We start from the raw sequence: 92445 nt of genomic DNA on the forward strand, positions 1-92445 counted from the left end.
CCACCCCCCCCCCCCCCCCCCCCCCCCCCCCCCCCCCCCCCCCCCCCCCCCCCCCCCCCCCCCCTCCCCCCCCACGGCAGGCAGGCGAGGGACGCTCCTGCGGGGCAGGGGCTACAACAGGCCGTCCCACATCTGCTCCAGCAGCACCGACCACCAGCTCTCCGGCGAACCGAGCGCCGCCGGGTCCAGGGCGGCCAGCTGCGCCTGGAAGTCCACCGTCCAGCGGCCCGCCTGCTCCTGGTTCAGCCCGTACCTCAGGCGCCACATCCGGCCCAGCAGCGCCAGGCAGCGCCCGAACTCCGGCAGCCCGGTGTTCACGAACTGCGGCGGCACCGGCGCACCCCCCGAACCCGCCTCCACCGGCACGGCCACGATGTTCGCCGTCCCGTACTGCACACAGAGCGCCTTGCCGAAGTCGGTGCCCATCACCAGGTACGAGCCCGCGTCCGGCGCCGCCGCCACCCCGCGCTCGGCCGCCAGCTCCGCCAGCGTCGGCACCGGCCGCCCCGGCTGCGCCTGCGCCCAGAAGAACGGGCCCATGTCGAGCGGGAGTCCGGCCACCACCAGGGTGTGCGCCACGATCGGTGGCACACCCTGCCGGGACACCGCCCGCTGCTCGAACCGGAAGATCCCCGGCCCGAACGCCGCCGCCAGCTCCTGCGCGACCCCCTCCGGCGGCACCGGCGGCGCGGGCCGCACCGGCGGCAGCGGCGCCCGCACCGGCGCCGGCCGCGCGGGGCCGTCCGCCACCTGGTGCAACTCGCCCTGGTGGGCCAGCAACTGGTGCATGCCCTGCCGCCGGCCCGCGTGGTCCGTGCCGTACGGCGCGATGCTCGTGATCCGCGCCTGCGGCCACTGCTCGCGGATCATCCGCGCGCAGTAGGCACCCGGCAGCTCGCACGACTCCAGCTCGGTGTGCAGCTCCAGCACCTGGTCCGGCGGCACGTTCATGGCCCGCAGCTCGTGGAAGATCTGCCACTCCGGGTGCGGCACGCCCGGCGCCGAACGCCGGATCAGCTGCCGCTCGGAACCGTCCTGCGCGCGGTAGCGCAGGACGGCCTGGTAGCCGGGGCCCACCGTCGGCTGCCCCTGCGGATACCCGTACCCCTGCCCCGGCCCCGGCACGGGCGCGCCCGGCGGCGGCATCGCACCGGGCGGCACACCGGGGGCGGGCGGCGGGGGCACAGGCGCGGCGTTCGGGCCGGCTCCGTGGGGAGCGCCGCCCGGACCGGCCACGGGGGGCGCGGACAGCACGGTCTCGGCGTGGTGCACGGCCCCGGGGACGCCCGGGACACCGGGCGCGTGCGGGGCAGGGGGCGCCTGAGGCGCGTGGGGTGCCCCAGGAGGCTGGGGGGCGCCCGGAGCATGGGGCGCCATCGGGGGCACCCCGGGGGCGCCCGGGGCCGCTGGGGCGCCGGGCGAGCCGGGCACGCCGGAGCTGCCCGCCGCTCCCTGCGCGCCCTGGACTCCCTGCGGACCGGCGACGCCCGGAGCACCCGGGCCGGCCGGAGGCTGCTGTGCGCCCCCGCCCGGCCGGCCCGGGTCGGCCAGCATCGTGGCCGCCTGGTGCACGCCGCCCGGCGGCGTGACAGGCGGATTCGGCGCGCCCGGCGCCTGCGCGCCCTCCGCGCCCTCCACACCGGACCGCCCCTCCGGACCGTCCGGCCCGAGCGCCGACACCAGCTGGGTCGGCACGTACCCGCCCGCCGGGGCATCCGGCGCGGGCGGCGGCGTCGCACCACCCGGGCGCGCGCCCGGCAGGCCGGGAACACCCGGCGGCGGGGGCGGGGGCGGCGCGCCCGCTCCCCCGCGCCCCTTCCTCGGCGGCGGCGCCGCCTTGCTCGTCGCGGCGTCCGCGATGTCCCCCGCGTGCGGCGGAAGAGGCCGCCCCGGCGCACCCGGACCCGCCGGGGGCTGCGGATGGCCGTACGCCGACCCGCCCGGTGCCGGCGGGGGCGCCGTGCCGTGCGCCGGCGGGTACGGCGGTACGCCCGGCGCGGGCGCGGCCGGCGCCGCGGGTGCCTGCGGACGCGGATGGCCGTACGCCGACGCCTCCGGTGCCGGCGCGGGCGCGGCGCCCGGGCCGGCGGCGGGCACACCGGGAGCGGACGGACCGTCCGGCGCGTCCAGCGCCGGTGCGACCGCCGTCGGCGGCAACCGGCTACCGCCCGACATCAGCGCCGTCGGCGCATCCGCCGCCACCGACGGGGGACGCGGCGCGCCGTCCGAGTCGCTCAACGGCGGCGCGAACACCGTCGCGGGCAGCGGCACGGACCGGTCGTCCTCACCGGACGCCCCGTTCGTGTCGGTCCCGGCCCACGGCGTGGCCCCCGCGGGCACCTCCGCGGAAGGAGCCTCGCCGGACGCGCCCTGCGCACCACCGGCCGCCCCCGTCGGCACCCCGGCCCGCGTCCCGGCCGGCCCGCTCCCACCGGAGGTGGCCGCCGCACCCGGCGCCGTGCCATCCGCCGCCGGCCCGCCATCCGACTCCGCCGGACCCGGACCCGGCACCCCGGCCCCCGAAGAGACCGGGGCCGCACCGGGCGCATCCGCACCCGCAGCCCCCGGACCCGCCGGATCCCCCGCTCGCCGTTCCCCCGGCCCCAGCTTGTCCGCCGCCTCCTGCAACCACTCCGGAGGAGTCAGCAGGAACGACGTCTGGTTGAGGTCCAGCCGCGCGGGCGCCGGCGCCGGCACCGCGTCCCGCGGCTCGCCGGCGCGGCCGCACTCCTCCTCGTACCGGCGGATCACCTCGCCCACCGGCAGCGCGGGCCACAGCGTGGCCTCCCCGCTGTCCCGGGCGATCACGAGCCGCTGCCCGCCCGCGTCCGCACGCGGGCCCTCCGCCCGGTCCTCGCCCCACACCACGAACCCCAGCTCGAACTCCCGCACCCGCACCTCACGGTGCTGGTACACGGGCACGTCGCCGTTGATCCACTCCTCGGCGCGCTCCTGCGCCTGCGCGTACGTCACCATCGCGTGCAGCTCACTCCCCCACCGGGCCGGAAGACACCGGGACGACCCGGACGAAACCGCCGTCCACCATCAGACCGGCCACCGTCTCCAGCTCCGGCGGACTGCCGGCCAGCCGGGACAGGAACGCGTCGAAGTCGTCACCGCACGGCAGCAGCAGACGCTCCACCCGCTCCGCCGGCGACCACGACGGATCCACGTCCCGCACGTCGTCGTACGCGCAGAACCACACCGAACCGGCCCGCTCGCCCCTCACCTTCACCGCGAGCAGCCCGCCCTGCACGAACCCCACCCCGAGGTAATCCTTCGTCAGGTGGTCGCGCAGACACTTGTTCACATACACCAGGTCGTTGACCGCGGCCTCGTCCCGCACCGTGAAGAACGGCTGGTCCACCAGCAGCCCCAGCCCCGCGTCCAGCGCCGTGCCGACCGGCGCGCACCCGCCCGCCGCCTTCAGGAACGAGCGGTAGGCACCGGGCAGCCGATAGCCCAGATCCTCCTCGATCCCCTGCACCTGCGTCTCCGTCACCGCCACACCCGACTTCGGCAGCCCGAAGTGCGCCGGCCGCGACTCCTGCAACGGCCGCGTCCCCCGCTTGGCATGGTCCACCGGCGCCGTCGCCACCCCGCCGTGATGCCTCAACAGCGCCTTCACCTCGACCGGGACCAGCTCCAGCCGCCGGGTGCCCGCCACGTGATGCCACGTCCAGCCATGGGGCGTCGCCACCTTCGGCACCGTGTCCCACAACTCGTGCCCCGACGCCGCCAGCGCCGCGTTCGCCGACACGAAGTCCGTCAACCGCAACTCGTCGACCCCGAAACCCTCCGGGGGCTCGGCGATCTCCACCGCCACGCGCGCGTACGGCGAGAAATCGGGGTAACCGCGCTCGTCGACCCGTACCCCTCTCGGGTGACGTGCCGCCCGGACCGGATCCGGAAAGTGCACGACCTGCCCGGCATAGGCCGCGTTCGGCGGCGCGGCTCGCTGCCCGAGCCGACCTGTCGTCATGGCGGATGCCCCCTGCGGCGTTCTCTCTGGCCCTAAACGGCGGTGTCGATCGCGGATGGCGACAGCCTATGCGGTACGCGCACCCCGGTCACCGGCCCGCCACAACCCCGCACACCGCCCCCGCCCACCGGCCCCTCCCCCACCCGCGCCCGCACCACGACCCGCCACCGTGACCAGACGTCACCCCACCGTCACGCCACGCCCCGGAACGGGCGTGTCACACCGCCCCAGCTTCCCCACCAGCCACGGCATTTGGCACCCTAAGTCCTTCGGGGGGATGCCCCAGGGGAGGGAAACGATCATGACCACCGTGCAGACCGGAGGTGCCGACGTGCGGGCCGGCGACCCTCGCATCGACTGGAGCGGCACCGAAACACCCCCCACCCCCACCCTCCGGCACCGCCGCGACGGCATCCTGCCCGCCGTCGCCGCCGCCCTCTCCGTCCGCGGCACCACCCTCACCTGCACCGCCGCCCGCGGCGACCAGCCCCCCACCCTGCACCCCCTCGTCCAGGACTTCCTCGACGCCCTCACCAGCGCCCAACGCGACCGCTTCACCGGCCGCTGCGCCGAGACCATCCTCATCTCCCGGCACCTCACCACCGCCGACGCCGCCCGCAGCAAACGCGCCGCCCGCAGACCCATGAGCAACGGCGAGGCCCGCAAAGCCCTCAAACACGCCAAACTCACCGCCCGCCGCATACGCGAGGACGGCGACCCCCTGCACGGCCGCTTCGCCACCCCCTGCCGCGCCTGCACCGCCCTCAGCGCCCACTTCGGCGTCCGCATCGTCGACCCCACCACGACCGACGGCTGACCCGCCGCACCCGCCACCACCCCCGGCACACCCCGCCCCGGACCACCCGCCAAGCTCGACGAACGAAGGGCAGATGCACCCCGACCGCACCTCCACCACGCGCTTCCCCGTACCCGTCGACGCCGCCCTGCGCGCCGCCGGCTGGCAACCCGGACGCTGGGACATCAAACAGGCCGAGATCTGGGCCGACGCCCTGCGCGCCCACACCTCACCCGCCGGACACCGCCACACCGTCTTCCCCGCCGCCGTCGAGGCCTGGGCCGAATTCGGCGGCCTCACCATCACCCCCACCGGACCCGGCCGCCAGATCGCCCCCGCCGCCCTCCACCTCGACCCCCTGCACGGCCTCCACCTCGCCCGCACCCTCGGCGACCTCGGCCGCGCCCTCGGCACCCAGCTGTGCCCCCTCGGCGAGGAGACCGACACCGCCGCCCTCCTCGCCATCGACGCCGAAGGCCGCGTCTACACCCTCGACCACACCGGCGACTGGTACGCGGGCCCCGACATCGACCACGCCCTGACCACGCTCATCACCGGCATCCAGCCCGTACGCCTCACCGCCGGCTGACCCACCGCACACCCCCCAGGGCCCACACCACCGCCCCACTCGCGGCAGACACCCCGAGGCCCACACCACCACCCGCCCCGCGACAGACCCCCCGGGCTCACGCCGCCGGAATCACCGCCGACACCCGGAACCCACCCGCGTCCGTCGGACCCGACACGAACACACCCCCCAGCGCCACGACCCGCTCCCGCATCCCCACCAGACCGTTCCCACCCGACGGCAACCCCGCCGCCGACGCCGACGCCGGCTCCGGCGGCGGCTCGTTCTCCACCTGCATCGCGATCTCCGACACCCGGTGCGCCAACCGCACATACGTCTTCGCACCCGCCGCGTGCTTGTGGACGTTCGTCAACGCCTCCTGCACCACCCGGTACGCCGTCTGCTCGATCTCCGCCGGATACGACCGCGCCCGACCCTCCACCGACAGATCCACCACCATCCCCGCGGCCGCCGACTGCCCGACCAACTCCTCCAGCTCCGACAGGCACGGCCCCTCCGCCGCCCCCGCCTCGACCGCCGCACGGGAGGCCGCCGCCCGGGACGCCGCAGCCTCCGCCGCCTCCCCCACCGCGGCCAACGGCACCTCCGACGGACGCCGCACCGCGTCCTCACCCGCCCGCAACACCCCGAGCATCTCCCGCAACTCCGTCAACGCCTGCCGCCCCATGTCCCCCACCAGGGCCGCGTTCCGCACCGCCTTCTCCGGATCCTTCCGCGCCACCGCCTGCAACGCCGCCGCGTGCACCACCATCAGACTCACCCGGTGCGCCACCACGTCGTGCATCTCCCGCGCGATCCGCGTCCGCTCCTCCCCACGCGCCCACTCGGCCCGCTCCTCCGCCCGCTCCGCGAGCAGCTGAAGCTCCCGCTCCAGCGAATCCGCCCGCTCCCGCAAGCTCTCCATCAACCGCCGCCGCGCCCCCACGTACAACCCCAGCAGCACCGGCGGAGCCGTCAGCCCCAACGACGTCGTCACCGCCGCGAACGGCACGAACCAGTCACCCAGCGTGAGATCCCCGCGCGCCATGTCCTGCCGCACCCGCACGAACGTCACCACCGCCGTGCCCAGCAACGACATCCCCGACAACGCCCCGATCACCCGGCGCGGCAGCTCGCACGACGCCAGCGTGTACAGGCCGACGACCCCCATCAGGAAGCCCATCTCGGCCGGCGTCACCGCGATCGCCACCAGCACCACGGCGATCGGCCACTTCCGGCGCACCAGCAGCACCGAACCGGCGATCAGACCGAACACGACGCCCACCCACGCCGGTATCCCCGCCTCCCGGGCGAACGGCACCCCCTCCGCCGCGCACTCCGCCGCGGACAGCAGCGCGAGACCTCCGTCGAGCGCCGCGCTGCGCCACCTCGCCCACCACCACGGGCCGGTCAAGGCCCTGGCATGGTCTTCCCCCGTCGTGGTCATGCCTCCAGCCTACGGGCGAGGGGTGCGGCTTTTCCGGTGACTTTCTCCTACCTCCACACACCACACTCGGTAACCGAACACCTTCGAAACCTCCCCCTATCCCTCGAACTGGTGAACCTCACCCATCCACCCCCGGAACCACGCATTCCGGCCGGACGGTATGTCCATGGCACAGACGTACGGCAAATACGCCGACTTCGAGGGACTGCGGGAACGCGCGGTGGCCTTGCGGCGGGAGGGGCTGAGCCGCCGGCAGATCCGCGACCGGCTGCGCGTCGACAACAACGACATCCTCAACCGCCTCCTGGAGGGCGAGCCACCGCCCGAGTGGACGAAGCGCCCCAATGCCAAGGACGACCTGCGGGACCGGGCGCGGGAGCTGCGGCTCCAGGGCTGGACGTACGACCGGATCCAGCTGGAGCTGGGGTGCTCGAAGAGTTCCGTCTCGCTGTGGGTGCGGGACCTGCCGAAGCCCGAGCCGCGCTACACACCCGAGGAACAACGTGCCCTGATGAACGAGGGCCTGGCGCACCTGCGGGCCGCGCGCGACCGCGAGCGCGAGGAGACCAAGCGGCGAGCGGCGGCGGCCGTCGGGGGACTGTCCGACCGCGAACTGTTCCTGGTCGGCGTCGGCCTGTACTGGGCGGAGGGCGCCAAGGACAAACCGTACGACCGCCGGGAGAACGTCATCTTCGTGAACAGCGATCCCGGGGTGATCAAAGTCTTCCTGGCGTGGCTCGACCTGCTCCAAGTGGAACGGGGGCGCCTGCGGTTCCACGTGATGATCCACGAGAACGCCGACGTGGAGGGGGCCGAACGCTACTGGGCCGACCTGGTCGGCGCCGACTCCTCCGCCTTCCGCAAGACCACGCTCAAGAAGCACAACCCCAAGACGGTCCGCAAGAACACCGGGGACACCTATCGCGGCTGCCTGGCGATCAGAGTCCTGAAGGGCGCCGACTTGTACCGTCGCATCGAAGGCAGTTGGTACGGCATAGTGTTGGGTGTCGACTCGACGACCTGACCAAATGTCCGGTTTAGCCGAGTTTTATCCCCCATGGTGTAACTAGGCAGCACTGAGGGTTTTGGTCCCTTAAGTTCAGGTTCAAATCCTGATGGGGGAGCCGCCTGCACGCGGGCCCTGACCTCTCCGTCAGGGCCCGCACCCATTTCCCCTCCCCCACCCCACCCCCCGGTATCCTGCGGCTGTCACCCCCACCCACCCCCAGCCGAAGGGCAACCCCGTGAGTGCCATCCGCCCGGCAGCCGTCGTCGTTCTCGCAGCGGGTGAGGGCACCCGTATGAAGTCGGCCACACCGAAGGTCCTGCACGAGATCTGCGGCCGCTCCCTCGTCGGCCATGTCCTGGCCGCCGCCCGCGCACTGACCCCGCGGAACCTCGTCGTCGTGGTCGGCCACGCCCGCGAGCAGGTCGGTGCCCACCTCGCCGAGATCGACCCGGACACCAGGACCGCCGTGCAGGCGGAGCAGAACGGCACCGGGCACGCGGTGCGGATGGGCCTGGAGGAGCTGGGCGGCGCCGTGGACGGCACCGTCGTCGTCGTGTGCGGGGACACGCCCCTGCTGACCGCCGAGACGCTCCAGCGGCTCACCGAGGCGCACCACGCGGACGGCAACGCCGTCACGGTGCTCACCGCCGAGGTGCCGGACGCCACCGGTTACGGCCGGATCGTGCGGGACGAGGCCACGGGTGCCGTCACCGCGATCGTGGAGCACAAGGACGCGACGGACGCCCAGCGGTCGATCCGGGAGATCAACAGCGGGGTGTTCGCGTTCGACGGGCAGTTGCTGGCGGACGCGCTGAAGAAGGTGCGCACGGACAACAGCCAGGGCGAGGAGTACCTGACGGACGTGCTCGGGATCCTGCGGGACGCGGGGCACCGGGTGGGCGCGTCGGTCGCGGCCGATCACCGGGAGATCGCGGGGATCAACAACCGGGTGCAGCTCGCCGAGGCGCGCCGCATCCTGAACGACCGGCTGCTGACGCGGGCGATGCTGGACGGGGTGACGGTGGTCGACCCGGCCACCACCTGGGTGGATGTGACGGTGACGTTCGAGCGGGACGCCGTGGTGCAGCCGGGGACGCAGCTGACCGGGTCCACGCATCTGGGTGAGGGTGCCGAGGTCGGTCCGAACAGCCGGCTGAAGGACACGCACGTGGGTGCGGGGGCGCGGGTGGACAACACGGTGTCCGACGGGGCCCGGATCGGTGAGGGGGCGAGCGTGGGGCCGTACGCGTACCTGCGGCCCGGTACCCGGCTGGGCGCGAAGGGCAAGATCGGGACGTACGTCGAGACGAAGAACGCGTCGATCGGGGAGGGCACGAAGGTGCCTCACCTGTCGTACGTCGGGGACGCGACGATCGGTGAGTACACGAACATCGGCGCGGCGAGCGTGTTCGTGAACTACGACGGGCAGGACAAGCATCACACGACGATCGGGTCGCACTGCCGGACCGGTTCGGACAACATGTTTGTGGCACCTGTCACGGTCGGGGACGGTGCCTACACCGCCGCCGGGTCGGTGATCACGAAGGATGTGCCGCCGGGTTCGCTGGCCGTGGCCCGTGGTCAGCAGCGGAATATCGAGGGTTGGGTGGCCCGGAAGCGGCCGGGGAGCGCGGCGGCGAAGGCGGCCGAGGCGGTGTCCCGGCGGGGCGAGAGCGAGGACTGACCGGAAACGTGTGCGCCAAACACGGCGTACCGTGATAAGTGCACATCCGCACGTGTGCACCCCGCACCCTTACCAGCTGATTCGGCCTCTCCTGCCCAGCCGAGAGGTCGTAGAGCAGCCGGCTGGCTGAGACAACCTCTGAGGAGACTGTGCTGTGACCGGGATCAAGACGACCGGCGAGAAGAAGTTGATGTTCTTCTCCGGCCGCGCCCACCCCGAGCTTGCCGAGGAGGTCGCCCAGCAGCTGGGTGTCGGGGTCGTCCCGACGAAGGCCTTCGACTTCGCGAACGGTGAGATCTATGTCCGTTACCAGGAGTCGGCGCGTGGTGCGGACTGCTTCCTGATCCAGAGCCACACGGCTCCGATCAACAAGTGGATCATGGAGCAGCTGATCATGATCGATGCGCTGAAGCGGGCTTCGGCGCGGTCGATCACCGTCATCGTGCCGTTCTACGGTTACGCGCGGCAGGACAAGAAGCACCGGGGTCGTGAACCGATCTCGGCGCGTCTGATCGCGGACATGATGAAGACGGCGGGTGCCGACCGGATCCTGACGGTGGACCTGCACACGGATCAGATCCAGGGCTTCTTCGACGGTCCGGTGGACCATCTGTTCGCGCTGCCGCTGCTGGCGGACTACGTGGGGCGGAAGGTGGACCGGCAGAAGCTGACGGTGGTGTCGCCGGACGCGGGCCGGGTGCGGGTGGCGGACCGGTGGTGCGACCGGCTCGGTGCGCCGCTGGCGATCGTGCACAAGCGGCGTGACAAGGACGTGGCGAACCAGGTGACGGTCCACGAGGTGGTGGGCGAGGTCGAGGGTCGCGTGTGTGTGCTCGTGGACGACATGATCGACACGGGTGGCACGATCTGTGCCGCGGCGGACGCGCTGTTCGCGCACGGTGCGGAGGACGTCATCGTGACGGCGACGCACGGTGTGCTGTCGGGTCCGGCGGCGGACCGGCTGAAGAACTCGCGGGTGAGCGAGTTCGTGTTCACGAACACGCTGCCGACGCCGGGGGAGCTGGGCCGGGATCTGGACAAGATCACGGTGCTGTCGATCGCTCCGACGATCGCGAGCGCGGTGCGTGAGGTGTTCGAGGATGGTTCGGTGACGAGCCTGTTCGACGAGCAGTGAGGTTTCTGCCGGTCCGTGGTGCGGGCCGGCGGGTGATCCTTTTGGGTGCGGCCTCCCCCTCCGAGTAGACTGCGTGAGTTGCTCGGCGAGGGAGGCCGTACTCGCGTCTGCGAATACGGCGGTCCGTTATCGACGCGCTCTTCGTAGCAGGCCGTTCGTGGCCGGGTGACCACGTCCGTTCCGAGTTCCTACGAGGAGTGATCCACATGTCCGAGGTGAAGCTCGCCGCCGAGTCCCGCACCGAGTTCGGCAAGGGTGCGGCCCGTCGCATCCGCCGTGACAACAAGGTGCCGGTCGTTCTGTACGGCCACGGCACCGAGCCGGTGCACCTGGCCCTGCCGGGTCACGAGCTGCTGCTGGCGCTGCGTACGCCGAACGTCCTGATCTCCCTGGACATCGACGGCAAGACCAACGAGCTGGCGATCCCGAAGGCCGTGCAGCGCGACCCGCTGAAGGGTTTCCTGGAGCACGTGGACCTGCTGCTGGTCAAGCGTGGCGAGAAGGTCAACGTCGACATCTTCGTGCACACCGAGGGTGAGCTGGCGCCCGGTGGCAACCTGCTGGAGCACGTGCTGAACGCGCTGCCGGTCGAGACCGAGGCCACGCACATCCCGGAGTCGGTCACCGTCTCCGTGGAGGGTCTGGAGGCCGGTGCCTCCGTCCTCGCCAAGGACATCCCCCTGCCGGCCGGCACCACGCTGGCCGTCGAGGAGGACACGGTCGTCCTTCAGGTCCTGGCCGCCCAGGCCGAGGAGTCCGAGGGCGAGTCCGCCGAGGGTGAGTCCGCCGAGGCCTGATCCTCTCAAGTCGTCGTTTCGTCAGCCGCTGTTCCCCCGGGGGGCAGCGGCTGGCGCGTATCAAGGAGAGATGGACGTGACCACTCCCGCCAGTGTCCCGTGGCTGATCGTCGGGCTCGGCAATCCGGGGCCGGAGTACGCGATGAACCGGCACAATGTCGGTTTCATGGTGGCGGACCTGCTCGCGGAGCGGATCGGGGGGAGGTTCAAGCGGGCGGGCAAGGCGCAGGCGCAGGTGCTGGAGGGGCGGATCGGCCCGGCCGGGCCGGCGAGCCGTCGGGTGATCCTGGCGAAGCCGATGTCGTTCATGAATCTGTCCGGCGGTCCGGTGAACGCGCTGCGGGACTTCTACAAGGTTCCGGTGGGGAACATCGTGGCGGTCCATGACGAGCTGGACATCGACTACGGCACGCTGCGGCTGAAGCTGGGCGGCGGGGACAACGGGCACAACGGTCTGAAGTCGATGACGAAGGCGATGGGGCCGGATTACCACCGGGTGCGGTTCGGGATCGGCCGGCCGCCGGGGCGGATGCAGGTGGCCGATTTCGTGCTGAAGGACTTCGCGTCGGTGGAGCGCAAGGAGCTGGACTTCTTCGTGGACCGTGCGGCGGACGCGGTGGAGTGTCTGGTGACGGAGGGGCTGGAGCGGGCGCAGGGTGCGTACAACTCCTGACTTGTCCGGTCGGGTCGCCCACCGGAGTTGACCGGTCGTAGGGGTATGGCCAATGATCCCGGCCATGCCTGCCACCGCCAGTACCGCTCGTCAGGCGTCCGGGACCGCGCTGCGGTTCGGCCGGGTCGCCGCGATGGGAGCGCTCGCCGCGCTGATCCTGTTCGCCGGGGTGTGGGGTTCCTGGGGGACCGCGCAGCACGTGATGCTGGCGAAGGGGCGTGAGTCCGGCACGGTGAAGGTGACGCGGTGCGCCGGGGACGCCTGTACGGGGCCGTTCACGCCGGCGTCGGCCGGGGGGCGGGCTCGGGCGCGCGTGGAGCTGGCGAGGTCCGTGGCGGTGCGTACGGGGACGACGTACGACGTGGTGCTGAAGCCGGGCACGGGGGAGGCGGTGCGGTCGGGTGCGGCGGGGGTCCTGCTGGCCTGGCTGCCGCTGGGCGGCGCGCTGCTGCTGGCGTCGGTGGTGGTCGCGGGCGGGATGCGGCTGGCGCGGCCGGCGTGGGTGCTGGGGCTGGCCGGCGTGGGGCTGCTGACGGCGGCGTTCGTGGCGGTGCGCTGAGCGCGCGCCGTGCCGGGGATACGGGGGTGCCCCCGGGGTCGTACGACCTCGGGGGCACCCTTTTCGCACCGGGGGTCAGCCGGTGTTGCGCAGGCCGGCCGCCACGCCGTTGACGGTGAGGAGCAGGGCGCGGGAGAGCAGCGGGTCGGGGTTGACTCCGGCCGCGGCGGCGTCGCGCTGCCGCTTGAGCAGGGCGACCTGGAGGTAGGAGATGGGGTCCAGGTAGGCGTCGCGGATGGCGAAGGTCTGCTTGAGGACGGGCTGGGCGTCCAGCAGTTCCTTCTCGCCGGTGACCTTCAGGACCTCGGCGACGGTCAGCTCGTGTTCGGCCTTGATGGTGTCGAAGACGTGCTTGAGCTGGTCGGGGACGAGGGTGTCGACGTAGTGCTGGGCGATCCGCAGGTCCGTCTTGGCGAGGGTCATCTCGACGTTGGAGATGAAGTTGCGGAAGAAGTGCCACTGCTGGTGCATCTCGTCGAGGACGGTGTCCAGGCCGGCCTCGCGCAGGGCCTTCAGGCCGGAGCCGACGCCGAACCAGCCGGGGACGATCTGCCGGGACTGGGTCCAGCCGAACACCCACGGGATGGCGCGCAGGCCGTCGAGCGAGACGCCGGAGCCGGGGCGGCGGGAGGGACGGGAGCCCAGGTGCAGGTCGGCGAGCTGGTCGACCGGTGTCGACGCGAGGAAGTACGTGGGCAGGTCCGGGTCCTCGACGAGGCGCCGGTAGGCGGCGTGGGCGGCGTCGGAGACGACGTCCATGGCCGCGTCCCAGCGGGCGAGGGCCTCGTCGGACTGGCGGGGCGCGGTGTGCAGGGCGGAGGCCTGCAGGGTGGCCGCGACCGTCAGTTCCAGGTTCTCCCGGGCGAGGGAGGGGATGAGGTACTTGTCGGAGATGACCTCGCCCTGCTCGGTGACCTTGATCTCGCCCTCCAGGGTGCCCCAGGGCTGGGCGAGGATGGCGTCGTGGGAGGGGCCGCCGCCGCGGCCGACGGTGCCGCCGCGGCCGTGGAAGAGGCGCAGGCGGACGCCGTAGCGGTGGGCGACGTCGCGCAGTCGGCGCTGGGCGCGGTGGATCTCCCACTGGCTGGTGGTGATGCCGCCGAACTTGGAGGAGTCGGAGTAGCCGAGCATGACCTCCTGGACGTCGCCGCGCAGCGCGACCAGGCGCCGGTAGGACGGGTCGGAGAGCATGTCCTCCAGGATGGTGTCGGCGGCCTTCAGCTCGTCGGTGGTCTCCAGCAGCGGGACGATGCCGATCTTCGCCCAGCCGGCGTGCAGGTCGAGGAGGCCGGCCTCGCGGGCGAGGACGGTGGCGGCGAAGACGTCGTCGGCGCCCTGGCACATGGAGATGATGTAGGACTCGATGACCTCGGGGCCGAAGACCTCCAGGGCCTTCCTGACCGTCTGGAAGACGCCGAGGGTCTTCTCGCCGGCGGCGTCGACGGGGGCCGGGCTCGGGGCGAGCGGCCTCCTGGAGCGCAGTTCCTTGGCGAGGAGCTTGGCCCGGTATTCGCGGGGCATGTCGGCGTAGCGCCAGGACTCCTCGCCGAGCCGGTCGAAGAGCTGGCCGAGGGCGTGGTGGTGGGCGTCGGCGTGTTCGCGGACGTCCATGGTGGCGAGCTGGAGGCCGAAGGCGGCCAGGGTGCGGATGGTGCGGGCCAGGCGGCCGTCGGCGAACAGGCCGCCGCGGTGTTCGCGCAGGGAGGCCTGGATGATCCTGAGGTCGTTCAGCAGCTCGCCGGTGCCGAGGTAGTCGCGGCCGTCCTCGTGGGGGGTGCCCTTGGCGAGGCGCTGCTTGGTGTTGACCAGCTTCTGCCGGACGCAGGTGGCCTTGAGCCGGTAGGGCTCCTCGGCGTTCAGGCGCTTGTAGCGGGGGCTGATCTCGGGGAGCAGCTCCAGGTCGGTCTTGAGGGAGTCGAGCAGCTCTTCGGTGGCTCCGGTGTAGCGGATGGAGTTGGAGAGCAGGCCGCGCAGCTCGTCGATCATCTCCAGGGCGTCGTTGATGCCGTGTTCGTGCTGGAGGATGAGGACGTCCCAGGTGACCTGGGGGGTGACGTTGGGGTTGCCGTCGCGGTCGCCGCCGATCCAGGTGCCGAAGGTGAGCGGGCGGGTGTCGTCGGGGAGCTTGACGCCGACGCGTTCCAGTTCCGCGGTCAGGTCCTCCAGGACGTCGCCGACGGCGCCGGCGTGCAGTTCGTCCAGGTAGTAGATGGCGTTGCGGGCCTCGTCGGCGGGTTCGGGGCGGACGACGCGCAGCTCGTCGGTCTGCCAGACGAGGTCGATGTTCTCGGCGAGGCGGACGTCGTGGCGGCGCCGGTCGGTGTCGAGGACGGGGGTGTCCAGGAGGGCCGCGATGCGCCGGAGCTTGTTGAGGACGGACCGGCGGGCGGCCTCGGTGGGGTGGGCGGTGAAGACCGGGCGGACGTTGAGGTTCTGCACGGTCTGGCGCAGGTGCTCGGGGTCGGCGTCCTTGAGCCGGTCGGCGGTGCGGGAGAGCAGGCCGCCCTCGGCGGCGCGGCGGGCGCGCAGCTCCCGGCCGCGGTGCACCTGCTCGGTGACGTTGGCGAGGTGGAAGTAGGTGGAGAAGGCGCGGACCAGCTTGGCCGCGGTCTCCAGTTCGGTGCCACGCAGCAGCTCGGCGGCGGCTTCGCCGTCCTCGCGGGTGAGGCGGCGGACCTTCTCGACCAGTTCGAGGAGTTCGGGGCCCTCCTGCCGGACGAGGGTCTCGCCCAGCAGGTCGCCCAGCCGGCGGATGTCGGCGCGCAGCTCGCTGCCGGTTGTGGTGGTCTGGTCGTCGGCACTGCTCACAGGTTGCGGCTCCTTGCAGTGTTGAAGCTCGGCTGGCGGGGAACCCGGCCGGCCACCGCGCGCGGCGGGGCGCCGCATACGGGCCGTGGCGTCCGGGAAGGAAACTTCAGCGGACCGCGCTGTCCGACCGGTTCCAAGGATAGGTGGCGATGTGGACGCGCAGGGTCTGGGGCTCTTGCCGCGGCGTGACGCGCTGCCATACTTACGATGCCGTAGGTTACGGAACCGTAGGGAAGCGTCGTCGAGTCCCGTCCGGTCCCGGCGGCCCCCGGCATCCGACTGGACCCTCGACCCCACAGGGGACGCGTATGACCTCAAGCTCCGATGTGATCGACGAGGCCCGCGAGGCCACCGACACACCTGCTCCTTCCGCCACGCTGGGCGGTGAGCGCAAGCGTTCGATCGAGCAGATCACGCTGCTGCTCTTCATCACGGTGCCGTTCCTGGCGCTGGTGGCGGCGGTGCCGCTGGCCTGGGGATGGGGGGTGAGCTGGCTGGATCTCGGCCTGCTGGTGTTCTTCTACTTCCTCGGGTGCCACGGCATCACGATCGGTTTCCACCGGTACTTCACCCACGGCTCGTTCAAGGCCAAGCGGCCCCTGCGGATCGCGCTGGCGATCATGGGCTCGCTCGCGGTGGAGGGCCCGCTGGTGCGGTGGGTGGCCGATCACCGCAGGCATCACAAGTTCTCCGACGCCGAGGGCGATCCGCACTCCCCGTGGCGGTTCGGGGAGACGGTCCCGGCGCTGATGAAGGGCCTGTGGTGGGCGCACATCGGCTGGATGTTCGACGAGGAGCAGACCCCGCAGGAGAAGTACGCCCCGGACCTGGTCAAGGATCCGGCGATGCGGGCGATCTCCCGGCAGTTCGTGCTGTGGACGCTGGTGTCGCTGCTGCTGCCGCCGCTGATCGGCGGGCTGGTGACGATGTCGTGGTGGGGCGCGTTCACCGCGTTCTTCTGGGGTTCACTCGTCCGGGTGGCGCTGTTGCACCATGTGACGTGGTCGATCAACTCGATCTGCCACGCGGTGGGCAAGCGGCCGTTCAAGTCGCGGGACCGCTCGGGCAACGTGTGGTGGCTGGCGATCCTGTCCTGCGGCGAGTCCTGGCACAACCTGCACCACGCCGACCCGACCTCGGCGCGGCACGGGGTGATGCGCGGCCAGCTGGACTCCTCGGCGCGGTTCATCCGCTGGTTCGAGCAGCTGGGCTGGGCGTACGACGTGCGCTGGCCGTCACGCTCGCGTATCGATTCGCGGCGTGACACCGGGGAAGGCGGTTCCCGGCGCCGGAGGGAGTCCGCCGAGGCGGCATGATTGACGCCGTGGCGACCGACTCCAGCAGCAATCCAGGCAACGACAAGCAGCGGCGGACCCGCCGGACCCGTATGACCGGTGCCGAGCGCCGCCAGCAGTTGCTGGAGATCGGTCGCACCCTTTTCGCGGCGAAGGGCTTCGAGGGCACGTCGGTGGAGGAGATCGCGGCGAAGGCCGGGGTGTCCAAGCCGGTGGTGTACGAGCACTTCGGCGGCAAGGAGGGGCTGTACGCGGTGGTGGTGGACCGGGAGATGCGCCGGCTGCTGGACATGGTCACCGGCTCGCTGACGGCCGGGCACCCGCGTGAGCTGTGCGAGCAGGCGGCGTTCGCGCTGCTGGACTACATCGAGGAGTACACGGACGGGTTCCGCATCCTGGTCCGCGACTCCCCCATCCCGCAGTCCACGGGGTCCTTCGCGTCCCTGATCTCCGACATCGCCACCCAGGTGGAGGACATCCTGGGCCGCGAGTTCAAGTCGCGGGGCTTCGATCCGAAGCTCGCCCCGCTGTACGCCCAGGCTCTGGTCGGGATGGTGGCGCTGACCGGGCAGTGGTGGCTGGACGTGCGCCGGCCGAAGAAGGCGGAGGTGGCGGCGCACCTGGTGAACCTGGCCTGGCACGGCCTGGACGGGCTGGAGCCGAAGCCGCGGTTGATAGGCCACCGCAAGGCGTAGGCCGGGCTCGCGGCACGCCCTCAGGGCCGCGGCCCCGTCCCGGCGGCCTCCTCGCGGGGGCCCCGTCCCGACGGCTTCACCGCGACGGCCTGACCGCGACCGCGAACAGCCGGCGGAACGGCAGGACCGTGCCGTAGGGGGTGCTCGGGTAGGCGGTGCGCAGCAGGTCCCGGTACTCCGCGAGGAACGCCTCGCGGGCCCCGGGGTCGTCGGCGAGCGCGGTCAGGACGGGCCGCAGCCCGGTCCCCTTCACCCAGTCGAGCACCGGGTCCTCGCCCTGCAGGACGTGCTGGTAGGTGGTCTGCCACACGTCGGCCGCGCAGCCGAGGCGGGCGAGGCGGTCCAGGTAGAGGCCGGGCGGATGCACGGAGTCCGTGGCGCGCGGGACGCCGGCGAGGCGGGAGCGCCAGCGGGGCGCGGCGGCGAGGTCGCGCAGCAGCGCGTGCAGCGGGGCGTCGAGGTTGTCGGGGACCTGGAAGGCGAGGGTGCCGCCGGGTTCCAGGGCGGCGATCCAGTCCGCGAACCGGTCGGCGTGGCCCGGCACCCATTGCAGGGTGGCGTTGGAGACGATCAGGTCGTACGGCTCCCCGGGCGTCCAGGTCCGCACGTCGGCGTGGGCGAAGTCGAGCCGGCCGCCGCCCGGCGTCGGCCCCTCGTGATCGGCGCGGGCCCGCTCCAGCATCTCGGGCGAGTTGTCGTAGCCCGTGACGCGGGCGGCGGGCAGGCGCTCGGCGAGCAGGGCGGTGACGTTGCCGGGGCCGCAGCCGAGGTCGGCGACGCGGGGCCGGTCGCGGGGCGGGCCGGGGACGCGGGCGAGGAGGTCGGTGAAGGCGCGGGCGCGGTGACCGGCGTGGCGCAGGTACTGGGCGGGGTCCCAGCGGGACGGGGGGACCGGACGGGAAGGCGTCATGTCCTCCACCTTCCCCCCACAGATCTCTCGACGTCAAGAGAGTCGATATCAAGAGACTTCACGTCGACACAACCACTACACTGATCTCCATGGAGGACGAGGTCGATCGGCTGGTCGCAGCGTGGCGCCGGGAGCGCCCCGACCTCGACGTGGAGCCGCTGGAAGTACTGAGCCGGGTCAGCCGGCTCGCCCGGCACCTGGACCGTGCGCGCCGGCTCGCCTTCGCCGAGCACCAGCTCGAGCCCTGGGAGTTCGACGTGCTGACCGCGCTGCGGCGCGCGGGCACGCCGTACCAGCTCTCCCCCGGCCAGCTGCTGACGCAGACCCTGGTCACCTCCGGCACGATGACCAACCGCATCGACCGGCTGGCGAAGAAGGGCCTGGTGGAGCGGCTGCCCGACCCCAGCGACCGGCGGGGGGTGCTGGTCCGGCTGACCGACGAGGGCCGGGACCGCGCGGACCAGGCGCTGGCGGGACTGCTGGAGCAGGAACGGGCGATCCTCGCCGAGCTGTCCCGCGCCCAGCGCGGTGAACTGGCGGGGCTGCTACGCCAGCTGACCGCCCCGTTCGACAACATCCCCGGTTAGGTCCGCCGGGCCCACCCCGGCCCGGCGGGCGAGCGCCACGGCGGCCAGCGTGGAGTGGACGCCCAGTTTGCCGAGGACGTTCTGCATGTGGGTGCGGACGGTGTGCGGGGAGAGGAACAGCCGCTCCGCGACGGCCTTGCGGCCGAGCCCGGCGACCATGCAGCGCAGCACCTCCCGTTCCCTGGGGGTGAGGGACTCCACCAGCCGCTCGCTCTCGGTGCGGTGCCGGCGGGCCGCCGTCAGCTCCTTCAGCACCCCGGTGAGCAGCGCGGGCGGCAGGTGCGTCTCGTCGCGCAGCACGCCCCGTATCACCGTCAGCAGCCGGGACAGCGAACAGTCCTTGGCGACCCAGCCGCAGGCGCCGGCCTGGAGGGCGTGGGCCGCGCGGCGCGGGTCGTCCTTCTCGGCGAGGACGACGCTGCGCACGCCGGGCTGGGCGGTGCGCACCCCGGCGACCAGGGAGATGCCGTCGACCAGGCCCTCCTCGTTGCCGTCGCGCACCGGTACGGCCGGGCGGGCGCCGGGCGGGGGGCCGCCCAGGTCGGCGTCGACCAGCAGGACGTCGTAGCGGCGGCCCTCGCCGGCCGCCCGTTCCAGGCAGCGCAGCGCGGCCGGGCCGCTGCCGGCGGCGAAGACGTCGACGTCCGGCTCGGCGGCCAGGGCCGCGGCCAGCGACTCGGCGAAGATGCGGTGGTCGTCGACGACGAGGACTCGGATACGAACCACGTAACCCCCTTCCCCGGGCTCCGCGTGGAGCAGGGGATGTCCAAGGTCCGGAAGGCTCCGGAAACAGGCCGGTCCGGCAATACCGGGAGAACATGCGGAGAACGACGACGCATCCGGACGCGGCACCCGTGGGCGGGGACACGCGCCGTACGGCTGCCGCCGTCACGGAGACCGCTGCCCCACCGCGGGCGCCGCACCCGCCTGTCTCGCCCCCTGAGCGGCACCGGCCCCCACCGGTGCTGTTCCACAGAGTACGGATGGCAGCACGCAGCGGAAGGAGATTTGCAGAACTGGCCGTCCGGCGCGTTTATGGTGTGCCGCATGTTTCGTATTGAGGCGGAAGTCGACAAGGGCCGACGTGATCTGCTCCGCTCGCGGCTGCGGGAGGCCAACACGGCCGCGTCCCCGGTGCTCGCCGCGCTGCGCGGCACCGCCGGCGAGCGCGAGGCACCCCTGCACGTGTGGGCGCTGGACTCCGCCGGCGACCTGGCGGGCGGCCTGGTCGGCCACACCTGGACGGCCTGGCTGCACATCACCTACCTGTGGGTCGACGCCCGTCACCGCGGCACGGGCCTCGGCTCCCGCCTGCTCGCCGAGGCGGAGCGCCTGGCCCTCGCCCGCGGCTGCGCCCGTGCCCGCCTGGAGACCTGGGACTTCCAGGCCCCCGGCTTCTACCGCAAACAGGGCTACGAGGTGGTCTGCGTGATCCCCGACTACCCCCCGGGGATCACGGAGTACACCCTGACGAAGCGGCTGGGCTGACGGGACCCCTCAGACGAGGCGCCGGGCGCCCGGCGAGGGGACCGCCTCGAAGGTGCGGGGAGCCGCGTGGCCGGCCGTGGCGAAGGCCTCCTCGACCGCCTTCGTCAGCGTGTCGACGTCCGTGGCCTCGGCGAGGACGATCGCCGAGCCGCCGAAACCGCCGCCGGTCATGCGGGCGCCGAGCGCGCCGTGGGCCAGGGCGGTGTCGACGACCAGGTCCAGTTCCGGGCAGGAGACGCGGAAGTCGTCGCGCAGGGAGGCGTGGCCCTCGGTGAGGACGGGGCCGATGGCGCGGGGGTCGCCGGCCCGCAGCAGGGCGACCGTGCGCTCGACCCGCTCGTCCTCCGTGACCACGTGCCGGACGAGGCGGACGACCTCCTCCTCGTCGCCGAGGCGGGCGAGGGCCGCGTCCAGGCCGTCGTACGGGATGTCGCGCAGGGCGTCGACGCCGAGCAGGGCCGCGCCCTTCTCGCAGCCGGCCCGGCGCCTGCCGTACTCGCCGCCGCTGTGCGCGTGCTTGACCTGGGTGTCCACCACCAGCAGCCGCAGTCCCCGGGCCGCGAGGTCGAAGGGGATCTGCCGCTGGGACAGGTCGCGGGTGTCCAGGAACAGCGCGTGGCCCGGCTCGCAGCAGGCCGACGCCGTCTGGTCCATGATGCCGGTCGGCGCGCCGACGTAGACGTTCTCGGCGCGCTGGCAGAGCCGGGCCAGCCGCCAGCGCTCCAGGCCCAGGCCGTGCAGGTCGCTCAGCGCGAGCGCGACCACGACCTCCAGGGCGGCGGAGGAGGACAGGCCCGCGCCGGTGGGCACCGTGGACGCCAGGTGGACGTCGGCGCCGGTGATCTCGTGGCCCGCCTCGCGCAGCGCCCACACGACACCCGCCGGGTACGCCGTCCAGTCCTGGTCGGTCCCGGGCGCGAGGGCGTCCAGGCGCAGTTCGACGATCCCGCCCCCGATGTCCGCCGAGTGCAGCCGCAGGACGCCGTCGGTGCGGCGGGAGACCGCCGCGAGCGCCTGGTGCGGCAGCGCGAACGGCATGACGAAGCCGTCGTTGTAGTCGGTGTGCTCGCCGATCAGGTTGACCCGGCCCGGCGCCGCCCAGACGCCCTCCGGCCGGGCGCCGTACAGCTCGGCGAAGCGGTCCGCGACCTGCTGTGCCCCCACTAGTGCTCCCTCGTGATGCTCTGCGCGAACTCCCACGCGTCCGCGACGATGCCCGCGAGGTCCGCGCGGGTCGGGTTCCAGCCCAGTTTCTCGCGGGCGGTGTCCGCGGAGGCGACCAGGACCGCCGGGTCGCCGCCCCGGCGCCCGGCGGTCACCTCGGGGATCGGGTGGCCGGTGACCTCGCGGACGGTCTCGATGACCTCGCGGACGGAGAAGCCGTTGCCGTTGCCGAGGTTGCAGATCAGGTGCTCGCCGGGGGCGGCGGCGCCCAGGGCCAGCAGGTGGGCGTCGGCCAGGTCCGCCACGTGGATGTAGTCGCGGACGCAGGTGCCGTCGGGGGTGGGGTAGTCGTCGCCGTAGACCGAGATCGCGTCGCGGCGGCCCTGGGCGACCTGGAGGACCAGCGGGATGAGGTGCGACTCGGGGTCGTGCCGCTCGCCGCAGGCGCCGTAGGCACCGGCCACGTTGAAGTAGCGCAGGGAGACCGCGGCCAGGCCGTGGGCGTGCGCCTCGCCGGTGATCATGTGGTCGACGGCGAGCTTGGAGGCGCCGTAGGGGCTGGTGGGCCGCGTCGGGGCGGTCTCCCGGATGGGGGTCTGCTCGGGCTCGCCGTAGGTGGCGGCGGTGGAGGAGAACACCAGCCTGCGCACGCCGGCCTCGCGCATCGCGGCGAGCAGCGCCATGCTGCCGCCGACGTTGTTGTCCCAGTACTTCTCCGGCTTCTGCACCGACTCGCCGACCTGCGAGAACGCCGCGAAGTGCAGCACGCCGTCGAAGGAGGGGTCGAGCCACTTGGCGGCGTCGCGGATGTCGCCCTCGATGAAGGCGGCACCGGCGGGCACGCCCGCGCGGAAGCCGGTGGAGAGGTTGTCCAGGACGGTGACCTCGTGCCCGGCCTCCAGCAGGTGCTGGGCCACGACACTGCCGACGTATCCCGCGCCACCCGTCACCAGGTACTTCATGAACTCGCTACCTCTCGCAGTCGCTCGGCCGCGCGCTCCGGCGGCACGTCGTTGATGAACACGTTCATGCCGGACTCGGAACCCGCGAGAAACTTCAGCTTGCCGGAAGTACGGCGGACGGTGAAAAGCTCGAGGTGGAGCGCGAAGTCGTCGCGCGTCACGCCGTCGAACTCCTCCAGCGTGCCGAACGGGGCCTGGTGCCAGGCCGCGATGTACGGCGTCGGAGGCTCACCCTCGCCGAAGATCCGGTCGAACCGCTTCAACAGTTCCAGATACACCTGGGGGAACTCTGTGCGTGCCGCCTCGTCCAGCGCGAGCAGATCGGGCACGCGGCGCTTGGGGTACAGGTGCACCTCGTACGGCCAGTGGGCCGCGTACGGCACGAAGGCCGCCCAGTGTTCACCCTCAAGGACGACCCGCTCGCCGGCGAGTTCCCTCTCCAGGACCGCGTCGAACAGGTTCTCCCCGCCGGTCGCCTCCCGGTGGGCGGCGAGCGAGCGGAGCATCAGCGCGGTGCGCGGGGTGGTGAAGGGGTAGGCGTAGATCTGCCCGTGCGGGTGGCCCAGGGTCACGCCGATCTCGGCGCCGCGGTTCTCGAAGCAGAACACCTGCTCCACGGAGGGCAGATGGGACAGCTCCGAGGTGCGGTCCGTCCACGCGTCCAGCACCAGGCGGGCCTGTCCGGGGGTGAGGTCGGCGAAGGAGGCGTCGTGGTCGGAGGTGAAGCAGACGACCTCGCAGCGCCCGGAGTCGCCCGCGAGGGAGGGGAAGCGGTTCTCGAAGACGGCGACGTCGTACGAGGAGTCGGGGATCTCGCTGAGCCGGTCGCCGTGCGTCGGGCACAACGGGCACTCGTCGGCCGGCGGGTGGTAGGTGCGGCCCTGGCGGTGCGAGGCGACGGCGACGCTGTCGCCGAGCAGCGGGTCGGGCCGGATCTCGGACGTGGTGACCGTACGGTCCAGCGGGCGCCGGTCCACCGCGTCGCGCACGGTGTCGTCCCGCAGGTCGTAGTAGATCAGCTCACGACCGTCGGCCAGCCGGGTCGAGGTCTTCTTCACGCCTGACTCCTCCACGTCCCCCACGCCATCACTCAACACAATCAAACATAACAGACCACAACTCGACAACGCCCCGCGCTCGATCACAATCAAACAAAGAACATCAGCCCAAGTGTTCAAATACCGAACACGGCGGCGTAGGTTCCGCTCTGGATCAGTTCGCGCAACGAAGCGAGTTCTCATGCAAACCCCCACATACGCCCCCACCCTGGCGGCGGAGCTACGGCTCCCCACCAACTGGCTGGACTACGCGATCCTGGCGATCTACTTCGTCGTCGTCCTCGGCATCGGCCTCGCCGCCCGCCGCTCCGTCAAGACCAGCCTCGACTTCTTCCTCTCCGGACGCTCGCTGCCCGCCTGGATCACCGGCCTCGCCTTCATCTCGGCGAACCTGGCGGCCACCGAGATCCTGGGCATGGCCGCCAACAGCGCCCAGTACGGCGCCTACACCGTCCACTGGTACTGGATCGGCGCCATCCCCGCCATGGTCTTCCTCGGCCTGGTGATGATGCCCTTCTACTACGGCAGCAAGGTCCGCTCGGTCCCCGAGTTCCTGCTGCTGCGCTTCGACAAGGCCGCCCACCTGCTCAGCTCGGCGCTGTTCGCGTTCGCCGCGGTGCTGATCGCCGGCGTCAACCTCTACGCCCTCGCCCTCGTGGTCGAGGCCCTGCTCGGCTGGCCGAAGTGGGTCGCCATCCTCGTCGCCGGCGCCCTGGTGCTCGGTTACATCACCCTGGGCGGCCTGTCCTCGGCGATCTACAACGAGGTGCTCCAGTTCTTCGTCATCCTCGCCGCGCTCATCCCCATCACCGTGCTCGGCCTGAAGAAGGTCGGCGGCTGGGACGGCCTGACCGACAAGCTCACCGCGCAGCACGGCGCCGACTTCACCACGGCCTGGGGCGGCACCGGCATCGGCGAGGCCAACCCGCTCGGCGCCAACTGGCTCACCATCGTCCTCGGTCTCGGCTTCGTGCTCTCCTTCGGCTACTGGACCACCAACTTCGCCGAGGTGCAGCGCGCCCTGTCCGCGAAGAACCTCTCCGCCGGGCAGCGGACCCCGCTCATCGCCGCCTTCCCGAAGATCTTCATCGTCTTCCTGGTGATGATCCCGGGTCTGGTCGCCGCCGCGCTCGTGCCGACGATCGGCACCGCGAAGTCCGGGCTCCAGTACAACGACGCCATCCCGTACCTGATGCAGGAACTGCTGCCCAACGGCGTGCTCGGCATCGCCGTCACCGGTCTGCTGGCGGCCTTCATGGCGGGCATGGCGGCGAACGTGTCGTCGTTCAACACGGTGTTCACCAACGACATCTGGGCGAAGTACGTGGTGCGCGGCCGCGAGGACGACTACTACGTGCGGTTCGGCCGGCTGATCACCGTGATCGGCGTCTGCGCCTCGGTCGGCACGGCGTTCCTGGCGTCCTCGTTCTCGAACATCATGAGCTACCTCCAGACGCTGTTCTCCTTCTTCAACGTGCCGATGTTCGTCGTCTTCATCGTCGGCATGTTCTGGAAGCGCGCGTCCGCCAAGTCCGGCTTCTGGGGCCTGCTGGCCGGCACCACCGCGGCGATGATCAACTACTTCGTCTTCTACAAGAAGGGCATCCTCTCCATCCCCTCCGACCAGGGCGCCAACTTCGTCTCCGCGATCGCGGGCTTCGTCGCCGGCGCGGTCGTGATGATCGCGGTGTCCCTGTTCACCAAGCCGAAGCCGGCGCAGGAGCTGGAGGGCCTGGTCTACGGCACCCGCTCCCCCGGCATGTCCGAACCGCCCGCCGAGGGCGACGACGCCTGGTACCGCAAGCCGGCCCTGCTGGGCTGGGGCGCGGTCGTCCTGGCCGCCGTCTGCTACGTCCCGTTCTCGTTCTGACGCGGGAGGATCGAGGAAACCATGACCGAGCGTCCCGAGCACCGTCCGCCGCACACCACCGAGCACGACGTCCAGCGGGAGGTCTCCGAACTGGAGACCAAGTCCGCGACGGCGGCGCGCATCTTCGACCTGCGCCGCATCATCGGCGGGCTGTTCGTGGTCTACGGCGTCATCGTCACGATCGCGGGCATCACCGACTCCCAGGCCGCGATCGACAAGGCCGAGGGCGTCAACATCAACCTGTGGACCGGAATCGGCATGCTGCTGCTGGGGATCTTCTTCCTGGCGTGGCTGAAGCTGCGGCCCACTCCGCCACCGGTGCCGGTGGCCGAGGAACCGGCGGAGGAGCACCCGGGTAGCTGACGCCGTACGCCGGCCGCGGGGGCCGGTCGCCCCCGCGGCCGGCCCGGCTATCCCCGGGCCGGCCCCCGGCGCGGGCCCGCCCGCTCCAGCAGGCCCGTGCGGGCGGCCAGGGCCGCTGCCTCCAGCCTGGAGCCCACGCCCAGTTTCATCAGGACCCGCTGGACGTGGGTGCGGGCCGTGCTGGGGGCGATGCCCATGCCCGCCGCGATCAGGCGGGTGTCCTCGCCGTCGGCGACCCGGACCAGGACCTCCACCTCGCGCGGGGTCAGCATCTCCAGCAGCCGCTGGGCCTCGTCATCGGGCTGCGCCGCCGGGTTCAGCAGCTCGCCGAACGCGCCCTGGAGCAGTTGCGGGGCCACCGCCGCCTCCCCGGCCCGGGCCTTCATGAGGGCCCGCTCGACGCCCTCGATCCGCTCGTCGTGCCGTACGTACCCCGACGCGCCCGCCGCGAAGGCCGCCGCGATCCCGCGCGGCGACGGCACCGGGCCCAGCACCACCACCGCGACCTGCGGACGCTCCCGCTTGATCCGGACGATCGGGTCGAAGACGCCCGGCTCGGCCGGGGCCGCCGTGCCCAGCAGGCACACCTCGGGCGCCCGCGCGATCACCAGGTCCGCCGCGCCCGCGGCCGGTGCCGCCGCGGCGACCACGCGGTGCCCGCGCAGCTTGAGCGCCGACGCCAGCGCCTCCGCGAGCAGGCGGTGGTCGTCGACGACCATGAGCCGCACTCCCATAGAGCAACCCCCCCAGTCCCCCCGGCACCCCCGCGCTTCATGCCCCCGGAAGCTACACGCTTGTTCGACGTCGCGCTGCCACTCCAGATGAGAAGTGCCCCGGATCGATGAAATCCGGGGCACCGCAAGGCAGTTCACTCGTTCAGGCGAGTCCGGAGACGGCGCCCGCGCCCGGTCAGCCGCCCGTGCCGAACGCCATCACCAGGTACTCCTTGTCGTACGTCCGGTTGGGCTTGTGGGCGAACTGCGCCGCCATGTACAGGCGGCCCTTGCCGAAGAGCAGCTCGGCGTACTCCGGCAGCAGACTGGTCTCCGCCTCGTGCACGGTGCGCTCGGCGGGGTTCTCCAGCAGCTTGGCCTCCTTGAAGGTGCCGCCGTCGATGCTGACGACCTGGCCGCCCTTGTTGTACGGCGGCGCCTTGTAGGCCAGCAGGTTGCCGCCGTCCATGCGCAGCGGGGAGATCGTGTAGCCGTCGCCGGCCTCGGCGCGCTGCCCGGTCGGCTTGCCGCTCCGGAGGTCGAAGGCGACGATCTCGTTCGTCCTGCTGTACTCGGCCTTGCCGTCGTGCGGCTCGGTCATCAGGTACAGCCTGCCGTCGCCGGCGACGACCTGGTTGCAGCCCTCGACGCGGGTGATGCCGTCGCAGCGGCCCCCGTAGGTGTCGCCGGGCGCGGCGATGCGGGCGAGCAGCCGGCCGGTCTCGTGGTCGATGGAGAAGTAGTCCGAGACCCCGCTGCCGTCGCCGGCGGCGTCGCCGACGTCGGCGGCCACCACCAGCGGGTCGGTGGAGACGACGGACGCGTAGTCGACGCCGTCGGGCATCCGGTACTCGGAGAGCACCTTGCCGGTCTTCGGGTCGATGGTCTGGATGTGCAGCTTCCGGTCGTCGTACGAGCCGCACTTGCGGACCGCGACCAGCCGGGTGCCGCCGCCGTACCCGGCGTCGGCGCAGGTGTCGCCCGGCTTCGGCTGCCACAGCGCCTTGCCGGAGTCGATGTCGAACGCGGCGCCGCCGTCGGAGCTGCCGACCGCGACGGTGTGCTGGGCCACCGTCACGTTCTGGAAGGTGACCGGGTAGTCACCGGAGGCGACCGACTTGGTCCACAGCCGCTTTCCCGCGGCGAGGTCGATCGCGGCGACCTGGCTGCATCCGGCGGAGGAGCCCTTCGCGGGCATCTTCGGCTGGAAGGTGACCGCCGTCCGGCCGTCCTCGTCGACGTGGTCGGCGGCCGCGCAGACCGGGCCGGGCAGCTTGACCGTCCACAGCTCGGAGCCGTCGGCCGGGTCGTAGCCGACGACCTCCGCGATGCCGCTCTTGGCGTACACGGTGTCGGTCAGCCAGGAGCCGGAGGTGACGACCGTGTCGTCCGTCTTGGGCAGCGGCACGTCGAAGAGCACCTTGGCGGCCGGATCGTCCGGCGCCTTCTCCTTGCCGCCACCGCCGCCGGTGCCGCCGGTGCCGCCGGTGTCCCCGGAACCGCCGCCCGTGCCGCCGGTCCGGCCGGCCGAGGAGACGGGGTCGTGGGCGTGGCCGTCGTCCCCGGCGGACGTGGCGTACCAGACGCCGCCGCCGACGATCAGCGCGATGGCGACGACCGCCGCCACCACGATGAACACGGTGGTGCCGCGCCGTCCGCCGCCCGCCGTGGGCGGCGGCGCCACCGGCGCCATCGGCGCGGTCGGCAACTGTCCCGGCCCCGGATACCCGTATCCCGGCTGCACCCCCTGCGGGGGCTGCGCGGGCTGGGCGTAGGGATTGCCCGGCTGGGGGGCGTACGCCGGGGGCTGGACCGGCGGCTGCTGGGCGCCGTAGGCCGGGGGCTGCTGGGCGTAGGGATGGGGCTGCGCGCCGGGCGGGCCGTATCCGGGTGCCGGCGGCTGGGGCGGGTGGCCGTAGCCCGGCTGGGGCGGCTGCGGCGGGTGGCCGGAGCCCGGCGGGGGCGGCTGATGGGGTGGCGGCGGGGGCGGCTGGGTCATGGCGACGGGAACCTCGGTGGAACGCTTGGCGGACGGGCGGCGGAGGGGACGGGGGAAGGCGGGACCTGGCGCCGGCTCAGTTGCCGAAGGCCATGATCAGCTTCTCCTTGGAGTCGTCGTCACCGGACAGCCGGCCCGAGGAGACGAACAGCCGCCCGCCGCTCCAGTCGAGGACACCGTCGTAGAAGGCGCCCTCGACGCCGGCGGCGCCCTGGGGGTTGCGCAGCAGCGCGGTCGTCCGGTGCGCGGAGCCGGCGGTCGGCACCGACACCACCTGGCCGCCCGTGTCGTACGACGGCTGCACGTACGCGACGAGCTTGCCGCCCTCGGTCTTCAGCGGGTACATCGGCCGGTCGGACGGGGACTTCACCCGCCACTTCTCCTTGCCGTCGGCGAGGCCGACGGCCACGATCTCGTTGGCGCTGACGGTGGCGTCGGTGGGCAGGTAGAGCGTGTCCGCGTCGACCGCGACCCCCTGGCAGCCCTGCAGCTCGCGTTCGAGGATCGCCCAGCCGCAGCGGGGGGCGAACTTCTCGTCCACCGCGACCTCGGAACGGAACTTGCCGTCCTTGGTGAAGGAGGAGATGTTCCAGGTCTTCTTGTCGCGGTTGGTCAGGTAGACCACGAGCGGGTCGACCGAGTAGGTGCGGCTGACCTCCCAGCCCTTCTTGAGCTTCTGCGTCCAGCGCACCGCGCCGTTCGCCGGGTCCAGCTCCTGGAGCTCCTCGTGCTCGTCGGAGGTGCCGACGCCGCAGGAGGACACCTGGACCAGCCGGTCGGTGCCGCCCGCGAAGGCGGCCGGGAAGCAGGCCGCGCCGTACCGCTTCTTGTCGTACAGCTTCTTGCCGGTGCCGATGTCGTACGCCGTGCCCGACTGGGAACGGCCCACCATCAGCGTCTTTCCGCTGACCGTCAGCTCGATGGTGAGCGCGCTGTCGAACAGGCCGCCGTCGGCGACCTCGCCGCTCCAGCCCTTCTCGCCGGTGCGCAGGTCGATCTGCTGGAGCTGGTTGCACTTGGCGTGGTCGCCGGCGCCGCTCATGTACGCCACGACGACCTTGTCGTCGGCCGACTTGTGCGGGGTGACCGCGCAGATCTTCTGCGGCAGCGAGAGCGGCCCCCAGGCGGTGCGGCCGTCCTCGGTGCCGAAGGCGAAGACCTGCTTGTACGCCGCCTTCACCGCGGTGTCGCCGGTGATCCACATGCCGGGCGCGTCGGCGCCGGACGCGGGGGCGTCGGGGGCCGGCGCGTACCAGAGCACCCTGGCCTCGCCGGGCCCGCGCCCGTCGTTGAGGTGGTCCGGGTCCGCGCCGCCGGAGGCCGTCGGCGAGGCGGTGGCGGAGTGCACCGGGCCGTCGCTGTGCCGGGCGACGGGCTTCTTCCCGCCGCCGCCCTCGTCGTCGCCGCCGGTGACCGCGAACACCGTGCCGCCTATGACGAGCAGCGCGGCGACCGCGGACCCGATGATCAGGGCCGTCTTCTTCCTGGAGGCCGGCGCGGCCCCGGGTATGCCGGGCGCCGTCCCGGGCATACCCGGGTACGGCGGCTGGGGCGGGCCGTAACCGGCCTGCGGGGCACCGTACGGGCCCGGCTGCTGCGGATGCCCGTAGGGGCCCGGCTGCGGCGGGCCGTAGGGCCCCGGGGCGGTCCCGTACGGGCCGGGCTGCTGCGGGTAGCCGTAGCCCGGCTGGGGCTGCGGGGGCGCGGCGGGCGGCTGGGGCGCGCCGTATCCCGCCGGGGCCGAGGGCGCCTGCGGGGCGCCGAAGCCGGGAGGCCCGGCGGGGGGCTGGGGCGCGCCGAAGGCGCCCTGCGGGGGCGGGGGTTCGGGGGCGCCGAAGCCGCCCGCGCCCGGCGGCTGGTCCTGTGGTGCTCCGAAGCCGCCGTGCGGCGGCTGGTCGGGCGGCTGGGTCATCAGCGCTCTTCCCCCTCGTTCACTGATTTCTAGCCATGCCCCGAAGCACGCGACGGACGCCTCTGGGCCGTTTCTCAGACGGTTTTCAGACGGCTCTTTCTATCACCCGGCACCGACGGCACACGGGGCCGCGCCCGCCCCTGTTCCCAAGGGAGGACCGGCCCGTGATGTCCTCGTTACGCGCCTTCACGTCCCCTTCACCCAGCGCACGCGCCCGCTCCGCGCGCCGGGTGCGGCATCAGGCGTCCTCCGCCAGTTCCAGCCAGCGCAGCTCCAGTTCCTCGCGCTCCCCGGCGAGATCCCGCAGCTGGGCGTCCAGTTCGGCCACCTTCGCGAAGTCGGTGGCGTTGTCGGCGATGAGCGCGTGCAGCTTGCCCTCCTTCTCGGAGACCTTGTCCAACTGGCGCTCGATCTTCTGGAGTTCCTTCTTCGCGGCACGCTGGTCGGCGGCGCTCTTCTCCGTCGTGGCCGCCTTGGGCGCCGCGGCGGCGGTCCGCTCGGCGACCGCCTCCTCCATGCGCCGGCGCCGCTCCAGGTACTCGTCGATGCCGCGCGGCAGCATCCGCAGGGTGCCGTCGCCGAGCAGGGCGAACACCCGGTCCGTCGTCCGCTCCACGAAGAACCGGTCGTGGGAGATGACGACCATCGAGCCGGGCCAGCCGTCGAGGACGTCCTCCAGCTGGGTCAGGGTCTCGATGTCGAGGTCGTTGGTGGGCTCGTCCAGGAAGAGGACGTTGGGCTCGTCCATGAGCAGCCTCAGCAGCTGGAGCCGCCGCCGCTCGCCGCCGGAGAGGTCCCCGACGGGCGTCCACTGCTTCTCCTTGCCGAAGCCGAACGTCTCGCACAGCTGCCCGGCCGTCATCTCGCGCCCCTTGCCGAGGTCGACGCGCTCGCGGACCTTCTGCACGGCCTCCAGCACCCGCCAGGTCGGGTCGAGTTCGGCGACCTCCTGGGAGAGGTAGGCGAGCCTGACGGTCCTGCCGACGGAGATCCGGCCCCCGGCGGGCTGCTCCTCGCCCTCGGTGCGGGCGGCGGCGGCCATGGCGCGCAGCAGCGAGGTCTTCCCGGCGCCGTTGACGCCGACCAGGCCGATCCGGTCGCCCGGACCGAGCTGCCAGGTGACGTGCTCGAGCAGCACCTTCGGCCCGGCCTGGAGGGTGATGTCCTCCAGGTCGAAGACCGTCTTGCCGAGCCGCGAGGAGGCGAACTTCATCAGCTCGCTGCTGTCCCGGGGCGGCGGCACGTCCGCGATCAGCTCGTTGGCGGCCTCCACCCGGAAGCGCGGCTTGGAGGTCCGCGCGGGCGCGCCGCGCCGCAGCCAGGCCAGCTCCTTGCGGATCAGGTTCTGCCGCTTGGCCTCCTCGGTGGCGGCGATCCGCTCGCGCTCGGCGCGCGCGAAGACGTAGTCCGAGTAGCCGCCCTCGTACTCGTACACGTCACCGCGCTGCACGTCCCACATGCGGGTGCAGACCTGGTCCAGGAACCAGCGGTCGTGGGTGACGCAGACCAGCGCCGAGCGCCGGCTCCGCAGGTGCTCGGCGAGCCAGGCGATGCCCTCGACGTCGAGGTGGTTGGTGGGCTCGTCCAGGACGACCAGGTCCTGTTCCTCGATGAGCAGCTTGGCCAGCGCGATCCGGCGCCGCTCGCCGCCGGAGAGCGGCCCGATGACGGTGTCCAGCCCCTTGGGGAAGCCCGGCAGGTCCAGCCCGCCGAACAGTCCGGTGAGCACGTCCCGGACCTTGGCGTTGCCGGCCCACTCGTGGTCGGCCATGTCGCCGATCACCTCGTGGCGGACGGTGGCGGCGGGGTCGAGGGAGTCGTGCTGGGTGAGAACGCCGAGCCGCAGCCCGCCGGAGTGCGTGATCCGTCCGGTGTCGGCCTCCTCCAGCTTGGCGAGCATCCGGATGAGGGTGGTCTTCCCGTCGCCGTTGCGTCCGACGACCCCGATCCGGTCCCCTTCCGACACGCCGAGCGAGACGCCGTCCAGCAGGGCACGGGTGCCGTAGACCTTGCTGACGTTCTCGACATTGACCAGGTTGACGGCCATTTCACTCCTGTGCGCGGGGCGGTATCGACATGCGGCTCCACCGTGTGGGTCAGCCTTCTAGCGTAGGGCTTCGGGGGGTGGGGGCGGGGAGTGAGGGGGCGGTCACTCTTCGTGGTGACGTGGTCGGGACGCAGCACCGCGTCCACTGGCCGGTGCCGCCGCAGGACGGCTACACCGTGGACGACCTGGCCGGGACAGGCGTCCCGTCGTCCAGGTGTACGAACGTGGTGAGGCGACCGGCACGTACGCGTTGACCGGCATCCATCACGACCGTGTCAAGTCGTCCGTGCCCTTCGGCATCGACGTCGACCTGACTGCCATCGACGGGTTCCGACCCCCTAGAGAACCGTCGCCCCCGCCACCGGCCCCGCCGCCACCCGTACCGCCCCGCACGTCCCCGACGCCCGCAGGGCCTCGGCCACCTGCTGAGCCGCCCCGGCGTCCCGCACCAGGAACGCCGTCGTGGGACCGGACCCGGAGACCAGCGCGGCCAGCGCGCCCGCGCCGCGTCCCGCCGCCAGCGTGTCCGCCAGCTCCGGGAACAGGGACAGCGCCGCCGGCTGGAGGTCGTTGAAGACGGCCGCGGCCAGCGCGTCCGGGTCGCCCTTCGCGAGCGCGGCCGACAGGTCCGGCGAGGCCACCGGCTCCGGGATCTCCCGGCCCTGTGCGAGCCGGTCGAACTCGCGGAACACCGCCGGGGTGGACAGGCCGCGCCCGGCCATCGCGAACACCCAGTGGAAGGTGCCGCCGACCTCCAGCTCCGTCAGCCGCTCGCCCCGCCCGACGCCGAGCGCCGCCCCGCCGACCAGGCTGAACGGCACGTCGCTGCCCAGCTCGGCGCAGATCTCCAGGAGTTCCTCGCGCGAGGCGCCCGTGCCCCACAGCGTGTCGCACGCGAGCAGCGCGCCCGCGCCGTCCGCGCTGCCGCCCGCCATGCCGCCGGCGACCGGGATGTCCTTGGCGATGTGGAGGTGCACGTCCGGCTCGATGCCCCGGCGCGCGGCGAGGGCGAGCGCGGCGCGCGCGGCGAGGTTGGTGCGGTCCAGCGGGACCTGGCCGGCGTCCGGGCCCTCGCAGGTGATCCGGAGTTCCTCCGCCGGGGTCACCGTCACCTCGTCGTACAGGCCGACGGCGAGGAAGACGTTGGCCAGGTCGTGGAACCCGTCGGGGCGGGCGGCGCCCACCGCGAGCCGGACGTTGACCTTGGCCGGGACGCGTACCGTGACGCTCACTTGCCGCTCTCCTTGTGTTCGGCGTGCTCGGCGATCCGCGCGAACTCCTCGACCGTCAGGGACTCCCCGCGCGCCTGCGGCGAGACCCCGGCCGCGACGAGGGCCGCCTCGGCCGCCGCCGCGGAGCCGGCCCAGCCGGCGAGCGCGGCCCGCAGGGTCTTGCGGCGCTGCGCGAACGCCGCGTCGACCACCGCGAAGACCTGCTTCTTCGAGGCGGTCGTAGCGATCGGCTCGGTCCGCCGGACCAGGGACACCAGTCCGCTGTCGACGTTCGGCGCCGGCCAGAACACGTTCCGGCCGATGGCCCCGGCGCGCTTCACCTCGGCGTACCAGTTGGCCTTCACGGACGGCACGCCGTACACCTTGTTGCCGGGGGCGGCGGCGAGCCGGTCGGCGACCTCGGACTGCACCATCACCAGCGTCCGCTCGATGCTCGGGAAGGTGTCGAGCATGTGCAGCAGCACGGGCACGGCGACGTTGTACGGCAGGTTCGCCACCAGGGCCGTCGGCGCGGGGCCGGGCAGCTCGGCGACGTGCATCGCGTCGGAGTGGACCAGCGCGAACCGGTCGGCGCGCCCGGGCAGGCGCGCGGCGACGGTCGCCGGGAGGGCCGCGGCCAGCACGTCGTCGATCTCGACGGCGGTGACCCGGTCGGCGACCTCCAGCAGGGCGAGGGTGAGCGAGCCGAGCCCGGGGCCGACCTCCACGACCACGTCGTCGGGGCGGACCCCGGCGGTACGCACGATCCGGCGGACCGTGTTGGCGTCGATCACGAAGTTCTGGCCGCGCTGCTTGGTGGGGCGGACGCCGAGCGCCGCCGCGAGCTCACGGATGTCGGCGGGGCCGAGGAGGGCGTCGGGGGTGGGGCTGGTCACGGGACAAGGGTACGGGGGTGCGGGAGGCCGGGGTGCCAGGTACCCGGCCCCGGCCGTGGGCCGGCCCGCGGGACTACCCCCGCAGCCTCGCGCCGCAGAGCGGCCAGGGGCTCGTCCCCCGCCGTACGTACAGCTTCTTCGCGCGGAACGTCTGCTCCTGCGGGGAGGCGTCCTGGGGGCGGCCCTTGCCGCCGAGGCCGTGCCAGGTGCGGGTGTCGAACTGGTAGAGGCCGCCGTAGGTGCCCGAGGGGTCGACCGCGTCGGGGCGGGCGCCGGACTCGCAGACGGCGAGGGCGTGCCAGTCCAGGTGGTCGGCGTCGTGGACGGAGGCGGGCCGCGGCCGGGTGCCGACCCTCACCACCTGGGTGCGGGGCGCGCGCACCAGCTCGGTCCGCTCCGGGCGCGGCCGCTGCCGGACGCCGTTGACGGTGCGCACGTAGTAGACGGTGCGGCGCAGTCCGGGGCGGCCGGGCCGGGTGACGACCTCGGTGCCCTGGAAGAGGGCGGGGTCGGTGATCCGTACGGCCGAAAACGGGATCTGCTCCTCGTGGACCTCGCGCCGGCCGGTCACCCGCAGCACGGTCACCGTCTGTCCGTCGCGCGGGAAGCCGTCCCCGGGGACGGACAGGGTGTCCTGGCCGCGCAGGGTGATCCCGGCCTGCTCGACCACCTCCCGGACGGTGGCCGCGTTGGTGCGGACGAGGCGGGTCCGGCCGTCCGCCATGACGGTGACGGCGCGCTCGGTGCGCACGTCGAGCGCGAGCCCGGCGCGTCCGATGCGCTGGGAGCGCGAGGCGGACAGGTAGGCGCCCTCGGCGCGGACGCCCAGCTGGTCCAGGGCGCCCGCCACGGTGCGCGCCGTCGTCCACACCTGCCGGCTCCGGCCGTCCAGGGTGAGCCGTACGGGGCGGCCGTAGCGCACCGCGACCTCGTCGCCGCTGGTGAGCGCCGTGCCGGGGGCGGGCGCGACCATGTCGTGCGCGCCTACGCGCACGCCCTCCTCGGCGAGCAGCTCGCCGACGTCGTCGGCGAAGGTGTGCAGGGTGCGCGGCCGGCCGTCGACGCTCAGCTCGATCGCCTTGTCCTTGGCGACGAAGGCGCTGGTGCCGCCGGCGAGGAAGGCCACGACCAGGGCCTGCGGCAGCAGGCGGCGCACGGCGGATTCCGGCCGCTCCCCGCCGCGCGCCCGGCGCCGGCGCGCGCTCCGCCCGCCCGGTTCGCCGGCCTCGTCCTCCGCCCGGAGGTCCTTTGCGCCGTGCCCGCGCGCTCCGTCCCCCGGCGGCGCGCTCCCGCCCTGCCGCGGCAGGGCGGGCGGCTCGCCCGCCCGCGCGTGCGCCGGCAGTTCCCGCACCGCCGGGCCGCCCGGGGCGCCGGGGCGGTACGCCTCGTACGTCTCGTACTGGGACTTGCTCACGCCGACACGCTCCAGTAAGGCCAGAGGGGTCCGGATCGGGCCACCAGAACCTAGCGGAGCGGCGGTCGCTCTCCAAAGCGGCACGACTACGCACGGTCGCGTCCCGCGGGCGCCCGGCGGGGTGGTCGTGACGGTCAGTAGCCGAAGGCGCGGGCGGTGTTCGCGGCCAGGGCCGTCGCCAGCGCGTCCTCGTCGATGCCGCGGACGGCGGCCATCGCGCGGACCGTGACCGGAACGAGATACGGCGCGTTGGGCCGTCCGCGGTACGGCGCCGGGGTGAGGAACGGCGCGTCGGTCTCCACCAGGACCAGGTCCAGCGGGGCGACGGCGAGGGCGTCCCGGAGGTTCTGGGCGTTCTTGAAGGTGACGTTCCCGGCGAAGGACATGAAATAGCCCTCGCGGGCGCAGATCCCGGCCATCTCGGCGTCGCCGGAGTAGCAGTGGAAGACGGTGCGCTCGGGGGCGCCCTCCTCCTTCAGGATCCGCAGCACGTCGGCGTGGGCGTCGCGGTCGTGGATGACGAGCGCCTTGCCGTGCCGCTTGGCGATCTCGATGTGGGCCCGGAAGGAGCGTTCCTGCGCGGCCTTGCCCTCGGGGCCGGTGCGGAAGTGGTCGAGGCCCGTCTCGCCGACGCCCTTGACGTGCGGCAGCGCGGCCAGCCGGTCGATCTCGGCGAGGGCCTCGTCCAGCGCCGCGTCCCCGCCCGCCGCGCGCGCCCCCTGCCGGGACCCCCCTCCCCCGGGATCACCGTGGACGATGCGCGGCGCCTCGTTGGGGTGCAGGGCGACGGCGGCGTGGACGTTCTCGTGCGCGGCGGCGGTCTCGGCGGCCCACCGCGAGCCCTTGACGTCGCAGCCGACCTGCACGACCGTCGTGACGCCCACCGAGGCCGCCTTCGCCAGGCCCTCCTCGACCGTGCCGGACTGCATGTCGAGGTGGGTGTGGGAGTCGGCGACCGGCACCCGCAGGGGTGCCGGAAGCGGCGGGGCTGCGTTCTTGTCGTGCTTGGCGTTCTTTTCGTTCTCGTCGTTCTTGCCGTCGCCCTTGGGGCTGTGGCCGGCGTTCGAAGGCATGTCCCGATCCTACGAAAGGGGCAGGCCGCGGCCGGCCGGTGCTCCGCTCAGCCGGCCTTGCGGTGGAACGGGTGCAGCAGGTCGGACAGGTGCCAGTGGTGCGACGGGCCGGCCCGGTCCGGCACCCGGGGCGCCTCGACCGGGCCCGCCGCCGGCACCCGGTGCGGTCCGTCGGCCGCGGCGCGCACGGAGGCCACCTGGCCCGCGCGCATGATCCGCACGAGGTGACCGTCGCAGTTCTGGCAGACCGGCCGGGTCAGCGGCGACGGCACGATCCGGCCGTCGGCCACGTACCGCACGAACCGCTCCCCCTCGGCGTTCGTGTGGTGCTCTATGGCGTACGACTGCTCCCAGCCGTGTCCGCAGCGCATGCAGGCGAAGGCGTACGACGCTATGTCACTCATGCCGGCTCCCTTTCGGAGGGGTGCGTTCTCGCCCAGTGGACGCCTCCCGTGGCGCGAATGCATCCGTCCTGCCGACTGTTGGCCCCGATTTGGCCCCTACTTGCCCAAGCGGGCCGATTGGGACGAGTGGGCTTTGCCCACCAGGACGGCACTTTGCCGGCGTATGGGGGCGCCGCCGGCGGCGCCACCCGGCGGAGCGGCCGTCAGCCGCCGGCCCGCTTGGCGGCGACCACCGCGTCGAAGACCACCCGCTTCGGCAGCCCCGCCGCCACCGCCACCGCCGCGATCGCCTCCTTGCGCCGCTCCCCGGCCTCCTCCCGGATCCGGACCCGGCGCACCAGTTCCTCCGCGTCCAGTTCCTCCGGCCCGGTCTCCGGCGCGCCCTCGACCACCACGGTGATCTCCCCGCGCACGCCCTCCGCGGCCCACCGCGCCAGCTCGGCCAGCGGGCCGCGCCGCACCTCCTCGTAGGTCTTGGTCAGCTCGCGGCAGACGGCGGCCCGCCGCTGGGCGCCGAAGACCTCGGCCATCGCGGCGAGGGTGTCGTCGAGCCGGTGCGGGGCCTCGAAGTAGACGAGGGTGCGCCGCTCGGCCGCCACCTCGCGCAGCCGGGACAGCCGCTCGCCGGCCTTGCGCGGCAGGAAGCCCTCGAAGCAGAACCGGTCCACCGGCAGCCCGGACAGCGCGAGCGCGGTGAGCACGGCGGACGGGCCGGGGACGGCGGTGACCCGGATGTCCTGCTCCACGGCGGCGGCGACCAGCCGGTAGCCGGGGTCGGAGACGGACGGCATGCCGGCGTCGGTCACCAGCAGCACGCGGGCGCCTCCGGCCAGCTCGGCGACCAGCTCGGGGGTGCGGGCGGACTCGTTGCCCTCGAAGTAGGAGACCACGCGGCCCGTGGGGGTGACGCCCAGCGCCTGGGTGAGCCGGCGCAGCCGCCGGGTGTCCTCGGCGGCGACCACGTCGGCCGCGGCCAGCTCCTCGGCCAGCCGGGGCGGCGCGTCCGCGATGTCGCCGATGGGGGTACCTGCCAGGACAAGGGTTCCAGTCACCCGTCCATCCTCCCAGGGCTCCGGGGTGCCCGGGCACGCGGAGGAAAACGGCCGTGACCGGATTCGGTGGCGCGCATGCGCGGGACTCGCACAGGCCGGTTCCCTACGATGGCGCGGTGACCAGTACCGCGTCCTCCATGGACCTCCGGCAGGGCCGGGCACCGCACGACCGGCGGCCGTCGTGGCAGCAGCGGCTGCGCCGATTCGGGTACGCGCCGGGCAAGGACGCGCCGGCCGGTGACGTGCGCGACCGGCTGGTGCCGCCGTACGCGCAGCCGAGCCCCCGGCTGTGGCGGGCGCTGGGCGCCCCGCCGGTCCTGGCGGAGCGGATCACGCGCTGGTCGGGCTGGGGCGGGCCGCTGCTGGTGACGCTGGTGGCGGGCCTGATGCGGTTCTGGCACCTGGGCAGTCCCCGGGCGGTGATATTCGACGAGACGTACTACGCCAAGGACGCCTGGGCGCTCGTCCACCGCGGTTTCGAGGTCAGCTGGGACCAGTACGGCAAGAACGCCAACGACATGGTGCTCCAGCAGCACGGCGGCCTGGCGGTGCCGACGGACCCGGCGTACGTGGTGCACCCGCCGGTCGGCAAGTACGTGATCGGGCTCGGGGAGTTGCTGTTCGGGTTCGACCCGTTCGGCTGGCGGTTCATGACGGCGCTGCTCGGGACGCTGAGCGTGCTGCTGCTGTGCCGGATCGGGCGCCGGATGTTCCGCTCGACGTTCCTCGGCTGCCTGGCGGGCGCGCTGATGGCGGTGGACGGGCTGCACTTCGTGATGAGCCGGACGTCGCTGCTGGACGGCGTGCTGATGTTCTTCGTGCTGGCCGCGTTCGGCGCCCTGGTGGTCGACCGGGACCGGGCGCGGGAGGCGCTGGCCGCCGCGCTGCCGGCCGGGCCGGACGGCCGGGTGCGGCCGGACGCGGCGGTCGCCGACGCCTTCCGGTTCGGCTGGCGCCCCTGGCGCTGGACGGCGGGGGTGATGCTGGGCCTCGCGGTGGGCACGAAGTGGAACGGCCTGTACGTGCTGGCGGCGTTCTGCGTGCTGACGGTCCTGTGGGACGTCGGCACCCGCAAGGTGGCCGGTGCCCGTCACCCCTACCTCGCGGTCCTCAAGTACGACACCGGGGCCGCCTTCGTGGCGACGGTCCCGGTGGCGCTGGTGGTCTACCTGGCCTCCTGGACGGGCTGGATCCTGTCCCCCGCCGACGGCACGGGCGGCTACTACCGCAACTGGGCGGTCACCGACGGCAAGGGCGGCACCTGGTCCTTCCTGCCCGACTGGCTGCGCAGCCTGTGGCACTACGAGCACGAGGTGTACAAGTTCCACGTCGGTCTCGACCAGCCGCACACCTACCAGTCGAACCCGTGGAGCTGGCTCGTGCTGGGCCGCCCGGTGTCGTACTTCTACGAGTCGCCCGGCCCCGGCACCGACGGCTGCCCGGCGGACGCGGGGCAGAAGTGCGCCCGGGAGGTGCTGGCGCTCGGCACGCCGCTGCTGTGGTGGGCGGCCTGCTTCGCGATCGCCTATGTGCTGTGGCGCTGGGCGCTGCGCCGCGACTGGCGGGCCGGCGCCATCGCCTGCGCCGCCCTGGCCGGCTACCTGCCGTGGTTCCTGTACCAGGAGCGGACGATCTTCCTCTTCTACGCGGTCGTCTTCGTGCCGTTCCTGTGCCTGGCGGTGGCGATGACGACCGGCGCGATCATCGGCCCGCCGGGCTCCACGGACACCCGCCGGGTGATCGGCGCGACGGCGGCGGGCGTCCTGGTCCTCCTGATCGCCTGGAACTTCATCTACTTCTGGCCCATTTACACGGGCACCGCGATCCCCATCGACTCGTGGCGGTCGCGGATGTGGCTGGACACGTGGGTTTAGCCGGGCGGTGCCGGGCGGGCCCGGGCTGGGGCACAATCGGGCGTGTTCGGCGCGGGGGGCAGGGGGCCTGGCGCGCTGTGGTGACGACACAGCCTGGGGGAAGCAGTTGCTGCACGGCGGGCCCATCCCGATTCCGGGTCATCTCACGCTGCCCGCGGGGCGGCAGCGCATCTTCCGGCGGCTGCGCCGGGCCTGGCGGTCGCGCAAGGCGCTCAAGGGCGTCACCCAGTGGATCCTGGACTGGGGGCTGCCGCTGCTCGCCTGTCTGGGCGCGCTGTACGTCTTCGCGGCGCGGGCGCAGAGCCCGAGCGGGGTCTACCGGGTCTTCGCCATGATCGACGCGCCCCGGCACCTGCCGTTGTGGCTGGCGTCGCTCGTGGGCTGGCTCCTCGTTCCCGCCATCATCGGCGGGTTCGCCGGTCATGTGATCGCCGAGCGCATCAGCCGGGCGAAGTCGATCTCGACGCACACCCTCTTCCGGCAGCGCAGGCTGCGCCAGCGGCTGCGTCCGCCCGGCCTCATCGACAACCTGGCCGCCTACTTCCACGGGACCGTCGCCCAGCAGGACTTCGTCGACGCCTGGGTGCGGGTGGCGCACCGCAACGACTGGGCCCGGGCCCAGGACCACTGGGAGGTCTTCGTGCGGGACACCATGTCGACCCAGCAGTACGCTCACCTGGACCGCCACGAGTGCCTGCGGCAGGTGCAGAGCGCGGCGAAGATGGCGCTGCGCGTCACGGCCCGGAGCAGCGGACTGTGCGTCGTGTGCGAAAGGAGGCGGTGAGCCGTGCGTTCCGACGACGCGGTGGAGATCATGCGGGCCTCGCTGGCCCTGGCCTTCCCCACGGCCAGCGCCGAGGGCCTGACCCGGGCCGCGGAGACGCTGATCCGCTGGGGCTCGGAGGACGTCGAGGACCAGCTCGACCAGGAACTGATCGCCCGGATGCTGCTCGACCTGCTCGATGTCGCCGGGGTGGAGGTCGAGGAGTTCCGGCCCGCGGAGGGGGACTGGAACGGGGAGATGCTCCAGGGCATGGCGGCGCGGTACCGCACCTGGTCGCACTCCGACGCCATGCTCCCGCTGCCGTTCCTGCCGAGGCCCCCGGACGAACCCCGGGGCCCCGGTGACCCCGGCGACCCGTTCCGGCCACCGCGTCCGGGCGGCCGCTGAATCGAGTCACGGTTCGAAAACTCCCGTCCCAAGCGCACCACAACCGCTTACAGTGCTCCCGCATGCCGAATTGAACATGTTCAACAGGCTGAACGGGAGGGGGATCCGCGTCATGCGCAACGGGGTCAAGGCGGCCGTGGTGGGCGGGGTGTGCGTCACGCTGCTGAGCGGCGCCGGCTACGGGCTCTACAACTTCGCGTCCGCCATGAGCGGGGACAGCGGCACGGCGGCCGGCGTGGCGCCCCCGCGCACCGGGCCGCCCGGCGGCTCGGAGGTGAAGGAGACCACCAAGGCGTTCTTCGCCGCCTGGGAGAAGGGGGACGCGGCGACCGCGGCCTCGTACACGAACTACCCGGAGGCCGCCCGGGCGCTGCTGACGGCCTACGGCCGGGACGCGCACATAGGGAAGGTGCGCGTCACCCCCGACACGCCCGTCGGCGACACGGTGCCCTTCTCGGTGACGGCGACGGTGTCCTACGGCGGCGCGTCCAGGCCGCTGTCCTACCGCGGCACCCTCACCGTCGTCCGCGGCAGGACCTCGCACCGGGCGCTGGTCGACTGGCGGCCCTCCGTCGTCCACCCGCGGCTGCGCCAGGGCGACACGCTGGCCACCGGGGAGTCGTCCGCCCCGCTGATCGAGCCCGTGGACCGCGACGGGAAGGTGCTGACCCGGGAGAAGTACCCCTCGCTCGGCCCCCTGCTGGACGAGCTGAGGAGCCGCTACGGCGCCAAGGCCGGCGGCCGGCCCGGCGTGGAGCTGGTGATCCGGCACGAGGCCGGCGCGGACGGCGGCCAGGCCGCGGACACCCCGCTGGTCACCCTGGCCGAGGGCCGGCCGGGCCGGCTGCCGACCACGCTCAGCGCGAGCGTCCAGGCGGCGGCCGAGGCGGCCGTGCTGAAGTTCCCCGAGTCCTCCGTGGCGGCCGTCAAGCCGAGCACCGGCGAGATCCTCGCCGTCGCCAACAACCGGCGGGACGGCTTCGACGCGGCCCTCCTCGGCGAACGCGCCCCCGGCTCCACCATGAAGATCGTCAGCGCGGCGACCCTCATCGACAACGGCCTGACCACGGCGAACGGACCGGCGCCCTGCCCGCCCTCGGCCGTCTGGCAGAGCCAGACCTTCGGGAACCTCAAGGGGCTGGCGCCCGACGAGCACGCCACCCTCGCCGACAGCTTCGCCCGTTCCTGCAACACGGCCTTCGTGAAGTTCGCCGACGAGGTGCGGCCCGACTCCCTCACCAAGGAGGCCCAGGACCGCTTCGGGCTCGGCCGGAACGACTGGCAGGCCGGTGTGCCCACCTTCGACGGCCGCGTCCCCGTCTCCGGTGGGCCGGACACGGCGGCCGGTCTCATCGGCCAGGGCACGGTGCAGATGAGCCCGCTGAACATGGCCTCCGTGACGGCGACCGCGATGACCGGCGCCTTCCGCCAGCCGGTGATCGTCCCGCTCGGCCTGGACGGCCGGGAACCGGCACGCGCGCGCGGTCTCGCGCCGGGCACCGCCCGGCAGCTGCGCGCCATGATGAACCGCACCGCGCGCTCCGGCACCGCCGCCGGGGTGATGGCCGGCCTGGGCGGGGACGTCGGCGCGAAGACCGGGTCCGCCGAGACCGACGGCGCGGCCCGGTCGGACAGCTGGTTCACCGGTTACCGGGGCGATGTCGCGGCGGCGGCCATGGTCCAGGACGGCGGGCACGGTGTCGACGCCGCCGGTCCGATTGTCGCAACCGTGCTACGGAACGCCGGTTGAGATCACCCGTGAAGACGGGGACCTTAAGGTGAAAGCCGTCGTTGGAGAGTGAGGGCTTAGGAGAGCCTGGGAAAGGCGCGGAGGAACTGAGGCTGTGGGCAAGAGAAGGCGCGTCGCCGAGCGGCACAAGACCCGTCCCGCCGTGCTCGGCGGGATGCTCGCCGTGGTCGTCGGCGGCGCCGGGGTCGGCCTGTACGCGCTGTACGACGGCGGGGCCGCGGCCGACGAGGGCACCGCCACGACCGCTCGCGAGAAGGTGAAGACCGGCCCGCTCACCGCCGCCGAGGTCCGCACGGCCACCACCCGCTTCCTCACCGCCTGGCAGCACGGCAGGGCGGCCGAGGCCGCCGCCGCCACCGACGACCCCGCGGCGGCGGGCCCGCTGCTCACCGGCTACACCAAGGACGCCCACCTGGAGAACGTCACCCTCACCCCCAAGGCCGCCAAGGGCGCCACCGTGCCGTTCGACGTGCGCGCCACCCTGGCCTACCAGGGCGTGAGCAAGCCGCTGGCGTACGGCAGCTCGCTCACCGTGGTCCGGCGCACGGGCGACGGCGAGCCGCGCGTCGACTGGCACGCGGCCGTCGTCCACCCGGACCTGAAGGACGGCGACCGGCTGGTGACCGGCGCGTCCGGCACCCCGCCGGTCAAGGCGCTGGACCGCGACGGCGGGGAGATCACGGCCGCCCGGTACCCGTCCCTGGGCACGGTGCTGGACGGGCTGCGGGAGAAGTACGGCAAGACCGCCGGCGGCGAGGCGGGCATCGAGCTGCGCGTGGTGCGCGGCAAGGAGTCCAAGGCCGCCAAGCTGTCCGACAAGACCCTGGCGGAGCTGAGCGAGGGCACCCCGGGCACGGTGCGGACGACGCTCAGCCCGGCCTTCCAGGCGGCGGCCGAGCGGCAGGTGGACAAGCGGGCGAAGGCCTCGGTGGTCGTGCTGCGGCCCTCCACCGGCGAGATCCTCGCGGTCGCCAACAGCGGCCACGGCTTCAACACCGCCCTCCAGGGCGCCCTCGCGCCCGGCTCCACCATGAAGGTCATCACGTCGTCGCTGCTCATCGACAAGGGCCTGGCGGCGGCGGACAAGCCGCACCCGTGCCCGAAGACGGTGACCTACGGCGGCTGGAAGTTCCACAACGACGACGACTTCGAGATCAAGGGCGGCACGTTCAAGGCGAGCTTCGCCCGCTCCTGCAACACCGCCTTCATCAGCCAGGCGAAGAAGCTGGACAACGACGACCTGACCAAGCAGGCCCAGCAGGTCTTCGGGCTGTCGATGAACAACTGGGCGATCGGCGTGCCCAGCGTGGACGGCTCGGTGCCGGTGCAGTCGGCGGCGCAGATGGCGGCCGAGCTGATCGGGCAGGGCGGGGTGCGGATGAACCCGCTGAACATGGCCTCGGTCGCGGCGACCGTGAAGGCGGGCTCCTTCCACCAGCCGTACCTGGTGGCGCCGTCCGTCGACCACCGGAAGCTGGCCACCGCCTCGCGCGACCTGTCCGCGAAGACCCTCTCCCAGCTGCGCGAGCTGATGCGGTACACGGCCGCCTCCGGCACGGCGGCGGAGGCGATGGCGGGGCTCGGCCCGGACTACGGCGCGAAGACCGGCTCGGCGGAGGTCGACGGCCAGAAGAAGCCGAACGGCTGGTTCACCGCCTACCGGGGCGATCTCGCCGCCGCGGGCGTGGTCCAGGCGGGCGGGCACGGCGGCGACACGGCCGGGCCCATCGTGGCGTCGCTGCTGAAGCTCGGCGGCTGATCAGCCGCGTACCGGCTCGGCGGTGTAGGTCCGGCGCAGGAACCGCAGCAGGGTCTTGGACTCGAACTGGACCACTTCCACGCCGTCGTCGGTGTGGAACTCCACGACGGCCTGCACCCGGCCGCAGGGCCACACCCGGACGGCGCCGCTCTCGGCCGGCACCCGCAGTCCGCGTTCGAGCAGCGCGCGGGCGAAGGTCCACTCGTGCGGTCCCGGCAGCCCGATGCGGACCGCGCGGGGATCACGGTCGGGGTCGTACCGCAGCACGACGGGTACGGCCCCCGGGTCCTCCTCGTCCGTGACTATATGAGCGCGCGCGTACTGCTCGACTACAGACATCGGACCACCCTCTCACGCACCGTGACCTATGTGAAAGCTGTTCCTCCGCTTCCCTCCAGAGTCGCACATCTTCCGGTTCCCACCCTTGCGGGAGGCGAGACTCTGTCTCTCTTGCAAGAGGTTCGCAACAAGGGCCTAAAATCGTCGGGTGCATGTACCTGACGGATTCATAGACGCCCCGACCTCCGCGGTCACCGCGGTGGTCGCCGCCGGCGCGCTCGCGGTGAGCCTGCGCGGTGCCCGCCGCGAGCTGGACGAGCGCACCGCACCGCTGGCCGGTCTGGTCGCGGCGTTCATCTTCGCCGTGCAGATGCTGAACTTCCCCGTCGCGGCCGGGACCAGCGGACACCTGCTGGGCGGAGCCCTGGCCGCGATACTCGTCGGCCCGTACACGGCCGTGCTGTGCGTGTCCGTGGTGCTGCTGATGCAGGGCGTGCTGTTCGCCGACGGCGGGCTCACCGCGCTCGGCGTGAACATCACCGACATGGCACTCGTCACCACCGTCGTGTCCTACGCCGTCTTCCGCGGCCTGCTCGCCGTGCTGCCCCGCAAGCGGCGCTCGGTGACGGTGGCCTCCTTCGTCGCCGCGCTGGTCTCCGTGCCCGCCGCCGCGGTCGCCTTCACCCTGATCTACGCCGTCGGCGGCACCACCGACGTCTCCATCGGCAAGGTCGCCACCGCGATGATCGGCGTGCACGTGCTCATCGGCATCGGCGAGGCGGTCATCACCGCGCTCACGGTCGGCGCCGTCATCGCCGTCCGTCCCGACCTGGTGTACGGCGCGCGCGGCCTGCGCCAGCGCCTCCAGCTGCGGGTGAACGGCGCCCTGGTGGACGCCCCGGCGGCCGGGCCCGCCGTCCCGGCGCCGGCGGCGCGCACCTCGCGGCGCACCCTGTGGGTGACCGGCCTCGTCACCTCCCTGGTCCTGGCCGGCTTCGTCAGCTTCTACGCCTCCGCCAACCCCGACGGCCTGGAGAAGGTCGCGCACGACAAGGGGATCGACAAGAAGGCGGAGGAGCACGCCGCGGCGGACTCGCCGCTGGCCGACTACGGCGTGAAGGACATCACCAACGCCCGGCTGTCCGGCGGTCTCGCGGGCGTCATCGGCGTCGGGGTCACCGTCGTCGCGGGCAGCGCCGTGTTCTGGGCGCTGCGCCGGCGGCGCAGCGACGACGCCTCCCCCGTGAACACGGGCGTCTGACGTGGGAGCGGGGCACGCGCACCGGCTGTACCGGCAGGGCCATTCGCCCGTGCACGGGCTGCCGCCGCACACCAAGCTCGCCGCCGCGTTCCTGTTCGTGGTGGTCGTGGTGTCGACCCCGCGGGAGGCGGTGTGGGCGTTCGCGGTGTACGCCGTGCTGCTCGCGTCCGTCGCGTACCACGCCCGCGTGCCCGCCGGCTTCCTGCTCAGGCGGCTGCTGATCGAGGTGCCGTTCGTCACGTTCGCGGTGCTCATGCCGTTCGTCGCGGAGGGCGAGCGGGTGCACGTCCTCGGGCTCTCGCTCAGCGTGAACGGACTGTGGGGCGCCTGGAACGTGCTCGCCAAGGGCACCCTCGGCGTCGCCGCCTCCGTGCTGCTGGCCGCCACCACCGAGCTGCGCGAACTCCTGCTGGGCCTGCAGCGCCTGAAGCTGCCCCCGCTGCTCGTGCAGATCGCCTCCTTCATGATCCGCTACGGCGACGTCATCACCGACGAGATGCGACGGATGCGGATCGCCCGGGAGTCGCGCGGCTTCGAGGCGAAGGGCGTGCGGCACTGGGGCGTGCTCGCCAAGTCCGCCGGCGCGCTGTTCATCCGCTCCTACGAACGCGGGGAGCGGGTGCACCTGGCCATGGTCAGCCGGGGGTACGCCGGATCGATGCCGGTCATCGACGAGGTGACCGCCTCCGGCGCCCAGTGGCGGCACGCCCTCGCCCTGCCCTGCGCCGCTCTCGTCGTCTGTCTGCTGGGATGGTTCCTGTGACTGCTTCTCTGGAGGTCTCCGGCCTCGCCTTCGCCTACCCGGACGGACACCAGGCGCTGTTCGGCGTGGACTTCACCATCGCGCGCGGCGAACGGGTCGCCCTGCTCGGCCCCAACGGCGCCGGCAAGACCACCCTGGTGCTGCACCTCAACGGCATCCTGAGCGGCGGCACGGGCACGGTGACCGTGGCCGGGCTGCCGGTCGGCAGGCAGCACATGGCCGCGATCCGGCAGAAGGTCGGCATCGTCTTCCAGGACCCGGACGACCAGCTGTTCATGCCGACCGTGCGGGAGGACGTGGCGTTCGGCCCGGCCGCCGCCGGGATCAAGGGGGCCGCGCTCCAGGAGCGGGTGGACACCGCGCTGGAGCGGGTCGGGATGCGGGACTTCGCCGACCGGCCGCCGCACCACCTGTCCTTCGGGCAGCGCCGCCGGGTCGCGGTGGCCACCGTGCTCGCCATGGAGCCGGAGATCCTGGTCCTGGACGAGCCGTCGTCCAACCTGGACCCGGCCTCCCGCCGGGAGCTCGCCGACATCCTGCGCTCCCTGGACGTGACGGTCCTCATGGTCACGCACGATCTGCCGTACGCCCTGGAGCTGTGCCCGCGCTCCCTGGTCCTCAGCGACGGCGTGATCGCGGCGGACGGCCCCACCGGCGAGCTGCTGTCCGACGACGCGCTGATGCGGGCGCACCGGCTGGAGCTGCCGTTCGGCTTCGACCCGAAGTCCGTGGCCGCGGGCGCCTGACGCCCCACACTCGGGTAACGATTCCGCGGGCCGGTCCCACCGAGGAATCACAGCCGCACGCCCCCGGTTGCACCCACTGTCGCAGGAAACCGGGAGGGACGTGGACGTGGACGTGCACGGCACAGTGGCCGAGGGCTTCGAGCCGGTCAGGGAGGCGTTCGCCGCGAACTTCGCGCGGCGCGGCGAGCGCGGCGCGGGCCTCGCGGTCTACCGTGACGGACACCGCGTGGCGCACCTGTGGGCCGGCAGCCGGGACATCGACGGCACGGCCGGTACGGCGCCCTGGGAGCCCGGCACCGCGCAGATCGTGCGCTCGGTCACCAAGGGCGTGGCCGCCGCCGCGCTGCTGCTCCTGCACCAGCGCGGCGAACTGGACCTGGACGCCCCCGTCGGCGCGTACTGGCCGGAGTTCAAGGCGGCCGGCAAGGACCGCACCCGGGTGTGGCACCTGCTCGCGCACCGGGCGGGCGTGCCGGTGCTGGACCGCCCGCTGACCCTCGCCGAGGCCGCCGACCCCGACCTCGGCGCCGCGGCCGTCGCCGCCCAGGCGCCGGTGTGGGAGCCGGGCACCGACCACGGCTACCACGCCCACACCTACAGCTGGCTGGTCGGCGAACTGCTGCGCCGGATCACCGGCCGCCCGGCGGACCGGTGGATCGCCGAGGAACTCGCCGGGCCCGTCGGCGCGGACCTGTGGCTCGGGCTGCCGGAGGCGGAACGGGGGCGCGTGGGCCGGGTCGGCCCGGTGGAGCCGCCCGAGACGGCCGGGGGACTGCGGATGCGCCCCAAGCGCGCGGTCGCCGAGGCCTACGCCGACCCGGACTCCCTCACCCGCCGCGCCTTCGCGGTGATCAGCCCGCCGCCGGACGAGAACGACCCCGCCTACCGCGCCGCCGTCCTGCCCGCCTCCACATCCGTCGCCACGGCCGACGGACTGGCCCGCTTCTACGCCGCGCTGATCGGCGAGGTGGACGGCGGCACCCGGCTGTTCGCCCCCGGGACCACGGAGCTGGCCCGCGCCGAGCGGTCCGCCGGCCCGGACCGGGTGCTGGTGGTCACCACCCGCTTCGGCCTCGGCTACATGCTGCACAGCGCCGCGTCCCCGCTGCTGTCCCCCGGCTCCTTCGGCCACCCGGGCCGCGGCGGCGCCCTCGGCTTCGCCGACCCGGAGTCCGGCATCGCCTTCGGCTATGTCACCAACGGCTTCGGCACCGGCGTGACGGCGGACCCGAGGGCACAGGCGCTGGTCCGGGCGGTCCGCAGCGCCCTCGGCTGAGTCGTGACCGCGCCCGGCGGGCGCCGGGCGCGGATCAGACGTGGATCGGGTGCGAGGTGCGCCCGGACGCCGAGTCGATCTCCTCGTGGGCCTTGCTCAGCAACTGCATCGCCAGTTCGTTCAGGGCGCGGGCACCGGCGATCTCCTCGCCGACCCGGGGCTGGTTCGCGTCGACCTGGTGCCTGCTGGCCCGGCCGTGCGCCCGTACCTCGGTGCCGTCGGGCAGGCGCACCAGGGCCGCCGCGCGCGTGTGCAGGTCGTCGTCCTCCTTGAACTCCAGCTCGACGTGCCATCCGACAGCGGTGTGCGTCATCACGACCACCTCCGAGAATCGCTGCTTCCAGGGTGCGCCCTGCCACCCCGGCCCGTCATGTCGGCGGCGTCAGGCGGTGCGTTCGCGCACGTCCGCGACGGTGGCGCCGGCGTGCAGCACGAGGTCCTTCGGCGCCACGGGGAAGACGGTGTGCGGCGTCCCGGCCGCCGCCCACACCAGGTCGTGCTCCAGCAGGGCGCGGTCGGCGAGGACCCGGGTGCGCGTACGGTGCCCGAAGGGCGGCACCCCGCCGATGGCGTACCCGGTGGTCTCCCGCACCACCCGTGCGTCGGCCCGGCCGACCCGCGCGGCGCCCAGTTCCTCCCGCACCCGCTCCACGTCCACCCGCGAGGCCCCGTCCATCAGCACCAGCACCGGTTCCCCGTCGGCGGCGAAGACCAGGGACTTGCAGATCTGGCTCAGCTCGCACCCGATCGCGGCGGCGGCCTCCGCGGCGGTCCGGGTGGCCTCCGGGAAGCGGCGGGTGCGGGCGAGGACGTCGTCCAGCCCGAGCGCCCGCAGCGCTTCGGCGAACCGGGGGTGGGCGCCGAAGTCCTCGGCGCCGGTGTCAGTCGTCGTCATGCGGGGCACGCTACGACACCCCCGGCCGCCGCTCACGGGAATTCCGGCCCCGGGGACCGGACGCGGCCCGGCCCGAACGGCGAAAAGCCGGTGAGGGTGCGTCCCCGTCCCCACGGGCACCCTCACCGGCCGATCGGCCGGGGAAGCGGTACGTCAGGCGCGTACCAGTTCCCTCTCCTCCTCCGGGTCGGCGTGGGCGCGCAGGCCCTCGCCCTCGACGTCCACGTTGGGCAGCGCGCGGTCCAGCCACTTCGGCAGCCACCAGGCGCGCTTGCCGAGCAGGGCGAGGACCGCCGGGACGATGGCCATGCGGACGACGAACGCGTCGAAGAAGACGGCGATCGCGAGGCCGAAGCCGATCATCTTGACCATCGACTCGCTGGAGCCGATGAAGCCGGAGAAGACGGCGATCATGATGACGGCGGCGGCGGTCACGACCCGGGCGCCGTGCTTGAAGCCGGTCACCACGGCCTGGCCGGGCGTCTCGCCGTGGACGTACGCCTCCCGCATCCGGGTCACGAGGAACACCTCGTAGTCCATCGCGAGGCCGAAGACGACGCCCACCATGAAGATCGGCATCATCGACATGACCGGGCCGGTCTGCTCGACGTTCATCAGGCCGGAGAGCCAGCCCCACTGGAAGACCGCGACGACGGCGCCGAGCGCGGCGAGCACCGACAGCAGGAAGCCGAGGGCCGCCTTCAGCGGGACCAGGACCGAGCGGAACACCACGATCAGCAGCAGGAACGCGAGGCCGACCACCAGCGCCAGGTAGGGCAGCAGCGCGTCGTTCAGCTTCTGCGAGACGTCGATGTTCATCGCCGTGGAGCCGGTGACCAGCACCTTGGCGTCGGTGTCCCGGGTGATGTCCGCGCCCTTGTCCCGGATGGCGTGCACCAGGTCCTCGGTGGTGACCGAGGACGGCTTGGAGTTCGGCACCACGGTGATCGTCGCGGTGTCGCCGGCCTTGTTCGGTACGGCCGGGGTGACCGTGACGACGTCCTTCAGGCCCTTGATCTCCGCGCCGACCTCGGCGAACGCGTCCTTCGGCCGCGCGCTGTCCTTGGCGTCGACGACGACCATCAGCGGGCCGTTGAAGCCGGGGCCGAAGCCCTCGGAGAGCAGGTCGTAGGCGCGGCGCTGGGTGGTGGAGACGGGCTGGGAGCCGTCATCGGGCAGGCCCAGTTCCAGGGAGGCGGCCGGGAGCGCCGCCGCGCCGAGGCCGAGCACGCCGAGCACCAGCACGGCGACCGGGCGGCGGACGACGAACCGGGCCCAGCGGGTGCCCATGTTGGGCCGGCCGGGCCGCTTGGGCGTGCGGCCGCCGCCGAGCAGCCTGCTCTTCTCGCCGGTCGGCTTGATCCTGCGGCCGGCGTAGCCGAGCAGCGCCGGGATCATGGTCAGGGCGATGAGGACGGCGATGGCGACCGTGCCCGCCGCCGCGATGCCCATCTTCGTCAGCATCGGGATGTTGACGACGGACAGGCCGACCAGGGCGATGACGACCGTCAGACCGGCGAAGACCACCGCGGAGCCCGCCGTGCCGACGGCGCGTCCGGCGGCCTCCTCGCGCTCGCGGCCCTCGGCGAGTTCGGCGCGGTAGCGGGAGACGATGAACAGGGCGTAGTCGATGCCGACGGCGAGACCGATCATCGTGGCCAGCGTGGACGTGGTGGAGCCCAGGTCCAGGGCGGAGGCCAGCGCGGTGATCGAGGCGACGCCGATGCCGACGCCGATGATGGCGGTCAGCAGCGGCAGCCCGGCGGCGAGCAGCGAGCCGAAGGTGATGACGAGGACGACGGCGGCGATCGCGATGCCGATGATCTCGCTGGAGCCGGTCTCCGGCGTCGCGTTCAGCGCGTCACCGCCGATCTCGACGGTCAGCCCGGCGTCCCGCGCGTGCTGCGCGGCCTCCTTGAGGTCGTCGCGGGTGGTGTCCTCCAGCTCCATGCCGGAGACCTTGTACTTCACCGACGCGTACGCGACGGCGCCGTTCTTGCTGACGGCGTGCCCGGTGTAGGGGTCGGCGACGGAGGCGACCTCGGGGCCGCCGCCCAGTTCCTTGACGGTCTTCTCGACGGCCGCCTTGTTGCCGGCGTCCGTCATCTTCTCGCCCCTCGGGGCCTTGAAGACGACCCGGGCGGTCGCGCCGTCGGCGCTCATCCCGGGGAAGCGCTGTTCCAGCAGGTCGAAGGCCTTCTGGGCCTCGGTGCCGGGGATGGAGAAGGAGGTGTTGCCGGGGGTCGGCGCGGAGGCGGCGCCCACCCCGGCGAGGGTGAGCAGCGCGACCCATATCAGGGCGACGAAGTGCCGTCGCCGGAAGGCGAGCCGGCCGATTCTGTAGAGGAACGTGGCCACTTAGGGCGTACTCCCGGTCAGGTCGTGGATTCAGCTGGGCAGGGGTGATCAGCCCGACGACGTGAGCGGTGACGTCAGTGGTGGGCTTGCTGGGGAAGTCGGAGTGTCCGTCGGTTTCAGACGCCGAGGGCGGGGAGGACCACGGCGTCGATGTACGAGAGGAGGAAGTCCTGCGTCGGCGGCTGTTCGTCGATCAGGGTGCGGGCGGCGAACGCGCCGATCATCATGTGGAGCACGAACCCGGTCGCGGGGTTGTCCGCACGGACCTCGCCCCGCTCGACCGCCCGCTGGAGCACCCGGCGCAACTCGGCCAGCTCCGGCTCGATGAGATGCTCCCGGAACGCCTGGAGCAGGTCGGGGTTGCCGTGCACCGCCATGGCCAGGCCCCGCATCAGCGCGGAGTTCTGCTCCATCTCGCAGTCGTCGGCGTGCAGGATGAGGGCGTGCAGGTCGCCCTTGAGCGACCCGGTGTCGACCTCCGTGACGCGGCCCGGCTTGCCGTGCCGGACGGCTTTCGCCACCAGTTCGGCCTTGCCGCCCCACTGGCGGTAGAGCGTGGCCTTGCTGGAGCGGGTGCGGGCGGCGACGGCGTCCATGGTGAGGGCGTCGTAGCCGACCTCCCGGAGCAGGTCGAGCACGGCCTCGTACAACTCGGCCTCGCGCTCGGGCGTGATCCGGCTGCGGCGCGTCGTCGCGACGCCTTCGGTCATGCCCCTCACCTCACCCTCCGGTTCTTCCTTTCGTATCACCGAAGATACCCCGGCGCTTCTACGAAACGAAACCGTTTCGTACGTGTGCTCCGTCACGAAGGTGAAGGCCCCATAAGGACAAGGGGAAGAGGCCATGAGGCCCCCGCGCCCGGGCCACGAGTTGCCGGTGCCCGGTGCCCGGAAAAGCATGGGGAGGGTGAGTTATCTGCGCCTTCCCCACCTCAGCGGCGACCTGCTGTGCTTCGTGGCCGAGGACGACCTCTGGCTGGCCCGCCTCGGCGCCCCGGACCGCGCCTGGCGGCTCACCGCGGACCGCACCAAGTCCGGTCATCCGCGCTTCTCCCCCGACGGCCGCCGCATCGCGTACACCTCCTGGCGCAGCCTCGCCCCCGAGATCCACCTCGTCGACGTCGACGGCGGCGGGCCCGCGCGGCGGCTGACGTACTGGGGCGGCGTCGACACCCAGGTGTGCGGCTGGAGTCCGGACGGCGACATCCTGGCCGTCGCCTCCCACGGCCAGCCCTTCTCCCACTTCACCTGGGCCTACAAGGTGCCGCCCGACGGCGACCCGGGCGGCCGGCTGCCCTGGGGACCCGTCTCCGACATCCAGGTCACCGGCGTCGGCGGCGAGCGCCGGACCCTGCTGCTCACCGGCACCCCGCCGCACGAACCGGCCTCCTGGAAGCGCTACCGCGGCGGTGCCACGGGCCGGCTGTGGCTGCACGGGCAGCGGCTGCTGGCGGACCTCGACGGCCATCTGGCCTGCCCCATGTTCGTCGCCGGCCGGATCGCCTTCCTCTCCGACCACGAGGGCGTCGGCAACCTCTACTCCTGCGCCCCCGACGGCACCGACCTGCGCCGCCACACCGACCACGACGCCTTCTACGCCCGGCACGCCGCCAGTGACGGCCACCGCGTGGTGTACCAGTGCGCGGGCGACCTGTGGCTGGTGGACGACCTCTCCCCCGGCGCCGCACCGCGCCGGCTCGATGTCCGGCTCGCCGGTCCGCGCACCGGCCGCCGCCCCTACCAGGTGCCGGCCGCGCAGCACGTCGACGGCATCTCCGTGGACGAGACCGGCCGGGCCAGCGCGGTCGTCGTCCGGGGCAGCCTGTACTGGCTCACCCACCGCGACGGCCCGGCGCGCACGATCACCGAGACGCCCGGCGTGCGGGTGCGGCTGCCGGAGATGCTGGGTTCCACCGGGGCCCTCGCCTACGTCACCGACGCCGAGGGCGCGGACGCCGTCGAGATCGCCCAGCTCCCCCGCGCCAGCGGCGGCCGCGCCCCCCGGCGGCTCGCCTCCGGCGCCCTGGGCCGCGTGCTGGAACTGGCCTCCGACCCGCTCGGCGAACGGCTGGCGATCGCCTCGCACGACGGACGGCTGCTGCTCGTCGACGTACCCGGAGACGACGTACCCGAAGACGACGTACCGGCAGGCGACACACCGGCAGGCGACGCACGGGAAGCCACCGAGGAGGCGGCCGCGGAAGGCACGGACGGCGTACCGCCCGCGGCCGGGATCACCGAGCTGATCCGCTCCGTCAACGGCCCCGTCCGCGACCTCGCCTTCTCCCCGGACGGCGCCTGGCTCACCTGGTCGCACCCCGGGATCGGCCGCTCCCTGAGGCAGATCAAGCTGGCCCGCATCAAGGACCGGCTGATCGTGGACGTGACCGACGGCCGCTTCGAGGACGAGAACCCGGTCTTCACCCGCGACGGCCGCTATCTCGCCTTCCTCTCCTGGCGCGGCTTCGACCCGGTCTACGACGTGCACACCGGGGACCTGTCCTTCCCGCTCGGCTGCCGCCCCTACCTCGTCCCGCTGTCGTCCGCGACCCCCTCCCCCTTCGCCCTCAGCCCGGAGGGCCGGCCGGCCGCCGGCGGGCTGGACCCCCTGGAGGACGAGGAGACCGGCGAGGCCGGCACGGTCACCGTCGAGGTGGAGGGGCTGGCGAACCGGGTCACGCCGTTCCCGGTCATCGCCTCCAAGTACTCCGGGCTGTCCCCGGTCGCGGGCGGCGGACTGGTCTGGCTGCGCTGGCCGATCTCCGGCGCGCTCGGCGAGACCTTCGTCAACCCGGCCGACGTCAGCGGCCGACCGACCCTGGAGCACTTCTCCCTCACCAAGGCCAAGAAGTCCGAACTGGTCGACCACCTGGACTGGTTCACGGTGAGCGGCGACGGCACCCGGCTGGTCGTGGTGGACGAGGGCGAGCTGCGGGCGGTGCCGTCGACCGAGATGGGCGACGGCGACACCACCGTGTGGATCGACGTGCGCCGGATCAAGCACGAGGTGGACCCGCCCGCCGAGTGGCGCCAGGCGTACGCCGAGGCGGGCCGGCTGATCCGCGCCTACTTCTGGGACCCGGGCATGTGCGGCATCGACTGGGACGCCGTCCTCGACCAGTACCGCCCGCTGGTCGAACGGGTCGCCTCCCCCGACGAGTTCGCCGACCTGCTGCGCGAGGTCCTGGGCGAACTCGGCACCTCCCACGCCTACGTCACCGCCGCCCGCCGCAACGAGGGGCCGCCCCACTACCAGCGCCTGCAGGGCCTGCTCGGCGCCAACTTCGCCCGCCGTGACGGCCGCTGGCTGGTGCGGCGCATCCTGCGCGGCGACTCCTCCGACTCCCGGGCCCGCTCCCCGCTGGCCGGCACGGGCATCCGCGAGGGCGCCGTCCTCACCCATGTCGACGGCCGCCCGGTGGACCCGGTGACCGGCCCCTACCCGCTCCTCGCCGGCTCGGGCGGCACGACCGTGGAGCTGACCTTCACCCCGCCGGACGGCGGGCCCGGCGGGCCCCGGCGGGTCGCCGTCGTCCCGCTCGTCGACGAACGGCCGCTGCGCTACCAGGACTGGGTGGCCAAACGCCGCCAGGTCGTCCGCGAGCTGAGCGGCGACAGGTGCGGCTACCTGCACATCCCCGACATGGGCGGCTCCGGCTGGGCCCAGTTCAACCGCGACCTGCGCAGGGAGATGTCCCGGCCCGCGCTGATCGTGGACGTGCGCGGCAACGCGGGCGGGCACATCAGCGAACTCGTCGTGGAGAAGCTGACCCGGACGATCCTGGGCTGGGACCTGACCCGGGACGCGCAACCGGTGTCGTACGCCTCCAACGCCCCGCGCGGACCGGTGGTGGCCCTCGCCGACGAGGCGACCTCCTCCGACGGCGACATGATCACCGCCGCCTTCAGGCTGCTGGGGCTCGGGCCGGTCGTCGGCCAGCGGACCTGGGGCGGAGTCGTCGGCATGACCGGACGGCACCGCCTCGGCGACGGCACGGTCATCACCGTCCCGATGAACGCGGCCTGGTTCGACGCCTACGGCTGGTCCGTGGAGAACCACGGCGTCGCCCCCGACGTGGAGGTCCTGCGCACCCCCGTGGACTGGGCGGAGGGCCGCTATCCGGTGCTGGGCGAGGCGGTCCGGCTGGCTCTGGAGCTGCTGGAGGCCCACCCGGCGGCGGTCCCCCCGGACTACTCCGGCGTGCCCGACCGGTCCCGCCCGAAGCTGCCCCCGCGCACGGCCGGATAGACAGCGGCGCGGGGTGCCCTCCGCCGGGAAGGGCACCCCGCTCATCGGTCCGGACTAGGCGTCGTAGTCCTGGTCGAACCGGTCCCGCACCTGCTGCTCCGTGTCCTCGATGTCACGGTGGTTCTGGGTGCCGCGCTGCGGCTGCTGGCCCTGCCGGCCCTGCTGGGCCCGCTCGCCGGCCTTCCCGCGGGCCTGTCCCGCCTTCTCCTTGGCCTGCTCCTTGGCCTGGCGGGACTTGTCCTGGATCTGGTCCTTCATACCCATGTGGGTTCACTCCCGTGGTGGGTGGGGGGTTGGCCCCTCGGTGGGGCCTCGACCAGATTCACACGGGCCAACACGCGCCGCATGTCGATCAGTTACGCTGCGTGGCGCGCGCCGCCTCGTCGGCCGCCCCGCCCGCGCCGACGAGCCCGGAGGACATCCCGTGCAGCCGGGGCGCGAACCGCTTCATCTCCCGCTGCCCGACCGTCCCGATGAGCGCCGGCAGGTACCCGCGCACCCCCTGCATGCCGCGCAGCCACCACTGCCCGTACACGTGCGCCGAGCGCCGCTCTATCCCGGCGACGATCCGGTCGACCGCCGGGCCCAGCGGATACGTCTTGTTCGACGGCCACGGCAGCCGCTGCCGCAGCTCGCGCATCACGTCGTCCCGGTCGGCGCCGCGCACCATGTCCGTGTCGGTCCAGGACAGGTAGGCCACGCCCACGCGCACGCCCTGGTAGCCGACCTCGGCGCGCAGACTGTGCGCGTACGCCTCCACGCCCGCCTTGGACGCGCAGTACGCCGTCATCATCGGCGCGGGCGTGAGCGCGGCCAGCGAGGCGATCTGCAGCAGATAGCCCCGGCTCTCCGTCAGCACCGGCAGGAAGGCGCGCGCGGTGACCGCCGAACCGATCAGGTTCACCTCGATCACCCGCCGCCAGGCCACCGGATCGGAGTCCGCGAACGGACCGCCGGTCGCCACACCGGCGTTGGCCACCACGATGTCGACCTTCCCGAAGCGCTCCTTCACCTCGCGCGCGACCCGGCCCATGGCCTCGTGGTCGGTGACGTCGGCGTACCAGTGGGCGCTGTCGTGGTGCAGCCGCCCGGAGACCTCCTTGAGCGCCTCCTCCTCCAGCCCGACCAGCGCCACCGCCGCCCCGCGCGCGGACAGCTTGCGCGCCAGCAGCTCGCCGACGCCGCGCGCCGCTCCCGTGACGACCGCGACCTGCCCTTCGAGGCTCACCCTGCTCATGCGCCCTCCTTGATCCGCACGGGGCCGGCCCCCGTGACGTACGTGCCGACGAGATCCCGGATGCGGCCCGTCACCGTCTCCGGTGCCTCGACCGGGGTCATGTGGCCGACGCCGGTCAGCTCGGTGAGACCGAGGCAGTGCGGCAGCGCGGCCGCCAGCGCACGGGCGTGCACCGGGGGCGTGAGCCGGTCGGACGTGCCGCACAGCACCGCGGTGGGCACGTCCAGCCGCCGTACGCCGTCCTCCAGATCGAGCGTGGCCAGCACCTCGGACCACGCGTGGCGCACCGCGCGCGGACAGGCGTGCACGATCCGCGCGCACGCCCGGACCCGGTCCGGGGCGCAACCGGCGCCCATGGTCGCGTACTTGAGGATGCTCATCGCCACCGGCGTGACCGGCCCGAGCGGAGCGCGCGAGCCGAGCACCCGGCCGGTGAGCCAGGTGCGGACGCGCCCGGCGCGCCACGGCACCACGCGCGACTCGGCGACCAGCCGCGAACTGCCCGTGCTGCACAGCAGGACGGCGGCGGCGTGCTCCCGGAAGCCGGGGCGTCCGGCGGCGGCCATGACCGTCATCCCGCCCATGGAGTGCCCGGCGATCACCGCCCGCTCCCCGGGCGCGAGCGTCGCCGCGAGCACCGCCTCCAGGTCGTCCGCCAGCGCCTCGGTGGTGCACACGGGGTGCGCGGGACTGCGCCCGTGCCCCCGCTGGTCGTAGGCGATCACCCGGTGGCCGGCGGCCAGTTCCCGTATCTGGGCCGCCCAGAACGCCGTCGAGCAGGTCCAGCCGTGGGAGAGGACGACGGCGGGCGCGTCCTTCGGGCCGTGCACCTCGACGTGCAGCCGGGCGCCGTCGGCGGAGACGGCGGTCAGGGTGCGGGCGGGGGCCGGCGGGGCCCAGGGGCCGGGGGCGGCCGGGGCGCGGCGGCTCACGCGAGGGCCTCGCTCCTGCGCCCGGCCGCCGGCACGGACGTGCGGATGACGTCGTACTCCGCCAGGTCCACCCGCCGGGTCGCGCGCCGGAACTCGGTGGTGGTGCCGGGCCAGATGGTGGTGTTGCGGCCGCTCGGGTCCAGGTACCAGCTGGTGCAGCCGCCGGTGTTCCACACGGTCCGCTTCATCCGCTCCTGTACCCGCTCGTTCCAGGAGTCCACGGCGGCGGGCCGGGCGTCCAGGGCGGTCCGGGCGCCGAGGACGTCGAGCTGGCGCAGGTAGTCGGCCAGGTAGTTCAGCTGGGACTCGATCATCAGGATCATGGAGGAGTTGCCCAGGCCGGTGTTGGGCCCGATGACCGTCATGAAGTTCGGGAACCCGGCCGCCGAGGCGCCGCGCAGGGCCCGCATGCCGTTCTTCCAGGACTCCGCGAGCGTGATCCCGTCGGCGCCGACCACCCGTTCGGCGATGGGCATGTCCGTGACGTGGAAGCCGGTGCCGAAGACGATCGCGTCGGCCTCCGCCTCGGTGCCGTCGGCCGCCACGAGCGTGGAGCCGCGGATCTCGGCGAGCCCGCCGGCGACGACGTCCACGTTGGGCCGGGCGAGCGCCGGGTAGTACTCGCTGGACAGCAGGATCCGCTTGCAGCCGATGCGGTAGTCCGGGGTGAGCTTGGCGCGCAGGGCCGGGTCCTTGATGGCGCGGGCCATGTTCCGCTTGGCGAGCTGCTCGACGAGCCCGAGTTCGTCCGGGTGCTTGGTGAACGCCTGCACCTGGAGTTCCCGGATGCCCCACAGCAGCCCGCGCCGGGCCTGCGCGGTGACCGGCAGCCGCCGGTGCAGCCAGCGCTCGGCCCCGCTGATGGCCCGGTCCACGCGGGGCATCACCCACGGCGGGGTGCGCTGGAAGAGGGTGAGCCGGCCGACCTGCGGCTGGATGGCGGGCACGATCTGGATCGCGGAGGCGCCGGTGCCGACCATGGCGACCCGCTTGCCGCGCAGGTCGTAGTCGTGGTCCCAGCGGGCGGAGTGGAACACCTTGCCGGGGAAGGAGTCCAGACCCGGGATCTCGGGGATCCTCGGGTCGGACAGCGGTCCGGTGGCGGAGACGACGACGTCGGCGCGCAGCGTGCCGCGGGTGGTCTCGATGGTCCACCACAGGTTGTCGTTGTCCCAGGTCATCAGCTTGACCTCGGAGTCGAACCGGATGTGGGGGCGCAGCCCGAACAGGTCGGTGACGTGCTCCAGGTAGGCGCGGATGTGGCGCTGCCCGGAGAAGGTGCGCGGCCAGTCCGGGTTGGGCGCGAAGGAGAAGGAGTACAGGTGCGAGGGCACGTCGCAGGCGCACCCGGGGTAGCTGTTGTCCCGCCAGGTGCCGCCGACGCTGCCGGCCCGCTCCAGGACCACGAAGTCGGTGACCCCCTCGCGGCGCAGCCGCACGGCGGCCCCCAGCCCGCCGAACCCGGACCCGATCACCGCCACCCGTACATGCTCGTGCTCGGCCATCCCGAAGCCTCCACGCATCGCCTAGGAACTGTGCCAGTGAACACTGGCGCAATGGGACTGTAAAGCAGCTCCGTACCGAGCGGTAGGGGGCGGGGAAGGGAAAGTTACCGGCGGTACACCTTAGGCTGCGGACGTGGCAGAGGACGCAGAGCACAGGCAAGGCCCGCGCGAGTACCGCAGGGAGGAACTGGCCCGGCTGGCCGGCATCACCGTGCGCACCCTGCGCTTCTACCGCGAACGGGGACTGCTCCCGCCGCCCCGCCGCGAGGGCCGGATCGCCTGGTACGACGACCACCACCTGGCCCGGCTGCGCACCATCGCCGCCCTGCTGGAGCGCGGCCACACCCTCAACGGCATAGCGGAACTCGCCGAGGCCCTCGACCAGGGGCGCGATGTCGCCGACCTGCTGGGCGTCGGCCCGCCCACCGAGGAGGAGCCGGTGCGGCTCACCCCCGAGGAGCTCGCCGCCCGCTTCGAGGGCGAGGTCACGCCCGAGAACCTGGCCGCCGCGATGGAGCTGGGCTATCTCGGCACCGACGGCGACCAGATCGTGCACATCAGCCGGCGGCTGCTGGACGTCTCCTCGGCGCTGGTGCGCGAGGGCATCCCGCTCGCCGAGGTGCTGGCCGCCGCCGCCCGCGTCCGCGAGCACGCCGAGGCGCTGGCCGCCCTGTTCGCCGACGTGATCACGCGCCACGCCCCCGAGGACGACCTGCGGCGGCTGCGTCCGCTGGCGCGCAGCGTCGTGGAGGCGGAACTCTCCCTCGCCCTGGACCGCCGGCTGAACAAGCGGGACTGAGCCGGCCCCCCGCGCCGCTCAGAGGTCGTAGACGACGGTCACCGGCGCGTGGTCCGACCAGCGCTCGGCGTGCGTGGCGGCCCGCTCCACGAAGCCCTTGACCGCCCGGCCGGCGAGCCCGGGGGTGGCCACGTGGTAGTCGATGCGCCAGCCCGAGTCGTTGTCGAAGGCCCGCCCCCGGTACGACCACCAGCTGTACGGCCCCTCGGTGTCCGGGTGCAGGGCGCGCACCACGTCGACGTACCCGCCGTCCCCGGCGGCGAGGACCCGGCCGAGCCATTCCCGCTCCTCGGGCAGGAAGCCGGAGTTCTTCGTGTTGCCGCGCCAGTTCTTCAGGTCGGCCTCGCGGTGGGCGATGTTCCAGTCCCCGCACACCAGCACCTCGCGCCCGTCGGCGGCGGCGCGTTCGCGCAGCTCCTTCAGGTGGCCGAGGAACTCGGCCATGAAGCGGACCTTCTCGTCCTGCCGTTCGGTGCCCACCTCGCCGGAGGGCAGGTAGAGGGAGGCCACGGTGACGCCGGGCAGTTCGGCCTCGACGTACCGGCCGCTGCCGTCGAACTCGGCGGAGCCGAAGCCGACCCGGACCCGGTCGGGCTCGCGCCGGGTGTAGAGGGAGACGCCCGCGCGGCCCTTGGCGGCGGCGGGGGCGTGCACGACGTGCCAGCCCTCGGGCTGCCGGACCCCCTCGGGCAGCTGGTGCGGCTCGGCCCGCACCTCCTGGAGGCAGACGACGTCCGCGTCCGTCCCGGCGAGCCACTCCACGAAGCCCTTCTTCGCGGCGGCCCGCAGCCCGTTCACGTTCACCGAGGTCACAGTCAGCACCCCGGCACGATACCGGCACACTGGTCGGGGTCCGAAAAATCCGGGACCCCCGCCGACCGCATAGAAATACGATATCCAGCATGAACATCCGCCGCGTTCGCTTCGATCACCCCGACGCCGTCAAGCTCAACGACGAGGTCCAAGCCGAGTACCACCTGCGCTACGGCGACGGGGGCGACGCCACGGCCCTGGCCGCCGAGGACTTCGATCCGCCCCGGGGCGTGTTCCTGATCGCCTACGACGAGCGGGACCGCCCGGTGGCCACCGGCGGCTGGCGCAGCCAGGACCGCAACGACGAGGGCAACGAGGACGGCGACGCCGAGCTGAAGCGCATGTTCGTGATCGAGCAGATGCGCGGCCGGGGCCTGGCGCGCCGCATCCTTGCGGCGCTGGAGGAGGACGCCCGGGCGGCCGGCCGGGTCCGGATGGTCCTGGAGACGGGCACCAAGCAGCCGGAGGCCATAGCGCTGTACACCTCCAGCGGCTACGAGCCGTGCCCCAAGTTCGGCTACTACCGCCACTACGAGGACAGCCTCTGCTACGCCAAGCGCCTGTGAACCGCGGCATCCCGGGCGGCGACGGGGGCGCCGCCCGGGACCCCGGAAACGACGAAGATCCCGTCGGTCGTGATGACCGACGGGATCTCATCGTGCAGTGGACCTGAGGGGATTTGAACCCCTGGCCCCCTCGATGCGAACGAGGTGCGCTACCGGACTGCGCCACAGGCCCTTGCAACGAGTGAAACTCTAGCATCCCGATCCGGGTGCTTGGAAATCCGTTCCCTGACTGGTCAGAGCGCGGGTGACCGGGGTCACTCGTTGGCGGCGCGGGGGCGGTCGCCGTCCTCGTACTGGTCGAACAGGGGGGTGCGGCCGCGCTCCCGTGCCCGGCGTGCCGCGGCGGGGCTGCCGCCGCGCGAGCGGGTCCGCTGCTGCGGGCGGCCCTCGCCGCGGGTGTCCGCCGGCCGGTCCGCCGCGGCCGGCTCCGGGCGCTCGCCCGTCCCGTCCTCCGGCGGACGACCCGCCTCCTGCTCCGGCAGGACCGCGCTGGACCGCGCCGAACTCCAGGTGCCGGGTGCCCCGAGGTCCACGTCGGAGGTGGCGCGGGGGGCGACGGGCGCGGTGACGTACGTCGGCAGGGGCACCGGCACCGGGTCCCAGCTCTCGCCGTGCCCGGGCCGCCGCTGCCGCTCGCGCTGCTGGTCGACCCACTCGGCATGGTCGGTCTGCTCCACCAGGGCGCGCCGGTCGGCGGCGAGCGCGGACAGCTCCGTGTCGTCCGTCTCCGGCTCCCGGCCCGCGTCCGGCTCCTCGGCGCCGGGCGCCTCCTCCTGCGGGCGCCGGCGGGGCTGGCGTTCGCGCAGGCGCTGGGCGGCGGCCTCGGCGCGGCGGCGGTCCATCTGGTAGGCGAAGCGGCGGCGCTCCTGGGCCCGCAGATAGGCGATGTAGGCGCTGAGCAGGACGGCCGGGACGCCGGGCGCCCACAGGAAGGCGAGCCCGCCGACGGCGGCGACGATCGCGCCGAGGGTGAAGCCGAAGAAGAGCATCACCGTGGTGCGCCGGCGGCGCGCGAGCACCTTGGAGCGCTGGGCGCGCGCGGCGGCCGCCTGCGCCGAGGGCACCGGCCGTGCCACCGGTTCCCGCTGCGGTGCGGGCACGGGGACGGGGTCGGGGGCCGGCGCGGGGGCCTGGTCGCGGGCCGGCTCGGCGCCCGCGGGCGCCTCCGGCTCGGCGTCCAGCCCGGGCTGACGGCGGGTCGGGGGAACGGCGAAGGCCCGGACGTCCACCGAATCGGTGACGGCGTCCGGGTCGACGGCGTCCGGCTCCCCCTCCTGGGCGGAGCGCGCCCGCAGGTCCCTGGCGTACCGGCGCTCCATGCCCGCCCGTCCGGAAAGCAGCCGGATGGCGGTGCTGAAGCGTTCCGTCGGACGGGCCTCGTTCAGCTCGTCCTGCCTACGGAGCCACATCGGCACCAAGTAGGCGGCCCAGGCCCCGACAATGACTGCGTAGATGAGGCCGCTGCTGCTCACGCCTCACACGGTAGAGGGGTTTGCGTGAGGCCATCCGCCAATTGGGCCGGTGTGTCGCACGATCTGGCTGATATTTCCAGCTTTTTTTACGACCGATGCGACCCGATTAATCGAACGTTTTTTCCCTTTATTGGCTCTCGGTGTGCTGGGCCCGCTGGGAGCGTGCCCGGTGCCACCGCGTGAGCAAACCGTCGGGGACCTCTTCCGCGGTGAGCGCGAAGACGAGATGGTCGCGCCAGGCCCCGTCGATGTGCAGATAGCGCGGCCGCAGACCCTCCTCGCGGAATCCGAGTTTCTCCACCACGCGCCGGCTCGGCCGGTTCTCGGGGCGGATGCAGACCTCGATGCGGTGCAGGCCGACGGTGCGGAAACAGTGGTCGACCGCGAGCGCGACCGCCGTCGGCACCACCCCGCGTCCGGCCACCGCCTCGTCCACCCAGTACCCGATGTGCCCCGAGCACATCGAGCCCCAGGTGATCCCGGCGACCGTCAACTGCCCGGCCAGCCGCCCCTCGTACTCGATGACGAACGGCAGCATCCGGCCCGCGCCGGCCTCGGAGCGCAGGTGCCGGACCATCTGGCGGTAGGTCGGCCGGTGCGCGACCGGGCCGCTCGGCGCGGGCGGCGGGATCGTCGCCTCCCAGGGCCGCAGCCAGTCGCGGTTGCGCCGGTTCACCTCGCGCCAGGCCCGCTGGTCGCGCAGCTTTATCGGCCGGAGGACGACCGCGCCGTCCGCCAGCTCGACGGGCCAGGAAGGGCTGTTCAGCTCGCACCCCCACTGCCGGGTCTCGGGTGGTCGCCGCCGCGGATCTGGTCGACGGCATGGGTCAGCAGCGGCTCCAGCACCGCGAGGCCGTCGCGCACCCCGCCGGCCGACCCGGGCAGGTTGACGATCAGCGTGCGGCCGGCCACGCCCGCCAGGCCCCGCGACAGCGCGGCGGTCGGCACCTTCTCCCGTCCGTGGGCGCGGATGGCCTCGGCGATGCCCGGCACCTCGCGGTCGAGCACCGCGCGGGTGGCCTCCGGGGTGCGGTCGGTGGGCGAGATGCCGGTGCCGCCGGTGGTGACGACGACGTCGTACCCGGCGTCCACGGCCGCGCGCAGGGCCTCCTCCACGGGGGCGCCGTCGGGGACCACCCGGGGGCCGTCCACGTCGAATCCGAGGCCGCGGAGGCCGTCGGCGACCAGCGGGCCGCCCTTGTCCGCGTAGACGCCCGCGGCGGCCCGGTTGGAGGCGGTGATCACCAGGGCGCGGTAGCTCATGCCCGGCTCCAGTCACCCGACTTGCCGCCCGTCTTCTCCTCCACGCGTACGTCCGTGATGACCGCTCCCTTGTCGACCGCCTTGACCATGTCGACCACGGTGAGCGCGGCGACCGTCACCGCGGTGAGGGCCTCCATCTCGACGCCCGTGCGGTCCGTGGTCTTCACGGTGGCCCGGATCTCCACGGCGTCGTCCGCGACCGACAGGTCCAGTGTCACACCGGACACCGACAGCGGATGGCACAGGGGGATCAGGTCCGGGGTCCGCTTGGCACCCATGATCCCGGCGATGCGCGCGGTGGCCAGGGCGTCGCCCTTGGGCATCCCCTCACCGCGCAGCAGCCCGACCACACGGGGCGAGACCAGGACCCGGCCGCTGGCACGGGCGGTGCGCGCGGTCACGTCCTTCCCGGATACGTCGACCATGCGGGCCGCACCCGCCTCGTCGATGTGCGTCAGCCGTTCCTGCGTACTCATGCTGTGGCGCTCCCGGTCCGGGCCCGCGCGGTGCGGAGCGCGGGCCTGCTGTGCGCGCAACGGTACCGCCAAGCCGGGCCGGGCAGCGGACCAGGATCGTCCTGTGGACACGGCAGGCGCGCGTGCGTCGCCGCGTGGGCGGGACGGGCGCGGGCGTGCCTCAGCCGAGCAGCACGACCTCCACCTCGCCGCCGGGTTCCACGGACTCCACGTCCTCGGGGACGACGATCAGCGCGTCGGCCCGGGCGAGCGCCGCGACCAGGTGGGAACCGGCCCCGCCCACGGGGGTCACCTCGCCGTCGGCGTACCGGCCGCGCAGGAACTGGCGGCGCCCCTTGGGCGAGCGCAGCGCCGCGTCCGCCTTCAGCGCGGCCCGGACGCGGGGCCGGTGCAGCTCGGTCAGGCCCATCAGGGCGCGGATGGCGGGGCGGACGAACAGTTCGAAGGAGACGTACGACGACACCGGGTTGCCGGGCAGCGCCAGCAGCGGGGTGTGGTCGGGGCCGATGGCGCCGAAGCCCTGCGGCTTGCCGGGCTGCATGGCGAGCTTGCGGAACTCCACCCCGCTGCCCGCCTCGTCCTCGTCACCGGCGTACGACAGCGCCTCCTTGACGACGTCGTAGGCCCCCACGCTGACCCCGCCCGTGGTCACCATCAGGTCGGCGCGGATCAGCTGGTCCTCGATGGTGGTGCGCAGGGTCTCGGCGTCGTCGGCGACGGCGCCCACCCGGTAGGCGATGGCGCCCGCGTCCCGCGCGGCGGCGGTGAGGGCGAAGCTGTTGGAGTCGTAGATCTGCCCGGGGGCCAGCCCCTCGCCGGGCTGGACGAGTTCGCTGCCGGTGGACAGCACGACCACGCGCGGGCGCGGGCGCACCCGGACCGTGCCGCGGCCGATCGCGGCGAGCAGCGCGAGCTGCGGCGGGCCGAGGATCGTCCCGGCCTCCAGGGCGAGTTCGCCGGCCCGCACGTCGCTGCCCTCGGCCCGCACGTGCGCGCGTGCCTCGACGGGCCGGTGGACGTGCACCTGGCCCTCGGCTCCCTCGGGGGCCAGGCTGCGCGCCCGCATGCCGCTCGCCGGGCCCTCGCCGAGCCCGCCGTCGGTCCACTCGACGGGGACCACGGCCTCGGCGCCGGGCGGCAGCGGCGCGCCGGTCATGATGCGCGCGGCCTGCCCGGAGCCGACCCGGACCGGATCGGCGGCGCCGGCCGCGACGTCCCCGACCACCTCCAGGGCGGCCGGGAACTCCTCGCTCGCGCCGGCGACGTCCGCGACCCGCACCGCGTACCCGTCCATGGAACTGTTGTCGAACGGCGGCAGGGACACCGGCACGGTGACGTTGTCGACCAGGACGCAGCCCTGGGCGTCGAGCAGTTGCAGCTCGATGGGTTCCAGGGGGCGGACGGTGGAGAGGATGTCCTCCAGGTGCTCGTCCACCGACCAGAGGTCGTCCGGGCCGGCGGGGCGGGTCGCGGCGCTGCTCAAGACTGCTGCATCTCCTCGGCTACGTAACTGCGGAGCCAGGTCCGGAAGTCCGGGCCCAGGTCCTCACGTTCGCATGCCAGTCTGACAATGGCACGCAGATAGTCGCCGCGGTCGCCGGTGTCGTAGCGGCGGCCCTTGAAGACGACGCCGTGCACCGGGCCGCCGACCTTCTCGTCCTGGGCGAGCTGCTGGAGGGCGTCGGTGAGCTGGATCTCGCCACCGCGGCCCGGCTCGGTCTCGCGCAGGATGCCGAAGATGTTCGGGTCGAGGACATAGCGGCCGATGATCGCGTAGCGGGACGGGGCGTCCGCCGGGTCCGGCTTCTCCACCAGTCCCGTCACCTTCACCACGTCACCGTCGGCGGTGGCCTCCACCGCGGCGCAGCCGTAGAGGTGGATCTGCTCGGGGGCGACCTCCATGAGGGCGACCACGGAGCCGCCGTGCCGCTCCTGCACCTCGATCATGCGGCGCAGCAGCGGGTCCCGGGGGTCGATCAGGTCGTCGCCGAGGAGGACGGCGAAGGGTTCGTTGCCGACGTGCGGGGCGGCGCACAGCACGGCGTGCCCGAGGCCCCTGGGGTCGCCCTGGCGGACGTAGTGCATGGTGGCCAGGTCGCTGGACTCCTGCACCTTGGCGAGCCGTTCGGCGTCGCCCTTCTTCTCCAGCGCGGATTCCAGCTCGTAGTTGCGGTCGAAGTGGTCCTCCAGAGGACGCTTGTTGCGCCCGGTGACCATGAGGACGTCGTCGAGCCCCGCCGACACGGCCTCTTCGACCACATACTGGATCGCCGGCTTGTCGACGACGGGCAGCATCTCCTTCGGAGTGGCCTTCGTGGCCGGCAGGAACCGGGTACCGAGGCCGGCCGCGGGAATGACAGCCTTGCTGATCCTGGACTGGGACTGAGTCATGCTCGCCACAATATCCGGTGCCTTTGTGCGGAATCTGTGGCTCCGCCGACTTACCCCACATATGACCTGCATGATGAAGGGTGCGGTGAACGACCAGTGGAACAGCACGGATCCGCGGGCGATTCTGGCAAGCGCACATTGCGACGGGAATTCCTCGGGGTGAGGAACAGGTTGCCGGCGGACGACATCGGCGAGGCGGGCCGCGCGCTCGCCGAGCGCGCCCTGGAACTGCCCGAGCTGGCCGCGGGGCGGACGGTGGCGGCGTACGTCTCGGTGGGCGCCGAACCGGCCACGCTCCCGCTGCTGGAGGCGCTGCGCGCACGGGGGGTGCGGGTGCTGCTCCCCGCGCTGCTGCCCGACAACGACCTGGACTGGGGCGAGTACACCGGCCCCGACTCCCTCCAACGCGTCCGGCACGGCGGGAAGATGGCGCTTTTCGAACCCTCCGGGGCGCGTCTGGGCCCGGACGCGGTGACGGCCGCCGACGTCGTCCTGCTGCCCGGTCTCGCGGTGGACGCGCAGGGGATGCGCCTGGGGCGCGGAGGCGGCTCCTACGACCGGGTGCTGGCCCGCCTGGAGCGCGCGGGCGCGCAGCCCCGGCTCGTGGTGCTGCTCTACGACACGGAGGTCGTCGCGCGCGTCCCGGCCGAGGCCCACGACCGGCCGGTGCACGCGGTGGTGACGCCGTCGGGCGTGCGCCGCTTCCCGGCCCCCTGACCCGGAAGCCTCCCCCCCGACGGAGAACGGCCCTCCACGCGCGCGTGGAGGGCCGTTCTCAGCGGGGCGCCGTGCGGATCACGGCTTGAGGACGAGGGTGTCGCTCGTGTTCTTCCCGACCGCCTTGTCGGTGAACGACCAGGGCAGCAGCTCGCCGTCGGCCCACTTGCCGGTCTGGTCGGTGTAGTGCGCGCTGAACGCGTGCCCCGAGGCGCCGGCCAGGTTGATCCACTTCGACTTGTCCAGGTCGGCGAGGTTGACGACCATCCGCATGGACGGCACCCAGATCACGTCGTAGCCGCCGGCCGCGTTCCAGCCGGTCGCGTTCACCGCGGCCTCGCCGCCGCTGAGCTTCCAGGGGCCGCGGTTCAGCAGGTACTGCACGGCCTTGGGGCCCTCGGTGCCGAGCGTCTGGTTCTTCAGGAACAGCCGGTGCAGGCGGCCCCAGCTCCAGGTGTCGATGTCCTTGCCGAGCTTGGCGGTCAGCTCCCAGCGGGCGTCGATCATGGCCCGGGCGAAGAGCTGGTCGCGGTTGGCCGCGGCGGGGCGGGTGCCCGACTTGGGCGCCTTCCACCAGTCGCTGTCCGGCTTGTCCAGCAGGTTGCGCACGACCTCGAACCAGCGGTCGCCGCCGTCCGGCTGCGCCTGGTCGGCGTCGCGCTCACCGCACTCGCGCACCTTGGTGTCGTCGTCCACCGGGCCGGTGCTGTCGATCTTGTCGACCCACAGGCACTGCCCCTTGGCGCGCAGCTCCTTGGGCATCTTGTTGCCGAAGGACAGCTTGAGGATGTTGCGCCAGACGGCGTTGAAGTAGGCCGCCGCCGCGGAGTCGGCGTCCTGGGTGTAGTCCCAGCCCTCCAGCAGCTTCTGCGCCTGGCGGACGTCCGCGTCGGCCAGGTTGATCTTCAGCAGCCTGGGCACCAGGAGCTTGGCGATCTCGCTGCTGTTGTCCAGCTGCATCTGCCGCATGTCGTCGGTGGAGATCTTGCCGCCGCCCTTGATCTTGGACTCGATCAGGTCGGTGATGCGCTGGCTGCGGGTGCCGTAGCCCCAGTCGGCGGTCAGCGTGTACGGGTACTCGTCCGGGTCGACCACGGCCTGGTTGGCGGTGACGATGTAGCCGCGGTCGGGGTCGTACTCGTAGGGCAGTTCGTCCTGCTCGATGAAGCCCGTCCAGCGGTACTCCGGGTCCCAGCCCGGCACCGGCAGGGCGCCGGTGTCCTTGTCGGAGCGGGTGGGGATCCTGCCGGGCAGCGTGTAACCGATGTGGTTGTCCGTGCTGGCGTAGACCAGGTTCTGCGAGGGCACGTCGAACAGGGCCGCCGCCTCGCGGAAGTCGCTCCAGTCATCGGCCTTGTCGAGCGCGAACACGGCGTCCATGGTGGTGCCCGCATCGAGCGCGGTCCAGCGCAGGGCGATGCCGTAGCCGTCGCCGCGGTCGGGGGCGGCGGCGTTCACGGTGGCCTTCTTGCCGACCTGGACGAGTTCGTCGTCACGGTCGGACAGCAGCGGCATCCCGTCCTGGGTCTGGCGGACCACGATCGTCTTGGCCTTGCCGCCGGCGACCTTGATCGTCTCCTCGCGGGTCTTGAACGGCTTGACCTTGCCGTCGTAGAGGTAGCCGTTCGCGCTGACCTTCTCCAGGTAGAGGTCGGTGACGTCGACACCGGAGTTGGTCAGGCCCCAGGCGATCTTCGCGTTGTGGCCGATGACCACACCGGGCATGCCGGCGAAGGTGTAACCCGAGACGTCGTACCGGCACTTGTCGGAGACGGTCCGGCAGTGCAGGCCCATCTGGTACCAGACGGAGGGCAGGGACGCCGACAGGTGCGGGTCGTTGGCGAGCAGCGGCTTGCCGGTGATGGTGTACTTCCCGGCCACCACCCAGGAGTTGGAGCCGATGCCCTGGCCGTTCACGCCGACGGCCGTGGGCAGGCCGTCCAGGACCTCGGTGAGGCCCCCCAGCTGGCCGCTGAGCGTGGATCCGCCGCCGGTGGCGGTGGAGGAGCCGGCCGTGCCCGCCGTGCCCTGGGAGGAGCCGGTGAGGCCGCCCGCGGTCCCGGTCGTACCCGTCGTGCCGGTGGTGCCGGTGGTTCCCGTCGTGCCGGTGGTACCGGTGGTGCCGGTCGTACCGGTGGTTCCCGTCGTACCGGTCGTGCCCGTGCCGCCCGTCGTGCCCGTGCCGCCCGTGGCGCCGCTCTGGCGGAAGGCCTGGGTCAGCTCGTCGTACTGGCCCTCCTGCACGATCGGCTTGTTGCGGCCGGCCGGGTAGGCCGGGTACAGGTCCTGGATCTGCTGCGGGCCGAGGCGGCTGGTCATCAGGGCGCGGTCGATCTCGTCGCGCATGTTGCCGCGCAGGTCCCAGGCCATCGCCTTCAGCCACGAGACGGAGTCGACCGGGGTCCACTTCTGCGGCGCGTAGTCGTTGGTGAAGCCGAGGGCCGCGTACTCCAGGGAGACGTCCTTGCCGCTCTTGCCCTGGAGGTAGGCGTTGACGCCCTTGGAGTAGGCCTGGAGGTACTTCTTCGTGGCCGCCGACAGCTTGGTGTCGTACTCCTTCTCCGCGATCCGGTCCCAGCCGAGGGTGCGCAGGAACTCGTCGTTCTTCACCTGGCTCTTGCCGAACATCTCCGACAGGCGCCCGGAGGTCATGTGCCGGCGCACGTCCATCTCGTAGAACCGGTCCTGCGCCTGGACGTAGCCCTGGGCCATGAACAGGTCCTCGTCGGAGGAGGCGTAGATCTGCGGGATGCCGTAACCGTCCCGCTTCACGTCGACCGGCCCGGACAGGCCGTCGAGCCGGAGCGTGCCGGAGGTCTGCGGGAAGGAGGCGCGGACGGTGCTGATCGTCCAGTAGGCGCCGTAGGCGATGCCTCCGATGACGGCCAGGACCAGCACCAGCACGATCAGTCGGGCTTTGCGCCCCTTCTTCCTGCCGGACTTGACGGACGTGGCACCCGTGGTGGCGGTGTCACCCGTTGTGGCGGTGGTGTTGGGGGGCATCGCTGTCCTTGCTGTCCTAACGCGAGCGGCAGGTCGGGCTGTGACTTTGAATGAGCGCTGGAGCAACCATAGGCGCAGGGCCCCGTCCCGCTTGACGCGGAGTCGGGAACCAGCGCGCACGAGCGTTCGATCTTGCCCTGCCGATCGTCAAGAAAGCGTCAAGAGTTAGGTAAGGTAACGAAGTAACCGGGGGTCTCCGGACCGGCCCCCGGACCGCCCAGGAGGAGGAACGCCCGCTGACTGTTCACCACCTCAACCAGCTCCTGCTCATCTGCTCCGTCGTCCTGCTCGTCGCCGTCGCGGCCGTCCGGATCTCCTCCCGCAGCGGGCTCCCCAGCCTGCTCGTCTACCTCGGCATCGGCGTCCTCATGGGCCAGGACGGCATCGGCCACATCCACTTCGACAGCGCGGAAGTGACCCAGGTCATGGGCTACGCGGCCCTCGTCGTGATCCTGGCCGAGGGCGGCCTCGGCACGAAGTGGAAGGAGGTCCGCCCGGTCCTGTCGTCCGCCTCCGTGCTGGCGACGGCGGGGGTCGCGATCAGCGTGGGCGTCACCGCGGCGGGCGCGCACTACCTGGTGGGGCTCGAGTGGCGGCAGGCGCTCATCATCGGCGCGGTGGTGTCCTCGACGGACGCGGCGGCGGTCTTCTCGGTGCTGCGCAGGATCCCCCTGCCCGCGCGCGTGACGGGCACGCTGGAGGCGGAGTCCGGCTTCAACGACGCCCCGGTGGTCATCCTGGTCGTCGCGTTCTCCACGGCCGGCCCGGTCGAGCACTGGTACGTGCTGCTCGGCGAGATCGTCCTGGAACTGGCCATCGGCGCCGCCCTGGGGATCGCCGTCGGCTGGTTCGGCTCCTGGGGGCTCAGGCACGTGGCGCTGCCGGCGTCCGGCCTCTACCCGATCGCCGTGCTCGCGATCGCCGTCACCGCCTACGCCGCCGGCGCCCTGGCCCACGGCAGCGGCTTCCTCGCCGTCTACCTGGCCTCGATGATGCTCGGCAACGCGCGCCTGCCGCACTGGCCCGCCACCCGCGGCTTCGCCGAGGGGCTCGGCTGGATCGCCCAGATCGGCATGTTCGTCGTCCTCGGCCTGCTGGTCACCCCGCACGAGCTGGGCGACGACATCTGGCCGGCCGTGATCATCGGGCTGGTCCTGACCATGGTCGCCCGCCCGCTGAGCGTGGTGGGCAGCCTGGCGCCGTTCCGGGTGCCGTGGCGGGAGCAGGCCCTGATGTCGTGGGCCGGGCTGCGCGGCGCGGTGCCGATCATCCTGGCCACCATTCCCATGGTGAACGGCGTGGACACCAGCCGCCGCATCTTCAACATCGTCTTCGTCCTGGTCGTCGTCTACACCCTCCTCCAGGGGCCGACCCTGCCCTGGCTGGCGCGGCTGCTGCGGCTGGGCGAGCAGGGCGAGGCCTCGGACCTCGGCATCGAGTCGGCGCCCCTGGAGCGGCTGCGCGGGCACCTGCTGTCCGTCACCGTCCCCGAGGGCTCGCGGATGCACGGCGTGGAGGTCAGCGAGCTGCGGTTGCCGCCCGGTGCGGCCGTCACGCTGGTCGTCCGCGAAGGAGAATCGTTTGTGCCGCTGCCCACGACGGTGCTGCGGCGCGGCGACGAGCTGCTGGTCGTCGCGACCGACCCGGTCCGTGACGCGGCGGAACGGCGGCTGCGCGCGGTCGCCCACGGCGGCAAGCTGGCGGGCTGGCTGGGGACGAACGGCTCGCGCTGAAGGCGCGCCTCCCGCGCCCTCCCACCGTGAAATCCCAGGTGGCCGCCCGGATGGTGGTCGTTTTCACAGTCGCGCAAGCAGTGATCCCTGTACGATTGGGGCGCACCCTGATCGAACCAACTCTGCCTGACGCAGAGCTGGCGCGACCGTATGGCGGCCGGGTCGCGCCCACCCGCGGTGGGCACCGGCATCTACCGCAGTCCGCGCAAGAGGACAGCTCTCGGCGCCCGGCCCGCACGGGGCCCGCGCGCTACCAGGCGGCAGAAAGGCACGGGCCGTGGGATCCACGGTCACCACCGAACCGGAGAAGACCTCGCCGGCGTCCTCCCGCCCCGGATACGGACAGCTGCTGCGCACCCGTGGCGCCTGGACGTTCCTGCTCCCCGGCTTCGCGGCACGCCAGCCGTTCGCGATGCTCACGATCTCCATCGTGCTGCTCGTCCAGCACACCACCGGCTCCTACGGCGCCGCCGGCGCCGCCGCCGCGGCCACCGGCGTCTCCATGGCGCTGTTCGCGCCCTACAGCGGCCGCCTGGCCGACCGCTACGGCCAGCGGGCGGTGCTGGTCCCCGGCGTGCTGGTGCACACCGTCTCCGGCCTGTCCCTGACCGCCCTCGCCCTGGCGCACGCCCCGCTGTGGGCGCTGTTCCTCGCGGCCGTGCCGACCGGCGCCTCGGTGCCGCAGGTCGGTCCCATGGTGCGGGCGCGCTGGGGGGTGAAGCTCCAGGGCTCGCCCCTGATGACCACCGCGGCGGCCTTCGAGTCGGTCACGGACGAGCTGACGTTCGTCTTCGGCCCCCTGCTGGCGACCGCGCTGTGCACCGCCGTGACACCGTCCGCCGGCCTGATCACGGAGGGCGCCCTGACCCTCGTGGGCGGCCTCCTCTTCGCCGCCCGGAAGAGCACCCAGCCGTCGGTCGCCGCCAAGGGCCACGCGCGCGTGGAGCACGCCTCCGCCCTGCGCGTCCCGGGCGTGCGCGTGCTCATCGCCACCTTCCTGGGCATCGGGTCGGTCTTCGGCGGCATGCAGGTCTCGCTCGCGGCCTACACGGAGTCGATCGGCGAGCCCGGCATGAACGGCGTCCTGTACGGCGTCTTCGCCGCCGGGAACATGCTCTCCGGCATCGTCTGCGGCGCGATCGCCTGGAAGGCCGCGCCGCAGAAGCGGCTGCTGATCGGTTACACGGCGCTCGCCGTGGCGGCGTCCGCCCTGTGGACGGCGCACTCCGTGCCGCTGCTCGCCGCGCTCGGCCTGCTGGTCGGCATGTGCATCGCCCCGTCCCTGATCACCGGCTACACCCTCGTCGAGGGCCTGGTCCCGGCCGGCGCCCGCACCGAGGCCTTCACCTGGCTGACCGGCGCGGTCGCGCTCGGGCAGGCCGCCGCCGTCACGGTCGCGGGCCAGCTGGAGGACCGGCTGTGGGACGGCGCCGGATTCCTGGTGCCGATGGGCGGCACCGTGCTCGCGCTGATCACCCTCCTGGCCCTGCGTTCGCGCCTGGTCGCGCCCCCGCGGAACCGCGCCGTCGCACGTGGCGTCGGTCACCGCGCGCCGGTAACGGTGGACTGATCCCCGGGAATACGTCACTATGGACCGTCGTTAGCACTCATTGAGTGAGAGTGCCAGGAGGAAGACAGTGCCGACCTACCAGTACCAGTGCACCGAGTGCGGCGAGGGCCTTGAGGCGGTGCAGAAGTTCACCGACGACGCCCTGACCGAGTGCCCCAGCTGCAAGGGGCGCCTGAAGAAGGTGTTCTCCGCGGTCGGCATCGTCTTCAAGGGCTCCGGGTTCTACCGCAACGACTCCCGCGGCTCCACGTCGAGCAGCAGCCCGGCGTCGAAGCCGGCCGGCTCGTCGTCCGACGCGAAGACGTCCTCGTCCTCTTCGACGTCGTCTTCGTCCTCTTCGACGTCGTCGTCCTCATCTTCGTCGAGCTCCACCAGCAGCTCCGCCGCCTGAGACTGCTCAGGCCCCTCCACCGTGACCCTGCCGTCGCCCGACGGCGGGGTCTTCGGCGTCCCGGAGCCGGGCCGGTTCCGGGGTCCGCGCACCGGCCGGATGCCCCGGCACCGGCTCCCCCGCGGTTCCCCGGCCCGCTAGTGTGCTGGTCATGGCGAACGCAGAGATCGGCGTAATCGGCGGCTCGGGGTTCTACTCCTTCCTGGACGACGTGACCGAGATCCGGGTGGACACCCCCTACGGAGCGCCCAGCGACTCCCTCTTCCTCGGCGAGGTCGCCGGCCGGCGGGTCGCCTTCCTGCCCCGCCACGGGCGCGGCCACCACCTGCCGCCGCACCGCATCAACTACCGCGCCAACCTCTGGGCGCTGCGCTCGGTCGGCGTCCGCCAGGTCCTCGGCCCGTGCGCGGTGGGCGGACTGCGCCCCGAGTACGGCCCGGGCACCCTGCTGGTCCCCGACCAGTTCGTGGACCGTACGAAGACCAGGGCGCAGACCTACTTCGACGGGCTGCCGCTGCCCGACGGCACCGTGCCCAACGTCGTCCACGTGTCCATGGCCGACCCCTACTGCCCCACCGGGCGGGCCGTCGCGCTGAAGGCCGCCCGGGGCCGGGACTGGGAGCCGGTGGACGGCGGCACGCTGGTCGTGGTCGAGGGCCCGCGCTTCTCGACCCGCGCCGAGTCGTCGTGGCACCAGGCCCAGGGCTGGTCGGTGGTGGGCATGACCGGCCACCCCGAGGCGGCGCTCGCCCGGGAACTGGAGCTGTGCTACACCTCGCTGACCCTGGTCACCGACCTCGACGCGGGCGCCGAGACCGGCGAGGGGGTCTCCCACGAGGAGGTCCTGCGGGTCTTCTCCGCCAATGTCGACCGGCTGCGCGGCGTCCTGTTCGACGCGGTGGCGGCCCTCCCCGAGCCCGGCGACCGCGACTGCCTGTGCGTGAACGCCCTCGGCGGGATGGACCCGGGGTTCGCGCTGCCGTAGCGGCCGGGGCGGTGGCGGGGAGCGTACGGCCGGGCGGGCGGGACGAGTGGGCGTGATGGTCGTCGTCGGCGGTCGGCCGGGGGCCGGCGCGGCCGGGCCGGTCTGAGCGACGGAGCCCGCCTCGGCGGCCGGCCTGGTGTGACGAGGGCTGTGGCGGGGCCGGGCCGGGCCCGGCCGGAGGCGGAATCTCTCGTTCGGGTGGGCGAGTTATCCACAATCCGTTCGTCGTCCACCGGGCCCGGCGGGATCCGGCGGCAGCCGTCATCGTGGCAGCGCAAGCCGGAATCCCTCGTCGCAGGCGGTGCCCCCATGCCCTTCCCCTCGTCCGTACCCCCGCCCTCCCCGGCCCCGACCCGCCGTTCTCCGTACCCGCATCCGCATCCGCACCCGTCCGCCCGCTCCTCCTCCCCACCCCCCTTCCGGCTGCCGCGCCCGCTGGGCACGGACGTCCCGGCGACCTGCGAGGTCCCGCCGTTCGACCCGGTGCGGGTGCGCGGCGGGCGGTACCGGCTGCACCGGCTGGTACGGCACCGCGGGCGGGTCCTGGCCGTCGGCCTCGCGGTGACCGCGGCGGCGCTGGTGGCCGCGGGCCCCCGCACCGGTCCGGAACCGCCCGGCGCGCAGCGGCCCCGAGGACACCCGGTCACCGGCCCCCTGCGCCCGCACCCGGCGCCCGAGCTGGTGACGGCCCCGGTGCGGATCGCCGACGCGGCCGCGGTGCGGCTGCTCAGGCCCGGCGACCGCGTCGACGTCATCGCGGCGCAGGACGCGTCCGCGGACGGCGCCCGGGTGCTCGCGCGTGGGGTCAGGGTGACGGCGGTGCCGGAGCCCCCGGCCGGCACCGCCGAGAGCGGGGCGCTGGTCGTCCTGTCGGTGCCCCGGGCCGCGGCCGCCCGGCTGGTCGGCGCGAGCGCCACCGCGCGCCTGGCGGTGACGCTGTGCTGAACCACGTTGTACGACCGGCCGCCGACTTGCTGTCAAGTGCCTCGTTCGAGTTACCGGGGTGGACACCGGGGCCGTCCCCTGCCGTAGGTTGCGGAGCGTTTTGTTCCACACCCTGTGCACATGAGGAGAGTCCCCGAGGTGAGCGCGAAGAAGGAACCGAGCGTCTGGCAGGGCTTCAAGGCCTTCCTGATGCGCGGCAACGTCGTCGATCTGGCAGTCGCGGTGGTCATCGGCGCGGCCTTCACCAACATCGTCAACTCGGTGGTGAAGGGAGTCATCAACCCGCTGGTCGGAGCCATCGGCACGCAGAACCTCGACCACTACAGCTCGTGTCTGAAGGCCCCGTGCAAGGTGGGCGCCGACGGCACGGTGCAGAGCGGCGTGCCGATCATGTGGGGTTCGGTGCTGGGCGCCACGCTCACCTTCGTGATCACCGCGGCGGTGGTGTACTTCCTGATGGTCCTGCCCATGGCGAAGTACCTGGCCCGGCAGGCGCACCGGAAGGCGGCGCGCGAGGGCACCAAGGAGATCGTGGAGGTGAGCGAGCTGGAGGTGCTCAAGGAGATCCGCGACGCCCTGGTCGCCCAGCGCGGCGCGGGCCACGACGAGCGCTAGCGGCACTCACGCGACCCGCTCCGGAGCGGTGGTGCGGTGCTCAGAGGTGGTGGGGCGGCTTCTCGTCGAGGAAGCGCTTGAGGTCGGCGGCGCCGTCGCCGTCGGCGCGCTCGCCCCACCCCCGGTCGGTGTCGTCCGAGGACTGCTGGTCCAGCGGGTCGTCGAAGACCAGCGCGGGCTTCGGGGCGCGCGGCTCGGGTTCGGGGGCGGTGCTCATGCCTCCAGGGTACGCATCCCGTGCGGGCGGCCCCGCGGGGTGCTGTGCTGGGAATCATGACGCCCAGTTCCGCATCCGCACCCGCTCCCTCGGGCACGCCCCGGCCCCCGGGGCCCCTGCGCCGGCTCACGGCGCGCGGGCCCCACGAGGCGCACCGCGTCACCTCCCCGCTGGAGCTGTTCTTCGACCTCTGCTTCGTCGTGGCGGTCGCGCAGGCGGGCGGGCAGCTGGTGCACGCCGTCGCGGAGGGGCGTCCGGGCACCGGGATCCTGTACTACGCGATGGCGTTCTACGCGATCTGGTGGGCCTGGATGAACTTCACCTGGTTCGCCTCGGCCTACGACAACGACGACGTGCTCTACCGGATCGTCACCCTGGTCCAGATCTCGGGTGTGCTGGTCCTGGCGGCCGGGATCTCGCAGGCGTTCGCGCACCACGACTTCCTGCTGGTCTGGCTCGGCTATGTGATCATGCGGCTGGCGATGGTCTGGCAGTGGCTGAGAGCCGCGCGCTGGGCCGGCGGCGCGGAGCGGACCACGGCCCTGCGGTACGCGGGCGGAGTGCTGCTGTGCCAGGTGGGCTGGCTTGGGCTGGTGCTGCTGCCGGAACCGGCGCGGCCCTGGGTGTTCCTGGTGATGGCGGTCGCGGAACTGTGCGTGCCGCTGTACGCCGAGCGGGCGCGGCGGACCTCCTGGCATCCGCACCACATCGCCGAACGGTACGGCCTGTTCACGATCATCGTGCTCGGCGAGACGATCGCCGCGGCCACGGTCGCGGTGAAGTCGGCCGCGGCCGGGCACCACGCGCCGTCCGAGCTGCTGCCCATCGCGGCGGGCGGTCTGCTGATCGTCTTCTCCGCGTGGTGGATCTACTTCGTGGTCCCCATCCACGGCCATCTGCGCTCCAGCAAGCGGGCCTTCGTCTGGGGCTACGGCCACTATCCGGTGTTCGCCTCGGCGGCGGCCATCGGCGCGGGGCTGGAGGTGGCCGTGGAGCAGGCGGCCGGCACGGCGCACGTCTCCGCGCTGTCCGCCTCGGCCGCGGTCACCCTGCCGACGGCGCTGTACCTGCTGACGGTGTGGGCGCTGCACGCGCGCCACTTCAAGGTGGGCCTCGCCCAGCAACTGGTGCTGCCGGTCGCGGCCCTGCTGGTGATCTGCTGCACGTTCCTCGGCGACTGGGCGGTGCTCGCGGCAGGGCTGGTGTCCGCGGCCGCGGTGACGACCGGGGTGGTGCTGACGGCGCGCCGGGAAGCCCGGGCCCACCGGGGGGGGCCGCCTCCCCGGCCGGCTGAGCCCCGCGGCGGGGGCGCTCGGCCAGACTGGCCCCATGACAGCTGACGCATTGACGGATGTCGCCGGGCTGCGGGTGGGACACGCCACCCGGGCCGGCGGCGGCTGGCTCACCGGCACCACGGTGGTCCTCGCGCCCGAGGGCGGCGCCGTCGCCGCCGTGGACGTGCGCGGCGGTGGCCCCGGCACCAAGGAGACCGACGCGCTCGACCCGCGCAACGTGGTCCAGAAGGTCGACGCCGTGGTGCTGACCGGAGGCAGCGCGTACGGGCTCGACGCGGCGTCCGGGGTGATGGCCTGGCTGGAGGAGCGCGGCCGCGGGGTGCGGGTGGGGCCGGACCCGGCGCAGGTGGTGCCGGTGGTGCCCGCCGCGTGCGTCTTCGACCTGGGGCGCGGCGGGGACTTCCGGGCCCGTCCGGACGCGGCGACGGGCCGGGCGGCGGTGGAGGCCGCGGCGGCGGGCACGCCGGGCGCGCGGGTGCCCGAGGGCTGCGTGGGCGCCGGCACCGGCGCCGTCTGCGGACGGCTCAAGGGCGGGGTGGGCACCGCGAGCACCGTGCTCGGCTCGGGGGTCACGGTGGCCGCGCTGGTGGTCGCCAACGCGGCGGGGGCGGTGCTGGATCCGGAGACGGGGGTGCTGTACGGGGAGCTGTTCCAGGGGCGGGTGGCCTATCCGGAGGCGGGGGTGCACGAGGCCGCGGTCCGCCGGCTGGCCGAGGCCGCCGCGGGCAACGCGCCGCCGCCGCTCAACACGACGCTGGCGGTGGTCGCGACGGACGCCGCGCTGACCAAGGCGCAGGCGCAGAAGCTGGCGGGCACGGCGCACGACGGGATCGCGCGGGCGGTGCGGCCGGTGCACCTCCTGCACGACGGGGACACGGTGTTCGCGCTGGCGACCGGCGCCCAGCCCCTGGAAGCGCACCCGCTGGCGCTGAACGACATCCTGGCGGCCGGCGCCGACCTGGTGACGCGGGCGATCGTACGGGCGGTGCGGGCGGCCGCGTCGGTCGAGGGGCCGGGCGGAGTGTGGCCGTCGTACGCGGAGTTGTACGGGCAGGGGTAGCGCGCGGGGTCGGATTGTCGCGGTTCTGTCACGTGATGGCGTTGGCGGGGTGCCGGCGGGAACCTTCCCCGGCGCCCACGCCCTCTTCCCTCACGACCGGAACGGATCCCGCACATCACACGAACCTGGAGCAGCCCGTGACAACGCCGGACATTGCAGCGCGGCGCGCACTGGGGGCCTGTGCCGCCCTGATGGTCGGCGCCCTCACCCTGACCGCCTGTGGCGGCGACGCCAACGCCAAGAGCGGCGACAAGGGCGGCAGCGACTCCCCGAAGACGTCGACGGCGAAGATCGCCATATCCGCCAAGGACGGTTCGACCGGGGCGTCCATCAACGCCACCGGCGTGAAGGTCAGCGACGGCAGGCTGACCGAGGTGAAGATGACCGTGGCCGGCTCGGGGCAGGCCGTGCCGGGGGCGATATCGGCGGACGGCCACAGCTGGAAGCCGGAGCAGCGGCTGGAGCGCGGGACGAAGTACGAGATCAACGCGACCGCGAAGGACACCGACGGCCGCACGGCGGCGGCGAACTCCATCTTCACCACCGTCACCTCGTCGAACAGCTTCATCGGCACCTACACGCCGGACAACGGCGCGACGGTCGGGGTGGGCATGCCGGTGTCGTTCACCTTCGACAAGTCGATCACCGACAAGAAGGCCGTGCAGTCGCACATCACGGTCAACACCAGCAGCGGCCAGCAGGTGGCCGGCCACTGGTTCGGGGACCGGCGGCTGGACTTCCGGCCGCAGGAGTACTGGAAGGCCGGCTCCAAGGTCACGATGAACATCGACCTGGACGGCGTCCAGGGCGCGCAGGGCGTCTACGGCGTGCAGAAGAAGACCGTCTCGTTCACCGTCGGGCGGTCGCAGGTCTCCACGGTCGACGTCCACACGCAGACGATGACGGTCGTGCGGGACGGACAGACCCTCAAGTCGGTGCCGATATCGGCGGGCAGCCCGCAGCACACCACGTACAACGGGCAGATGGTGATCTCGGAGAAGTTCACGCAGACCCGCATGAACGGCTCGACGGTCGGCTTCGGCGGCGAGTACGACATACCGGACGTGCCGCACGCGATGCGGCTGACGACGTCCGGGACGTTCATCCACGGCAACTACTGGTACAACAAGGGCAACCCGCCGTTCGGCCGGGAGGGCACCAGCCACGGCTGCGTCGGCCTCGCGGACGTGCAGGGGGCGCAGGGCGACACGTCGGCCAAGTGGTTCTACGACAACTCGCTCATCGGGGACGTCGTGATCGTGAAGAACTCCCCCGACACCACGGTCTCGCCCGACAACGGCCTCAACGGCTGGAACATGCCGTGGAGCGCCTGGACCGCGGGAAGTGCCGTCTGACCGGCGGTTTTTGACTCGGTCGCGGGCCGCGCGGGAACTCTTCGCGCGGCCCGCGCGTTTTCCCGGCGTACGTTTTCTCGGTTCCCGGACATGATGTCCGGCCGAGGGGCTACGGTATGCACCCACAAGGTGACATGCAGCAACGCCGGGAGAAGCCTTGAGCGTTCCGTACGAGACCGCAGCGTACGAACCAGCCGAGTCGCCCGAGTCTCCGGAGGAGCATCTCGCGCGACTCCTCGGCCGTGCCCTGAACTCCTTCGAGTTGCCGGACGAGGTGATACGGCGCCTGGACTGCGCGCTGGCGCACGACAGTTCGCTGCACTCCGCCTACCACAGCTCGGGGCTGCGCCGGGAGACGTACCGGCACACCTGGCTGCTCGCGGACGGCTCGGCGGTCACGCTGTGGGAGCTGGTGCACAACTCCACGCCGGGCGGCGCGCCGGAGCACGAGGTGTATCCGGACGAGGAGGAACTGCAGACCGCGGCGGCCCGGCTCGGGCTGCCGCCGGACACGCGGGAGGCGGAGCTGCCCGCGCTGACGCGGCTGCGGGCGGTCCCCGAGCCCCGGCACGTGTTCGTCGCCGACGACTCGGCGGACCACGCGCGCCGGCTGCTGCGCCGCGCGGAGAACCCCGACCGCCCCGGCCCCGAGACGGCGGCGCTGCTGGCGACGGCGACCGCGCACGAGATCACCCAGGCGTTCGGCCGGCCGGGCCGCGCCGGACGCACGGGCCTGAGCTACGCGCTGTACGAACACGCCTTCCTGCTGCCCGACGGCACCGAGTTCTCCCTCTGGGAGGTGGAGCACACGGCGACGCCCGACGGGCGGCACATGTGCGAGGTGTACATGTCGGAGGAGGCGGCCCGGGAGGCGATGGAGCGGCGCGCGGCCCGCCGGGGATGACGCGGACGGCCGCGTTCCGCCGGAGGCGGCGGGCCGGCCGGCTCTGCCGGGGTCAGCCGTTGGCGAGGTGCCGTACCAGGCCCGCGAACGCGTCCTGCTCGGCGGGGGTCAGCTCCACGGACTCCCGCGGCGGCCCGACCCGGCTCTGACGCGGCAGGGCCGGGAGCGGCACGGTGCGGCGCCGGGCGCCCGCCGTGCCGGCCCGCAGGCCCGCGCGGCGCAGCAGGCGCAGCAGGACGCAGGCCCACACGACGGCCGCCAGCGCGAGGACGGTCACGCCGATCAGCTGGAGGGTCGGGGCGTGCTCAGGCATGCGTCCCAGTACACACCACGGTCCGGGACTTCGGCCCCGGACCGTGATGTATCTCGCAGGTGCGCCGTGAACAACTCACAGCGGCCCAAAGGGACAAGACGCCCTGAAGGACGGCGCGGGGAGGGGCGGGGCGGTCAGGCCGCCACGGGCTGCCCGGTCCCCTCCGGCGTCCCGGCCGGGTGCGCGGCCGGACCGGTGGGCCCGGGGGCCTGCTTGCGCATCCCCTTGAGGAGGATCACCAGGGCCGTGGTGACGCACACCCCGGCCGCGACCGCCACCAGGTACAGCAGCGGGTTGCCGATCAGCGGGACCACGAAGACGCCGCCGTGCGGGGCGCGCAGGGTGGCGCCGAAGGCCATCGACAGGGCACCGGTGAGCGCGCCGCCCGCCATGGCGGACGGGATGACCCGCAGCGGGTCGGCCGCCGCGAACGGGATCGCGCCCTCGGAGATGAAGGAGGCGCCGAGCACCCAGGCGGCCTTGCCGTTCTCGCGTTCGGCCGCGGTGAACAGCCCGCCGCGCACGGTGGTGGCCAGGGCCATCGCCAGCGGCGGCACCATGCCGGCCGCCATCACCGCCGCCATGATCTCCATGGCCGAGTCGCCGGGATCGGAGACGGCGATGCCGGCGGTGGCGAAGGCGTAGGCGACCTTGTTGACCGGGCCGCCCAGGTCGAAGCACATCATCAGGCCGAGCAGGGCGCCGAGCAGGACGGCGTTGGTGCCGGTGAGCCCGCTCAGCCAGTCGGTGAGGGCCTGCTGCGCCGAGGCGATCGGTTTGCCGATGACGACGAGCATCAGGAAGCCGGTGAGCGCGGAGGAGAGCAGCGGGATCACCACCACGGGCATGATGCCGCGCAGCACCGGCGGGATCCGCACCCGCTGGATGGCCATCACCACGCCACCGGCGATCAGGCCGGCCGCCAGGCCGCCGAGGAAGCCCGCGTCGATGTCCAGGGCTATGGCGCCGCCCACGAAGCCGGGGACGAGACCGGGCCGGTCGGCCATGCCGTAGGCGATGTAGCCGGCCAGGACCGGGATGAGGAACTTGAAGGCGACGCCGCCGATCTGGAAGAGCAGCGCGCCCCAGCTGTCGGCCTGCGTCCAGGCGAAGTGGTCCGTGACCGAGGGCGCCTTGTCGATCTGCCAGCCGCCGATCGCGAAGCCCAGGGCGAGGAGCAGACCGCCGGCGGCGACGAACGGGACCATGTAGCTGATGCCGGTCATCAGCCACGTGCGGAGCCTGGTGCCGTAGCCCTCGGTGGCGTCGCCCGCCCGCTCGACCGGCGTGCCCGCCGGAGCGTGCGCCGGGGTGCTCACCTCGCCGCGCGCCGCCTTCTCCCGGACCTCGGCGAGGAGTTCGGCGGGGCGGTTGATGCCCGCCTTCACGCCCACGTCGACGGTCGGTTTGCCCGCGAAGCGGTCCTTTTCGCGTACGGGGACGTCGTGCGCGAGGATCACGCCGTCGGCCGCCGCGATCACCGCCGGGTCCAGCCGGGCGAAACCGGCCGACCCCTGCGTCTCGACGACCACCTCGACGCCCGCCTCGCGGCCCGCGTTCTCCAGGGACTCGGCGGCCATGTAGGTGTGGGCGATCCCGGTGGGACAGGAGGTGACGGCGACGACCCGGAAGGGCCGTTCACCGGGGGCGGGGGCGGTAGCGGCGGAGGCGGGCGCGTCGCCGCCGGCCTCGCCCGTACGGGCCGCGCGGCCCGGGGGGGGGGGGGGGGGGGGGGGGGGGAGGGGGGGAGAGGGGGGGGGGGGGGGGGGGGGGGGGGGGGGGGGGGGGAGGTGGGGGGGGGGGGGGGAGGGAGGGGGGAGGGGGGGGGGGGGGGTGGGGGGGGGGGGGAGGGGGGGGGGGGGGGGGGGGGGGGGGGGGGGGAGGAGAGGGGGGGGGGGGGGCGCCCCCCCCCCCCCCCCCCCCCCCCCCACCCCGTGGCACCGCTCAGCTCCAGACGTTGCCCTGGTTCTGGCCGCGCGCCCCCTGCTGGCCCATGCCGAACTGGGCGGCGAGGCCCTGCCCGATCACGGCGTTCTGCGGCGGCAGCAGCTCGCTGGGCTGCACGAGCACGAAACCGGAGCCCATGAAGCTCAGCTCCCAGCCCTCGCCGGTGCTGCCGCGCCGGCGCCACACGCCGGAGGAGTGCGTCTGGGCCTGCATCTGCACCCGCAGCCCGGTGGACCAGGCGACGATCGCGTCGGCGTCACAGTTGACGTACTTGTCCGGCGTGACCTGCATCAGCAGCGGGCCGCCCGAGGTCATCAGGGCCACCTTGCCGCGCCCGGTGATGTTCAGCTGGTACTTCCCGGAGCCGGAGATGCCGTAGAGGCTGTCGACGGCGACGACCTCGTGGTGCAGCGAGGAGTCCATGGCGAGGACGTAGGAGCCGTCGACGGTCAGCCCGTCCTGCTCGATGTCCATGATGTGCACGTGCTGGGCGAGGTTGGCGAGGTAGACCGTGCCCTGGCCGTGGCAGCGCATCAGGTCCAGGCCCTCGCCGGTGTGCGCACGCGCGCGTGACTGCCGGCCGGCCTGGTACTCGGCGTCGAACTCGACCATGCCCTGGTAGGCGACCATGGTGCCCTTGCGGGCGAGGAGGTCGTCGTGGCCCTCCAGGGTGATCCGGAGCAGCTGCGCGTTCTGCAGGCTCCAGCGCTCCGGGGTCTGGAGGTCGTTGTGCGCGAAAAGCGGGCTCTGCATGGTGTCTGGCTTCCCCTCAGCCCCGGATCCGGAGGCGGTCGGTGCTGTCCTCGCTGGGCTGGACGACGACGATGCCCTGTCCGGAGAAGGCCATCTGGTAGGCCTCGCCGCTGCCCCGGCCGATCAGCGACTGGGCCTTGAAGCTGCGCTTGCCCTTCACCTTCAGGTTCGGCGACCAGGCGACGAGCGCGTCCGGGTCGACGTACGTCTCGTCCTCACCGCCGCCGCAGTCCACGACGATCGGCTTGCCCCGGGAGGTCAGCGCGACCCAGCCCTGGCCGGAGATCCTCGTGTTCCACAGACCCTGGCCGGCGAACTTCGCGAGTCCCTTGACGCGCTCCACGCCCCAGGTCAGATGGGCGTCGAAGGCGAGGAGGTTGGTGGCGTTGACGGAGACGCCGTCGCCGTCGAGGTTGATCACGACGACGTCGGCGCCGTAGTCGGCGAGGTAGAGCAGGCCGTCACCGGAGCACTTCATCAGGGGCGCGCCCTCGCCGGTGGCCCAGTCCCGGGCGATCTGGCGGACGGCGGGCGGGTTGGGCTCGTACTGGATGAAGCCCTCGTAGGCGACCATCGACCCCACGCGCGCGAGGAGGTCGTGCCCGGTCTGGAGGGCGACCTTCAGCATGTGGCTGCCGTGGTTCTCCATGCGGGCGGTGACGGGTGCGGGGGCGAAGCCCGCGAGCGGCTGGTTCATGACGGGCTCCCTCAGACCTCGTACGGCTGGACGACGATGAAGTTGCCGGGCGCGCCCCGGAACTGGAGGTTGACGCTCTCCCCGGTGTCGCCCGGGTAGGCGTTGCGGCGCATGCGGACCTGGCTGGAGACGATCACCTGGGAGCCGGCCGACCAGGCGACGACGGCGTTGCAGTCGGCGAAGGTGGTCGGCGTGACCGGCAGCACCACGGGGGTGCCGTGCGTCTTGACGACGATCGTGCCGGTGCCCTGGAACTGCATGGTGAACAGCGCGCCGCCGGGGATGCCGTGGCCCTCGATCCGGCGGACCTCGTGGCTCAGGCTCTCGTCGAAGGCGAGGACGTTCTCCGCGGACACGCAGATCGCGTCGCCCTGGAGTTCCACGGGGTGCAGGTGGGCGGAGTCCTCGGCGAGGAACACCTGGCCCCGGCCCGAACAGCGCATGAGCTGCATCTCCTGGCCGGTGGCGTTGCCCACGACCCGGCCCATGAATCCGGCGCCCTTGTAGCCGAAGTCGACCTTGCCCTGGTAGAGCACCATGCTGCCCTGGCGGGCCAGCACCGGCCGGTCGCCGACGCCGAGGTCGACGCGGACGAGCGCCTGGTTCTGCTGGGTCCAGCGCTGACCGGTCGGGGTCTCCTTGAACGCCTGGAGCGCGGCCGTCACCCCGCCGCCGCTCCGGGGCGCGCCCTGCGGCACTCCGTAGGCGGCCGGCCGGCCGGGCACCTGTCCGTAGCCCGGGGGCATCGGCGGGGCGGGCTGGGCACCGCCCGTGTTCCCGTGGCCCGGAGGCATCGGCGCGACCGGCCCGCCGCCGTACGACGGCTGCTGGGGCGGCTGGCCGTAGGGCGCGGGGACGGGCGCCGGGGGTGCGGCCGGCGGCGGGACGGTGCCGGCGGGCGGGGTCAGGGGGGCGACGACCGTCGGGGCGGCGTGCACGTGCGGCGCGGGAGCCGGAGGCGGGGTGTGGCCGGGCGGCGGGGCGAAGCCCTGCGGGGCGGGATGCGGCGCGGGCTGCGGGGCCGGGGCGGGCGCGGGAGCCGGGGCGGGCGGGGCGGCGAACGCGGGCGGGGTGGCGGCCTGGGCGGGCGGGGCGAAGCCGGGGGCCGCGCCGGGCCGGGACTCCTGCGGGGCGGCGGGGGCCTCCTCCTCCAGCACCTCGCCGCCGAAGTTCTTCAGCAGCGCCTCCAGGCCGCCGTCGAAGCCCTGGCCGACCGCGGCGAACCGCCATCCGTCCTTGAAGTAGAAGTCGCCGAGCATCACGGCGCGCTCGGTGGAGAACTCCGAGCCGTCGAAGGAGTACCGGGCGACCTCCTCGCCACCCGCCACGATGCGCAGGTACCCGGGACCGACCTGCGACATCTGGCCGGCGCCGTCGATGGTCGCCGTGAAGGACAGCTTGCGGATCCCGGGGGGCATCCGGTCGAGCGTGACCCGGAAGGACTCGGTGTCACCCGCCTGGGCACCCAGCAGCTGGATCGACTCCTCGGGCGACTTCGGCTGGTTGAAGAAGACGAAATACCGGTCGTCCGAGAGCCGCTCGTCGGCGTCCAGGCCGAAGCAGCTGATGTCGAAGGTCAGCCCGGGAGCCGAGATCTGCACGCCTACGTACAGATCCGTGCCCAGAGTGAGGTCACTGATCCTGGCCTTGTGGCCGCGTTGGAATTCCCTGGCCATGCGTTACGACCGTCCCCCATCCCGAATGTGAGTGCGTCGCGCCAGGCTAACGGCAACGACCGGCAGCGACGTCGAAGGGTCCGGGTCGGTACAGAGCCGGTTCCCGGTCGGTACAGAGCCGGTACACGATCGCGCCCGGCCGCGGACACGACCGGGTCGCGGACGGAGGGGGCGTCAGGCGTCCCGCTCGCCGCGTGCGCCGGGCACATGCGGCAGCCGTCCGGCGGCGACGACCCCTTCGAGATAGCCGCGGGCCCGCTCGGTGCGCGGGTACGCCTCCAGCAGCCGCCAGAAGTCGGGACCGTGACCGGGGACCAGCAGATGCGCCAGCTCGTGGCAGAGCACGTAGTCCACGACGTACTCCGGCATCCCCTGGAGGCGGTGCGAGAGCCGGATGCTGCCCTCGGCGGGGGTGCACGAACCCCAGCGGGTGTTCTGGTTGGTGACCCAGCGCACGGAGGCGGGCCGGGCCCGGCCTTCGAAGTACTGGGCCGACAGCCGCTCGGCGCGCTCGGCGAGCGCGGCGTCGCCCAGCACCTTCCGGCTCTCCTGGGCGGCGAGTTTGTCGAGCATGACAGTCACCCAGCGCTGCTCCTCCGCCTTGGACATCCGGGCGGGGATCAGTACGACGGTGCGATCGCCCTCGCGGTACGCGGAGACGGTGCGACGGCGCCGGGTGCTCCTGCGGACCTCGATCGCGCTCGCCCCCGAGCCGCCGGGCGGCGGGCTCGTCGTGCTGCGCATGGGTTCACCGGCGCGGTACAGAGGGTCGGCGGGCACGCCCCGACGTTACCCGGTGGGCACGGACAAAGTCCCGGCTCCGGGAGGGTTCGCCGCCGATCCCCCACCGTGTGTTTGATTCGTACGATCGATCCACTGGTCCCGTTTGCCCATATTCATCCAGCTTGCTGCGCGTTGAGGCAGGTCCCTGCCGGACGCCGGGCGGGTTCCGTTCATACGACGAATCCCTCCGCCTGTGGATAACTTTCGGCACCCGGCGGCCCGGCCGGGCATGCTGGCAGGCGTCGGCGGACGTGACCGGTTCCACCGGCGAAGGACCGTTGCGCGTTCCTTTCCCGCTCTGAGACGTTTCGACGGATACGGGGGCTGTCATGCATCCGATGGTGAAACCCGCGCTGCGGCGCGGCTGGCGCGACCGCGGCACCGTGCAGTTCGGGATGACCCCGGCGCACGCGGTGACGCTGGGCCCGCTGGACCCGGCGACGGAGGGCTTCCTGAAGCTGCTCGACGGCACCCGCGGGCTGTCCTCGCTGCGCGCGGAGGGCCGCCGCGCGGGCGTGCCGGCCGGCCGGGCCGACGCCTTGGTGGCCCGGCTGGCCCGGGCCGGCCTCGTCGACGACGCCCGGGGCGGCGGCCCGGCCGCGGACGCGCTGCGGGAGAAGCCCGACGTCCTCGACCGGCTGCGCCCCGACCTCGCCTCGCTGTCCCTGGTCACCCCCGAGCCCGGCGGCGCACCGGCCCGGCTCGCCGCCCGGCGCGCGCTGCGGGTCCGGGTGCGGGGAGCGGGCCGGGTCGGCGCGCTGCTGGCGTCGGTGCTGGCGGGCGCCGGCGTGGGCGAGGTCGACGTGCACGACGTGGGACGTGTGGAGCCGTGGGACCTGGCGCCCGGCGGGCTGACCGCCGAGTCGCTCGGCGACCGCCGGGACGCGGCGGCCCGGGCCGCCGTCCGCCGCGCCGCACCCGGCCGTCCGCCGCGCCACGCCCACCGCCCGGGGACCGGCGCCCATGATCCCGGGCTCGCGCTGGTGGTCCTCGCACCCCGGGAGGACATCGCCGTGCACGCCCCGGACCCGTTCGCGGCCGAACCGCTGCTGGCCTCCGGCACACCCCATCTGTACGCCGGTGTGGTGGAGGGCACGGGCGTCGTCGGCCCGCTGGTGCTGCCCGGGGAGTCGGCCTGCGCCGGCTGTCTGGACCGGGAGCGCCGGGACCGGGACCCGTTCTGGCCCCGGCTGGTCACCCAGTGGCGCTCCGGGCGGGCCCGCCGGGTCGGGGCCTGCGACCTGGCCCTGGCCACGACGGTGGCCGGGCTCGCGGCGGCGCACGCCCTCGCGTTCCTGGACGGGCGGACACCGGCCGGCGCGGGCGTCCGCTGGGAGGTCTGTCTGCCCGGCCTGGACTGGCGTGCCCGCCCGCTCCGGCCGCATCCGGAGTGCGGCTGCGGGGCGGCGAGGAGAAGTAAGAGGGAGCGGTTCTCAACCGAGGGCGGGCAGCGCGCGACAATGGCGGTGCAACGGCCGTCGACGGAGCGACAACGCGAAGCAGGCGCGGCACGGCCGACTGGGACCTGGAGGGCGCATGTCTGATCTTCCCCGGAAGGCGGTCACCCGTACCGCCAAGCTCGCCGCGCTCCCGCTCGGCTTCGCCGGCCGGGCGACCTGGGGGCTGGGCAAGCGGATCGTGGGCGAATCCGCGGAGCTGGTCGGCCGCGAGCTGCAACAGCGCACGGCGGAACAGCTCTTCAAGGTGCTCGGCGAGCTGAAGGGCGGCGCGATGAAGTTCGGGCAGGCCCTGTCCGTCTTCGAGTCGGCGCTGCCGGAGGAGGTCGCCGGCCCCTACCGGGCGGCCCTGACCAAGCTCCAGGAGGCGGCCCCGCCGATGCCGACCCGCACGGTGCACGCGGTGCTCCAGGAACGGCTGGGTCCGGACTGGCGGGAGTTGTTCGAGGAGTTCGAGGACAAGCCGGCCGCCGCGGCCTCGATCGGCCAGGTGCACCGGGCGGTGTGGCACGACGGCCGCGAGGTGGCGGTCAAGGTGCAGTACCCGGGCGCCGGCGAGGCGCTCCTGTCCGACCTGAGCCAATTGAGCCGTTTCGCCCGGCTGTTGGGTCCGCTCATCCCCGGCATGGACATCAAGCCGCTGATCGCGGAGCTGAGGGACCGGGTCTCCGAGGAACTGGACTACGGCCTGGAGGCCGAGGCCCAGGCGGCGCACGCGGAGGAGTTCGCGCACGACCCGGACGTGGTCGTCCCGGCGGTGGTGCACCAGTGCGAGCAGGTCCTGGTGACCGAGTGGATCGACGGCGTCCCGCTGTCGGAGATCATCGCGGACGGCACCGGGGAACAGCGCGACCGGGCCGGTCAGCTCCTGGCCCGCTTCCTCTTCTCGGGCCCGGCGCGCACCGGCCTGCTGCACGCCGACCCGCATCCGGGCAACTTCCGGCTGCTGCCCGGCGGCCCCGACGGTGAGGGCGACTGGCGCCTCGGCGTCCTGGACTTCGGCACGGTCGACCGGCTCCCCGGCGGTCTGCCCGCCCCGATCGGCGTCTCCCTGCGGATGACCCTGGACGGCGACGCGGAGGGGGTCTACGAGCTGCTGCGCGCGGAGGGCTTCGTGAAGGAGACCATCGAGCTGGACCCGGACGCGGTCCTGGACTATCTGGTGCCGATCATCGAACCGGCCCGGGTGGACGCGTTCACCTTCACCCGTTCCTGGATGCGCAGCCAGGCCGCCCGGATCGCCGACCCCCGCTCCCCCGCCTACCAGCTCGGCAAGCAGCTCAACCTGCCGCCGGCCTATCTGCTGATACACCGGGTGACCCTCAGCACCATCGGGGTCCTGTGCCAGCTGGGCGCCACGGTACGGCTGCGGGACGAGCTGGAGGAGTGGCTGCCGGGCTTCGCGGCCGGCGCGGCCGGGGACGACACGGGCGGGGAGGAGTCGGCGGCGGGAGCCTGAGCGGCGTGCCCCGGGGTTCGCGAGGGGCGTCCGGCCGGGCGCCGAATGCCGCGGGGGGGGGGGGGGGGGGGCGGGGGGGGGGGGGAGGGGGGAGAACGCGCTAACCCCAGGGCGGAGGCGTCCCGTCTTTGGTGGCTGTTCTTGTCTTTCCGGTACCGCCATGAC

81 protein-coding genes, 1 tRNA gene and 1 pseudogene are annotated in these 92445 nt (G+C 73.1%); 39 read left to right on the top strand and 44 right to left on the bottom strand.

What is annotated here, in order from left to right:
* Window positions 1–111: 111 nt before the first annotated feature.
* Both ACZ63H_RS24545 and ACZ63H_RS24550 read right to left on the bottom strand, forming a co-directional pair.
* The gene (locus tag ACZ63H_RS24545; RefSeq protein WP_469868379.1) at window positions 112–2976 is read right to left on the bottom strand and encodes an SUKH-4 family immunity protein; all 2865 of its coding nucleotides are present in this window, start codon (window positions 2974–2976) and stop codon (window positions 112–114) included.
* A gap of 10 nt (window positions 2977–2986) precedes the next feature.
* The gene (locus ACZ63H_RS24550) at window positions 2987–3982 is read right to left on the bottom strand and encodes an SMI1/KNR4 family protein (RefSeq protein ID WP_469868380.1); all 996 of its coding nucleotides are present in this window, start codon (window positions 3980–3982) and stop codon (window positions 2987–2989) included.
* Between the two features lie 301 nt (window positions 3983–4283).
* Between ACZ63H_RS24550 and ACZ63H_RS24555 the strand changes: the two genes are divergently transcribed.
* Together ACZ63H_RS24555 and ACZ63H_RS24560 are read left to right on the top strand one after the other, a co-directional pair.
* Complete coding sequence (locus ACZ63H_RS24555) at window positions 4284–4799, top strand: YwqJ-related putative deaminase (RefSeq protein ID WP_469868382.1); 516 nt, start codon at window positions 4284–4286, stop codon at window positions 4797–4799.
* 73 nt (window positions 4800–4872) lie between these two features.
* Entirely contained in the window at window positions 4873–5367 is a 495-nt protein-coding gene (locus ACZ63H_RS24560) for an SUKH-3 domain-containing protein (protein ID WP_469868384.1), read from the top strand.
* A 97-nt stretch (window positions 5368–5464) separates the two neighbouring features.
* On the opposite strand, the gene ACZ63H_RS24565 is transcribed toward ACZ63H_RS24560, so the two are convergent.
* Window positions 5465–6793, bottom strand: a complete 1329-nt coding sequence (locus tag ACZ63H_RS24565) for a sensor histidine kinase (protein ID WP_469868386.1) — start codon at window positions 6791–6793, stop codon at window positions 5465–5467.
* A gap of 166 nt (window positions 6794–6959) precedes the next feature.
* Here ACZ63H_RS24565 and ACZ63H_RS24570 point away from each other — a divergent pair, with 166 nt between their 5' ends.
* From ACZ63H_RS24570 to ACZ63H_RS24595, 6 genes are all read left to right on the top strand, one after another.
* On the top strand, window positions 6960–7817 hold the full coding sequence (locus ACZ63H_RS24570) for a hypothetical protein (RefSeq protein WP_469868388.1): 858 nt from the start codon (window positions 6960–6962) through the stop codon (window positions 7815–7817).
* Window positions 7818–8037: 220 nt separating this feature from the next.
* The gene (glmU, locus tag ACZ63H_RS24575) at window positions 8038–9486 is read left to right on the top strand and encodes a bifunctional UDP-N-acetylglucosamine diphosphorylase/glucosamine-1-phosphate N-acetyltransferase GlmU (protein ID WP_469868389.1); all 1449 of its coding nucleotides are present in this window, start codon (window positions 8038–8040) and stop codon (window positions 9484–9486) included.
* A 154-nt stretch (window positions 9487–9640) separates the two neighbouring features.
* On the top strand, window positions 9641–10621 hold the full coding sequence (locus tag ACZ63H_RS24580) for a ribose-phosphate diphosphokinase (RefSeq protein WP_469868391.1): 981 nt from the start codon (window positions 9641–9643) through the stop codon (window positions 10619–10621).
* Between the two features lie 206 nt (window positions 10622–10827).
* Window positions 10828–11418 carry a 50S ribosomal protein L25/general stress protein Ctc gene (locus ACZ63H_RS24585; RefSeq protein WP_469868393.1) on the top strand — a complete coding sequence of 197 codons (591 nt, stop codon included), beginning with the start codon at window positions 10828–10830 and terminating at the stop codon, window positions 11416–11418.
* A gap of 70 nt (window positions 11419–11488) precedes the next feature.
* Window positions 11489–12091, top strand: coding sequence for an aminoacyl-tRNA hydrolase (gene pth / locus ACZ63H_RS24590; protein WP_469868395.1), 603 nt, complete (start codon window positions 11489–11491; stop codon window positions 12089–12091).
* Between the two features lie 52 nt (window positions 12092–12143).
* Window positions 12144–12650: a hypothetical protein gene (locus ACZ63H_RS24595; RefSeq protein ID WP_469868397.1), complete on the top strand. Its 507-nt coding sequence runs from the start codon at window positions 12144–12146 to the stop codon at window positions 12648–12650.
* A gap of 75 nt (window positions 12651–12725) precedes the next feature.
* Here ACZ63H_RS24595 and ppc read toward each other — a convergent pair whose 3' ends face one another.
* The gene (gene ppc / locus ACZ63H_RS24600; protein ID WP_469868399.1) at window positions 12726–15458 is read right to left on the bottom strand and encodes a phosphoenolpyruvate carboxylase; all 2733 of its coding nucleotides are present in this window, start codon (window positions 15456–15458) and stop codon (window positions 12726–12728) included.
* Window positions 15459–15766: 308 nt separating this feature from the next.
* Here ppc and ACZ63H_RS24605 point away from each other — a divergent pair, with 308 nt between their 5' ends.
* Together ACZ63H_RS24605 and ACZ63H_RS24610 are read left to right on the top strand one after the other, a co-directional pair.
* Window positions 15767–16774 (top strand): acyl-CoA desaturase, encoded by a 1008-nt coding sequence (locus ACZ63H_RS24605; RefSeq protein WP_469868400.1) that lies wholly within the window; start codon window positions 15767–15769, stop codon window positions 16772–16774.
* A complete protein-coding gene (locus tag ACZ63H_RS24610; protein ID WP_190012673.1) occupies window positions 16771–17448 on the top strand; it encodes a TetR/AcrR family transcriptional regulator in 678 nt (225 codons plus the stop codon). The genes ACZ63H_RS24605 and ACZ63H_RS24610 overlap by 4 nt, the downstream gene beginning before the upstream one ends.
* A 76-nt stretch (window positions 17449–17524) precedes the next feature.
* Here ACZ63H_RS24610 and ACZ63H_RS24615 read toward each other — a convergent pair whose 3' ends face one another.
* Window positions 17525–18358 carry a trans-aconitate 2-methyltransferase gene (locus tag ACZ63H_RS24615; protein ID WP_469868402.1) on the bottom strand — a complete coding sequence of 278 codons (834 nt, stop codon included), beginning with the start codon at window positions 18356–18358 and terminating at the stop codon, window positions 17525–17527.
* A gap of 89 nt (window positions 18359–18447) precedes the next feature.
* Here ACZ63H_RS24615 and tamR point away from each other — a divergent pair, with 89 nt between their 5' ends.
* Window positions 18448–18945, top strand: coding sequence for a MarR family transcriptional regulator TamR (gene tamR, locus ACZ63H_RS24620; RefSeq protein WP_184966086.1), 498 nt, complete (start codon window positions 18448–18450; stop codon window positions 18943–18945).
* On the opposite strand, the gene ACZ63H_RS24625 is transcribed toward tamR, so the two are convergent.
* Window positions 18904–19671 carry a LuxR C-terminal-related transcriptional regulator gene (locus ACZ63H_RS24625; protein ID WP_469868404.1) on the bottom strand — a complete coding sequence of 256 codons (768 nt, stop codon included), beginning with the start codon at window positions 19669–19671 and terminating at the stop codon, window positions 18904–18906. The two genes, tamR and ACZ63H_RS24625, sit on opposite strands and share 42 nt — an antisense overlap.
* Window positions 19672–19980: 309 nt before the next feature.
* On the opposite strand from ACZ63H_RS24625, the gene ACZ63H_RS24630 reads away from it, so the two are divergent.
* Complete coding sequence (locus ACZ63H_RS24630) at window positions 19981–20433, top strand: GNAT family N-acetyltransferase (RefSeq protein ID WP_469868406.1); 453 nt, start codon at window positions 19981–19983, stop codon at window positions 20431–20433.
* A gap of 9 nt (window positions 20434–20442) precedes the next feature.
* Here the strand turns inward: ACZ63H_RS24630 and galK are convergent, their stop codons facing one another.
* Genes galK through galT form a run of 3 tightly spaced genes read right to left on the bottom strand, consistent with a single transcriptional unit; the run spans window position 20443 to window position 23617 of the window.
* Complete coding sequence (galK, locus tag ACZ63H_RS24635) at window positions 20443–21597, bottom strand: galactokinase (RefSeq protein WP_469868408.1); 1155 nt, start codon at window positions 21595–21597, stop codon at window positions 20443–20445.
* Window positions 21597–22559, bottom strand: coding sequence for a UDP-glucose 4-epimerase GalE (gene galE, locus ACZ63H_RS24640; RefSeq protein ID WP_469868410.1), 963 nt, complete (start codon window positions 22557–22559; stop codon window positions 21597–21599). Before galE ends, galK begins: the two co-directional genes overlap by 1 nt.
* Complete coding sequence (gene galT, locus ACZ63H_RS24645) at window positions 22556–23617, bottom strand: galactose-1-phosphate uridylyltransferase (RefSeq protein WP_469868412.1); 1062 nt, start codon at window positions 23615–23617, stop codon at window positions 22556–22558. The genes galE and galT overlap by 4 nt, the downstream gene beginning before the upstream one ends.
* A 181-nt stretch (window positions 23618–23798) precedes the next feature.
* Between galT and ACZ63H_RS24650 the strand changes: the two genes are divergently transcribed.
* Both ACZ63H_RS24650 and ACZ63H_RS24655 read left to right on the top strand, forming a co-directional pair.
* Window positions 23799–25487 carry a sodium:solute symporter family protein gene (locus ACZ63H_RS24650; protein ID WP_469868414.1) on the top strand — a complete coding sequence of 563 codons (1689 nt, stop codon included), beginning with the start codon at window positions 23799–23801 and terminating at the stop codon, window positions 25485–25487.
* A gap of 21 nt (window positions 25488–25508) precedes the next feature.
* Entirely contained in the window at window positions 25509–25850 is a 342-nt protein-coding gene (locus tag ACZ63H_RS24655; protein WP_469868416.1) for a hypothetical protein, read from the top strand.
* Window positions 25851–25897: 47 nt separating this feature from the next.
* Here ACZ63H_RS24655 and ACZ63H_RS24660 read toward each other — a convergent pair whose 3' ends face one another.
* The 10 genes from ACZ63H_RS24660 to rsmI form a co-directional block, all read right to left on the bottom strand.
* Window positions 25898–26584 (bottom strand): helix-turn-helix transcriptional regulator, encoded by a 687-nt coding sequence (locus tag ACZ63H_RS24660; protein WP_469868418.1) that lies wholly within the window; start codon window positions 26582–26584, stop codon window positions 25898–25900.
* A gap of 175 nt (window positions 26585–26759) precedes the next feature.
* A complete protein-coding gene (locus ACZ63H_RS24665) occupies window positions 26760–28562 on the bottom strand; it encodes an outer membrane protein assembly factor BamB family protein (RefSeq protein WP_469868420.1) in 1803 nt (600 codons plus the stop codon).
* Between the two features lie 76 nt (window positions 28563–28638).
* Window positions 28639–30474, bottom strand: coding sequence for an outer membrane protein assembly factor BamB family protein (locus ACZ63H_RS24670; RefSeq protein WP_469868422.1), 1836 nt, complete (start codon window positions 30472–30474; stop codon window positions 28639–28641).
* Window positions 30475–30712: 238 nt separating this feature from the next.
* Entirely contained in the window at window positions 30713–32521 is a 1809-nt protein-coding gene (locus tag ACZ63H_RS24675) for an ABC-F family ATP-binding cassette domain-containing protein (RefSeq protein ID WP_469868424.1), read from the bottom strand.
* Between the two features lie 338 nt (window positions 32522–32859).
* The gene (locus ACZ63H_RS24680; RefSeq protein ID WP_469868426.1) at window positions 32860–33753 is read right to left on the bottom strand and encodes a 4-(cytidine 5'-diphospho)-2-C-methyl-D-erythritol kinase; all 894 of its coding nucleotides are present in this window, start codon (window positions 33751–33753) and stop codon (window positions 32860–32862) included.
* Entirely contained in the window at window positions 33750–34628 is an 879-nt protein-coding gene (gene rsmA / locus ACZ63H_RS24685; protein WP_469868428.1) for a 16S rRNA (adenine(1518)-N(6)/adenine(1519)-N(6))-dimethyltransferase RsmA, read from the bottom strand. The genes ACZ63H_RS24680 and rsmA overlap by 4 nt, the downstream gene beginning before the upstream one ends.
* A gap of 73 nt (window positions 34629–34701) precedes the next feature.
* Window positions 34702–36042, bottom strand: a complete 1341-nt coding sequence (locus tag ACZ63H_RS24690; protein ID WP_469868430.1) for a ubiquitin-like domain-containing protein — start codon at window positions 36040–36042, stop codon at window positions 34702–34704.
* Between the two features lie 134 nt (window positions 36043–36176).
* Window positions 36177–37115: a TatD family hydrolase gene (locus tag ACZ63H_RS24695; RefSeq protein WP_469868432.1), complete on the bottom strand. Its 939-nt coding sequence runs from the start codon at window positions 37113–37115 to the stop codon at window positions 36177–36179.
* A 47-nt stretch (window positions 37116–37162) separates the two neighbouring features.
* Window positions 37163–37519 carry a hypothetical protein gene (locus ACZ63H_RS24700; protein WP_469868434.1) on the bottom strand — a complete coding sequence of 119 codons (357 nt, stop codon included), beginning with the start codon at window positions 37517–37519 and terminating at the stop codon, window positions 37163–37165.
* Between the two features lie 203 nt (window positions 37520–37722).
* Entirely contained in the window at window positions 37723–38571 is an 849-nt protein-coding gene (gene rsmI / locus ACZ63H_RS24705; protein ID WP_469868436.1) for a 16S rRNA (cytidine(1402)-2'-O)-methyltransferase, read from the bottom strand.
* A gap of 116 nt (window positions 38572–38687) precedes the next feature.
* On the opposite strand from rsmI, the gene ACZ63H_RS24710 reads away from it, so the two are divergent.
* The 5 genes from ACZ63H_RS24710 to ACZ63H_RS24730 all read left to right on the top strand — a co-directional run bounded on the left by ACZ63H_RS24710 (window position 38688) and on the right by ACZ63H_RS24730 (window position 45125).
* Window positions 38688–40445 carry a dolichyl-phosphate-mannose--protein mannosyltransferase gene (locus tag ACZ63H_RS24710; protein ID WP_469868438.1) on the top strand — a complete coding sequence of 586 codons (1758 nt, stop codon included), beginning with the start codon at window positions 38688–38690 and terminating at the stop codon, window positions 40443–40445.
* Window positions 40446–40551: 106 nt separating this feature from the next.
* Entirely contained in the window at window positions 40552–41229 is a 678-nt protein-coding gene (locus ACZ63H_RS24715; RefSeq protein ID WP_469868440.1) for a DUF6313 family protein, read from the top strand.
* A gap of 3 nt (window positions 41230–41232) precedes the next feature.
* A complete protein-coding gene (locus ACZ63H_RS24720) occupies window positions 41233–41616 on the top strand; it encodes a hypothetical protein (RefSeq protein WP_469868442.1) in 384 nt (127 codons plus the stop codon).
* A 112-nt stretch (window positions 41617–41728) separates the two neighbouring features.
* Window positions 41729–43366, top strand: coding sequence for a penicillin-binding transpeptidase domain-containing protein (locus ACZ63H_RS24725; protein WP_469868444.1), 1638 nt, complete (start codon window positions 41729–41731; stop codon window positions 43364–43366).
* Between the two features lie 94 nt (window positions 43367–43460).
* Window positions 43461–45125 carry a penicillin-binding transpeptidase domain-containing protein gene (locus ACZ63H_RS24730; RefSeq protein WP_469868446.1) on the top strand — a complete coding sequence of 555 codons (1665 nt, stop codon included), beginning with the start codon at window positions 43461–43463 and terminating at the stop codon, window positions 45123–45125.
* Here ACZ63H_RS24730 and ACZ63H_RS24735 read toward each other — a convergent pair whose 3' ends face one another.
* Window positions 45126–45464, bottom strand: coding sequence for an SsgA family sporulation/cell division regulator (locus tag ACZ63H_RS24735; protein WP_318203090.1), 339 nt, complete (start codon window positions 45462–45464; stop codon window positions 45126–45128).
* Between the two features lie 148 nt (window positions 45465–45612).
* Here ACZ63H_RS24735 and ACZ63H_RS24740 point away from each other — a divergent pair, with 148 nt between their 5' ends.
* From ACZ63H_RS24740 to ACZ63H_RS24755, 4 genes are all read left to right on the top strand, one after another.
* Window positions 45613–46665, top strand: a complete 1053-nt coding sequence (locus ACZ63H_RS24740; RefSeq protein WP_469868448.1) for an energy-coupling factor ABC transporter permease — start codon at window positions 45613–45615, stop codon at window positions 46663–46665.
* 1 nt (window position 46666) lies between these two features.
* Complete coding sequence (gene cbiQ, locus ACZ63H_RS24745; RefSeq protein ID WP_469868450.1) at window positions 46667–47428, top strand: cobalt ECF transporter T component CbiQ; 762 nt, start codon at window positions 46667–46669, stop codon at window positions 47426–47428.
* The gene (locus tag ACZ63H_RS24750) at window positions 47416–48174 is read left to right on the top strand and encodes an energy-coupling factor ABC transporter ATP-binding protein (protein ID WP_469868452.1); all 759 of its coding nucleotides are present in this window, start codon (window positions 47416–47418) and stop codon (window positions 48172–48174) included. The genes cbiQ and ACZ63H_RS24750 overlap by 13 nt, the downstream gene beginning before the upstream one ends.
* Window positions 48175–48280: 106 nt before the next feature.
* Complete coding sequence (locus ACZ63H_RS24755; protein ID WP_469868519.1) at window positions 48281–49450, top strand: serine hydrolase domain-containing protein; 1170 nt, start codon at window positions 48281–48283, stop codon at window positions 49448–49450.
* A gap of 34 nt (window positions 49451–49484) precedes the next feature.
* Here ACZ63H_RS24755 and ACZ63H_RS24760 read toward each other — a convergent pair whose 3' ends face one another.
* The 4 genes from ACZ63H_RS24760 to ACZ63H_RS24775 form a co-directional block, all read right to left on the bottom strand.
* Window positions 49485–49763 (bottom strand): DUF1876 domain-containing protein, encoded by a 279-nt coding sequence (locus ACZ63H_RS24760; RefSeq protein WP_469868454.1) that lies wholly within the window; start codon window positions 49761–49763, stop codon window positions 49485–49487.
* 69 nt (window positions 49764–49832) lie between these two features.
* A complete protein-coding gene (locus ACZ63H_RS24765; RefSeq protein WP_469868456.1) occupies window positions 49833–50345 on the bottom strand; it encodes a YbaK/EbsC family protein in 513 nt (170 codons plus the stop codon).
* A gap of 153 nt (window positions 50346–50498) precedes the next feature.
* Window positions 50499–52703: an MMPL family transporter gene (locus tag ACZ63H_RS24770; protein ID WP_469868458.1), complete on the bottom strand. Its 2205-nt coding sequence runs from the start codon at window positions 52701–52703 to the stop codon at window positions 50499–50501.
* Between the two features lie 116 nt (window positions 52704–52819).
* Window positions 52820–53413 (bottom strand): TetR/AcrR family transcriptional regulator, encoded by a 594-nt coding sequence (locus tag ACZ63H_RS24775; RefSeq protein ID WP_469868460.1) that lies wholly within the window; start codon window positions 53411–53413, stop codon window positions 52820–52822.
* Window positions 53414–53600: 187 nt separating this feature from the next.
* Between ACZ63H_RS24775 and ACZ63H_RS24780 the strand changes: the two genes are divergently transcribed.
* Entirely contained in the window at window positions 53601–56951 is a 3351-nt protein-coding gene (locus ACZ63H_RS24780) for a S41 family peptidase (protein ID WP_469868461.1), read from the top strand.
* 54 nt (window positions 56952–57005) lie between these two features.
* Here ACZ63H_RS24780 and ACZ63H_RS24785 read toward each other — a convergent pair whose 3' ends face one another.
* The 4 genes from ACZ63H_RS24785 to ACZ63H_RS24800 all read right to left on the bottom strand — a co-directional run bounded on the left by ACZ63H_RS24785 (window position 57006) and on the right by ACZ63H_RS24800 (window position 60625).
* Window positions 57006–57215, bottom strand: coding sequence for a hypothetical protein (locus tag ACZ63H_RS24785; protein WP_469868463.1), 210 nt, complete (start codon window positions 57213–57215; stop codon window positions 57006–57008).
* An 88-nt stretch (window positions 57216–57303) separates the two neighbouring features.
* Window positions 57304–58188: an SDR family oxidoreductase gene (locus ACZ63H_RS24790; protein WP_469868465.1), complete on the bottom strand. Its 885-nt coding sequence runs from the start codon at window positions 58186–58188 to the stop codon at window positions 57304–57306.
* Window positions 58185–59120: an alpha/beta fold hydrolase gene (locus ACZ63H_RS24795; protein WP_469868467.1), complete on the bottom strand. Its 936-nt coding sequence runs from the start codon at window positions 59118–59120 to the stop codon at window positions 58185–58187. Before ACZ63H_RS24795 ends, ACZ63H_RS24790 begins: the two co-directional genes overlap by 4 nt.
* Complete coding sequence (locus tag ACZ63H_RS24800) at window positions 59117–60625, bottom strand: flavin-containing monooxygenase (protein WP_469868469.1); 1509 nt, start codon at window positions 60623–60625, stop codon at window positions 59117–59119. Before ACZ63H_RS24800 ends, ACZ63H_RS24795 begins: the two co-directional genes overlap by 4 nt.
* A 133-nt stretch (window positions 60626–60758) precedes the next feature.
* On the opposite strand from ACZ63H_RS24800, the gene ACZ63H_RS24805 reads away from it, so the two are divergent.
* On the top strand, window positions 60759–61424 hold the full coding sequence (locus ACZ63H_RS24805; protein ID WP_469868471.1) for a MerR family transcriptional regulator: 666 nt from the start codon (window positions 60759–60761) through the stop codon (window positions 61422–61424).
* Window positions 61425–61442: 18 nt separating this feature from the next.
* On the opposite strand, the gene ACZ63H_RS24810 is transcribed toward ACZ63H_RS24805, so the two are convergent.
* Complete coding sequence (locus ACZ63H_RS24810) at window positions 61443–62246, bottom strand: exodeoxyribonuclease III (protein ID WP_469868473.1); 804 nt, start codon at window positions 62244–62246, stop codon at window positions 61443–61445.
* 80 nt (window positions 62247–62326) lie between these two features.
* On the opposite strand from ACZ63H_RS24810, the gene ACZ63H_RS24815 reads away from it, so the two are divergent.
* The gene (locus ACZ63H_RS24815) at window positions 62327–62803 is read left to right on the top strand and encodes a GNAT family N-acetyltransferase (protein ID WP_469868475.1); all 477 of its coding nucleotides are present in this window, start codon (window positions 62327–62329) and stop codon (window positions 62801–62803) included.
* A gap of 98 nt (window positions 62804–62901) precedes the next feature.
* On the opposite strand, the gene ACZ63H_RS24820 is transcribed toward ACZ63H_RS24815, so the two are convergent.
* The 7 genes from ACZ63H_RS24820 to galU form a co-directional block, all read right to left on the bottom strand.
* A tRNA-Ala gene (locus ACZ63H_RS24820) sits at window positions 62902–62975 on the bottom strand.
* An 82-nt stretch (window positions 62976–63057) separates the two neighbouring features.
* A complete protein-coding gene (sepX, locus tag ACZ63H_RS24825; protein WP_469868477.1) occupies window positions 63058–64275 on the bottom strand; it encodes a divisome protein SepX/GlpR in 1218 nt (405 codons plus the stop codon).
* A 127-nt stretch (window positions 64276–64402) separates the two neighbouring features.
* Window positions 64403–65041: a GNAT family N-acetyltransferase gene (locus ACZ63H_RS24830; protein ID WP_469868521.1), complete on the bottom strand. Its 639-nt coding sequence runs from the start codon at window positions 65039–65041 to the stop codon at window positions 64403–64405.
* Window positions 65038–65538: a MogA/MoaB family molybdenum cofactor biosynthesis protein gene (locus ACZ63H_RS24835; RefSeq protein ID WP_469868479.1), complete on the bottom strand. Its 501-nt coding sequence runs from the start codon at window positions 65536–65538 to the stop codon at window positions 65038–65040. Before ACZ63H_RS24835 ends, ACZ63H_RS24830 begins: the two co-directional genes overlap by 4 nt.
* A complete protein-coding gene (gene moaC / locus ACZ63H_RS24840) occupies window positions 65535–66014 on the bottom strand; it encodes a cyclic pyranopterin monophosphate synthase MoaC (protein ID WP_181795966.1) in 480 nt (159 codons plus the stop codon). The genes ACZ63H_RS24835 and moaC overlap by 4 nt, the downstream gene beginning before the upstream one ends.
* Before the next feature lie 160 nt (window positions 66015–66174).
* Window positions 66175–67497, bottom strand: coding sequence for a molybdotransferase-like divisome protein Glp (gene glp / locus ACZ63H_RS24845; RefSeq protein ID WP_469868481.1), 1323 nt, complete (start codon window positions 67495–67497; stop codon window positions 66175–66177).
* Entirely contained in the window at window positions 67494–68405 is a 912-nt protein-coding gene (gene galU, locus ACZ63H_RS24850; protein WP_469868483.1) for a UTP--glucose-1-phosphate uridylyltransferase GalU, read from the bottom strand. Before galU ends, glp begins: the two co-directional genes overlap by 4 nt.
* A 159-nt stretch (window positions 68406–68564) precedes the next feature.
* Between galU and ACZ63H_RS24855 the strand changes: the two genes are divergently transcribed.
* Complete coding sequence (locus ACZ63H_RS24855; protein WP_469868485.1) at window positions 68565–69122, top strand: 5-formyltetrahydrofolate cyclo-ligase; 558 nt, start codon at window positions 68565–68567, stop codon at window positions 69120–69122.
* A gap of 78 nt (window positions 69123–69200) precedes the next feature.
* On the opposite strand, the gene ACZ63H_RS24860 is transcribed toward ACZ63H_RS24855, so the two are convergent.
* Entirely contained in the window at window positions 69201–72125 is a 2925-nt protein-coding gene (locus ACZ63H_RS24860; RefSeq protein ID WP_469868487.1) for a penicillin acylase family protein, read from the bottom strand.
* A 236-nt stretch (window positions 72126–72361) separates the two neighbouring features.
* Here ACZ63H_RS24860 and ACZ63H_RS24865 point away from each other — a divergent pair, with 236 nt between their 5' ends.
* The 6 genes from ACZ63H_RS24865 (at window position 72362) to mscL (ending at window position 78364) form a co-directional block, all read left to right on the top strand.
* Window positions 72362–73858: a potassium/proton antiporter gene (locus ACZ63H_RS24865; protein WP_469868523.1), complete on the top strand. Its 1497-nt coding sequence runs from the start codon at window positions 72362–72364 to the stop codon at window positions 73856–73858.
* A 277-nt stretch (window positions 73859–74135) separates the two neighbouring features.
* Complete coding sequence (locus tag ACZ63H_RS24870) at window positions 74136–75428, top strand: MFS transporter (protein ID WP_469868489.1); 1293 nt, start codon at window positions 74136–74138, stop codon at window positions 75426–75428.
* A 67-nt stretch (window positions 75429–75495) separates the two neighbouring features.
* Window positions 75496–75819, top strand: coding sequence for an FmdB family zinc ribbon protein (locus ACZ63H_RS24875; protein WP_469868491.1), 324 nt, complete (start codon window positions 75496–75498; stop codon window positions 75817–75819).
* 151 nt (window positions 75820–75970) lie between these two features.
* Window positions 75971–76804, top strand: a complete 834-nt coding sequence (locus ACZ63H_RS24880) for an S-methyl-5'-thioadenosine phosphorylase (protein WP_469868493.1) — start codon at window positions 75971–75973, stop codon at window positions 76802–76804.
* 309 nt (window positions 76805–77113) lie between these two features.
* Window positions 77114–77749, top strand: a complete 636-nt coding sequence (locus ACZ63H_RS24885) for a hypothetical protein (protein WP_469868495.1) — start codon at window positions 77114–77116, stop codon at window positions 77747–77749.
* Window positions 77750–77869: 120 nt separating this feature from the next.
* Window positions 77870–78364 carry a large conductance mechanosensitive channel protein MscL gene (gene mscL / locus ACZ63H_RS24890; protein WP_469868497.1) on the top strand — a complete coding sequence of 165 codons (495 nt, stop codon included), beginning with the start codon at window positions 77870–77872 and terminating at the stop codon, window positions 78362–78364.
* Window positions 78365–78404: 40 nt separating this feature from the next.
* On the opposite strand, the gene ACZ63H_RS24895 is transcribed toward mscL, so the two are convergent.
* Window positions 78405–78581: a hypothetical protein gene (locus ACZ63H_RS24895; protein ID WP_467934358.1), complete on the bottom strand. Its 177-nt coding sequence runs from the start codon at window positions 78579–78581 to the stop codon at window positions 78405–78407.
* Between the two features lie 56 nt (window positions 78582–78637).
* On the opposite strand from ACZ63H_RS24895, the gene ACZ63H_RS24900 reads away from it, so the two are divergent.
* From ACZ63H_RS24900 to ACZ63H_RS24915, 4 genes are all read left to right on the top strand, one after another.
* Window positions 78638–79921 carry a low temperature requirement protein A gene (locus ACZ63H_RS24900; RefSeq protein ID WP_469868499.1) on the top strand — a complete coding sequence of 428 codons (1284 nt, stop codon included), beginning with the start codon at window positions 78638–78640 and terminating at the stop codon, window positions 79919–79921.
* A complete protein-coding gene (locus ACZ63H_RS24905) occupies window positions 79911–80936 on the top strand; it encodes a P1 family peptidase (RefSeq protein WP_469868501.1) in 1026 nt (341 codons plus the stop codon). The genes ACZ63H_RS24900 and ACZ63H_RS24905 overlap by 11 nt, the downstream gene beginning before the upstream one ends.
* A gap of 137 nt (window positions 80937–81073) precedes the next feature.
* Entirely contained in the window at window positions 81074–82291 is a 1218-nt protein-coding gene (locus ACZ63H_RS24910) for a L,D-transpeptidase (protein ID WP_469868503.1), read from the top strand.
* Window positions 82292–82448: 157 nt separating this feature from the next.
* Window positions 82449–83195: a DUF6227 family protein gene (locus ACZ63H_RS24915; RefSeq protein ID WP_469868505.1), complete on the top strand. Its 747-nt coding sequence runs from the start codon at window positions 82449–82451 to the stop codon at window positions 83193–83195.
* A gap of 52 nt (window positions 83196–83247) precedes the next feature.
* On the opposite strand, the gene ACZ63H_RS24920 is transcribed toward ACZ63H_RS24915, so the two are convergent.
* The 6 genes and pseudogenes from ACZ63H_RS24920 to ACZ63H_RS24945 all read right to left on the bottom strand — a co-directional run bounded on the left by ACZ63H_RS24920 (window position 83248) and on the right by ACZ63H_RS24945 (window position 89361).
* Window positions 83248–83508, bottom strand: coding sequence for a hypothetical protein (locus ACZ63H_RS24920; RefSeq protein ID WP_467934364.1), 261 nt, complete (start codon window positions 83506–83508; stop codon window positions 83248–83250).
* A gap of 134 nt (window positions 83509–83642) precedes the next feature.
* Window positions 83643–85223, bottom strand: a pseudogene (locus ACZ63H_RS24925) (PTS fructose transporter subunit IIC); the annotation flags it as partial.
* A gap of 229 nt (window positions 85224–85452) precedes the next feature.
* Window positions 85453–86208 (bottom strand): AIM24 family protein, encoded by a 756-nt coding sequence (locus tag ACZ63H_RS24930; RefSeq protein WP_469868507.1) that lies wholly within the window; start codon window positions 86206–86208, stop codon window positions 85453–85455.
* Between the two features lie 16 nt (window positions 86209–86224).
* Window positions 86225–86905, bottom strand: a complete 681-nt coding sequence (locus ACZ63H_RS24935; protein ID WP_469868509.1) for an AIM24 family protein — start codon at window positions 86903–86905, stop codon at window positions 86225–86227.
* 11 nt (window positions 86906–86916) lie between these two features.
* Entirely contained in the window at window positions 86917–88581 is a 1665-nt protein-coding gene (locus tag ACZ63H_RS24940) for a TerD family protein (RefSeq protein WP_469868511.1), read from the bottom strand.
* A 174-nt stretch (window positions 88582–88755) separates the two neighbouring features.
* A complete protein-coding gene (locus ACZ63H_RS24945; RefSeq protein WP_469868513.1) occupies window positions 88756–89361 on the bottom strand; it encodes a M48 metallopeptidase family protein in 606 nt (201 codons plus the stop codon).
* Between the two features lie 332 nt (window positions 89362–89693).
* On the opposite strand from ACZ63H_RS24945, the gene ACZ63H_RS24950 reads away from it, so the two are divergent.
* On the top strand, window positions 89694–90908 hold the full coding sequence (locus ACZ63H_RS24950; protein ID WP_469868515.1) for a TOMM precursor leader peptide-binding protein: 1215 nt from the start codon (window positions 89694–89696) through the stop codon (window positions 90906–90908).
* Entirely contained in the window at window positions 90901–92280 is a 1380-nt protein-coding gene (locus ACZ63H_RS24955; RefSeq protein ID WP_469868517.1) for an ABC1 kinase family protein, read from the top strand. The genes ACZ63H_RS24950 and ACZ63H_RS24955 overlap by 8 nt, the downstream gene beginning before the upstream one ends.
* Window positions 92281–92445 lie beyond the last annotated feature (165 nt).

Source organism: Streptomyces sp. NPDC104831, assembly GCF_055583025.1.

What these genes read in the sequence shown, in the direction of transcription:
- ACZ63H_RS24655 (WP_469868416.1), top strand. Translation starts at nt 25,509, where the DNA reads ATGACCGAGCGTCCCGAGCACCGTCCGCCGCACACCACCGAGCACGAC.
- ACZ63H_RS24785 (WP_469868463.1), bottom strand. Translation starts at nt 57,215, where the DNA reads ATGGGTATGAAGGACCAGATCCAGGACAAGTCCCGCCAGGCCAAGGAG.
- ACZ63H_RS24585 (WP_469868393.1), top strand. Translation starts at nt 10,828, where the DNA reads ATGTCCGAGGTGAAGCTCGCCGCCGAGTCCCGCACCGAGTTCGGCAAG.
- ACZ63H_RS24700 (WP_469868434.1), bottom strand. Translation starts at nt 37,519, where the DNA reads ATGAGTGACATAGCGTCGTACGCCTTCGCCTGCATGCGCTGCGGACAC.
- ACZ63H_RS24545 (WP_469868379.1), bottom strand. Translation starts at nt 2,976, where the DNA reads ATGGTGACGTACGCGCAGGCGCAGGAGCGCGCCGAGGAGTGGATCAAC.
- ACZ63H_RS24665 (WP_469868420.1), bottom strand. Translation starts at nt 28,562, where the DNA reads ATGACCCAGCCGCCCCCGCCGCCACCCCATCAGCCGCCCCCGCCGGGC.
- ACZ63H_RS24555 (WP_469868382.1), top strand. Translation starts at nt 4,284, where the DNA reads ATGACCACCGTGCAGACCGGAGGTGCCGACGTGCGGGCCGGCGACCCT.
- ACZ63H_RS24935 (WP_469868509.1), bottom strand. Translation starts at nt 86,905, where the DNA reads ATGAACCAGCCGCTCGCGGGCTTCGCCCCCGCACCCGTCACCGCCCGC.
- ACZ63H_RS24670 (WP_469868422.1), bottom strand. Translation starts at nt 30,474, where the DNA reads ATGACCCAGCCGCCCGACCAGCCGCCGCACGGCGGCTTCGGAGCACCA.
- ACZ63H_RS24940 (WP_469868511.1), bottom strand. Translation starts at nt 88,581, where the DNA reads ATGGCCAGGGAATTCCAACGCGGCCACAAGGCCAGGATCAGTGACCTC.
- ACZ63H_RS24695 (WP_469868432.1), bottom strand. Translation starts at nt 37,115, where the DNA reads ATGCCTTCGAACGCCGGCCACAGCCCCAAGGGCGACGGCAAGAACGAC.
- moaC (WP_181795966.1), bottom strand. Translation starts at nt 66,014, where the DNA reads ATGAGTACGCAGGAACGGCTGACGCACATCGACGAGGCGGGTGCGGCC.
- ACZ63H_RS24560 (WP_469868384.1), top strand. Translation starts at nt 4,873, where the DNA reads ATGCACCCCGACCGCACCTCCACCACGCGCTTCCCCGTACCCGTCGAC.
- ACZ63H_RS24835 (WP_469868479.1), bottom strand. Translation starts at nt 65,538, where the DNA reads ATGAGCTACCGCGCCCTGGTGATCACCGCCTCCAACCGGGCCGCCGCG.
- ACZ63H_RS24615 (WP_469868402.1), bottom strand. Translation starts at nt 18,358, where the DNA reads ATGACGCCTTCCCGTCCGGTCCCCCCGTCCCGCTGGGACCCCGCCCAG.
- ACZ63H_RS24955 (WP_469868517.1), top strand. Translation starts at nt 90,901, where the DNA reads ATGTCTGATCTTCCCCGGAAGGCGGTCACCCGTACCGCCAAGCTCGCC.
- ACZ63H_RS24885 (WP_469868495.1), top strand. Translation starts at nt 77,114, where the DNA reads ATGCCCTTCCCCTCGTCCGTACCCCCGCCCTCCCCGGCCCCGACCCGC.
- ACZ63H_RS24630 (WP_469868406.1), top strand. Translation starts at nt 19,981, where the DNA reads ATGGTGTGCCGCATGTTTCGTATTGAGGCGGAAGTCGACAAGGGCCGA.
- ACZ63H_RS24735 (WP_318203090.1), bottom strand. Translation starts at nt 45,464, where the DNA reads ATGTCTGTAGTCGAGCAGTACGCGCGCGCTCATATAGTCACGGACGAG.
- ACZ63H_RS24800 (WP_469868469.1), bottom strand. Translation starts at nt 60,625, where the DNA reads ATGGCCGAGCACGAGCATGTACGGGTGGCGGTGATCGGGTCCGGGTTC.
- tamR (WP_184966086.1), top strand. Translation starts at nt 18,448, where the DNA reads ATGGAGGACGAGGTCGATCGGCTGGTCGCAGCGTGGCGCCGGGAGCGC.
- galU (WP_469868483.1), bottom strand. Translation starts at nt 68,405, where the DNA reads ATGACTCAGTCCCAGTCCAGGATCAGCAAGGCTGTCATTCCCGCGGCC.
- ACZ63H_RS24570 (WP_469868388.1), top strand. Translation starts at nt 6,960, where the DNA reads ATGGCACAGACGTACGGCAAATACGCCGACTTCGAGGGACTGCGGGAA.
- ACZ63H_RS24675 (WP_469868424.1), bottom strand. Translation starts at nt 32,521, where the DNA reads ATGGCCGTCAACCTGGTCAATGTCGAGAACGTCAGCAAGGTCTACGGC.
- ACZ63H_RS24650 (WP_469868414.1), top strand. Translation starts at nt 23,799, where the DNA reads ATGCAAACCCCCACATACGCCCCCACCCTGGCGGCGGAGCTACGGCTC.
- ACZ63H_RS24565 (WP_469868386.1), bottom strand. Translation starts at nt 6,793, where the DNA reads ATGACCACGACGGGGGAAGACCATGCCAGGGCCTTGACCGGCCCGTGG.
- ACZ63H_RS24610 (WP_190012673.1), top strand. Translation starts at nt 16,771, where the DNA reads ATGATTGACGCCGTGGCGACCGACTCCAGCAGCAATCCAGGCAACGAC.
- ACZ63H_RS24775 (WP_469868460.1), bottom strand. Translation starts at nt 53,413, where the DNA reads ATGACCGAAGGCGTCGCGACGACGCGCCGCAGCCGGATCACGCCCGAG.
- ACZ63H_RS24550 (WP_469868380.1), bottom strand. Translation starts at nt 3,982, where the DNA reads ATGACGACAGGTCGGCTCGGGCAGCGAGCCGCGCCGCCGAACGCGGCC.
- ACZ63H_RS24905 (WP_469868501.1), top strand. Translation starts at nt 79,911, where the DNA reads ATGACAGCTGACGCATTGACGGATGTCGCCGGGCTGCGGGTGGGACAC.
- ACZ63H_RS24790 (WP_469868465.1), bottom strand. Translation starts at nt 58,188, where the DNA reads ATGAGCAGGGTGAGCCTCGAAGGGCAGGTCGCGGTCGTCACGGGAGCG.
- pth (WP_469868395.1), top strand. Translation starts at nt 11,489, where the DNA reads ATGGACGTGACCACTCCCGCCAGTGTCCCGTGGCTGATCGTCGGGCTC.
- ACZ63H_RS24765 (WP_469868456.1), bottom strand. Translation starts at nt 50,345, where the DNA reads ATGACGACGACTGACACCGGCGCCGAGGACTTCGGCGCCCACCCCCGG.
- ACZ63H_RS24660 (WP_469868418.1), bottom strand. Translation starts at nt 26,584, where the DNA reads ATGGGAGTGCGGCTCATGGTCGTCGACGACCACCGCCTGCTCGCGGAG.
- ACZ63H_RS24930 (WP_469868507.1), bottom strand. Translation starts at nt 86,208, where the DNA reads ATGCAGAGCCCGCTTTTCGCGCACAACGACCTCCAGACCCCGGAGCGC.
- galE (WP_469868410.1), bottom strand. Translation starts at nt 22,559, where the DNA reads ATGAAGTACCTGGTGACGGGTGGCGCGGGATACGTCGGCAGTGTCGTG.
- ACZ63H_RS24780 (WP_469868461.1), top strand. Translation starts at nt 53,601, where the DNA reads ATGGGGAGGGTGAGTTATCTGCGCCTTCCCCACCTCAGCGGCGACCTG.
- ACZ63H_RS24950 (WP_469868515.1), top strand. Translation starts at nt 89,694, where the DNA reads ATGCATCCGATGGTGAAACCCGCGCTGCGGCGCGGCTGGCGCGACCGC.
- ACZ63H_RS24900 (WP_469868499.1), top strand. Translation starts at nt 78,638, where the DNA reads ATGACGCCCAGTTCCGCATCCGCACCCGCTCCCTCGGGCACGCCCCGG.
- ACZ63H_RS24815 (WP_469868475.1), top strand. Translation starts at nt 62,327, where the DNA reads ATGAACATCCGCCGCGTTCGCTTCGATCACCCCGACGCCGTCAAGCTC.
- ACZ63H_RS24595 (WP_469868397.1), top strand. Translation starts at nt 12,144, where the DNA reads ATGATCCCGGCCATGCCTGCCACCGCCAGTACCGCTCGTCAGGCGTCC.
- ACZ63H_RS24895 (WP_467934358.1), bottom strand. Translation starts at nt 78,581, where the DNA reads ATGAGCACCGCCCCCGAACCCGAGCCGCGCGCCCCGAAGCCCGCGCTG.
- ACZ63H_RS24750 (WP_469868452.1), top strand. Translation starts at nt 47,416, where the DNA reads ATGGTTCCTGTGACTGCTTCTCTGGAGGTCTCCGGCCTCGCCTTCGCC.
- ACZ63H_RS24860 (WP_469868487.1), bottom strand. Translation starts at nt 72,125, where the DNA reads ATGCCCCCCAACACCACCGCCACAACGGGTGACACCGCCACCACGGGT.
- ACZ63H_RS24725 (WP_469868444.1), top strand. Translation starts at nt 41,729, where the DNA reads ATGCGCAACGGGGTCAAGGCGGCCGTGGTGGGCGGGGTGTGCGTCACG.
- ACZ63H_RS24605 (WP_469868400.1), top strand. Translation starts at nt 15,767, where the DNA reads ATGACCTCAAGCTCCGATGTGATCGACGAGGCCCGCGAGGCCACCGAC.
- mscL (WP_469868497.1), top strand. Translation starts at nt 77,870, where the DNA reads ATGAGGAGAGTCCCCGAGGTGAGCGCGAAGAAGGAACCGAGCGTCTGG.
- ACZ63H_RS24880 (WP_469868493.1), top strand. Translation starts at nt 75,971, where the DNA reads ATGGCGAACGCAGAGATCGGCGTAATCGGCGGCTCGGGGTTCTACTCC.
- ACZ63H_RS24920 (WP_467934364.1), bottom strand. Translation starts at nt 83,508, where the DNA reads ATGCCTGAGCACGCCCCGACCCTCCAGCTGATCGGCGTGACCGTCCTC.
- ACZ63H_RS24760 (WP_469868454.1), bottom strand. Translation starts at nt 49,763, where the DNA reads ATGACGCACACCGCTGTCGGATGGCACGTCGAGCTGGAGTTCAAGGAG.